Source organism: Burkholderia sp. Ac-20392 (assembly GCF_017104585.1).
Lineage (GTDB): Bacteria > Pseudomonadota > Gammaproteobacteria > Burkholderiales > Burkholderiaceae > Burkholderia > Burkholderia lata.
Genome location: NZ_JAAGPB010000002.1, coordinates 1 through 96,052, shown reverse-complemented (window position 1 = coordinate 96,052; position 96,052 = coordinate 1). Strand labels below are relative to the sequence as shown.

Here is a 96,052-nt window from a genome sequence, read left to right as displayed (position 1 = left end):
CGCCTCCCGGCAGGCCTGCTCGAGCACGAAGCGGCCGAGCCGGTCGATCAGGCCGCCGCGCTCGGCCACCGGAATGAAGCGGCCCGGCGAAATCCAGCCGGCGCGCGGGTGATGCCAGCGCAGCAGCGCCTCGCGCGTCGTGATCTGGCGGGTGCGGACATCGACGATCGGCTGGTAGAACACGTACAGCCCCTGGTTCTCGTCCAGCGCGACGCGCAGCTTCGATTCGAGCGCGACCCGCTCCTGCGCGCTCGTTTCCATGTCCGGCGAGAACATCCGGTAGGTGCCCTTCCCGGCTTTCTTGGCCGCATAGAGCGCCATGTCCGCGCGTGACAGCAGCACGCCGCCGTCGTTGCCGTGATGCGGCGCCAGTACGCAGCCGATCGACGCACCGATGCGGAACTGTCGGTCGGGCGACGGCGCATAGGGGGCAACCAGCGTGTCGACGAGCCGCGCGGCCGCGCCCATCGCGCCGTCCGCGTCGGTGTCGCGCAGCAGCACCGCGAATTCGTCGCCGCCGATGCGCCCGAGCATCATCGCCGGCTCGGGGCACTGCCCGCGCAGGCGTTCCCCGACCTGGCGCAGCACCTCGTCGCCCGCCGAATGCCCGCACGCGTCGTTGATCAGCTTGAAACCGTCGAGGTCGATGAAGAGCAGCGCGAGCACCTTGTCGGAGCGGCGCAGGCTCGCGTCGAATTCGGCCAGGAAGGTTGCGCGGTTCGGCAGGCCCGTGAGCGAATCGTGATGCGCGAGCTGGTGGATCCGCGCCTCCGCCTCGGCCTGCTGCGTGACGATCGACCACGACAGCATCGGGCCGATGTAGCGCCCCTCGGCATCGCGCACGGCCGAGACCTGGATGTCGAGCACTTCCGGCCCGAGCCCGATGCGCGCGCGATGCGGCAGGTTCGCCGGATCGGCGAGCAGGCGGCGCTGGTGCTGCGGGTGCGGGTGGAAGAAGTCGATCGACGCACCGAGCGCGTCGTCCGCGCGAATCGGCAGCAGGTGCTCGATCGTGCGCAGCAGGTTGCGCGACGTCGCGTTCAGGTAGTTGATGCGGAACGTCTCCGGATCGGCGGTCATCACGGCCACCGGCATGTCGTCGATCATCCGCATCAGCCGCGTCTGCGCCTGCTCGCGCATCCGCGACTCGGCCTGCGCGTCGACGGTGCGCAGGAAGCCGTGGTAGTTGACCGAGATGACGGCGATCAGCGCCGCCGACACGAAGGCCATGTTGACCGCGGTGGCGACGAGCGTCGGCTGGCCGGTCGAGATGAAGAACACGATGAACGCGACGTTGACGATCACGGCCACGCTCAGCGCAGCCGTGCGCAGGTACATCAGGCTGAAGATGCAGCCGATCACCGTGATCGCCAGGTAGAACGCGACCTGGGCCTTTTGCCACGCGTCGCCGTACGGGAACAGCAGCAGCGCCCAGGTGGTGAACGTCACGGCGACCGGGACCACCAGCCAGTTGGTGACCGTGAGCGCGCGCATCACGGTGTCCGGCGTCGGCTCGCGCAGCCGGGTGCGGTGCCAGTGCAGCAGCCGCGCCAGCGCCGCGAGCGTCATCGCGGCCGGCATCGCGACCGACAGCCACCACGGTGTGCTGCGCAGGTGCGTGATGGCGAGGCTCCAGGTGCTCGAGATCAGGATCAGGTACGACACCGGGATCTGGCCGGCGAATACCCGGTATTGCGCTGCGAGCAGGTCCGGGTTCCGGGCCGGCGCCGCGTTGCTTGCCAGTCTTGTCATCCGTGCGTAGTGGGTTTTCATGTGAGCCTGCATGCTGCAACCCGGGTTCAGGTTGCCGTGTCGGGCGGACGTCGGTACCCGCGCGGGTCCGGGCCGAGGTCGGCCTCGACGGCCGATTCGGACGCGGGAACCGGCGTGCGGACGCGGTTGCCGCCGGTCAGCGCAATCTGCCCGCTGCCGACGATCTCGTTGAGGGGCGCAGGCCTGCCGAGCAGGAAGCCCTGCGCTTCGTCGCAGCCTTCGTCGGCCAGCAGCGCAAGCTGGTCGCGCGTCTCGATGCCCTCGGCCAGGATCGGAATCCCCAGGCTCTTGCCGAGCGCGAGCACGGCGCGGATGATCGCGCGATCCTGCGGTTTCGCTTCCGCGTCCGCGACGAACGACTGGTCGAGCTTGATGCGGTCGAACGGGAACGAACGCAGCGTGTCCAGCGACGAATAGCCGGTACCGAAATCGTCGAGCGCGATGCTCACGCCCAGCGCCTTGATCTGCCGCAGCGTGTCCAGCGCGCGCTCGCGGCCGGCGAAGATCGTCGATTCGGTCAGCTCCAGCTGCAGGCGCGACGCCGGCAGGCGGGTTTCTTCGAGCACGTCGGCCACGAGCGCCGTCAGGTCCGCATGCATGAACTGCACGGCCGATACGTTCACCGCGACCGCATAGGGCGGCTCCCACGTGGCCGCCCGCGCGCATGCCTCGCGCAGCACCCACGCGCCGATATCCAGGATCACGCCGTTTTCCTCGGCGAGCGGAATGAACTCGGCGGGCGGAATTGTGCCAAGCGTCGCATGCTGCCAGCGCAGCAGCGCCTCGTAGCCGCGGATCTCGCCGGTCGCGAGCGAAGTCTGCACCTGGTAGTGGACGCTCAGCTGGTTGTCGGCCACCGCGCGGCGCAGGTCGGCCGCGAGGCTGCGGCGCGCGCGGACGATCAGGTCCATCGCCGGCTCGTAGAAGCAGATCGATTGCGCGATGCTGCCCTTGGCGCGGTACATCGCGAGGTCCGCGTTGTTGATGAGGATGGCCTTGGTGGTGGCGTCGTCCGGGAAGATGGCGACGCCGAAGCTCGCGCCCGGCACGACCTCGTAGTCGTCCAGCCTGACCGGCTTGTAGAGCGCCGGCTCGAGTCGCTCGAGCAGGTTCATCAGGCGCGTGTCGTCGTCCATCCGGCAGAGCGCCGCGAATTCGTCGCCGCCGATGCGGGCGACGAATTCGCCTTCGCGCAGCAGGTTCGCCATGCGGCGCGCAAGGATGCGCAGCACCTCGTCGCCGGCGTGGTGGCCGCGCAGGTCGTTGATTTCCTTGAAGCGGTTCAGGTCGATGCCGATCAGCGCGAGCTTCCTGCCGTGCGCTTGCGCAAGCGCGATTTCGAGGTCCAGCCGCTCGTTGAAGCTGGCCCGGTTGGGCAGGCCGGTCAGCATGTCGCTCAGCGCCAGCCGGCGCAGGTGTTCGAGCGATTCGGCCCGCACGTTGCTGTCGATCACATAGCTCACGAGCCCGGTGCAGACGATCACGAGCGACGTGCCCGCGACCGCCAGCGCCAGCGGACGCAGCTCGTTCACATCGGTCCATGTACCGTCGAGCATCAGCGGCGTGATGCGCAGCGCGCACATCCCGGTGAAATGCAACGCGAGGATCGCGAGCGACAGCACGCCGGCCATCTGGTTGACGGCGTGCGGCGACGGCCGCATCGCGAGGTGCAGCGCGAGCGCGGCGAGGGTCATCGCGAGGAGCACCGACGCGATCAGGTAGCTCAGATCCCACGACACGATCCCTTCGACCCGCCACGCGAGCATGCCGGTGTAGTGCATCAGCACGATCGCCACGCCGACGATCGCGCCGCCGAGCGCGGGCGCGACCTTGACGACGCGACAGGTCGTCAGCGCGAAGCCGATCGTGCTGCCGCCGACCGCGATGAGCAGCGACACGAGCGTGAGCGGCAGGTTGAAGTGCACGGGCGCGCCGGCGTCGAAGCCGAGCATCGCGATGAAGTGCGTGCACCAGATCGCCACGCCGGCCGAAATGGCCGTCAGCACCTGCCAGCCGAGCCGCTGCGTGCCGGAGGTGTTCACCGTGCGCTGGAACAGGCGCGCGGTGACCCACGAGCCTCCTCCGCACAACAATGCGGCAAGCAACACCAGCCAGTGGTTGTGCCGATGAACGATGCACCCGAAAACTGTCACCAAAACCTTTCTTCCCCTATCCGTCGCATGGGCTGATGCCATTCCTGATCGACGCGGCGGGGGCGATGCCGCTTCGATCAGGCGCGCCTTCAAGATATCGGCATGTGATGAATAAACTGAACGCCGCGCGGCTGTGCGCAAACGATTGCCCGGCAGATATTTTTTCTGAAAAAAGTGCCGGAACGAGGCGGGATGAGGTCGCGGAGGTTCGGCCGGTGGTTTGCCGGTCTGACGCGGGGTGGAGGCAAAGCGTAATGCGGCGGGAATCCGCCGAGGTTCACCTTCAGGTTTGTTGAGGGGGGATCGTCGATTGCCGGGGAGCGCGACGCGGAGCGCGGCCGGGGCAGCCGTCTGCCGGAACGCGCGCACGTCCGCAGGCTGCGAGCCCACCGCCACGATGACCGTGTCGGGCTGCTCGGGCGGCGTGCCGCCCGCGTCGACGCATGCCCTCGTCCGTCGGGTATTCCGGATCGACGCTGCTGCGCCAGCCCGATGCGCGTTGCGTCACTCCACCAGTTTGTGGGCCTTTTTGATACCGGCTCCGGCTGCAAGGAATCCCCCGTCGACGGCCAGGCATTGGCCGGTGATATATCGGGACTTTTTCGAAGCAAGATACGCAACCGCGTCTCCGACTTCTTCCGGCTCGGCCATGCGATTGAAGGGGATGTCGTCGAGGTATTCGTCGAAATCCGCCTTCGAAAGCTGCTCGCGCAACATGTTGCTGTTGACCGGTCCGGGCGCGACGGCATTGCAGCGCACGCCCAGTGCGGCGTATTCCAGTGCCGTTTGTCGCGTCAGCTGAATGATGCCGGCCTTCGACGCGCCATAGGCAACCCGGCCGAATCCGGCTCGAATCCCGGCAATCGATGCGATGTTGACGATCGCGCCATGACCGCTGCGCACCAGGAGATCGGTTGCCAATTGCGTCAAAACCAGCGGCGCAGTCAGGTTGAGATCCAGAACCTGGTTCCAGTTCTCCAGGGAAATATCGCGGACCAGGGAAAGCCTGGCCATTCCGGCGTTGTTGACCAGCACCGACAGTTCAGTCAGCTTTGCGAAGTAGCGGCGGCAAGCATCGAAATCGGTGACGTCCAGTGCGTCCGCACGCATGCCGTCGGGCGGTGAAAAATTCGCCAGCGCCTCCTGCCGGTCGAGAATGATGACGCTCCAGCCGTCGTCGCGGAGGCTCCGGGAGATTGCGAGGCCAAGCGTGCCGGCTCCGCCGGTCACGATTGCGGTTCCATTCGTCATGGTTGTTCCTTTGATGGATGAAGCGGCCGGGTTGCGTTCGATCATCGGTTTCGAACCGAACCGTTACGCGATGGGACGCCGCCCGCTTCCGATATGGCATGGTCGGGACATCCCTCCCGGACGGGCATCGACTGAACGTTCATCGGGATGCCGCCACGTGCCCCGCCCGCATCGAAGAAGATCGGCCACTCGCGTGCCGGGCGTGACGAAAGGCGTCTCCTGCATTCTTGTCGTCGTTCGATGGATGGTCGGATGGAGGCGATGAAGGCGTCAATCCGACCCGATGCCGGTTACCGTACTTTGGAATCGGCCGGTCGACGCATGCGCCCGGAACGAGTCGCCAGGCGGGCTCGATGGAGAGTGGGAGCGACACACATGCCCGACCGCGTGCCGACTGTCGGAGAACGGCCCGGCGGCATGCTCCGGGTGCTTCCGCACGCACGGTGGGGTCGTACAATTGACAGCCAATCAGTATCCAAGATATTCTCGCCGGTATATTTTCTTGTCTCGCGCCGACTTCCTGGTTCGCCTCGAGAATGAATTTTCTGAATTTCCGGGAAACACGATGCTTCAGAAAGAAAACAAGCGGGGAGGCAGCTCCGCCAAGCCGGATGCACCCGAAATCAATGCAAAGGCGCAGATCAAGGAGTACAAGGAGACCCTGATCGTCGATGCCGCCGCCAAGCTGTTCTACGAGAAAGGGTTCCAGCGCACGACGATTGACGATATCGCGGCCTCCCTGGGCTTCACCAAACCCTTCGTCTACACGTACTTCACTTCCAAGCACAGCATCCTGGAGCGGTTGTTCGATCGCATCTACGATCAGGTCCTCCAGTCGGCGACCAGCTTCGACGAGTCGTCGCACGCCCACCCGGAGCAACGGCTGAGGCACTTCGTCCACGGATATATCCGCAAGAACCTCGAGCAACCGCAGTTCGCCGCGGTCTTGCTGGAAGAAGAAAAGAACCTCAGCGCCGAAAAGCTCGAATACATGCGCGTCAAGCAGCATGGGTTCGACGATCAGCTGGCTCAGTTGATCGCGGCATGCGCGGAGGCGGCGGGCAGCTACATCGCAGAGCCCAAGCTCGCCGCACTGTCCATCAGCGGGATGGTTCGCTGCCTGCATCGCTGGTATTCGCCGCAAGGGCGCATGACCATCGAGCAAGTGTGCGAGGAGTTGACGAATATCTCGATGCGCATCGCCGGCGTGCCTCCGGAACCGCTATCGAAGCGCAGTGCCAGAACCTCGGGTGCGAGCGTGCCGCGCAAACGCGCCAAGCCAGCCTGAGCGAAACCAGGAGCGAGCCCGTTCGATCGCGCAAGCGTTCCTGCGAAGACAACGCCGCTGCCGTCGGCCTCGTCGGGCTCCGCACGGCACCTCGTGAATGCAAGTGCGGATCTTGCGACGAAATGCGGTAAGGGGGCGCACGGTGTGTGTCGCCACCCTCACTCGGCACACACATATCAGGTGGCGTGCCCTTCGCCGGACAGGCTGAAAAGCCGCGGTTCATCCAGCGGCGACAGCTCCTCGATCGCACGTTTCCGAATGAGTCCGCGCTGGATTTTTCCCGACGCAGTCTGGGGCAATGCGTCCACGATGACCACGCGCCTTGGAATCTTGAAGCTGGCAATCTTCCCCTTGCACGCGGACAGGATGGCTTCCTCGGTAATCGCGGCGCCGTCACGAAGGACGACGTACGCGACCGGTACCTCCACAAGCCGTTCGTGGGGCACCCCGACAACGGCAACCTGAAGAATCTCGCCAACCAGCTCGCTCAGCGCCTGCTCCACGCCTTGCGGAGAGACATTCTCGCCGCCCACTTTCAGCATTTCCTTGTATCGCCCGGTGAAGCGAAGAAATCCGTCCGCTCGCATCACGCCCTGATCCCCGCTATGCAGCCAGCCGTCAGCGTCGATGGTATCGGCGGTGGCCCGAGGATCGCCCAGGTAGCCCTTCATGATCGAATAGCCGCGAAACCACATCTCCCCCGGCGTCCCGATCGGCACATCCTTGTCGGTCGCCGGATCGACCAAACGCACTTCGAGACCTGGCAACGGCCGTCCGGACGAATAGCAACGCACTTCCTCCGGCTCGTCGGGGGCACAGGTACACATCCAGCTCCAGGACTCCGACAGGCTGGTGCCTGTAACCGTCGGGCAAAACATGCGCTGAACCTGCACGGCCACCGCCGCCGAAGTGTCCATGCCGGACGGCAACGTTCCAAAGCGCAGGCTGCGGACGTTTCTCGGGCGTTCCGCCTGACGGCTCAGCAGGTCGGCGTAGTGCGTCTCGAAACCATGGATGATATTCACCGACTCGCGCTCGATCACATCCAATGCTGCATCCGCGTCGAACCGCTCCATGATGACCTGGCGACATCCGCCGAACACGCACTGGAGAATCACTTCGCTCAGCGAATAGAGATGGAACATCGGCAGGTAGTTGATCGCGGTCTCGCCGGGCATCACGCCCCACAGCCGGGCCCGATCGCGCACCCCTCGCACGCAGCTGTGATCGTGCATCACGCCCTTGGGGCGCCCGGTGGTACCCGACGTGAATACGATCAACGCCAGATCGCTCGCCGTGCATGCTGCCCTGCGATCCGCTAGCGCCTGCCGCTCAGCGGATGAATAGTCGCCCCCCTCGAGGGAGGGCCACGCCACCGATCCGGGCAGGCACCCGTCCCCGATCACCACGGTCCGCAAGTTGCCCTGCTCGAGATCCACCGCCAGGCTGCGGCGAACCAGGTCGGCAAAGTCGATTGGCCCCGCCCGCCCCGTCATGATCAGCAATTTGCACTCGCCCCGACGCACCACATCGACCAGATCGGCTTCGCGGTAGCGCAAATTCAAAGGCACTGCGACGGCGCGAATGCGCCACAGCGCAAAGATGGCGACGACGTATTCGGGACCGTTGCCAGCCAGCAGCCCCACCTTGTCGCCTGCCGTCACCCCCAGCCGCATCAACCCGCAAGCGACCTTGTCGATCCGACCGTCGAGCTCGACATAGTCCATGGAGCCGGTCGCCCAGACCATGGCCTCCTGATGCGGCCATCGTTCGGCAGCCCGTGCAGGCAACTCGCCGAGGAGCGGAAAATTTTCGTTCGTCATCGCCTTTTCGTGCCTTCCACAAATTGAATATCCGTCACTGGGCCCCGGGCTCAGTCAACCATGGTCAACCCGCCGTCGACACTCAGGATCTGGCCGGTAAGGTAGGCGGACTGGTCGGCGGCGAAGAGCATGACGCCATTTGCAATGTCCTGAGGTTGGCCGAGGCGCCGCAACGGGATCGCGCGATTGAAATGCTGGAGCATCCTTTCCGATTGCAACCGCAGCAACGGGGTATCGATGGCGCCAGGCGCAATGCAATTGACGGTAATGGCATGTTTCGCCATCTCCCTGGCAAGCGACTTGGTAAATGCGTTAACACCGCCCTTCGCTCCTGCATAGACGGTTTCTCCCGCATTGCCGATGCGCCCCGCACCGCTGGAGATATTGACCACCCGGCCATCTCGACCGGCTGCAACCAGGGGGCGCAAAAACTGCTGGCACACCAGTACGGCGCTGGTGTAATTGACTGAAATGATTTTCTCGATGAATGCCAGGGAGTTCTCGAGAAAAGGCTCCGTCGGCGTCCACCCGGCGTTGTTCACGATCAGATCGGCGAGCCCGAATCTGTCCTGCGTGAATGCCTGCAATCGCGCGACGTCGTCGGCCTTGCTGACGTCGGCGACAATGCATTCCGCCTGCCCCCCTTGCTCGCGAATGCGTTTCACCGTTTCTTCGGCGCCCAATTCATTCAGATCGGTCACCACCACCTTCGCACCGGCTGCCGCAAGCGTGGCGGCAATGGCCCGCCCGCAGCCGGAACCCGCACCGGTGACAACCGCGACGCGGTCCCGAATGGTCAACGAATAGTTCATCTCTTGTTTCCGATTTCAGCTCGAATACCGCTCTATTGATGATCCGGGACGCGCGCGATAGCTCGATCGCACCGGCGGAAGTCGTGCACTGTCCTCATCCCGGGCGAACGTGGGTTTCGAAGAGCCACGCCGTCGAGCAGTTTGTCCTGATCGACACGCTTGGCGCATGCGGATCCGGCTATCGCCCCTCCCATTGCGGCACCCGCTTTTCAGCAAATGCGGCCGCGCCTTCACGGGCGTCACGCGACGCGAACACGGGATCGGTGATCTCGCGCTGGCGCACGAACATTTCCGCCGTCGACCAGTCTCGCGACGCACGCATCACGCGTTTGCTTGCGGCAACCGCGAGGGGCCCGTTCGCGGCGATCTTGCCCGCAAGCTCGATCGCGACGGCCAACGCGTCGCCGGGCGGTGTCAACCGGTTAACGAGCCCATATTCGAACGCACGCTTCGCGTCGAGCATGTCGCCGGTCAATACGAGTTCGAGCGCGATGCGTTCCGGCAACTGATGCTGGATGCGCAGCAATCCGCCGGCCGCCGCCACGAGGCCACGCTTCGTCTCGGGCAACCCGAACCGGGCGGTTTCCGATGCGACCACCAGGTCGGACGCGAGCACGACCTCGAAGCCGCCCGCGAGCGCATAACCCTCGACGGCCGCGATCAACGGCTTGCCTGGCGGCGCCTCGGTGATACCCGCGAAACCGCGCCCGGGAATGCTCGGCCGCTCGCCTTTCAGGAACCCCTTGAGATCCATGCCGGAACAGAATGCCCCTCCGGCGCCCGTGATGATCGCGGCTCGCAGATCGTCGCGGCGCTCGAGCTCGTCGAGTTCGGCCGCAATGGCTTCCGCTATCGCCTTCGTGCACGCATTGCGTGCTTCCGGACGATTGATCGTGAGAATCTGAATACCGTCCCGATATTCAACGAGCAGTTCATCGCTCATCGTCATGTCCCTCCTGTCAAGGCATGGGTGGATGGCAGCCGGCTCAACGCGGCTGCATCCGGATCGCGCCGTCGAGGCGAATGGTTTCGCCGTTCAGCATCGTGTTTTCCAGCACGTGCACCGCAAGCGCCGCAAATTCGTCCGCCTCGCCGAGCCGCGGCGGAAACGGGACCATGCGGCCCAGCGACGTGCGCACCTCTTCCGGAAGGCGCGCGAGCAGCGGCGTATCGAACAGCCCCGGCGCGATCGTGCATACGCGAATCCCCTTGCTGGCGAGATCCCGTGCGGCGACGAGCGTCATGCCGACGATGCCGGCCTTCGACGATGCATACGGCACCTGCCCGATCTGCCCTTCGAACGCCGCGACCGACGCAGTCAGCACGCACGCGCCGCGCTGCCCTCCCGCGTCCGGCTCGTTGCGGGCCATTTCCGCCGCCGCGAGTCGCAGCACGTTGAAGGTGCCTATCAGGTTGATGCGAACGACCGCCTCGAAAGCCTCCAGCGAGCCCGGCGTGCCGTCCTTCTCGACGAGTCGCACCGCACCGCCGCGGCCGGCGCAATGCACGAGCGAGCGCAGTGTGCCGCGGCGGCGTGCCGCCTCGAACACGCCGGTCATGTCGTCCGCGCTCGTCACGTCGGCCGAGACGAATGACACGCCGGCGCCGAGCGAATCGGCCACCGTCGCGCCGTTCGACGTCGAAAGATCGGCGATGACGACGTGTGCGCCCTTCCCGGCCAGCCGCTTCGTGCTCGCCAGGCCCAGCCCCGACGCGCCGCCCGTGACGACTGCCACTGTTCCTGCAAAATCCATGATGGTGTTCTCCTGAATGTCCTGCCGGTTCACAAGCGTTCGATCAATGTCGCGTTCGCCATCCCGCCGGCCTCGCACATCGTCTGCAATCCGTATCGACCACCCGATGCTTCCAGCGAGTTGAGCATCGTGGTCATCAGTCTCGCGCCGGACGCGCCCAGCGGATGCCCGAGCGCAATGGCGCCGCCGGCCGCATTCAACCGCGCCCCATCGGCACCCAGCGCCTTTTGCCAGGCCAGCGGCACCGCCGCAAAGGCCTCGTTCACCTCGAAACGGTCAATGTCGTTCACCGACAGTCCCTGCCGTTTCAGCAGCCGTTCGGTCGCGGGAATCGGCGCGGTCAGCATCATGAGCGGATCGTCTCCGCACACGTCGAACGCGACGATCCGCGCACGCGGCGTGAGCCCGAGCTGCGCCGCCTTCTGCTCGCTCATCACGAGCAGCGCGGCAGCGCCGTCGGAAATCTGCGACGCGTTGCCGGCCGTCACGTTCCAGCGAATGCCCGGGAACCGTTTCGCCAGTTCGGCGTTCTCGAACGAAGGTGCGAGGCTCGCGAGACGCTCGACGCTCGCGCCCACACGGATCGTCTCGTCCGTATCCACGCGCCGGACGCCACCGTCGCCGGGTACGTCGATCGGCACGATCTCGCGGGCGAACTGGCCGGCCGTGCGCGCGGCCTCGGCACGACGGTGCGACTCGGCCGAATAGGCGTCGAGTGCTTCGCGTGACAGATCCCACTTCTGTGCGACGAGATCGGCGCTGACACCCTGACCGACCAGCCCCTGCGGAAACCGTGCATGAAAGCGGGCGCCGTACGGATCGCGGTCGATGCGCGCGGAACCCATCGGCACGCGGCTCATCGATTCGACGCCGCCTGCGATCACGATGTCGTTCACGCCGGCCATGATCGCCTGCGCCGCGAAGTGAATCGCCTGCTGGCTCGATCCGCACTTCCGCTCGATCGTCGTGGCCGGAACGTGGGCCGGAAACCCCGCCGCCAGCCACGCGACGCGACCGGGCGTCGTCGATTGCTCGCCGACCTGGCTGACGCAGCCGATCATCACGTCGTCGACGGTCCCGGGATCGAGATCGTTGCGCACGACCAGGGCCTGGATCACCTGCGAAAGCAGGTCGGCCGGATGCAGTTGGACGAAGGCGCCGCCGGCCTTGGTGCGACCCATCGGACTGCGAACTGCGTCTACGATTACCGCGCTTCTGATCATGGTTTTCTCGATACGATAGTTAAACGAAGAATGATTGACGGGCACGACATACCGACACGTCGGTGCGGTATCGCGAATCCGCTTGCACGTGCAGGCCGGTCATCCGGTAAAAGTCATCAGCGTCTGCTGCGACGCGGAGGCGACCAGGTCGCCGGCCGCATCGTGAATCTTCGCGATCGACAGGCCGCAACCGGCATTCGCCGCCGGGCTGATCGTCTCGACGTGCAGCCACGCGTCCGCCCGCACCGGCCGGTGCAGCCACAGCCCGTGATTGAGGCTGCAGATATAGAGCCGACGCGTGCCAATCGCGCGCTGGTGCAACGCCAGCGCGCTGAAGTTGAGCCACCAGTCGGACAGGTATGCAAACGCGGCGGCATGAATGCGTGCGTCGCAAGGCAACGGCCGGGCCGCCCGCATCCAGTACCGGAACCGTGGGCCGCTCGTGTGCGCGGACAACTGCCGCGCCGGATCGGGAATGCGAAACTCGATGGATGGCTTGCAATCCCTGTCGTAACCGCCCAGGCGCCGGACCGTATCGAACATCGCATCGGGCAGATCGCACAGGGACGGCAGCGACTCGGGACGCTCGCCGGCGGGCGCCGGGGTCGGCTCGCCGTGCCGGGGCGCATCGAGCGGGATCGCGCACGTCACCTGTGCATCCAGCACGGCACGGCCGCCGGGCTGCCACGCGCTCACGCGCCGGGACGAAAATCGCTTCCCTTCCTGCAGCACGGTGGTCTCGAAATCGAGGGGCTCACCCGGTAACGCGCCGTGCAGAAACAGCGCCTGCATCATCGTCGGCGTTCTGTTCTCGGGCACGCCATCGAGCGCGGCCGCCATCGCTTGCCCCAGCAGCTGGCCGCCGAAGATGCGGTCGTTGGCGTTGGTGTCCGCGCGCCGGCTGCGCCAGCGCCGGGGTGCGACGGGATCGAGTGTCAGCAATTGCGCGAGCGTGGCGTCGCCCACCGGCATCCCACGTTCCGTCCGCCCGTCCTCGTCGACCATTGCTTCGCTGCCATGCGCGCTCATGAGTCAGGCCACTCCCCAGTCGGAAAAGACCGTATCGGTATCGCCGCCGATCACCGGCGGGCCGGCCGGCGTCTGCGCCGGCGTCCGGGAAAAACGCGGCGCGGGTGCCGGCTGTCGCACGCCCGCGACCGTGACATGCGACGTCCGGGCGAGGTTGTGCGGATGTGCCGCGGCCTCGTCGAAATCGAGCACCGGTGCGAAGCACACGTCCGTTCCTTCGAGCAGCGACGTCCATTCGTCGCGGGTCTTCGTCAGGAAGATGGCTTCCATACGCTCGCTCAGGGCAGGCCAGTCCGCGGCATTCATCTGGGCATCGAACGCCGGATCGTCTGAAATGCCGAGCTTCTCGCGCAGCAGCGCGTAAAACGCCGGCTCGATGCTGCCGATCGAGATGTACGCGCCGTCCGCGCACCGGTACGTGCCATAGAAGTGCGCGCCGCCGTCCAGCAGGTTCGCGCCCCGCCCGTCGCGCCAGAGGCCCTGTGCCCGCAATTCCAGGATCGGGCCGAGCAGCGCGAACGCGCCGTCGATCATCGCCGCGTCGACGACCTGGCCGCGCCCGGAAGCTTGCCGTTCGACCAGCGCGGCGAGCAGCCCGAACAGCAGAAACATCGTGCCCCCGCCGAAGTCGCCGACCAGGTTGAGCGGCGGCACCGGCTTACCGGCGCGCGGCCCGATTGCCGCGAGCGCGCCGGTGAGCGCGATGTAGTTCAGATCGTGTCCGGCGGCCTGTGCCAGTGGCCCCGTCTGCCCCCAGCCCGTGATCCGGCCATAGATCAGCCGCGGGTTGAGTGCCAGCAGCGCTTCAGGGCCAAGACCCAGGCGCTCCATCACGCCTGGCCGATATCCCTCGATCAGCATGTCGGCACGCGCGGCGAGCGCACGCGCAGCCGCTCGCCCGTCTTCCCGTTTCAGGTCGAGCACGACCGAGCGCTTGCCGCGCGACGACACGCCCGCGAAACGTCCGGCGGCCTCGGCCGGGCGATCGATGCAGACGACGTCCGCACCCAGGTCGGCCAGCAGCATGCCGGCCAGCGGTCCCGGCCCGAGTCCGGCGAACTCGATGACCTTGAGGCCGGCAAGCGGCCCGTTGCGATGATGGTTCGTATTCACGAGACACGGATCCTGTCACGGCGGACCCGAACGTCGTGACGCTCGCGATCCCAGGTTTCGACGGTTACGCCTTCCTGGCGCAGACGGTATTTCTCGATCTTCTGCGTCGGCGTGTGCGGCAGCGCGTCCATGATCCGGATGTAGCGAGGCAGCATGAAATGCGCGAGCCTCGGCACCAGGAACGCCAGCAGCTCGCCGGGATCGATCCGCCCGCCCGGTACCGGGCACACCACGGCCAGCACGTCGTCCTCCGACAGCGCGGGCACGGCCACGACCGCGCATTCGCGCACGTCGGGATGCGCGAGGATTTCCTTCTCGACCTCGAACGACGAGATGTTCTCGCCCCGGCGACGAATCGCATCCTTCATCCGGTCGGCAAAGAAATAGTTGCCCGCCGCATCGCGCCACATCGCGTCGCCGGTGTGGAACCAGCCATTGCGCCAGGCTTGCACGGTGGCTTCCGGGTGACGGAAATAGCCGGCGTTGAGCCGCCACGGCGAATCGCAGCGCACGATCAGTTCGCCGACGGCGCCGTCCGGCAGTTCGCGATCGAACGCGTCGACGATGCGCAGCTCGGTGCCTTGCCTGGCCCGGCCGCAGGTGCCCGCGATGGCCGGATTGCGCTCGGACATCAGCGGCACGTTCAGCTCGGTCATGTTGTACATGGTCCAGAAGTCGACGCCGAAGCGGCTCGCGAAGGCTGCAGCGTTGTCGGGACGCGGAATCATCATGACCTTGCGCAGCGGATGGTCGCGATCGGCGGCCGAGGGCGGAATCTTCGCGATGAATTCGCACATCACGCCGAGCAGGATCGCGAAAGTCGCACCGAGCGCGCGCACGTCGGCCCAGAACCGTTCGGTCGAAAATTCAGCGAACGCGATCGTCCCGCCCCGATTGAGCATCGCGACGACCGGAATCGTGCCGGCGATATGAAACAGCGGACCGAACACGATTGCGCAGTCGTGCTCGTCCAGCATCGAGAAGCTGCGCTCGCCGCTGGTTTCCCAAAGCTGCGCATACGGACTCAGCACGCCCTTGGAAGGCCCCGTCGTGCCGGACGTGAAGATGATCGACTGCGTATCCCACGGCTCGATCGGACGCTCGAGGGGCGGCACTTCGCCACCCTGCTCCAGCACGGCCGCATCGATGCGCTCGATCCCCGGCAGTTCGACATCGCTCGCGCCGAATTCCACCACCGTGCGCAGCGTGGCGAGTGGCAGGCCGGCCAGGCGCGGCGCGAGATCCCGGCACGTGACCAGCAGCCGGGCCGCCGAACTGTCGAGCACGTGCCGCAGCAGCTCGCCCTTGTACGCCGTGTTGACGGGCACATAGACGGCCCCCAGCCAGTTGATCGCGAACCAGACGCGCAGCATGTCGATGCCGTTCGGCAACCAGACGCCCACCGTCTCGTCCTGCCGAACGCCGAGTGCGGCGAGCCCCGCGGCCGTCCGTTCGACGTCGGCTGCAAATGCCGCGTAGGTGATGCCGCTGCCGTCGCGCTCGCGGATGAAGACCTTGTCGGGCCGGCTCACGGCCTGGCGCTGCAGCACGTAGCGCAGCACGCATGCGTCCCGCGGGCCGACGCTTCCCTTGTACGCGTCGCTCTGATGATGGTCGATGGTCATCGCTTCAACCCTCCAGGAAAAGGAACGGGCGCGACATCACGCATCCACCGGACTGTGCAGGTCGTAATGGTCGAGATCCGGCTCGCTCATCACCTCGCGGAAATGCTCGTACGTCCACGGCCACGACGCGATATTGCCGTTGCGGTCCATGTACCAGCTCCGGCAACCGCTCGACCAGACCGTTTCGGCCATCTGCAGCTTGACCGCGTCGTTGAACGCGCGCATGGCCTGCCGCTTCGGCGAGACGGCCGTGACGTCGCTCTCGGCCAGGAAGCGGATCATCGACACCGCATAGCCGCACTGGTTCTCCGCCGTCATCAGGAACGAGAAATTCCCGATCGGGCTGTTCGGCCCGCCGATCATGAAGAAATTGGGGAAATCCGGAATCGTGACGCCGAGATACGCCTCGTTGCCATTGCGCCATGCCTGCTCGATCGCCAGGCCGTCGCGTCCCGTCACGCGCATCGGGAACAGCGTCGAATGCGCGTCATAGCCCGTCGCCAGGACGAGCACGTCGAATTCATGCAGGCGGCCATCACCGGTCCGGACGCCCGCCGCCTCGATCCGCTCGATCCGCTCGGTCACGAGCGCCGCGTTCGACCGCTGGATCGCCGGATAGAAGCGGTCGGACATGACCAGGCGCTTGCAGCCCACCTTGTAGTCGGGCCGCAGCTTCTCGCGCAGCACCGGATCCGTCACGCTCGTCTCGAGATAGTCGCGGCACAGCCGCTCCATGTGCGCATACACGCGCGGGTTCTGCCCCACCACGGCGGCCGCGAACTTGCTGTTGAACTCGTGGCCGAGTGTTTCGTAGCGTGCTTTCAGCAGACCGGGGTCGCGCCGGAACGCATCGCGCTCCTCCGGCGGAATTTCCGTATTGGGCAACTGCATGATCCATTGCGGGGTACGCTGGAACAGCGACAGGCTCGCGACCCGGTCGACGATGGCCGGCACGATCTGCGTGGCCGTCGACCCGGTGCCGATGATGCCGACGCGCTTTCCGTCGAGATCGACGTCCTCCGGCCAGCGCCCCGTATGAAACATCCGTCCGGCGAAGCTGTCGAGCCCTGCGATGTCCGGGTATGAAGGATGCCTAAGAATTCCCATCGCGGTAATCACGACGTCGAACGGCCCGTACCGACCCGCCTGGGTCGTCAGCGTCCAGGCGCCGTTCTCGTACGTTGCCTCCTTCACCTCCGCGTCGAACGTCACGTGCCGGCCCACCTCGAATTCGTCGTAGACACGGCGCAGGTATTGCAGGATCTCTTCGCCCGACGCGCACACGCGCGTCCAGTCCGGGTTCGGCGCGAACGAATAGCGGTAGAGATGCGAAGGCACGTCGCATGCGACGCCGGGGTATCGGTTGTCGCGCCAGGTGCCGCCGATATCCGCCGCGCGCTCGAATACCTGCACGTCGGTCTGGCCGATCTCGCGCAGTTTCACGACGGCCATGATGCCGGACGCCCCTGCGCCGATCACCGCAATTTTCAGTCTCTTTCCGTTGGACATAGTGTTCTCGCTACTCGATAGGTACTCGTTGATTCGGTCGGAGGCGGGCCATGCCCCGCCTCGCCGGCCGTCGTCAGCCTGCGCTCGGATCGGGGAGGAACTTCGCGATCGACCAGCCGCCGTCCACCGGCAGCACGACGCCCGTGATGAAGCTGGCCTGCGGCGAAGACAGGAAACGGCACGCATGCCCGATCTCTTCGGGCTCGCCGACACGGCCAAGCGGTGCGCCTTCGATCATCATCTTGTGCCACCACGGATTGCTGGCGATGCGCTGTTCGGTACCGGGCGAGCGGACCAGCCCCGGCGCCACCGCATTGACCCGAATCCCGTGACAGCCGAATTCCGTCGCGAGCATCCGCGTCATGCCCACGACCGCATACTTGGTCGGCACGTAGGCGGCCGCCTGCGCGACGCCGACGAGGCCAAACGCCGACGCGATATTGACGATCGACCCGCGCGACGCCTTGAGGTGCGGCAGCGCGCTGCCGCACAGCGCCAGCAGCGAACCGACGTTGATGTCGTAGTAGCGCTGGTAGTCCTCCGGCGAGGTCTGTTCGAACGGCTTCGCGTTGCCGAGCCCGGCATTGTTCACGAGGCTGTCGAGCCGGCCGTGGCGCTCGATGCAGGCCGCGATCACGTGCGCGGCCGCATCGTCCTGCGTCAGGTCGACGTCGACATGGCTGAAGTTTTGGTGGCCCGCAAGACTCTCGTGCGGCGGGCGGCGATCGCATCCGACCACGATCGCGCCTTCCCGGAGATACACCGACGCGATGCCCTTTCCCACACCCTGCGACGAACCCGTCACGACGACCACTTCTTTCATGGCTGTTTCCCTTATCGATGTTTGACTGACATGCCGTTTTTCGCCGACCGACACCGGGCCGCAACGCGGCGCGGCCGGCAGCGCCCCTCAGCGGGCCGCAATGACTTGCAGTGCGAGCGCCTTGAGCGCCGTGCGCTGCACCTTTCCGGATGCCGTCATCGGCAACGACTCCATCTCGATGACGTGACGCGGAATCTTGAAGCTGGCGATTTTTCCGTTGCAGCGCACCTGGACGTCGTGGAGCGTGCACGTCATGCCCGGCTTCGGCACCACGAAGGCCACGGGCACCTCGGCGAGCCGTTCATCCGGAAATCCGACGACGGCGACCTGATCGATGGACGGCACGAGGCGCAGCAGTTCCAGCTCGACCGCGGCCGGCGACACGTTCTCGCCGCCCACCTTCAGCATTTCCTTGTAGCGCCCGAGGAACTGGAGATAGCCGTCTGCCCGGAACATGCCGCGATCGCCGCTATGAAACCAGCCATCGCGGTCGATCGACGCGCGGGTGGATTCGCTATCCTTGAAATAGCCCCGCATGACGTTGTAGCCGCGGCACACGATCTCGCCCACCGATCCGTTCGGTAGCGCCTCGCCGGACGACGGGTCGACGATCCTGACTTCGATGCCGGGCATCGGGCGCCCCGACGTCGCGCAACGCTGCTCGACCGGATCGTCCAGCGTCGTGATGCACACCCAGGCCCACGTTTCCGAAATGCCGAAGCCCGTCACCGTCGGGCACATGCGCTCCTGCACGACACGGGCGACGGCAGTCGAGTTCTCCATGCCCGCCGGCAGCGTGCCGAATTTCAGCGAGCGCAGATCGGTGCCCAGCGCTTCCTGGTGCTTGAGCAGATCCGCGTAGTGCGTCTCGAAGCCGTGCAGGCCGGTCACCCGCTCCTGCTCGATGAGGCGCAACGCGCGCTGCGCATCGAACACGCTCATCAAGACTTGATGGATGCCTTGCGTCATGGTGGCCATGACGATTTCGCTCAGGCCGTAGAGATGGAACATCGGCAGGAAATTCAGTACGGTGTCGCCATGCCGCAGCGGCCAGCTCGCGGCGCGTTCGCAGACGGCGCGCAGGTTCCGATGGTCGTGCAGCACGCCCTTCGGGTTGCCGGTCGTGCCGGAGGTGAACACCATCAGCGCGAGATCCGACACCTGAACGGCCGATGCGACGGCATCGAGTTCAACGCGCGTGGTCCTGTTCGCGCCGGCCAGGAAGCGCTCCCATGAAAGCGGCGACGCCGCGTTCGACGGCTCGACGATCACGACCTTCCGCAGCGCCGGGTAAGCGTCCGATCCGTCGAAGCGATCGCCCGACAAGCCGGGAATCGCAGCGGTCAGCAGCGCCATGTAATCGACCGGCCCGGAGCGCTCGCACACGAACAGCAGCTTGATTTCCGCATGCCGGACGACGTAGCGGATGTCGTCGCTCCGATAGCGCGTGTTCAGCGGAACCGCGATCGCCCCGATCTTCACGATCGCGTAGAACGCGATGATGAATTCCGGCCGGTTGGTCAGCCAGATGCCGACCGAGTCGCCCTTGCCTACCCCGTGCGACATCAGCGCCCGCGCAGCCATATCGACGGACGCGTTCAATTGCGCGAACGTGAACACCTGGCCTTCACAGGTCACGGCCCTCGAATCCGGCCACCTGGTTGCGGCGTAGGCGGGAAGCTCCCCGAACAGAACGGGAGAAGTCAGCATCTTTCGTCGTCTCCATATCACGAACCGAAGCCGCCTGCCCGTATCCGGCATCCAGTGGGGATGCCGGCCCCGGGAAGCCCCGGCAACGGACAGCAGCGGAACATTCACTTCCGAAGGTGTGACACTTTTTTAATTACCTTCTTAATACGACCACAACGAACCGAAATATACTGATGAGTATATTTTCGATGTATAGGGGAATTCCATTATCTCGTGAGGTATGCGCCGGTTCAGGCAAGTCCGGCATCCCGGGGCCTCGCTGGGCCGCCGGCATTGCGACTTGCGCGAGCCCCTTGCTGACGAGGGGATGCGCGAGACGCAAGGCGTCGCAGCGCGCAGGGCGTCATCGATACGTTGATCGAAGCGGCGATCGATGGCGTGCTCGAATGGCGGCATTGGCCAAGCAGGCGGAGATCGTGGTGGCGGGTCATGCGACGGACTGCGTGGAAAGTCCGCGACGAATGCGCGGTGCGCGATCTTGCGATCCGTCAGGCGCTCGGTGTGTGTCGCGATGGCTCGCGCGACGGATGTGGCCGCTCGATCGAGCAGGCTGAAGGGGGGAAGTTTCGGTTACGGGACGTCAATCATCCCGCGCCGGACGATAACCAGGATTCCTGAGTAGATGGATAAAAAGCAGGCTTTCCCGGTGACAGCAATGCCCGGGAAAGCCTGTTAGACAAGGCGGATCGACTGCGGCCGCCGTGATATTACGCAGGTGTGGCCCTCACGCGACGGGCGAGCCTCGCTCAGGCCGACTCCAGCACGAAGTCGCCCACCGGCAGGCCGCTCGCAAGCAATGCATCGCCGACGATCGCGTTCCAGTAGTGCTCCGATCCATGCGCCGTCCGCCACTCGTGCATCCGGCGCGTCAGCAATTGCAGATCGTATTCCTCGGTCACGCCGATTGCGCCGTGCAATGCATGCGCGGTCGCGGCAACCGGCACCACCGCCTCGCTCGTGCGCGCTTTCGCGATCGCCGCGCGAAGCGCGTCGGGCAGGACGCCCTCGCCGCCGAATCCGAGCTCCGCGGCGATCGTCGCTGCCGCGACCTGTTCGGCCATCACCGACAATTGCTGCTGGATCGCCTGGAACTTGCCGATCGGCTTGCCGAACTGGGCACGGTCGTTCGCATACTGGAGCGTCAGCGCAAACGCGCGACTCATTGCGCCGGACAGCAGTGCCGCAGACACGATCGCCCCGCACGCGTGCAACGCGCGCGCCGCACCGGGCACGCGCGCCACCGGTTCCAGCGGCTCCGCCCAGCGCACGGTCGCGCATTGACTGCCATGCACACCGGTCGGTATGCGCGCTGCCCGCTCGCATTGCAGCACGACCAGGTCGCCGTCATGATCGGCCAGCACGACGTCGGCGATCGTCCCGTACGGCACGATCGGACAGTACGTCGCGCCGTCACGGTCCGCCTTGCGTGCGGATGAAAACGTGATCATGCCGTCCGGCACCGGTACATCGTATTCGGCCAGCAGCGCGCGGGCGAGGATGCTCTGCGCAACGGGAACGGGCACCGCGTAGCGGCCCAGGCATTCGATCACAGGAAACACCGCGGCCAGCGGCAGCCCTGCGCCGCCGGCGGCTTCCGGGGTCAGCATTTCCAGGAAACCCGATTCGGCGATCGCGCGCCACAACGCCGCCGGCGACGCGCCGGCCTCGATGTTGCGGACGATCGACGGCGTGCAGCAGTCGGCCAGAATGGCCTCGATAGCTTCGACAAACATAGGCTCTCTACTCTCTCTGTGCGTGGTGGGCGCGTTCAACGCAGACCGAGCCCGCGGGCGATCATGCCGCGCAGGATTTCACGGGTGCCGCCGCGCAACGAAAAGGTCGGCGAAATCTGGCTGAGATACGCGACGGTCCGATACAGCTCGGCATCGACGTCCGCGCCCGGCTGCGCCGCGAGCGCGGCCTCGATCGCCGCGGGAATGCCTTGCTCGAACTCGGTCCCGATATCCTTGACCAGCGCCGCCTCGACGACGGGGCTTTCACCACGCGCGAGTTTCGTGGTTACCGCGATCGACATGTTGCGCAACGTCGCGAGATGCGTGGCAAAGCGTCCCGCAACGGCCTTGTCGGATGCGCTTGCGCCGTGACGCCGCAGGAAGGCAAGCCAGCAGTCCAGCAGCACGACGCTCGAATAGATCCGCTCCGGGCCGCTGCGCTCGAACGCAAGCTCGGCATTGACCTGCGCCCAGCCGCTGCCTTCCTCGCCGATCAGTGCGTCTTCAGGCAGCAGCACATCGTCGAACGTGACTTCGGAGAAGTGCGCATCGCCGGTCAGATCACGGATCGGGCGGACCTCGACGCCCGGCTGCTTCAGGTCGATGATGAATTGCGACAGCCCCTTCTGGCGATCCTCCGGCGCGCCGGATGTGCGAACCAGCGCGATCATGTAGTGGCAGTGATCCGCATTCGTCGTCCAGATCTTGCGGCCGTTCAGACGCCAGCCGCCGTCCGCCCGCAGTGCGCGGCTGCGCACGCTCGCGAGGTCGGAACCCGCATTCGGTTCGCTCATGCCGATGCAGAAGAATGCTTCGGCCGCGCAGATACGCGGCAGGTAGAAGCGCTTCTGCGCATCGCTGCCGAACTTGAGAATCAGCGGGCCGCTCTGCCGATCGGCAATCCAGTGCGCGGAGACCGGCGCCCCCGCCGCGAGCAATTCCTCGACCAGCACGAAGCGCCGAAACGCATCCATGCCCGCGCCGCCATATTCGGCCGGCAGCGTCAGGCCGACCCAGCCCCGCTGCGCGAGACGGCGGCTGAATGCCGCATCGAATCCCATCCAGGTCCGGGCGCGCACGTCGGCGGGTGTTGCCGGCATGTGCTCGCGCAGGAACGCTTTGACATCGCCGCGAAAAGCTTCGGCATCGGGCGGCAGCGCCGCCAGACGAAATACATCCAGTACGTTATTCAAAACCGCTACTCCTGAGTCGGAAGGTCACGGGCATGCCACCCGTGTGGTCATGACTAGTTGCCGGAAAACACCGGCGGGCGCTTCTCGAGAAACGCGGCGACCGACTCGCGATGGTCTGCTGTCTGATGCGACAGCGCCTGGTACGTCGACGACAGTTCGAGCAGCGCGTCCAGCCGCGAATGCAGCGCCTCGCGCAGCAGACGCTTGGCGAGCCGCACCGCATGCGGCGGATTCGCGGCGATGCGTGCCGCGATCTCGTTCGCGGCCGGCAGCAATTGCTCGTGCGGTACGACGCGCGACACGAGATTCCATTCGAGTGCGGTGGCCGCATCGATGGGATCGCCGGTAAACGTGAGTTCCGCGGCGCGTGCGAGTCCGATCACGCGCGGCAGCAGCCACGCGCCGCCGTCACCCGGAATGATGCCGAGCTTGACGAAACTCTCGGCGAACCGCGCCTGCTCCGACGCGATACGCAGGTCGCACATGCACGTCAGGTCGAGACCTGCGCCCATCGCCGGGCCGTTCACCGCGGCAATCACCGGCACCTCCAGATTGAACAGCGCCAGCGGCAACCGCTGAATGCCCTGGCGATACTCTTCGCGAATCTGCAATCCCGGCACCGCGCCGCTCGCCTGCCGCTCCATGTCGCGGATATTGCCGCCGGTCGAGAACGCCTTGCCCGCGCCCGTGATGATCACCGCGCGGACGCTCCGGTCTCCCTGGATGCGCTCGATCGCCGCCAGAAACTCGGCCACTGCCGTATTGCCGGTCAACGGATTGCGCCGCTCCGGGTCGTTCATCGTGAGGGTCACGACGTGACCTTCTTGTTCGTAAAGCAGGAACGGGTTCATGGATGCCTCTTCATCGGATTGATTGACGATTCTTATGGACGCCGCACGCAGTGAGGCACGCTTTCCACGCCCTGCCACGCATGCATCGACGCTCGACAACATCTGCATCGCTACCGGATGTCTGTTCTTATTTTAGAACCACATTCTCATATCGGCAAAGCGGATTGCACTCGCATTGACCGCTGAAAATCTCGAAATATCGCCTTATATCGTTGATAAATATAGATAAAATCCAAGATATCGCACTCGGGTAAGGGTAAACGTCACCCATCATATCGTTCGTATTTTCGAATACCATTCCGATGTCGGAACATAAGGCGACTGATGGCAAGCTGTCTCGATCGACGAGCAGCGTCGTCGCATACAACAACCCATATACCGGAGACGAACCTGGATGAGTGCAACTCCCGAGATCACGCAGGCACTCGCGGGCACGCGAGGCGCCCCGCGACAAACCGCGAAAATCATCTTCGCGGGCAGCGTAGGCAACGTGGTGGAATGGTTCGACTGGTCCGTGTACACGGCCTTTGCGATCTATTTCAGCAAGCAGTTCTTTCCGGCGGATAACGAAACGGCGGCCCTGCTCGCCACCTTCGCCGTGTTTGCCGTCGGCTTCGGCATGCGCCCGCTCGGCGGCTGGGTCATCGGCGCGTTTTCCGACCGCTTCGGGCGACGCAACGCGCTGACGTTGACCGTCATGATGATGGCGGGCTCATCGCTGCTGATCTCGATCCTGCCGACCTACGCATCGATTGGCTGGCTGGCGCCGGCATTGATGACGGTGCTGCGGATGATCCAGGGGCTGTCGGTCGGCGGCGAATACGGTGCGGCGACAACCTTTCTCACGGAATCGGCGCCGCCGCACCGGCGCGGGTTCTACGGCAGTTTCCTGTTCTTCAGCATCGCCGCCGGGTTGCTGATCGCGGCCGCCGTCGCGAGCGCCATGACGCACTGGATGCCGAAGGCCGAACTCGAGGCATGGGGATGGCGCGTGCCGTTCTTCATCGGCGGCTGCGGGTCGCTGATCGGTTTCTGGATGCGCCGCAACGTCGGAGAAACCGAAGCATTCGAGAACCTGCGCCGCAAAGGCGAGATCGAAGCTCGCTCGCTGCGCTGGACCTGGACCCACCACCGCGACGCGCTGCTGAGGCTCGTCGGCATCAGCGTGCTCGGTGCGTTCAGCTTCTATCTGTTCATCAGCTTCATGCCGGTCTACGCCATCCGGCACGCCGGTGCGCACCCGGAAGACGCGTTCGCGGCCAGCACTGCCAGCATTGCGATCTTCATGCTCGCCCAGCCGTTGTTCGGCGCCTTGTCCGATCGCCTGGGCCGGCGTCCTCAATTGATCGTATTCGCGGCGGCCTACCTGCTGTTCCTTTATCCGGTCGTCACGTCGATCGGCCCCGGCTTCCGATCGATGCTGCTCGTCGAGTGCTTCGGATTACTGACCTATGGCCTGTATTCGTCGATTGCGCCCGCCGTGATGGCCGAACTGTTCAGCACCGAAGTGCGCGGCATCGGTATCGGCACCGCGTACAACCTCGTCGTCGCCCTGTTGGGCGGAACGACCCCGTACCTGATGACTTGGCTGCAATCACAGCATCGCGAAGGCTGGTTTCTCGGCTATGTCTGCGTCGGCGCTGCGATCAGCCTGATCACGTTCCTGCGCATGCCGGAAACGCGCGGCGCCGGGATCGGCTGAACGCCACGGGCATCAAGCAACACTGCACAACAGGAATCCACATGCAAGACACCGCCATTCGCAATCCGTCCACCGGCGACACGCCGGCCGGCCATCGTCCGAAGCCGCTCGCCGGCATCAACGTGCTCGACCTGTCGCGCATCCTCGCCGGCCCGTGGTGCACGCAGAACCTTGCGGACCTCGGCGCCGACGTGACCAAGATCGAACGCCCGGGCACCGGCGACGACACGCGCACGTGGGGGCCGCCCTTCCTGCACGATGGCGAAGGCCGCGCGACGAGCGAAAGCGCCTACTACCTCTGTACGAACCGCGGGAAGCGATCGGTCGCGATCGACATCGCGTCGCCCGAGGGCGCGGCGTTGATCCGCTCGCTCGCCGAGCAGGCGGACGTCCTCGTCGAGAACTTCAAGGTTGGCGGGCTCGCCAAGTACGGCCTCGACTATCCGAGCCTCGCCGCCGTGAACCCGCGCCTCGTCTACTGTTCGATCACGGGCTTCGGCCAGACCGGCCCGCTCGCGCATCGCGCGGGTTACGACTTCCTGATTCAGGGGATGGGCGGCCTGATGAGCTTCACCGGCGAGCCGGATGAAGCGCCGGGCGGCGGCCCGGAGAAGGTCGGCGTCGCCGTCACCGACCTGATGTCGGGCATGTATGCGACCACGGCGATCCTCGCGGCGCTGATGGAACGCGAACGCAGCGGCCTCGGCCAGCACATCGATATCTCGCTGCTCGACAGCCAGTTCGCGATGCTCGCCAACCAGGCGTCGAACTACCTGACCACCGGCGTCGCGCCACGCCGGCTCGGCAACGCACATCCCAACGTCGTCCCGTATCAGACGTTCGCTGCGCGCGACGGCCACCTGATCATCGCGTGCGGCAACGACGGCCAGTTCAAGGCATTGTGCGGCGCCATCGGGCTTCCGGGGCTCGCCGAGGACAGCCGGTTCGCGACCAATTCGGCCCGCAGCGTCAATCGCGCGCTGTTGCTGCCGACCCTCGTCGATGCGTTCCTCGCCCGCCCGCGCGACGAGTGGATCGCGATCTTCGAATCGTGCGGCGTACCGTGCGGGCCGATCAATGACGTCGCGCAGGCGCTGGCGTCGGAGCAGGCGCGCGCGCGCGAGGCGGTCCGCCATATCGCTCACCCGCTGGCCGGCAGTGCGCCGGTGGTCGCGAGCCCGCTGCGCCTGTCCGCCACGCCGGTCGAGTATGATCGCGCGCCGCCGCTGCTCGGCGAGCATTCGGCCGAGGTGCTGCGGGAACGACTCGAGTTGAGCGACGCACGCATCACCGCGCTGGCCGAGGCCGGCGTGATCGCGCTGCATTCGGCGCCGCAATCCGCCTGACGCCGCCGAGCGGGCGTTTGCGGCACCCGCCGGGCCGGTGACGGTGGTGCATCTGGCTATAATCGTTGCCTTCTTTCACCTGCGATGACAGACATGCATTCCGCCACCGACCCTCAGGACGCGACCCCGGCCACCGAATTGCCCGGGCCGCGCGCGACCACGCGCATCGTGCATATCCTGCGGCTGCTGGCCGAACTGCCGGACGGCGCGACGCTGACCCATCTGTCGGAACTGACCGCCACGCCGAAGACCAGCCTGCTGGCGCTGCTTCGGGCGCTCACGTTCGCCGAGTATCTCGTGCACGCCGACGGCAAGTATTCGCTCGGGGTCGAGGCGTTCAAGCTCGGCGCGGCGATCGTCGCGCAGCGGCGCTTTCCGGAAATCGCGCGGCCCGTGATGGAGCGCATCGCGCTGGAAGCCGGCGAGACCGTGCTGATCGGGCAACTGGCCAGCGACCGTCCGTCGCTCGTGTACATCATGTCGGCGGAAAGCCGTCATGCCATCCGCTTCATCGCCGGCATCGGCGAGCGCCGCGAGCTGTACTCGTCGTCGGGCGGACGAATCCTGCTGGCGTTCATGCCGGCGGAAAAGCGCGAGCAGTACCTGAAGTCCGTCACGCCCGCGCTGCTGACACCCTATACGACGACCAACAAGCGCGACCTGCGCCGCCTCGTCAGCGAAGCAGCCAGTTCCGGCATTGCGATTACCGTCGACCAGAACGATCTCGACGTGGTGGGATTCGGCGCGCCGATCTTCAACGAGGCTGGCGAAGCAATCGCCACACTCGTGATGGGCACCCCCAAAAGCCGGGGCATTCCCCAAATGGATCGATTCAAGGGGTTGATTCTGGACGGCGCGCGCGAAATCTCGCAGATGCTCGGCTTCGACCCGTCGCCGGCCGCCAGGGGCAAGCGCCAGACGTCTTGAGCGGCTTCGCGTGCGGTGAGCACGCCCCGGCAATTCGCGGGGCGCGTACCAGCGACTCCCGGTAGCGATCGCGCAATGGCCGAGCAAGTCACGCACGCCCTGCCGCTCGCGAGCTGCGTCGGCAGGCCAGGCGCTTTGCAGGACGCTCACGGGCGATACATGCCGATTCGGTGAACCTGCGTCCTGCTCATGCCGATTCCCTTGCAATCCTGCATGGTGCGGCCCGACGGCCGCCGTGATGCCGGATCAAATGATCGTCAACCCGCCATCGACCACCAGTTCGGCACCGATCACGTACGACGCATCGTCGCTGGCCAGGAACAACGCGGCCTTGGCAATTTCCTCGGACGTCCCGACCCGGCCGATCGGGATACCCTTGAGCAGACCCGCCAGCATCTCCGCATTCTCGGTGAAATGCGCGGCCATCGGCGTTTCGATCAGCCCGGGATAGATTCCGTTGACGCGAATGCCCCGGCGAGCGAAATCCACGGCGGCTGCCTTGGTCAGATGACGGCTGGCGCCCTTGGAGGCACTGTAACCGGGGGGCACGTCGGGGAACACGATGATGCCCGCCGCCGACGAAATGTTGACGATCGCGCCGCTGCCCTGGCGCTCCATATGCGGCGTGACGGCCTTGATCCCGTAGAACTGGCTGTTCAGGTTCACGTCGATCACATGATGGAAGTCTTCGGCCGTCGCCTTGTCCCAGCTGCCGTCGCGCGGGCCCGGCGTGCCTGCGTTGTTGATCAGGATGTCGATGCGGCCATGGCGCTGCATCGTATCCGCCACGACCGACGCCCACTGGTCCTGACGGGTCACGTCGAGCACCGCCGACGACGCGTTCTGGCCGAGGTCGGTGATCTCCCGAACCAGCGTGTCCATGTTGTCCTGGCGATTGGCATTGGCCGTCACGACCACGGTGGCGCCTTCCGCGGCGAACACGCGCGCGATGACGGCGCCCATGCCGGTACCGCTGCCGGCGCCGGTAACGATGGCAACTTTGCCTGCGAGACGATTCATGATGAGTATCCTGTTGGGTGAAGTGAATGTGCGAAGGCGTGACGGACGCCTTCACGCGATCAGCGAGCGGCTGAACGCTTGCCCGTCTTCGACGCGCTGTCGCATCGCGTCCAGACGCAGCGATTCGTAACGCTGCAACCCCTGCAACACATCGGGTTGCGCTTTCAGAACTTCGGCCAGCGCGGCGGCATCCAGTACGGCCTCTTCGAAGCCTGCACCCGTCATCGGTGTTTGTGCGTGGGCGGCATCGCCGACCAGCACGACCCGGCCGCGCGTCACGCGTGACGGGACGTATTCGGAGATGGGCGTTGCGATCACTTCACGCCGGCGGATGGCGTTCACGATGCCCGAGCGCCAGGGCTCCTTCCAGCGTCGCCCGGCCCGCTCGATCAGCGAGTCGTAGATCGCATCGGGGATGACGTCGGCACGCGGCGTATACATCACGTGGCCGCCTTCGACCGCCCCCGTCTCGCGCATCAGCGCGTTGTGCCCGGCGTCGAACCAGGCCCAGCCGACGCGCGTGAGCGTCATGCTGCGGTCGATCAGCGGATAGACCGCCAGCAGTTCGTTGTCCTGCGGGAAAAAATCGACGCCACGAACGTGCCGTCGATCGGCTTCGGGAATCTCGGACTGACCCAGCCAGGCGACGTAGCCCGCGTAACGCGCATGGCATTGGTCGGCGGCCACATGACGGCGCACCACGCTGCGGTATCCATCCGCGCCGATCAGCAGGTCGCCGTGCCAGATCTCCCCGCGTTCGCTTCGCGCCGACACCGTATCGCCGTCCTGCCCGATCTCGACCACCTTGACGCCTTCGACGATGCGGATCGCCGGTTCTGCATCGGCGGCGGATCGAAGCGCGGTGTACACGTCCCACCATGCGTGCGGCAAGGCGCCCTGACGGATCGCGACATCGCCCAGCACGTCGGCCACGCGGCGATAGGCAACGCGACCGATGGTGCGTTCCAGCGGCGCGCCGGCAGCACGGATGGCCACGCCGCGCTGCGTGCGGCCGGCGGTGCGTTCCAGTACGGTGGACGAGATTCCGACGCGCGCCAGCGCTAGCGCGGTGGACAAGCCGCCAAGCGACCCGCCGACGATCAATGCTTCACGACGACTCATGTTGCGGTGTTGCCTGTCGTCATGCGCGCTGCCGGCGCGGGTTTTGTCACGGTATGTCGAGTCATCGGGGTCTTCCAGGGAATGTCGAAACGGAACCGGAACACATCGGGATCAAATGGCCGTGTACCCGCCATCCTCTTCGCGAGCGCTCCAGACACAACGAATGAACGGAGATCCGTGCGGCACCTGCCGCTTTCGTTGATGTCACCCAGATTAGCGGTTGAACCCTGGACAATCCATGCGATAACGTCTGTCATTCTTTGCAGATCGTCCAGGAGGGCCGGCCGGCAGATCGATGCGACCATTCGCGCGGTCCGTGCCGATCCGTCCCATCCGTGGACGCTCGCGGAACGGGAAACGATCGCCGGGAAGTCACGCGCGACGAACCGACCTGCGGCCGGCTGGCGTTATTCCCGCCGCTGCTGGCACCGCCGCAGCAACACTCACCCTGCCCGGCCATGGTTCAGGGATTTCATCGCGGAACAAGCCGCATCGCTATAGATGTCTTCGATCAGACGGACGCAGTACAGCGAAGCGACCGCGTTACATTGCTTGTTCCCACCAGCCGCGCGTGTTCACGTCAGCGGCGTCGGCGAGCGCTTCCAGTTCGGCGATTTCGTCTGTCGTGAGCGTGATCCTGCCGGCCCGCACCAGTCCGTCGACATGACGGGGCTTCGTCACGCCGATGATCGGCGTCGCCCCCTTGGCGATGGCCCATGCCGTCGCGACTTCGGGCGCTGCAGCACCCCGCTTGCGACCGATCGATGCGAGCGTGTCCGTCAGCACCTTCAAGCGAGGCAGCATGCCGTTGTAAGTTTCCGCCCGGTTGCTGCCTTCCGGCAGCGGGTGCTCCGGATCGTACTTGCCGCTCAGGGCACCCTGTTCAAGCACCATATATGCGAAGAACGGGATGCCCTGGTTGCGGCAGTAGTCCAGGATGCCGGCATGTTCGGCGCCGCGGTAGAGGAGGCTATAGTGGTTCTGGATGGCCTCGACCCGAAACCCGGCTTCCCCGAGAATGCGGTTGGCGCGTTCGATCTCGCTCAGGTTGTGATTCGAGACGCCGACGTGTTTGACCTTCCCGCTCTCCAGCAACGGGATGAGGTGCGGCGTCCACCGCGCCACATCCGCTGGATTGTGAATCCAGTACAGGTCGATGTAGTCGGTGCCGAGGCGGGCCAGGCTCTGCTCCAGCATGTCCGCCACCGGATCGGCGCCGGCTCCCGCGGCCTGCGGGGTAAACTTCGTCGAGAGCTGATAGTCGCTGCGCGCGAAGCGCTTCAGCACCTCGCCGAGTACGGTCTCCGAACGGCCCATGCCGTACACGATGGCGGTGTCCCAGAGGCTGAACCCGGCCGCGTGCGCGTTGTCGGCAACCTCCTCCAGGCCAGCCCGCGTGTGGCTGCTGCCGAAGTAGCCATTGCCGGTCTCGCCGCTGTCGCCCCAGGCCCACGTGCCCATTGCAATGATGGGCGGCGTCAGATTGTCAGGTGTCATGTCTGCTCCATATCGGTTACGCGGCCGGGGTTGGCGTAACCCCGGCGCGGCTGACACTGTGATGTGCCGCACCGCCGTCCCGTTAGCCTGATGCCCCAGGATTGCTGCTCGATCGTCCAGAAGCCGCGGTGCGCATTGCGTGCGCTTCGACGCTCGTGCGATAGTCCGTCTCATGGAAACACTGGCGGAAATTGCAGCGATCATTGGCCGAAACGTCTCGAAGGATGGTTTCCACGCGACGCCCATCGAACGCATGACGCTGGTTCGGTCGTCCACGGTGACGATGCCCATGCCGAGTGTTTGCCGGCCGCAACTGTGCCTCGTCGCGCAAGGGCACAAAGAGGTCACGCTGGACGACCGCGTCTTCAGATACGCGCCGGGTCGCTACGGGGTCGTCACGTACGACCTGCCGGTGACAGGCAAGGTGGTCGAGGCAACGCCTGACAAGCCCTACCTCTGCCTGTACCTCGATTTCGATCCGGTCATGCTGGGACACATGGCGTTGCGCGTGCCGCCGCCGGAAGCGCCATCCCCGCCCATCGGCAAGACCGTGTCCGACGCCAGCACCGGACTACTCGACGCCGCGCTACGCCTGCTTCGCCTGCTCGACGATCCGGCGGCGCTGCCCGTGCTCGGGCCGCTTGCGGAGCAGGAAGTTCTGTACCGCCTGCTCGCCGGCCCCGATGGCGCCAGAATGCGCCACATCACCTCCAGCCAAGGGCCGGTCGCCCAGGTCGGCCGTGCCATCGCCTGGATCACGCAAAACTTCCGGGAGCGCGTCAGCATCGAGCAACTCGCTGCTGAAGCGGGAATGAGTCCTTCGAGCCTGCACGACCATTTTCGCCGCGTCACGGCAATGACACCGCTGCAATTCCAGAAGCAACTCAGGCTCCAGGACGCCCGCAGCCTGATGCTGGTGCAAGGCATCGACGCTACGACTGCCGCTTTCTGCGTGGGTTACGAAAGCGCGTCGCAATTCACGCGCGAATATCGACGTCACTTTGGAGAACCGCCGGCGCGTGACATCGCCCGTCTGCGCGCTTCGCCGGGTTGGGTCGGGGTCGCTTGAGTCGTGATCGCCAGGACTCGATCTGGCGGGTCGTCGGGCCTGCAAGGAATCAGCTATCGATGGGGAATGCGTTTCTCCCTGGCGAGTTCGAGCGAATAGAGGAAAGTGCGTATCGGCGTCTTGCGATGACACCAACGCGCCTGATGCGCTCGTTCATCGTTGTACTGGTCGAGCCACGGATCAGGATCCATCCGCAATGTTCAGGCTGACGACGCACGTCGCCAAGCATGTTCCCGGCAATCGGAAAACCGGCCGACCGCCACCCTCTACGCAAGTCATGTGGCGAGACGTGCCTGCCGCTTTCGCCGGCACGCCAAATAAAACGGGCGAGAGGATGGCCCGTCGGTCCCTCCTCTCGCCCGACCCCGTGCAGTACGACCGGCCTTGCAACGATCGATATTTCCCGCTCCTACTTTATCGATCGTCCGGCAATGTGACCTTCACGAATCGACGGCTGGATATCGCGAGCCGATCGCGCATCGCCCACCAGATGCAGTTGATCCACACGCCCCCGCAACGCCGCCCAGATTTCGTTCTGCGACTCCCGGTAGCCCACCAGCACCACCGTGTCGGCCGGGATGCGCTCCGCCTGGGTTCCGAAAAGCGGCCTGATCTCGGCACTGCCGTGGTCGACCGACACCAGCGCCGACTGCGTGACGATGCGCAGCCGGCCCGCATTGTGCAGCCGGCGCAACGCAGCCTGCGTGCGCCCGGTGGTCTCGACGGCCGGGGCGAACATCAGGTGGCGCGTCACATAGGTCACCTCGACCCCGCGATTGATCAGCGCTTCGCAGCAGCCGATGGCTTCGTAGTGCCCGACATCGTCGAAAACCAGCGCCGTGCGCCCCAGGTCCTGCGGCGGCGCGATCGCCAGGTCCAGCGACGTCAGCACCGTCGCTTCGCGCGCAATCGGCACCTGCGCGGCCGGGTCGGCCGTCTGCCGGAACTCATGCACGTCCGCAGGCTGCGAGCCCGTGGCCACAATGACCGCGTCCGGCGCCTCGGCGAGCACGTCGTCCGCGTCCACGTAGGTCGACAGCCGCACGTCCGCACCCAGGCGATAGATCTCGTTCTCCAGCCAGATCGCAATGTCCCCGATCGGATGGAGTTTCGGCAGGTGTTTCGCGCAGTTCAGCAGGCCGCCCAGGTCGGACATCGCCTCGACCAGCGTCACGCGGTGCCCGGCGAGCAGCGCCGTGCGGGCCGCTTCCATGCCCGCCACGCCGCCACCCACCACCAGCACTTTGCGCGGCGTCTCGGCTTTGACGATCGTCTCGTCCGACAGCGTTTGCTCGTAGCCCACCGCCGGATTCACCGCGCAGCCCATCCGGCCGGCGAACGCGCCGCCCAGGCACCCCTGGTTGCAGCCGATGCACGGCCGCACCTCGGTGCCGCGCCCTTCCCGGCTCTTCACGACCAGCAACGGATCGGCGATCATCCCGCGCACGATGTTGATCATGTCGGCCTGCCCGGTCTTCAACGCCTGCTCGGCATCGTCCAGCGTCGCGTAGCGGCCCACGATGATGCGCGGCACCGTCACGCCTTCCGAAATGCGCTCGACGTGCGGCAACTGGTAGCCGACCGGCGCGTCCATGCCCGCATAGCGGTCGACGTGAAAGTAGTAGTCGCCGTGCGTGATGTTGACGAAATCGATCAGCCCCTCGGCCTGCGCCCGCAACGCGATCGCGTTGACGTCCTCGTCGGTGAGAATGCGCGGATCCGAGCTGCCGCCGATGCGCACGCCGAGCGCGAATTCCGGCGACGTCGCCGCGCGAATCGCGCGCAGCGTCTCCATGAACGCCCGGATGCGGTTGTCGAAGCTGCCGCCGTACGCATCGGTACGCTGGTTCAGCACCGGCGAGAAGAATTGCGAGAACAGGTAGCCGGCGCCGGCCAGCACCTCTACGCCGTCGAGCCCCGCGGCCTGCATGCGGACGGCCGCCTTCGCGTACGCGTCGATCACCTCTTCGATCTGGTCGGTGGTCATCGGAATCGGCGGCGCGACCGAGTAGCGCCCCGCCAGTGCCGATACGGCCCACGGCAGGCCGCCGTCCGCCGCCGGATCGGTGTAGCCGCCGTGCCAGAGCTGCGTGAACAACTTCATGCCGGTTGGTGCAATCGTATCGACCAGCTTGCGCATCGGCGCGATCGATCCGTCGTCGCTCGCCGTGAGCGAAAAGGTCGATGACGGGTGAACCGACGTGCTTTCGATGATCGACAACCCCGCGCCGCCTTTTGCGCGCGCCAGGTGATAGGCGATCAGGTCGTCGTTGACGTATCGGTTGGCCAGGCGCGTCGCATGCGCGGTGCGCACGATCCGGTTCGGAATCTCGACGGCGCCGATCCGGAGCGGTGAGAAAACATGCTTGTACATGGTCAGGCCACCGAACGCTTGGACGTGATGCCACCGTCGACCGTGACGATGGTGCCGCTGGTGTAACCCGAACGGGGCGACGCCAGATAGACGAACAGATCGGCGACTTCCTCGACCGTCGCCGCACGCCCCAGCGGATAGCCCGCCATCAGCTCGTCGGAACGCGCTTCGTCACCGAGCAGGCGGGCCGCGTGGTTTCGCAGCACCTTGGCGATGCGCTCGGTGCCGACCGGCCCCGGGTTGACGCCCACCACCCGAATGCCATCCTCGAGGCTGCGGCCGCCCAGCGCACACGTGAACGCCATCAACGCGGCATTGCCGGTCGAGCCCGCGATGTAGTTAAAGTCGAAGTTCTGGCCGCCATTGCCGATGTTGTTGAGAATCACGCCGCCGCCGCGCGCCTTCATCCCGGTGTAGATCGCGCGCGTCAGGTTGATGTAGCCGAACACCTTCAGCTCCCAGCCCTTGCGCCATGCTGCTTCATCGACGTCCCACAGCGTGCCGCCCGGAATCGCACCGGCGTTGTTGACCAGGACGTCGACGTCGCCGGCGAACGCGACGACCTCGTCGATCGCGCCGGGCGCCGTCATGTCCAGCGCCAGCACGTCCACGCGCACGTCATGCGCGGCGCGCAGCTCGGCTGCCAGCTGTTCCAGCTTGTCTGCAGAGCGTGCGGTCAAGACGAGGTGGCATCCCTCTGCGGCAAACGCCTTCGCGAGACCCTCGCCGATGCCCTGTGATGCGCCGGTGATCAGGACTCGCCGGCGTGCAAGTTTCATGTCCATTTTTGGGTTTCCGTACTTTCACTACACGACATGCGTCATTCCAGTTTCGACCCGGGGCGTGCGAGCGATGCAGCGACGTCCCTGCAGCCTTCTTCGAATATTGAACGCGGAACCGGGGTCTGGATCACCAGGCCGGTGCAACTATTCCGTACTTTGATAAACCGGCAGGAACCGTTCCGTACGCGTCGGGCGATGCACCGCCAGGCTTTCCCGAACGAGGTTTCACCGGCACCATCCGGATACGCTCACGACGACGACTTGCCGCTCCGCTCCGCCGAATGAACGACACGCGCTTGCGCGGACATCGCCGCGAAAAGCGGCTTCGATCGAGAAACGGACGTGCCAGGAATCGATTGATTCGAATGCCGTTGGCCCCGCGTGCACGCACGCGGCGGCACGATGTAGCCGATCGACAGAACGACCGTGATTACCTGGTGGGAATTCGTGAAATGCGTCTCCGTCATTCTTTTGCTCGTTCATTGATGGTCGAGCGTCGGGATAGCGTCGTCAATTGAGCGATGCGCTCCGTCCCGTGCTTTGGAAGCCCCCGCTCTGCAGAGGCGTACGCGGTCTTGCCGCGTTGCGGATGCTTTCAAAGTACGGAAACTTGCGCGCGTTTCAATTGCGGCTCCCTCCTCTCGTACTTTTCAATCAGGACTGACGTGATGCAAAACAGGCGCGGCAACGGCAGCATCCCGGCCGCCGCCGGAAACGCTTCGATATCCCGGGCACACGTCGATACGCGCTACCTGACACGCTTCCAGAGGAGACACTCATGACAGACAAATCAGCGCTCAAGGCCGAGTTCGAACGACTACACGGCTACTGGAGCGACGTGCACGACCAGGCGCTCGCGGAGGATCCTGTCTTCTTCAACGATTACCTGGTGATGGCCCGCGCCGCACTGGATGCCGGCCATCTCGAGCCCAAGCTCTGCGATCTCGTCATGATCGCGGCAAGCGCGAGCGTCACGCACCTTAACGGCGACGCGGTTGCGCTGCACATCCAGGGCGCGCTGCGTCACGGCGCCACGCGCCAGGAAATCGCGGAGGCCTTGCAGATCTCGTCGGTGCTCGGCATTCACTCGTACATGGTCGGCGTACCCGTACTGTTCGAGGAAATCGAGGCAAACGGCCAGTCGGTCGATGCGGCATTTCCGCTCGACGAGAAATTCGAGCAGGTCAAATCGGCGTTCACTGCCAGCCGCGGCTACTGGAGCGATCAACTGACGGCGATGGTCCGCAGTTCGCCGGCGTTTTTCGACGGCTATACCGCGTTCTCGTCGACGCCCTGGCGCGAGGGCACCCTGGCGCCCGTCGTCAAGGAACTGCTGTATGTGGCGATCGACGTATCGACCACCCACATGTTCGAGCCGGGCGTGCGCATTCATACGCGCAATGCGCTGCGCTACGGCGCGACACCGGCGCAAGTGCTCCAGGTCATGCAGATCGTCAGTTGCCTCGGCATGCAGAGTTTCCTGCTCGGCGTTCCGCCGCTGCGGCGGGCTGCGGCGTAGCCCGCGAGCATCACGCCTGAACGGCACGCCCCCGAACGCGCGTGCCGTTCCGCTCCTCGACGTACCGGAGGATCGACGTAAAGTCCTCGCCGCCCCGGCCGGCTTCATACGCCGCGTGCCAGACGTCCCGCGCACGTTCGATGGCCGGCATCGCCACGTCCATCAGGCGTGCCTCGGCAAGGCCGAGCGCCATGTCTTTCTCGATCACGGCGAGCGCGGCACCGAAGTCGAATGCCCCCGACACGGCCCGGCTCATGATCTTCGAGCACGCGAAACTCTGGCCGGAACCGGAGTCGATCAACCGCATCATCCTGTCCGCGTCGAGGCCGGCTTTCGCGCCCATCGCGAGCCCCTCGGCACAGACCACCAGGTTGGCCGCCATCACGACGTTGTTCACGATCTTCATGATCTGCGCCATGCCGGGGCGGTCCCCCATCGGAAACACTTCCTTGCCGATACGCTCAAGCAGCGGCGACACCTGCTCGACCGCGGACGGCATGCCCGATACCAGCATCGCGAGCGTGCCGGCTCGCGCCGCGGACGGGCCGCCGGAAACCGGCGCGTCGACGATATCGATCCCGCGTTGCGCGAGACCCTCGCCGATTCGCTCGATCATGTCCTGGCCGATCGTCGACATCTCCACGTAAAGACGAACCGCCGAACCGTGCACGACGCCGTCCGGCCCGAGGCCGACCGCCAGCGACACGTCCCGGTTCGGCAAGCACGCGAAGACGATGCTCGCCGCATCGGCGACCGCACGCGGCGACGCGTGCGCGACGGCGCCGCCATCGACGAACGGCGCCAGCGCCTGCGCAGACGGATCGTACACATGCAGCCGGCAGGCCTGCCCCAGCAGGCGTTCAGCCATCGGCGCCCCCATCTTCCCCAGCCCCAGAAAGCCGATGTCCATTACTGATGTCATGACACCCTCGAACAAGCTTGTGAATGGTCGATGCAACCGCACGCGCTGCCGCGGCGGTTCATCTCGTCGTCGTGGTCGCTTCAGCGCGGCGGCGGCTGCAGATTCAAAGCCCTGCAGGCTCGCAGCGACTTCACGCGCGATGGATACCGCGCGTCACGCCTCGATTGCCTGAACATCGGCGATCACGAAGCCGCGATAGTCATCGCGGACGACGTCGTCGCAAATCGCGCGATACCGGTGAAACCCGCCCACATACGGCATGAATACGCGTGGCTTGCCCGGCACGTTCGCGCCCGTGTACCACGACTCCGCCAGCGGATACAGCGTCGCGTCGGCCACCTCGTTGACATGCTCGACCCAGCGCGTTTCCGCGTCCGGATCCGGCTCGATGGTCGCGGTGCCGTGCGCGGCGAGCTTGCCGATGCAATCGGTGATCCAGTTCATGTGCTGTTCGATCGCGCACACCATGTTCGACTTCACCGACGGGCTGCCCGGACCGGTCACGATGAACAGGTTGGGGAACCCTGCCGTCATCAGCCCGAGATAGGTGCGCGGCCCGTGCACCCATTTCTGCTTCAGCGGCAGGCCGTCGCGTCCGCGGATATCGATGTCGGCCAGTGCGCCGGTGATCGCATCGAAGCCGGTCGCGAACACGATCGTGTCGAGCGCATAGTCGCCCGTAGCGGTCTTCACGCCCGTTTCCGTGATTTCGACGATCGGCGCCGACTTCGTGTCGACCAGCGTCACGTTCGGCAGGTTGAAGGTCTCGTAATAGCCGGTGTCGAGACACAGGCGCCGCGCGCCGATCGGGTAGTCCTTCGGCACGAGCAACTCGGCGGTCGCCTGATTCTTCACCGTACTGCGGATCTTGTTGCGGACGAACTCCGCGGCCGTGTCGTTCGCAGCCTTGTTGGTCAGCAGGTCCTTGTACGCATACAGGAAGCTGATACTGCCGCCGGCCTTCCATTTTTCCTCGAACGTGGCGAGACGATCCTCGGGCGTGTCGTCCAGGGCGTTCTTCGTCGGCGCCGCGTGCCCGGCGATACCAAAGGGCGTGTTCTGCGCTTCGGCCCGCCAGAATTCGTAACGCGCCTTGTGCCGGCCAAGTTCGTCGCCGGACAGCGCGCGGTTACGAGCCGGCAGCGTGAAGTTTGCCGTGCGCTGAAACACGAACAGCTCGCTCGCCTGCTTCGCGACGATGGGAATGACCTGGATGCCGGACGAACCCGTACCGATCACGCCCACCCGTCGCCCGGTGAAGTCGACCGGCTCGTCGGGCCAGAGACCGGTGTGATACCAGTCGCCCTTGAAGGTATCGAGCCCCTTGAATTCCGGCACGCGCGGCAACGACAGATTGCCGGTCGCCATCACGCAGAAACGTGCGGTGACCACCTGCCCGTCGACGGTTTCGACACGCCAGACGCCGTTCGACTCGTCGAAGTTTGCCGACTGCACGCGGGTGTTCAGCCGGATGTCGCGGCGAAGATCGAAGCGATCGGCGACGTGATTGATGTATCGGAGAATATCGCCCTGTGCGGAGAATCGTTCCGGCCAGTTCCATTCCTGCTGGAGGTCGTCGGAAAACGAATACGAGTACTCGACGCTGTCCACATCGCATCGCGCGCCGGGATATCGGTTCCAGAACCACGTGCCACCGATGCCGCTGCCCGCTTCGAGCGCTTGCGCACGCAGGCCCAGCTTGCGGAACTTGTACAGCGCGTAAAGGCCGGCGAATCCGGCGCCGACGACGATCACGTCGAGATCCGGTGCGGCAGGTGCGCCGTCACGACGCGTCGATACGGTTTCGTCAGGGTATTGCATGGCGTGTCTCCAGTGTTGTCATCCCGTGCGGACTCCATTGGAGACCTGCCTACCCTGCCCGACAATCGAGAGCACCATGCCTTCCCGTGCTTTGAAAGTTCACGCGGCAGACAGCACAAATCCGGTGCAGTAGAATTTCAAAGCACGGGAGCCCCCATTCTTGTCGACCGGACCTGCATGACCGATGCGCGAGGTTTGCCTCGGCAATCTCGCGCCTGCGACGCACGATCCGACGCGCCACCCAACCATCGACTCGACACCACGATGCAACCCGAAAGATCGCTGCCCCGGCACGCGGGCAAGAAGTCCCTCAGCGGACCCTATGGAATTGATCTGGCGTGGCCCCGTACATCGCGCAGCAATCAGGCCGATGGCACCGTCGTCGTGGCGCCGGTCGCGCGCGGCTTGTCGATTCTCTCCGCGTTTACGCCGGACAAGCCGTCGCTCGGCAACCAGGAAATCGCGGACGCGACCGGCATTCCCGCACCGACCGTACTGCGTCTGCTGCGCTCGCTGGTCGCGCTCGGCTACCTGCATCGGGACGACAAGAGCAAACGGTATTCGCTGGCATCGGCTTCGCTGGCCTTGGGCTATGCCGCGATCGCCGACCCCGAGATGCTGCGGCTCGCCAGTATCGAAATGCGGGCATTCGCGGAAGCGACGGATACGTACGTCCTGCTCGGCACACGTGATCGACTCGATGTGATCCTGCTGGAAACGCACGTCAACCGCCGCTCGCTGCTGGAATTGCAGCTGTCGCCCGGCATGCACGTGCCGATCGCGTATTCGATGATGGGCTGGGCGTTGCTGGCGGCGCTCCCGGAAGACGAACGGCAGTATCTGCGGACCCAGGTGGAGCGCCATGCCGGCGACGCGTGGCCGCCAGCCATTCGCCACCGGATGAACGACAAGATCGCGCAGGTGCATGAACTCGGCTTCTGCATGCTGCATGGCGAATGGGAGCCCGAGCTGACCTGCGTGGCCGCGCCGCTGACGCTGCCCGGTCGCCCGCCCCTCGTGCTGTGCTGCGTCGGCCGCACCGCGCGGGTTGCGCAGGCGGCCGTCGAGCGGGAACTCGGCTCGCGGCTCGTCGCGTGTGCCCGCGTACTGCAGGAACGCTTGCCCGCGCGCCGCTGACCCTTCTCGCCGCCCCACACGACCGCAGGTGCCGCCATGCCTCACGAAGCCGAAAAAACGACGATGACGCTCGAACGCGGGATGCAGGTGCTCAATGCATTTCATGCGGAGCGCATCGCGCTGACGAACGGTGACCTCGTCCAGCGAACCGGCCTGTCGCGCTCGGTCGTGTCCCGCCTGACCTCCACGCTGATTCAACTGGGATTCATCCGCCGCGTGGCGGGCGGCCCCCGCTTCGAACTGGCGGCCGGCATCTTCGGCATCGGCCACACCTACCTGGAAACCAATCCCGTCACGCGGCTGGCGCAGCCGCTCATGCAACGGCTGGCCGACACGCTCGGCGCGGCGGTTGCGCTCGCCGTACCGCACCGGCTCGAGATGCTGTACGTCGCCCATTGCTACAGCGTGCGGAATTCGACACTGCAGCTCGGCGTCGGGTCGCTGCTGCCGATGAGCACGACGTCGATCGGCAAGGCCTGGCTGTGGGGGCTGCCGGAAGACGCGCGTAACGACTACATCGCGCGTTTGCTGAAAGCGGCGGATGCGCGCGCGCCTGCGTTGAAGGCGAGCTTCGACGTCGCGTTCGACGAACTCGATTCGACCGGCGTCTGTACGTCGATCGGCGAGTTTCAACATGACGTGTACGGCATCGCGTTGCCGATCAGCATCGGACGCTTCGCGACGCCGATGGCACTGAGCTGCGGCGCGGTGGACCTGCATCCCGACATCGACGCGATCAGGAACCGGATCGCACCGCCACTCAAGCTGGCGGCGGCCGAGCTCGCCGCCGCGCTTCGCGACGTCCCGTTCATGCCTTGAGACCGGGCCCGGGCGAGCCAGGCCGCGCCTCGCACGCGAGCCGGCGCAGGCCTCGCTAGGCCATCGCCGCCGTATATCGGGCCATCTGGTAGTCGCTGTCGCCGAACAGCGGATCGAACATCGTCAGTCGCTTGAAATAGTCGCCGACCTCGAGCTCATCGGTCATCCCCATCCCGCCGTGAAGCTGCACGGCCTGCTGGCCGACGTAACGTCCGGCTTTCGCCACCATCACCTTCGCGGCCGCAATCTTGCGCGTGCGTTCGTCCGCCCCGGTTTCGTCGAGCGCCTGGGCCGCGACGTAGGCCATCGACAGCGCAATCTCCTTCTGGATCAGCATGTCGGCCATCCGGTGCTGCAACGCCTGGAACGCGCCGAGCGGCTTGCCGAACTGCTGGCGCGTGCGCAGATACTCGGCGGTGATCTCGATCAGCCGCTCCATCGCGCCCGATGCCTCCGCGCATAGCGCCGCGATGCCGTGGTCGATGCCATGCTGAAGCGCATCGACGCCGCCTTCGATCATCGCGTCCGCCGCCACGGTCACGCCGTCGAGCGTGATATCCGCGGCACGCAACCCGTCCATCGTCGGATAGCCCGCCACCGTCACGCCATCGGCATCGCGCGGCACCACGAACAAGCCGATGTCGCCCGAGCCCGCGAGGCGCGCGGTCACGAGCAGCGCGTCGGCCACCTCGCCATGCCACGCGAGCGCTTTCCGGCCGGTGATCACGTAGCCGTCGCCGCTGCGTTCGGCGGCCGTACGCACGGCGTCCGCGCAATAGCGCGACTGGGGTTCGAGATACGCCACCGACACGATCTTCTCGCCGCTCGCGATGGCCGGCAGCCAGGCCTGCTTCTGCGCATCGTTGCCGTACCGGCCGAACACCGCGCCCGCCACCACCGCCGACGGCACCACGGGCTCGAGCGCGAGCCCGCGGCCGAGTTCGCGCTGCACGACGAGACGGCTCGCCGGCCCTTCGCCGAAGCCGCCGTGGTCGGCGTCGATCGTGAGCCCCAGCACGCCCAGCTCGCCGAGCGACGACCACACCGCGCGATCGAACGCGCCGGCTTCGCGCGAACGCTTGCGACGCCGCTCGAACGCATATTCGGTCTCCACGAACCGGCGCAGGCTGTCGGCCATCATCTGCTGCTCTTCGCTGTAGGTAAAGTCCATGCCTGCTCCTTAGAAACCGAGAATCATCTTCGAGATGATGTTCTTCTGAACCTCCGTCGCGCCGCCGAAGATCGAGATCTTGCGCATGTCGAAGTACGTCGATGCCGCGGGCGATGCCCAGTCCGGCCCGCTCACCGGCTGAATGACGCCGTCGAGCAACCAGTCCGGCGAGTACGGCCAGCCGTGCGGCCCGGCCACCTCCTGCTGCAGCATCGCGATGTCCTGCTGGATTTCGGAACCGCGAATCTTCAGGATCGACGCTTCCGGCCCCGGCGCCTTGCCGGCGCCCTGCGTGGCGACGCGCAGCAGCAGCATCTCGAGCGCCATCACGTCCATCTCGATCCGCGCGATCTTGTCGCGCATCCGGGCGTCGTCGATCATCACGCCGCCGGCGCCGTCCGGCGTGATCTGCGCGTAGTGCCTGAGCTGGCGCAGCTCGCGGTAGCAGTGGCCGATGCCCGCAATGCCGGTGCGCTCGTGCCCGAGCAGATACTTCGCGTAAGTCCAGCCCTTGTTCTCCTCGCCGACCAGGTTCTCGACCGGTACCTCGACCTCCTCGAGCCACGTTTCATTGACGTCGTGGCCGCCGTCGAGCGTCACGATCGGGCGGACGGTCACGCCGGGCGTCTTCATGTCGATCAGCAGCAGCGAGATGCCTTCCTGCGGCTTCGCGTCCGGGTCGGTGCGAACCAGGCAGAAGATCCAGTCGGCGAAATGCGCCATCGTCGTCCAGGTCTTCTGTCCGGTGACGACATACTTGTCGCCCTTGCGCACCGCGCGCGTCTTCAGCGAGGCGAGATCGCTGCCCGCGCCCGGCTCGGAATAACCCTGGCACCAGAAGTCGTCCATGTCCGGAATGCGCGGCAGAAACCGCGCCTGCATCTGCGGCGACGCATACTTCATCAGCACCGGCCCGATCATCAGCAGACCGAACGGCAGCAGGCGCGGCGCGCCGAGCTTGAACGACTCGATCTCGAAGATGAGGCGCTGCAGCGGGCTCCAGCCGGTGCCGCCGTGCTCCTTCGGCCAGGCCGGCGCCCCCCAGCCGTGGGCGTTCAGGATCCGGTGCCATCGCACATAGTCGTCCTTCTCGACGCGGCGGTGCCCCAGAACCTTGTCCCGGATATCGTTCGGCAAGTTCGCGTCGACGAACGCGCGCACTTCTTCGCGGAATGCGTGTTCCGCCGCGGTGTAACGCAGGTCCATCCTGATGTCCTCCTCGATGCTCGACGTGCGCGCGACGACAGCACGCGCAATCGGTTTGTTTCTGTCGCTATCGAGTGTGTTGGACCGTGATACGCGGTGCAACTGGTATTCGGCGAACGCGGCATTCGGCATCCGCGAACCGGCCGGCTGAGTTCGTTGGTCCTGCGAATACACCGTGACCGAACCCGGCCGAAGCGTTCGGAAAGCGCGAACCCCGCCGTCGCGACTTGCGATTTGAACCTGCCGGGACGCCTTGTTACATTGAATTCACCGAAACCCGCACGCATGCATCGCGCAACCGGGTTTCCCCGCGACGACGCGCCACCCGTCACACGGGCGGCAAGCGTCGCGCTGCGCGATCGAACGGTCGTCGAACATCCATCAAAACAGGAGGCAGACTTGTCCAGGTTGAAAACCCCGTTGTGCGAACTGCTCAACATCGAATACCCGATTCTCCAGGCCGGCATGGGCGGCGTGGCGTTCGGCCCGCTGGCCGCCGCCGTGTCGAAGGCCGGCGGCCTCGGCACGATCGCCGCGATTTCGCCGACGCCCGAGCGCGTCGAACAGGAAATCAAGCTCGTGCGCAGCCTGACCGACAAGCCGCTGTGCGTCGATATCGGCTTCCCGCTGCGCGCGCCCAAGAACCTCGCGTCGATCAAGATCGAGAATCTGCCGTCGCCGATCGTTCAACTGCAAAAGGAAATCGAGGCGCTCGGCATCGAGGTCAAGCCCGTCGACGATCAGGCGATGGGCATCGAGGACGCGAAAACCAAGCTGGAGATCTGCTTCGCGCACAAGGTCGAAGTCATCGCCTGCGCGCTGGGCACGCCGGCGTGGGTCGTCGACGAATGCCACGCGCGCGGCGTCAAGGTCATCAGCATGGTCGGCTCGGCCCGCCATGCGAAGGCCGCGATCAAGGCCGGCACCGACGTCGTCGTGGTGCAAGGCACCGAAGGGGGCGGCCATACCGGCGACGTCGGCCTGATCACCCTGCTCGCGGAAGTGCTCGAGTTCTCGCCGGTGCCGGTGGTCGCGGCCGGCGGCATCGTGACGGGCGCGCAAATCGCCGCCGTGCTGACCCAGGGCGCGCAGGGCGTGTGGGTCGGGACGCGCTTCATCGGCAGCCAGGAAGCAACGGTCGGCCCGAACTACAAGCAGTCGATCGTCGAGGCCGGCTACGACCAGACCATTCGCTCGCTGCTGTTCGACGGCCTGTACGTGCGCCAGCTCAAGAACCGCTACACCGAGGTGTGGGAAGGCCACGAGGACGAAATGCTGCCGTATCCCGAGCAGCGCGTCGCGATCGGGCCGGTCCGCTTCGCGTCGGTTGAAGCGGATCTGAAGGATCATCAGCCGCTGCCGGCGGGCCAGGGCTCCAGCCTGATCCGCGACGTGCCGCCGGCCGGCGACGTGCTGCGCCGCCTGGTCGATGAAACGGTGGCGACGCTCAAGGACTCACGCGGCCGCGTCGAATTCGCCTGATCGGCAGCACTGAAAATGCCGGACCGGCGGCAACACGGTCCGGCACTTCACTATCGGCCGCGCGCCGAAATACCTCGTGCGGGCCCGGTCTGGACTGGCCCGACACGAAAAGACTCAAGCGGCACATTCAGACTGGCGACTACCTGGATCGAGCAACGTCAATGTTGTGCCGGGCAATCAATCGCGCCCTCACGCTCGTCGATATTTCACAAGCCGTCACTCAGACAGACTCGCTGACCATGCGAACTCCGGATCGACGACCATCCGGACGAAAAATGAAAACGACAGACGTCCACCTCGAAGGAGAGAGCCCGCCTCCTCCGGCTTGATCACGAAAATCAAACACCCATATCCGTGATCAAAATATCCAAAGAATCAAAACAATCCGGAGGCCAACGCAATAAATAGATAATCACCAATCCGCACTTCACCGCCGAAAGCATATCAAACCGACCCAAACAAGAAGTCGAGAAGAATCAAACGGAGACAAGTGATGTGGAAGCTATTTTCAGCCAGCCTGCTGGCGTGCCTGATTTCGTCCGAAGCTTTTTCAGCGCAAGGTGTTGCGTACGGAGGGCCGGTCGGAGGAACCGACATACAGAATGCAGTCTTGCCGGACAAAGCCGGATTTTACGGGGGGCTGGTTGTCGGTTACGTGAAATCCTATTCGCTCATAGGGAATGGCGGCCAGAATTCCATTGCCGATTTCTCAACGTCGAGCGGCCTGAGCGAATTCGCGCTTCTTTACATCTATCCGTTCAAGTTGTTTGGAGGAACGCTGGGCACGATGGTCGCGGACGGCGGCGGCATCGGGCGGGTCAAGCTCAACGACAGACACGAGTCATGGCGGGGATTCAATGACGTCTACTCTGACATCCTGATGTGGAGCACCCATGTCGGAGACAATCCGGTGAGAGGGCTGACGGTCAAACTGGCGTACTCGATGATGCTCGCGGCAGGTACCTACGATTCCAAGCGGATTGTCTCGACGGGTCAGAACACGTTCTACTACATCCCGAATTTCGCGCTCACCTACCTGACCGGCCCCAACCGCCTGGGTGATGGCCTGGAACTCGACGGGCATGTCTTCTTTGATATTGCGGGCAGAAACCCGACGACGAATTACAACAATGGGCTGGTCATCGATATCGACGCCGCGATCAGTGAAATAATCGGGCGCTGGCAGATTGGCGTCGCCGGTTATTATGCTCGCCAGGTCACCGAGGATCGACAAAACGGCCAGCTCGTACCCGGAGACCGCTTTGGCATTGCGGTGGCCGGCCCGGTAATCGCGTACAGCATCCCGGAATGGGGCGCGAGCGTCAAACTCAAGGCTCAATTTGGAATTTGGGCGAGAAACACGGCCAAGGCAAATGGCTTGCTGCTGTTTTTCAGCAAAGCGTTCTGATCGAATCGATTGTTCCTGGCTGGAACGATCACCGGGCGCGGACAAACCACTGGCCGCGCCCGATTTTGCGTATGACTCGATCGAAATCGCAGGACTGGTAACGTCAGCCGGCGTCCCGGTCTCTACGGGGCGCCGGCGCGGGAACGATAACGACCATGCGCCGAGGTCCATCTTGTAGAACGGCTCGACGTGACGTTCGACGCGGGTGACGGGTCTCGCAACCTCCACCGGGCACCCGGAAGCGTTGAATCTGGTCTACCGCAACTTGCCCTTCTGCCGCGACGACCCGTGCACGGACACTCGCCAACATACGCTCCGAGTCGGGATTCGCGGTGAACGACCTTCGACCGGTCACATGTGTACCTGAATTCGAGCCGAGAGGCTCGAGATCAACCACTTGCCGTCGACGCGAACATAGTCGCATTCCATCGTTTCAAAACCCAGGCCGATCTTCAGGCCGCGCGCTTTGGGATCCGTGCCTACGCCCTGAATCCACCAGATGCCATTCGCCTTGTCGGCACTGTCGAACTCGATCTGCGGCATGAGTCCGAGGTGAACCGAGCGCTCTGCGCCGACGAACTGCTTGAGGAATGACACGAACGTATCCGGCCCGTTCAGTACCACAGGTTGCGTCAGTTTCACGGCTTCCGCCGGTGTCTCGTCCGAGAACGAAATCGTGACATCGTGAGTGAGCAGCCCCGCGATCTTGTCTTTTTCGTAATCGACCGCCCTGAAAAATTTGTACTGAAGCGTCTTGATATCTTCAATGGCAACCAGTCGATCAATATCTGAAATCACTTTACGTCTCCTTTTGATTATTCAATTTTTAATAAAGGCGATGTTGCGCAAGCGTTTCTGCATTTTATTCAACCAACAAACTGCTTTCGGATCGTATAAGCCGCATGTCAAACATTCAAATCGTCATCCGCGAAGCGCGTGTTCTCCTTTCGCGAACCGGGTGATTGCCGTTACGCGGCGACGCGCTCGAATACCGCCGCGAGCCCCTGGCCGCCGCCGATGCACATCGTCTCGAGCCCGTAGCGCCCCGCGCGGCGTTCGAGTTCGCGCAGCATCGTCGCGAGAATCCGCACGCCGGTCGCGCCGACCGGATGGCCGAGCGAAATGCCGGAACCGTTGACGTTCAGCCGCTCGTAATCGCCGGCGTCGAATCCCAAGCCCGCCGTGCAGGCGAGCACCTGCGCCGCGAAGGCCTCGTTCAGCTCGATCAGGTCGAGATCCTTCAACGCGAGGCCCGCGCGCCGCAATGCGAGCTCGGTCGCGGGCACGGGGCCGATCCCCATCCGCTCCGGCTCGACGCCGGCGACCGCCCACGTGACGAGGCGCGCAAGCGGGCGCAGGCCGAGTTCGGCCGCCTGCTCCGGCGTCGTCACGATGCAAACGGCCGCACCGTCGTTCTGCCCGCTCGCGTTGCCGGCCGTCACCGTCGATTCCGCATCGACCTTCTGGCGGACCGGGCGCAGCGCGGCCAGGCTTTCCATCGTCACGTCCGCGCGCGGATGCTCGTCGCGATCGACGAGCGTAGCGCCGCCTTTCGTCTTCACCTGCACCGGTACGATCTCGTCGCCAAAGCGACCAGATTCGTGCGCGGCGATCGCGCGGCTGTGCGACCGGTACGCGAGCGTGTCCTGCGCGTCGCGCGTGATCCCGTATTCGCGTCGCAGGTTCTCGGCGGTCTCGAGCATCCCGCCTTCGACCGGATGATGGCGGCCGCCGGACGTGATGCGCCCGCGCGCGATCCGGTCCCACAGCGGCGACGAATCGCCGCGCAGGCCGCCCCAGCGTGCGCCGAGCATGTAGTGCTCCGCCTGGCTCATGCTCTCGGCGCCGCCGGCAAGCACCAGGTCGGCCGCGCCGGTCTGCACGCGCATCGCCGCATCGATCACCGCCTGCAGGCCCGATCCGCACCGACGGTCGAGCTGCAGCCCGGGCACGCGAATGCCGAGGCCCGCGTCGAGGCTCGCGACGCGACCGATCGCCGGCGCCTCACCGTTCGGGTAGCACTGGCCGAAGATCACGTCGTCGATCCGCGCGGGGTCGAGCGCCGTGCGCCGCACCAGCTCGCGGATCACCGTCTCGGCCAGCGTCGCGGCCGGAATGTCCTTGAACACGCCGCCGTAGCGCCCCACCGGCGTGCGCACCGGTTCGCAGATCACTGCCTGTCTCATGAGAACCTCGTTTCGATTGAATGAAGCGGGATGAACCGGCGGCGATCGTCGCGCATCGCCAAGCGGTCGCCCTAGATTACGCGCCAATCCCGCCATCTGCGATCTCGCACGCATCGAGCGCGAACCGGCGGCCGTCGATCTCGCCGTTCTCGATCACCACGTCGGCGCGGCCGTCGCCGGCCGCCTTCGCTTCATTGTTCAGGGGCGCGCGCGGCAAACCACCTTGCACGCGCGCCGTGCGCTTACTTCGGGCGCAGCATCATCAGGCCGGTACGCACTGCCGTGCAGACTTCCTCGTCGCGCTGGTTGAGCGCAACGTGGCGGAACACGACGATGCCCGAGTCGCTGCGGCTTTTCGACAGCCGCGCGTTGACGATCTCGGTACGTACGCGAATCGTGTCGCCGTGGAAGGTGGGCTTCGGAAACTTGATCTCCTGGAAGCCGAGGTTGCCGAGCGTCGTGCCGAGCGTCGTTTCATACACGGTGATGCCCGCGACGAGCGCCAGCAGGAACATGCTGTTGACGAGCCGCTGCCCGTAGATCGAGCCCTTGCTGTACTCGGCATCGATGTGCAGCGGCGCGCAGTTGTACGTCATCGCGGAAAACAGCACGTTGTCGGTTTCCGTCACGGTGCGGCGGATCGCGTGTTCGACCACGAGGCCTTCACGGCAATCTTCGAAATAGAGTCCGGGCATTTGTCTGGTTCCTTGTTCAGTCAGTGATTGAGGGATTTCGCCCGCGCAACGATCTCGTGCGCGGTCTTGACGTGGGCGATGTCGATGTGTTCGCCGTCATAGATGCACGATGCGCGGCCGCCGGCCTGCGCCTCGTCGAGCGCGGCGATCATGCCTTCGTAGTACGCGACTTCGTCGGGCGACGGGCTGTACACGTCGTTGATCGTCGCGACGTTAGACGGATGCAGCGCGAGTTCGCCGGACATGCCGAGATTGCGGTCGAGCAGCGACGACTTGCGCAACCCGTCGAGATCCTTGACCTGCTGCCACACGCCGCCGATCGCATGCTTGCCGGCCGCACGCGCGGCCATCACGGCGCGCGACTTGAAGTACAGGCTTTCGCGGCCGTCGGGCGTCCACACATAGCCGAGTGCACGCGCGACGTCCGCGTTCTTCGCCGTTGCGCCGACGATCGCGCCGACGCGCTCGCGCGACGCGATTTCATACGCGAACTGCAGCGAACGCGCGGTCTCGAGCAGCGGTATCACGCGCGTCGAGCCGAGCGCCGCGCCGTTGCGGAATTCCGCCTCGGTGAGCATCATCGATACGCAGTCGATGTCCTCGGGCCCGACGGGCTTCGAGATCACGATCCCCTCCACGTGCGGCCCGACCACTGCGAGGATGTCGTCGAAGTCGTACAGGTACGGGCTGCGGTTGATCCGGACGTACACGCGCTGCCGCTGCTCGGCCAGCCATGCCAGCTTCGAGCGGACGACCGCGCGGGCCTCGACCTTCAGCGGCACGGGTACGCTGTCTTCGAGATCGAGAATCAGCGCGTCCGCTTTCGCGGTAACCGATTTCTCGATCCAGTCCGGCTTGTTGCCCGGCACGAACAGCAGCGATCGGGCCGGCCTCATGACATTCGTAGTCACATTTGTCTCCTGGTTGCCTGGTTGATGCGGAAAAATGATGGGGCGTCGCGCTGGCGTCACTTCATGCGGTGACGGAAATCCAGTGGACGCTCCTGGGTATGCGCGCACGCCTTTGTGCGATTCATCGGGCGCGTACATGCAGTCGGACGTGCCGGCGTTCGCGTGTATGTCGCCGCCGTTTCCGAACGCGTTGCGTATGTCCCGTTCTGCCGATTGATCGTGGTCGTTGCCACGCGATGGAGTATCGACACGACGAGATCCTCGAAGCGCTCGCTCATCTTCCATCCACCGCACTTGAAATGCCGTGCCGGCTTGCCGCCGCCGCGATCGCATCCAGCGTCTCGGGGTTGGCCAGCGAAGACAGGTCGCCGGGCGGAAGACCAAGGCATGCGGCACGCACCGCGCGGCGCATGATCTTCATGTTGCGTGTCTTGGGCAGATCGTCGACGAACAGCACGAGCGCCGGCCGAAACGCGGTGCCGAGCCCCGAGACGACGGCCGCGCTCAACGCGTTCTCGACGTCCGCGCCGGCGGCCACACCCGGCATCAACGTGACCACGAGACCGACGGTCTCGCCCTTGACGCGGTCGGGCACGCCGATCGCCGCCGCTTCGGCGACTTGCCCCGTCGCCAGCACGAGCGTCTCGATCTCGGACGGCCCGGTGCGTTTGCCGGCGACTTTCAGCGTATCGTCGGCGCGGCCGAGCACGTACCAGAACCCGTCCTCGTCGATCGCCGCGCGATCGCCGTGCCGCCACATTCCGGGCGTCGTGCCCCAGTAGCTGGCCAGGTAGCGTTCGTTGTCGTGCCACAGCCCGCGCGTGAGGCCGATCGACGGCCCGCGCAACGCGAGCTCGCCGGTGCCGCCCGGCCCGACCGACCGGCCCGCGTCGTCGACGACATCCGCCCCCATGCCTGGAATCGGGCCCGCGAACGCACACGGCTTCAGCGGATGAATCACGGTGCCGGTCACGATGCCGCCGCCCACTTCGGTGCCGCCCGAATAATTGATGATCGGCCGGCTGCCGCCGCACACCTTGTCGAACATCCAGCGCCACGCGTCGACCGTCCACGCCTCGCCGGTCGACAGCGCGATCCGCAACGCGGAAAGATCGCGGTTTTCGATGCCCGCGCCGCCCGCCTGCATGAAGCTGCGCACGATCGTCGGCGCGATGCCGAGCACGCTCACGCGATGCTGTTCCATCAGCCGCCAGAACCGCCCCCCGTCGGGGAAATCGTGCGCGCCTTCGGCCATCACGATGGTGCCGCCGAGCAGCGTGGTGCCGTAGATCAGCATCGGCCCGACCAGCCAGCCCATGTCGCTCAACCACATCAGCCGGTCGCCGGCGCGCATGTCCGCGCACAGCCCCATGTCGAGCGCGAGCTTCGTGATCAATCCGCAGTGCGAATGAACGGTGCCTTTCGGCTTGCCGGTCGTGCCCGACGTGTACATCAGCATCATCGGTGCGTCCGCCGGCATTTCGGTGGTCGGCGCATCGATCGGCTGGCCGTCGATCAGGTCATGCCACCAATGATCGACCCGCGCATCCCATGCCGTCTCGGCGCCGCGGTTGCGCAGCACGACGACGTGTTTCAGCGTCGGCACATCCGCGCGCGCCGTGTCGATCGTCTGCTTCATCGGCGTCACCTTGCCGCGACGCGTGCTCGCATCCGCCGTCAGCACCGCCACCGCGCCCGCATCCTGCAGGCGACTCGCGACGGCCTGTGCGCCGAATCCGGAAAACAGCGGCAACACGATCGCGCCGATCTTCGCGATCGCGAGCATGCCTGCCACGGCCTCGGGCACCATCGGCAGGTAGAGCGCGACGACGTCGCCCGGCTGGCAGCCGATCTCGCGCAACCCGGCCGCGAGGCGGCTCGTCTGCGCGTCGAGCTCGGCATACGTCCAGCGGCGCACGGCGCCGTCCTCGCTTTCCCAGACCACGGCCTCCTGCCGGTCACGTTCGGTGCCGCGATAGCGGTCCAGGCAATTCAGCACCGCATTGGTCGTGCCGCCGACGCACCACTTCGCCCACTCGATGCCGTCGCGCGTATCGACCACCGCGTCGTACGGTTGATAGAAACGCAGGTCCATATGCCGGATGAGCGCGTTCCAATAAGCGTCGGGACGTGTCGCAGCGAATTCCAGCAGTTGCCGGTACCCGGCCGGATCGGCCTGCTCGATGCCGACATATCGCATGAACGCAGCCAGTGCACTGGCGCGTGCCGCCTCGGGTTCAGGGCGCCACGCCACGTCGGCCACCTGCCATGCAGTTTCCATTCACGTCTCCGGTTTGACCTGGCATTGCTTTGATTCAATGCTAGTCGTGCGCACCGGCCGCACTCAAGTTTTCACTTGCGAACCCGCGATTCGCATTGCACGAATCGTTGCGTCCGGCATGCGCACTTACATGCCGGAGGTGCCGCGTTTCGCGCGGAACCTGATCGCAAATGCAGCGCATGCGCCTCCGGAAGAAGGCCTTCTTTTCGACGTGCGTGCACGTTCTTGATGCGGGGCTTTCGCGCAAGTTCGAGCACGTGAAAAAGAGCGGGCCGCTGCCGATATCGCTCAGGATTCCGACCGGCCCGCCCCCGATCAATAGCGGAGCATCACCGACTTCGCTTCCGTGTAGGTCTGAATCGACTCGGCGCCGAACTCGCGGCCCAGCCCCGACTGCTTGTAGCCGCCGAACGGCATCACCGGATCGGTTTCGCCGAACGTGTTGATCCAGATCCGGCCCCCCTTCAACGCGCCCGCGATCCGGTGCGCCCGGCCGATGTCGCGCGTCCAGATGCCGCCGGCAAGCCCGTAGGTCGAATCGTTGCCCTGTGCGATCACGTCTTCCTCGGTATCGAACGGAATCACGCAAACGACCGGGCCGAAGATCTCCTCCTGAGCGATCTTCATCGTGTTGCTCACACCGGAGAACACCGTCGGCTCGACGTAGTAACCGGCATCGCCCGCTTGCCGGCCGCCGGTCATCAGCGTCGCGCCTTCGTCGTTGCCCGCGTCCACGTACGACATCACGCGTTCGCGCTGCTTCGACGAAATCAGCGGGCCGAGTTTCGTGTCGGCATCGAACGGGTTGCCGACCTTCAGGCTCGCGACGAGCTTCGCCACTTCATTCGCGAATTCATCGTGAATGCTGCGATGAACGAACAGGCGCGTGCCGGACGAGCAGATCTGCCCGGAATTGCGCGTGAAGCCGTTGACCGCGGCGGCCAGCGCCTTGTCGAGATCGGCATCCGGGAACACGATATGCGGGCTTTTCCCGCCGAGTTCGAGCGTCACGCGCTTCAGGTTGCCGGCCGACGCGAGCAGGATCTGCTTGCCGATTGCGGTCGAGCCGGTAAACGCGACCTTGTCGATACCCGGATGCTCGGAGATCGCCGCGCCGACCGTCTGCCCGTAGCCGGTCACCACGTTCATCACGCCCGGCGGCAGCCCGGCTTCGTGAAAAATCTCGACGAGCCGCAGGCAGGTCAGCGACGCGAGTTCCGAAGGCTTCGCGACGATCGTGTTGCCGCACGCGAGCGCCGGCCCGAACTTGACGCCGGCCAGCAGCAGCGGCACGTTCCACGGATTGATCTGGCCGCAGACCCCGATCGGCTCGCGCAGCGTGTAGATGAAGGCCGACGGGTCGGTCGGCACGGTCGTACCGAGAATCTTCGTCGGCCAGCCCGCGTAGTAACGGAACGTGTCGACGGTCATCTTCACCACCGCCGCGCTGAACCAGGCCGGCATCCCGTTGTCGAGCGTCTCGAGTGCGGCCAGTTCGTCCGCGTGTTGCTCGATCGCGTCCGCAAGGCGCAGCAGCACGGCGGTGCGCGCATGCGGAGCCATGCCGCGCCAGCCCGACGATTCGAACGCGCGCCGCGCGGCGGCCACCGCAAGGTCGACGTCCGTCTTGTCGCCTTCGGCGATGCGAGCGAGGACGTCCGCCGTCGCCGGGTTCAACGTCTCCATCGTCCTGCCTGACGCGGCCGGCACCCACTTGCCGTCGATGAAGTGCTGCTTGGCGCCGGAGCGGCACCATGCAAGCGCCGCGGCCAGGCCGGGATGTTCGGATTCTGACTTCATGGAATGAGCGGTCACTGCCTGTCTCCGTTAATGATGGTTCTTGATGTTTCGCTGCGCGTCATCGACGGGGCGATCCTCGTCCCTGTCGCGTGCAGCGTCGGTTGCGCCGGCCGCTCGATGCGGCGTTGCGCTGGAACTTGCGAGCGATCCTGCTGTTGAAGCACGATCGTCGTGCCTGTCGCGCGCTTGTAACGCGCCGCCGATGGTCAGGCCGGTCGCCGACCGGCCCTGGGTGTTCGTCACGCCGGCGTTCGTGGACAGCGCCCCGCTCGCGTGCAGCCGGCAGCGCCAATCATCCGAAGCAATGCGTTTCACCCTCCGTGCTTCTTCAATCATTTGTATTTCTAATTGTTCGCGCAACGCAGTGAAGAAACCTGCGAGCGCCTGTTCCTGGTTCGTTCGACTCGTGGCCCGACGCATGCGGCGTAGTAACGATGATGGTAGTCATCGCGCCCGGCATCGCTCAAGTCGTGACTCGCGAATCCGCGATTCACGATGCACGAATCGTCGCGATGCGGTGCCGTCGCGACGCGTTCGTATTCCGGAACTCGTGCGCTCACGAATCGTCACTTGAGGCGCTCATCGCGCGCTTCTAGTATATCCGCATGGCCCGCATCCGGGCCGGACGGCTGCGCGACAGAATGACACCGGGAGACAATCTTGAAAGACAACGCAGGAGCCGGACCGCTTGCCGGTCTGAAAATCATCGAACTCGGCGGAATCGGGCCGGGCCCGTTCTGCGCGATGCTGCTGGCGGACATGGGCGCCGACGTGCTGCGCCTCGACCGCATCGTGCCGTCGGACAGCGGCGTGCACATGGATCACCGCTTCAATCTGCTCAACCGCGGCCGCCGCTCGGTGGCCATCGACCTGAAGCGGCCGCAGGCCGTCGCGCTGGTCAAGCGGCTCACCGCATCCGCCGACGCGGCGCTCGAAGGCTTTCGCCCCGGCGTGGCCGAGCGGCTCGGCCTGGGCCCCGACGACCTGCTGGCGCACAATCCGCGCCTGGTCTACGGGCGCATGACCGGCTGGGGCCAGGACGGCCCGCTTGCGCAGGCGCCCGGACACGACATGAACTACATCTCGCTGAGCGGTGCGTTGCACACGATCGGCGAACGCGACGGGCCACCCGTGCCGCCGCTCAACCTGGTCGGCGATTTCGGCGGCGGCGCGATGTATCTCGCGTTCGGCATGGTCTGCGCGATGCTGGAAGCCGCGCGCTCCGGCGCCGGACAGGTGGTCGATGCGTCGATGGTCGACGGCTCCGCGCACCTGATGACGCTGATCTACGGCATGTACGCGGCGGGCGCATGGAGCGACCGGCGCGGCGACAACCGGCTCGATTCGGGCACACCGTGGTACAGCGTCTACCGCACGCGTGACGATCGCTACGTATCGCTCGCGTCCAACGAGCCGCGCTTCTATCGCGAAACGCTCGTGCTGCTGGGGCTCTCCGACACGCCGCTCCCCGATCAGCACGACCGCCACGGCTGGCCCGTGCTGCGCGAGCATTTCACTCGGGTGTTCGCCACGAAGACGCGCGACGAATGGTGCGCGCTCGCGGCCGGCACCGACGTCTGCCTCGCCCCCGTGCTGTCGCTCGCCGAAGCGCCGCATCACCCGCACAACGTCGCCCGCGGCACGTTCGTCGAAATCGACGGCATCGTGCAGCCGGGGCCGGCGCCCCGTTTCAGCCGGACGAAGCCGACGCTGCGCGGCGGTGCGCCCGCGCCCGGCGCCCATACGGCGGATGCGCTGTGCGACTGGGGCATCGACGCTCGCGAAGTCGATGCGCTGCGCGCCGAGGGGGTCCTGCAATGAATGCAACCGACAACATGACGGCGAACACCGTCGACCGGCCGCTGGACGGCGTGCGGGTACTCGCGGTCGAGAATTTCATCGCGGGCCCTTACGCGTCGATGTGGCTCGCCGATGCCGGTGCGGAAGTGGTCAAGGTCGAATCGCGCGAAGGCGGAGATTTTTCCCGCAGCACGAGCCCCGTCAAGACCGACGCGAACGGGGTCGCGCACGGCCTGTCGTTTCTGCGCTCGAACCGCAACAAGAAGAGCGTCACGCTCGACCTGAAGCATCCCGAAGGCAAGCGGATCTTCATCGAGCTGGCGCGCGAAGCCGATATCGTCGTGGAAAACCTGCGCCCCGGCGTCATGGATCGGCTCGGCATCGGCTACGACGTCTTGCGCGAACACAATCCGCGCCTGATCTACGTCGCGATCTCCGGGTTCGGCCACACGGACGTGAAGCCCAGTCCGTATACGGATTACCCGGCGTTCGACATCGTCGGGCAGGCGATGAGCGGGCTGATGTACCGGCCCGATCGCACCGGCGATCGTCCGACCTATCTCGGCTTTTCGCTGGCCGACCTGCAAGGCGGCATCCTGGCGATGCAGGGCGCGCTGCTTGCACTCTATCAGCGCCAGCGCACCGGCCGCGGCAAGAAGGTCGACATCTCGCTCTACGACGCGTCGCTGATCCAGAACGAGATCTCGGTCGCGATGTATTCCGCGCTGCGCCAGCCGACGCCGCCGGGCGTGCATGCGGTCACCGCGCCGTTCGGCACGTACCGCGCAAACGACGGTTATATCGTCATTGCCGTGCTCGGCGAGCATATCTGGCGACGGTTCTGCGACGTGATCGGCCGACCGGAATTGCCCGACGATCCGCGCTTTGTCGACGGCATCTCCCGCCGTGCCAATGGCGACGCGCTCAACCGCCACATCGATGCATGGCTGGCCGAACGGACCCGCACGGACGCCGTCCGGATGTTGCGTGACGGCGGCGTGCCGGCGTCGGTGGTGAACGATGTCGCCGACCTGTTCGACTGCCCGCACGTGGCTGCCCGCGAGATGCTGATGACGCTCGACGACCCGGTCTGGGGGCCGATCCAGGTCGCCGGCAACCCGATCAAGATGTCGGACGTGCCGGAGCCCGAAGCCGGCCTGCCGCCGCAGCTGGGCCAGCACACGCAGGCCGTGCTCGAGGCGTGGCTGCAGATGGACGGCGACGAAGTCGCAGCGCTGCGCTCGCGGCAAGTCATCTGAAACCCGGAAGCATCAAGGGCATCGCGCATGGGTTGGCGCGATGCCCTTCGTGGAACGTGCGTTCGATGGTTTGCGTCAGAGGGCGGTAAAGCCGCCGTCGACCACGAGTTCGGCGCCGGTCACGTAGGACGATTCATCACTGGCCAGGAACAGCACCACGTTCGCGACTTCCTCGGGCCGCCCCGCGCGCGCCAGCGGAATCTTCGAGTGGATGACCTGGATGACCTCCGGATCGTCGAACAAATATTCGCTCTGCGGCGTGCGGATCACGCCCGGATGAACCGAGTTCACGCGAATCCCGCGGCCGGCCAAGTCGATCGCTGCACACCTGGAAAGCAGCCGGTTCGCGCCCTTCGATGCGCCATAGCCTGGGTGGAGCCCCGGAAAGGCGACCATGCCGGCGATCGACGACATGTTGACGATCGATCCGCCGCCGGTGCGCTCCATCACCGGAATGACCGTCTTGATCCCCAGGAACTGGCCGTTGAGATTCAGCTCGATCAGCTTGTTCAGGCTTTCGAGCGTCGCCTGCTCCCATGTAACCGGCGTGCCGGGCAGCCCGGCGTTGTTGACGAGCACGTCGACTCGCCCCCACGCCGCGAGCGCCTTGTCGACGGCGGCCTGCCATTGCGCCGCGTCGGTGACGTCGAGGCCGCAGTGTTCGGCGCTCAGCCCCTGTTCGCGAATCCCGGCGGCCACCTGCGCCGCGCCGTCGGCGCGGATGTCCGTGACCAGCACGTTGGCGCCCTCGCGCGCGAGCAATCCGGCCCCGGCCGCGCCCATGCCGCTCGCGGCCCCCGTGATGATGATCGTCTTGCCTTTCATGCGATTCATGTGACACTCCTGTTCGATGGGTTCGATTGTCGACTTCAGTTTATTTTCGGAGTACTGACGCTATTCAACTTCACTGCGCCCCGGCATACGCACCGCGCTAGGCGCTGCCTTCGCCAACGGCGCCCAGCTCGCCGGCGCGATCCGGCGCCGCGCGGCCCCTGACGCGGTCGGACAACCGGTCGTTGACCAGCGCGACGGCGAGCGCGCCGATCACCGCGGGAATCGCCATCGCATAGAAGTTGAAACGCAGCGGAAGCGCGAGCCCCACGATCACCCCGATGAGGATCGGGCCGAACATTGCGCCGAGGCGCCCGATACCCGCGGCCCAGCCTACCCCCGTCGAGCGCACGTTGGTCGGGTAGAACTGGCCCGCGTAGGCGTAGACCACGATCTGCGTGCCGATCGTGCAGGCGCCGGCGACGGTCACGACCGCATAGAGCAACGCGGTGGGCGCGTTGTAGCCGAGCAGCGCGATCGAGACGGCCGCGACCAGGTACATGCCGATCAGCACGCGCTGGATATTGAAGCGATCGGCCAGCCAGCCGCCGCCGATCGCGCCGACCACTGCACCGAGATTCATCGCCATCACGAACGTCAGCGCCGAGCCGAGGCTGTAGCCGGCGGACGCCATCAGCTTGGTCAGCCACGAACTCAGCCCGTAGACCATGAACAGATTGGTGATGCAGGTCACCCAGAACATCAGCGTGCTGAACACGCGCCCTTCGCTGAAGAGCGCGCCAAGCAGCCTCGTCGGGCCGGCCGCCGCCTTCGGCATCGCGAAGCGGTCGCCCGGCTGCAGAGCCTGGCCGGGCATCAGCCGTTGCGCGATCCTGCGCACGTCCGCGTCACGGCCCTTGAGCACCAGGAACGACAGCGATTCCGGCAGCGTGCGCCAGATCACCGGAACCAGCACGATCGGCACGGCCGCCGCGTAATAGATCGACCGCCACCCGTAGTTTTCCATCAGGGTCTTGCCAAGCAACGCCGCCAGCACGCCGCCGCCCGAGTAGCCCGCGAACATCAGCGAAACGAGCATGCTGCGCATGCGCCGCGGCGAATACTCCGTCATCTGCGCGGCGCACGTGGGTGCGATGCCGCCGAGGCCGAGTCCCGCCAGGAACCGCAGCGCACAAAACGCGACGGCGCTCGAGACCGCGCCGGCCGCGGCGCTGAACACGCTGAAAAGCAGTACGCACAGCACGATCGCCGGGCGTCGCCCGATACGGTCGGCGACGCTGCCCAGCAGGATGCTGCCGACCATCATGCCGAACAGGCTCGAACTGGCGATCACGCCGGCCGTGACGGGCGAAATGTGCATCGCCTTCATGATCAGCGGCAGCGAAATGCCGACGATCGCGAGGTCGTACCCGTCGAGAATCATGATCAGGATGCACCAGCAAAGAACGACGGCATGGAATCGACCGAATCGGGCTTCGTCGATCACCGCCTGCAAATCGAATTGACGCATGGTTCCTATGTCTCCGTGTCTGGAAGGTCGCAGTGCCTGTCCTTTTTTCATTCAGCATGGCTCGTGTACCGGGCCGCCGGCGGCCGCCGCGCATTCGCACGGCGTGCGTTGCATCGGTGGCGCCATCAATGCTATGAGGCACGCGCTGCATCTTCAAATCACGAATTGCGAGACGGCCGTTCGCCGTTCACGAACGTCGGGCGCGGCGGACGATGCGGTGTCTGGAACCGGTCAGGATGACGGAGGACGCGGTGCCGCCCGCGATGTAGCGCCAGAGGTTGGCGGCCACGCGGTCGAGCACCGGGAACGTGGAGCGGGAGTCGGGGAAACGGGGCGCGGCGCGCTGCGGCCGCGCCCGGCCCGTCGATCAATCGGCCAGCGTGCCGGACGACGGCGCGGCCTTCGGCTGCCCGGTAAGCTGGTCGATCAGCGCGCGCGTGGCCGAAGTCGTGGCCTTGCCTTTTCGGGTGCCGACCCGCAGCACCCGCACGGCCCACGGCTCCTGGATGTGCAGGACCGCACACCGTTCGTGGCTGTCCATCGGGACCATGCATTCCGGGAGCACCGTCACGCCGAGGCCCGCCTGTACGAGACTCAGTGCGACGTCGGCGCCCGACACGGTGAACCTGGCGCGAATCGTCTCCCCGAGCGCATGCGCGGCTTCGTTGACCTTGAACATCAGCGTCGTATTGACCGGTTGCGCGATGAAGGGCTCGCGAACGAGATCGAGGGTTTTCACCGTGCGTTGTTCCGCGAGCGGATGATTGCGCGGCACGACGGCGACGAAGCTGTCGGTACGATAAGGCAGCGTTTCCAGCGGCGAGTCGTCCACGTCGGCGCTCACCACGTACACGCACAGATCGACGTCGCCCGTCATCACGGCTCGCACGAGGTTCGTGTTCGGTTCCTGCTTCAGCTCGAGTTCGACCTGCGGAAAATTGCGTGCGAACTCGCCGAATTCGCGCCCCAGATACTGGACGACGCTGGCGCCCGTCGACGCAACGCTGACGTGTCCGCGCACGCCTGCCGAAAATTCGCCGAGCTCGCGCCGCATGTCCTCGAAGTTTTCGAACATCTGCCGCAGGTAGCGTGCGAGCACTTCACCTGCCGCATTCGGAACGACCCCGTTCGGGATGCGTTCGAGCAATTGCACGCCGGCAATGTCCTCCAGGTCCTGGACGCGCTTGGTCGCGGCGGAAGGCGCGATGTTCTCCCGCGTCGCGGCACGCCGGATCTGGCGTTCCTCCACGACCGTAAGAAACAGGCGCAACGTAAAGAGGTCGACCCGGCGGGTCAAACCGTGCACGCTCAACGCACTCATGATGTCTCCTTCCGTCCGGTCGCCCGATCGTACGCTCGCGGCAGCGATCGACTGGCGGCGACACGGCACTGTGCTCGCCCCACGATGGCGCGGGTTGACCCGCTGCTCATCGGGGAGGCACGTTTTTATGGGAATCCTGTCCGGGAAACGAACAGTTGAAGCCGTCTTTCCTGTTCACCGGTTGCATGGCCGATGCATCGGATCGGCAACGTGGCTAGCGGCGCCTTTCCTCTGATGTCAGATGCACACGGTAGCATCAACGCACACGGCCTGCTCGCGAATCGCGCGTGCGCCGTCGGTCGGGCGAGATCGCGCGCATCGCGCCGGCGTTCGTCACTGGAGCGGCAATGCGGGCGTGGACATCGACCATTGGCTCCGAAACTTGATGACCAGCTCGTTGCGCTGATTGTAGACACGACATTCGAACTCGATCACGGCGCCTTCGTGACCCGCATCGCACCGGTCCACGGTCTCGCTTTCTGCCCAGATCGTATCGCCGACGAAAACGGGCCGGACGAATCGGACGTCCGTGCAGCCCAGTCCGATGGAACGAATCGTCTGATTCAGTTCGTACGCGTGCGCACCGCTGGCCACGCACAATACGAACGTGCTGTTTGCCACCCGTGCGTGGTACGGGGACGATCCGCCATGCTCGACGTCCAGATACAACGGCTCCGCGTTATGCGTCAGCGTGCTGAATAGCAGGTTGCAGGCCTCGGTGAGCGTATGCTGAATCGGGTGCCGGTAAGTCGCACCGATCACGAATCGGTCAAGGTAGCCGCCGGACATGGCTTCCGTCATGATGCCCTCCTCCTCTCCCTCTCTCTTTCGTCCCGAACTCGACGTCCTCGCAATACACCGGATGCGTCACCAAGGGTAAATGCCCGGCACACGTGCGCCAAGTCGCGTTCGGCGCACGGGCGATTCGCGAACGGCGATTGCGTGCGGGCGACGGCATGTCGTTGTGGAGGTTTACCCGACAACCGGGGATGACACTGGATGGCGGCGGACGGACCGGAAGGTGATCGATCGGACGGACACGTGCATCCCGGCGAACGGCTTGACACGTGGCAAGGCGAAGCGCTGCGCGATCATCGGGACAGACGGCGGGTGTGATGAAATCCGGATACCAAAAAATCGGCCGCCTGCAACCGCAGGCGGCCGATCAACTTCTGCCCGTCGTTCGCCCGGGCGTCGCGTGGCTTCGATCGGCTCGCACTGCTCCGAAGCGAAGGGTCCGCCACGCGATCTCCGGGCGTTCAACGCACTCACACGGGCGCCATCAGTTCACCCCGACCGCACTCCACGCGCGAGCGACCGCCGTGCTTTCGGCCGAATTCGCGCCGTACAGGTCGTTCGCCGCCTGGATCGATGCACGACGTGCGTTCGGGTAGCTGGAGTTGGCGTTCAGATACACGGTCAGCGTCCGGTACCAGATCTTGCCGGCCTTCTCGCGGCCCACGCCGCTGAAGGTCGTGTCGCCGTTGCAGACCAGCTGCGCCTTCGTCAGGCCGGTATCGGTCGACGGCACCGTCGGGCCTTCCGCGAGCAGGTAGAACAGGCGGTTGCCGACGCCCGACGTGAAATGCGGGTCGTGGCGCGGATTCGACCACGAGAATCCGCCGGACGGGTAACAGCTGAACGACCGGCCGTCGAGATCCTGCTTGTACATCTTGCGCAGGCCGCCGCTCACCACACGCGCACCGATCACGTAGTTGCCGGGATCGTTCGGGTTGTTGGCGTAGTACTTCACGAGCGTGCCGAAAATATCGGACGTCGACTCGTTCAGGCCACCCGCGTCGCCCGAATAGTTCAGGTTGGCCGTGGCCTCGGTCACGCCGTGACTCATCTCGTGTCCGGCGACGTCGACCGAAACGACCGGTTTCGGCAGGCTGGTGCCGGGCTGGCCGTCACCGTACACCATCACGTGCGAATTCAGCCATGCCGCATTCGCGCCGGTCGTGCCGCTGCCGGTGTTGAACACGACGTGTGCATAGCTCTTCACGCCGCGGCCGTCGTTGAAGATGCCGTTGCGGTTGTGCGCGGTCTTGTAGTAGTCCCAAGTGAGCGCGAGACCATAGTCGATGTCGGCGGCGACAGTCTGCCGGTCGGTGGTCGTATTGTTGCCCCACACGTTCGTGCTGCTCGTGAAGATCGGCAGGTCGGTCGCCTGTTCGACGTCGTCCGAGGTCAGGCCGCGGCCGTCGTACACCGAGCCGGAGCCGCGGCTCGGATCGAGCATCCGGTACGCGTTCGTGCCCGTCTGGTCCGTGGTGAGCGTCAGGTTGCCGTAGTACAGCGAGCGGCCGGTGCCGGTCGCGGCGGCGGTCTTGATCAGGTCCTGCGCGTCGAGCACGGCGCCGTTACGCGCATCGACGTAGTACAGCACGGCATCGCCATGCGCATCGGTCGCCTTGCCGTAGACGCGCACCGCGTAGGCCAGCGTCGGTGCGACATCGCGTGCGAACACGACGAGTTCCGCGTCATCGACGCGGCGCACGTCCGAGTTGAAACGCGCGGCTGCAATGCGCTTGACCCGGGCAGCACCGACGTCGGGTGCATTGCGTACCACCGAGCGGTCGCCGACCTTGCCGATGTTACCGGCGAGATTGATCGGTGCGAGCTGGGTCACGCTCGCCTGCTTCAACTGCCCCTTGCTCGAATGGACGACAACGTCGCCACCGATCACGGGCAGGCCTGCGTAGAAGCGGTCGAAGCGCACGTGCTCCGTGCCGTCGGGGTCGACGATCACGTCGCGTACCTGGAACTGATCGCCGTCCGCCGGCGCACTCGCCTGCGGCCCTGCGAACTTCAACGTGCGTGCCGCGCCGCCAGTTGCAAGGCTGAAGGCAGACGGGTTCTGCTGGATCAGTTGCAGTGCCTTGTCGACCGTAGCCGACTGGTCGCCGGCCTGGGCAAAAGCACTGAGACTCGCGACGGTAATCGCGGAGATGGACAGCAGACGAGACAGTTTCTTCATGTAATCCCCCGGCTTATAAGTGGGTGATGTTCGAGGAATGCATCAAGTACAGACTTTGATGTAAGACATGTCACGAACCGCAGAGGGATGCTAGAAGGTCATTTTTATAATTACAAGATATTTTCTGACAGTTTAATTTTTGCTGTCATCGACGTTAATCGAGTCATGGTTTGGTGATAAATATGAAATGATCTCGTCGGCCGCGATGACGGGATCGGCAACGTTGCATCGGCGGAATGGGCCGGCGAGCCCGGTGCTGCCTGGGCGAGGCAGCGCGTGGCGTGGGTTGCGCAGGACGGGTGACGTGACGCCGGGGTAAATCGGCAGATACTACTTGCCTTATTAAATATTTATTTTGATTGTTGCCATTCCCGGTGCGCCAATGCATCTTTAATGCCTCGTCGGCTCTCGCTTTTGATGGCGATACCTCTGAATTCGTAGTGAAAGCCTGTCACGCGACACGCGAGATAATGCTTTCTACGAATCGTTCGCTCGAGCGGAGCGGCGCAGCGCGGCGCGACCGGTCGCATGTCGCGCCACGTTTCTTCTGGTACTGGAATGCCCGCGCTCAGTCATTGGTTGCGCACGCTGCTGCTTCCTGGCGAGACGCATGCGGCCGACGAACCATCCGGTGACGTCCGCTGCCTAGCCGGCCCTCACCTTGAACCGCACCACCAGCCACGTGAGCGCCCCCAGCACGAATACGGCGAGCGTCCACGTGCCGCCATGGTGCTGCAGCACCGCCGCCGTCGCCGCGATGCCCGCCAGTCCTTGCTGTAGAAAGCCGCACAAGGCCATCGCATGCGCGCCATGCTCGTGCGCATCGCTGACGGCAGTCGCCATGCTGTTCGGAAACAGCACCGCCTGGCCGAAAATCGCGAGGCAATACAGCACGATGAAGATCCACAGGCCAGTGAAATCGGTCAGCAGGCCGCCCAGCCACGACGCCAGCATCAACGTGGTTGCGAGCGCAACCAGCGCGGCGCCGGCATGCATCAACCGCACGCCGCCGAGCCGCTTCACGAGGCGATTGACCAGCATCGCGCCGCTGAAATAGGCGACGCCGAGCAACAGGCCGATACTGCCGAAGCTCGTCACGGCCAGCTTGAAATGCGCCTGGAACACGAACGGACTCACTTCCTGCAAGGTCACGGTCGTCGCGAACCCCAACCCGCCCGCGCAAGCCGGCCAAAGGAAACCCGGGCGCCGCAGCAGGGCCCGGTATGTGCCGGCCGTGCCTGACGTGACCGCGGTGCGGCTTCCCGCCTTCAACGGCAACGCATACGACAGACCGATCGCCAGCGCGGCGATGACGGCCATCAGCACGAAACCCGCTTGCCAATGACTGTATCGGCCGATCAGCCCGCCGACGAACTGGCCGCCGCCCAGCGCCGTGATGAAGGCGATCGACAACACGGAGAGCCGTCGCGCCAGCTCGTCGCCGCGCCAGTTGTCGCGGACGATGATTCTGGCAATGATCGCCGCGCCGCCACCTCCGACGCCCTGGAGGGCGCGCAACACGAGCAGCGCCGGTGCGACCGTGCAGATGGCGAGCAGCAGGCTGCTGGCGACGAACAGCAGCAGCGAAATCAGCAACGGGCCACGCCTGCCCCAGCGTTCCGCGGCAGCGCCCCAGAACGGTACCGGCAGCGCCGCGCCGATCACGTACGCGGAGATGGAGAACTCGGCGCCGCCTTGCGTCATCGTCAATTCGCGCATGACGACAGGCAGTGACGGCAGGTACACCGTCGTCGCCATTTGCGCCATGAAGACGAGCAGGCACGCGAGCGTCATCAGCGGCGTAGTCGACGCGGCAGGTTCGCACGGCGCGCCGGCGGCAAGAACGGGTTTGTCGCTCATGCGCTGGCTCGATCCGATTGAGACGCGTGCCCGGCCTTTGTCCAGCCGTACCTCCATCGCGGGATTCCGTCGCAAGCGCCGCCCGCGTACATGCTCCCTCGCACCCCGAGTTCGGTCGCCATCGTTTCTCTCTTTCGATCTTGTTGACGTACGTGATGGCCGTGCGCTGCGCGACCCTCGCGCGAGATTGTACAAAACGCGCGACATGCCTGCACGACGCGCCACGCCTGTCGTTACCATCGTATCGGGTACCACCGGACGTGCATGACGACCGGTGCGCCGGCGGCCTCGAACCGATCGAAGATGCCGCATCGTTTCGGGGCATGAGGCACAATACGCGGCTTCAAAATTCAACCGCGGTCAAACACATGCGCGTCGTCGTCGTTGGAACCAGCGGAGCGGGGAAATCCACTTTTTCCAGCGCACTGGCGGCTGCAGCCGGCTGCCCATATATCGAGCTGGATCGACTCTACTGGGGCCCCGACTGGACAGCCGTGCCGCCGGAACAATTCGAGAACGCCGTGCTGGCCGCGACCGCCGGCGACCGATGGGTCGCCGACGGCAACTACAGCGCCGTACGCGACGTGCTCTGGTCGAGAGCCACGCACGTGATCTGGCTCAACTTCGGGCGACGGACGGTATTCTCCCGGGTGCTCTGGCGCACGTTGAGCCGCGGGCTCCTGCGCACCGAGCTGTCGCACGGCAACCGGGAGTCGCTGCGGATGGCATTCTCCCGGGAGTCGGTGCTGCTGTGGTCATACACCACGTTCGCCAGGAATCGCATCAAGTTCGCCGCGCTGCGCGACGACCCGAAATTCGCGCATCTGCACTGGACGGAAATCACCCGGCCGTCGCATACCCGCGCGGTCATCGACCGACTGACCCGCGCCGGCGGTTGAGCCCGGGCCAACAGGACCTCACTTCACGGCCGCATTGCCGCCGTCGGCGAACAGGGCCGAGCCGGTAACGAAACTCGCCATCGGGCTCGCCAGGAACAGCGCCGCGGAGGCGATCTCGTCGGGGCGCGCGATACGCTTCATCGCGTGGAGCCCGGCCGCCCATTCCTTCTGGTCACGGTCTCCGCCCATCGCGGTATCCACGCCGCCCGGCAACAGTGCGTTTGCCCGAATCCCGCGTGCCGCATAGTCCGCGGTGATGCCTTTCACCAATCCCGTCAAGCCGGCCTTGGACGCGCCATATGCGGCCATGCCGGGAAGCCCGACACTGGTTCCGACGAAGCTGGACGTGAAGACGATCGAACCGCCTCCGCGTTCGAGCATCACGGGAATCTGGTTGCTGGCGCCCAGGAAGGCCGCCGTCAGGTTGGTCGACAGCGTCTGCTGCCACTCGTCGAGCGAGATGTCGGCAAGCGGTTTGAGCGGCCCGACCGTCCCCGCGTTGTTGATCGCGATGTCGAGACCGCCGAACTCGCGCAGGGCCGTCCCGACGAGCCGTCGATGCGTATCGACGTGACCGACGTCGCCGGCGCATGCGCGCGCCTGCCCGCCCTGACGACGGATCTCGCCGGCAACCTGATTCAGCGCGGCTTCGCTTCGCGCGCCCAATACGACGGACGCGCCGTGCGCCGCGAACATCAACGCGATCGCACGGCCGATGCCGGTCGAGGCGCCGGTGACGATGGCGACTTTTCCTTCGAGCAAGGTCATTGTTTTTACATCCCGTGAGTGACGTTCATCACGGCAATGTAGGGGGTCGTACGCAGGCAGACACTCCGTTTCTTGCTTTTGAAGTCCTGCGCAACGGCAAGCCGCGCGTCGGGTTGCGGGTGGTGCGGATCAGTCATGTCGCGCTCTGCAACGATCTACGCACGACGGAAATCACCCAACCTTCGCGTATCCGCGCGGTCATCGCCAGGCTGACCCGCTCCGGCGGTTGAGCGCGGCCCGACGCGTACCTGCGTCAGTCCTCGAAGGTGCCTTGATATTCCGGCGCGGCATCCGCGCGCGTGTTCAGTTCGAACATCACGCCGCCCGGTGCGCGGCAGAAGAAACGCGAACCGCGCCCGTTGTTGAAGACGTCCGTCACCATCTCGACGCCCTCTTCCCTGAAGCGCTCGAACAACGTGCGAACGTCGTCGAAGCTCGGCAGTTCGAACCCGACGTGGAAATTCGTCGGCCATGCCGGCGTGTCATCGCCGACGTGATCGATCACCACGTCGAAGCCCGGACGCTTGAGGATCCAGGATTGGTCCCAGCTTCCCGCGATCGTGAAGCCCAGGTGCCGCTCGAAGAATCGGGCCGTCGCCAGCGTGTCGGCCGAGGGGAAGCTCAGGTGGTTGAGCTTCATGGTTTGCGTAATGGCAGTCATTGCGAGTCTCTGTCATGCGTTGATCGGCGGCGGCCCCATGCCGTTCCGCCCGACGCATTCAGAATACGAGCCGACGCTCACGTTCGACTACTCGCATTGGACGCACGTCCGGACCGCGCGCGAACCCGCATGAAACCGGGGGCCGCGGCACAGTTGGGATCGCCGCGGATCGCGCTACTCGCATTCGGCCCGGATCGGCCGGAACACCGTCATTTCCGGCACCCGCCCACATCCACCTTCGTGATGATGTCGGCATGATTCGTCTTGATGGTGATCATGCACACGTAGTCGAGCACGGTTTCGTGGTCGTAATAGCCGGTGGCCCGATAGTCGTCCTGATACACGGGAATGTCCGCGTGGCCGTCTCCCGCTCGAGTCACGCCGACCATATGATTGCCGACGTACTGGCTGCCGGTCTGGACGAACGACAGGTTCGGGCTCACGTGGACCCGCGAGTTGTCCCAGAAGTAGTTCCCGGTATAACTTGCCGACTCCGGCGACTGCGATAGCGGCGGATGATTGATGAACGGAGGGCCGAACGCCTTGAACGCCACCGAGATCGGCTGCCCCACCATGGCCTTGGCCGCCTTCTGAACCGGGCCGGGATACATCGTCGCGCACACCGGGCTGGAATCCAGGGCGGAACAGACATGCGCGCAACCCGCAATGAACGGAATCGCCGCACACGCCCACACCATCGACATGCGGTTTCTCGAGACGGGCTTCGTCATTCGATCCTCTTCGTGGACAAGTGAAACCATCGTTGAATGCGGCATGCTGCATGCCGTCTTACGTCTTTGCCGCTTCGTAGACCTTCGTCTTCGGATTGAACCGGTATTCGACGACATCCGCCGCGCCGTAGGTTTTCTTCTGACCGGCGTGGTCGATGCCCGTCCCCTTCATTGCCACACGAACGCGCGGCCAATCGCGACGATCGGTCGACACGAAGGTCAGGGTCGACGAGCCGGTCACGCACGGGACGTGATTGCCGGTGCCGTCGGCATCGCACGCCGCGCCGTTGTCATTGCCGCGAGACACATTGCCGGCATAGGTCCAGTCGGTATCGTCAGGATTGCTTGACGCATTGGTGCGCTGATAGACGAACAGGCTGAACGACTTGATCCGGGTGCCGGAGGCCAGATACCAGGTCGGGACCGCCAGCACGATCTGCCCGTCCGGCGTTGTCGTGCTCACGGCCGGCTCCTTGTCGTCGATCGTGTCGGCCTTCTCATAGCCGCCGAACTCGCCGATCGAGCGTTCCGACTCGACCATGTTCCAGCCGGCCACGCCGCCATCCGTGGTCCATTCGAAGGTGGCTTCGGTGAGGGTCACCCTCGCGTCGGGCGCCGGGGCGGCCGTTTTCTCCTGCTCGGCGTACTTGTTCGGCGTGTCGTACGCAAAGCCGGTGAAGTAGTGGTTGCCGTTCAGGTCGAACGCGTGGCCGTACCAGTAAGAGGCCTGGCTTCCATTGGCGATCTCCATCGTGTCCTCGCCATGCGCGTCCCGCTGGTAAATGCCCTCGAGCACCCGGCCGGGCCTCGGCGGCACGGGTGCCGGGATCTTCTCGCTCCCCGCGCTCTGCGCGGCGACGGCGGGTGTCGCCGAAGCCGCCGCCGGCTGCGCATTCGATGCGGTATCGGCGAGCCCCGATCGATCGCCGCATGCCGCGACCAGAAGTGAAGCGACGGACAGCCACGCAAACTTCCCGATCATGTGTTGTGACTCCTGTGTGCGGTTCCGTGACGCGTCGTCATGTGACCCGATGCGACTTCACGGGATGCACCGACGGGTATCGCCGTGCGATACCGATTGCCCGGGCGATCGATTCAGGCGCCGGGGCTGGTTGAACGAATGGAGCGGCGTGACCGGGCGCTCAGCGGCACCGGGCGTCGTAAACAGCCGGAAAAGCGGACGGCGTGACGGCATGCGCCGCGTAGGCAGGCAGCCGAATTTGACGCGGCAACGCAAAGCGCTGCGCGGGAAGCATCTTGTTGACGGGTTTCATCGTTTTCGTTTGTCGTTGTCGGCGCCAATACGGGCTTGGAAGACGTGCTCGGACACGCTCAACGCGGGTTGCGTTGCGCCAGTCGACGATTATCACCACTATCGGCGAATAAATCATCCATCGACGGCGTTGACGAGCGTCGCTTCCCGCCTTGGCGGTAACGCTTGAAATGCGCGGGCACCTGGCACCGGCCACACACTTGCTTTCATATAAATTACACAATCCACCGGGTCGCGAGCCACACTGACCGATTTGCCGTGGCCGGAGGCCAGAATCGGTGGCGGCGTCCGGCCGGCTCTGTTGTTCCCGTGTTTGCCGCGTGAGACTCGGGCGCAGGGCAAGCGGCATGTACTGCCGGACAGGCTCGGCGCAGCGACGTCGAACTTCGTGGCGAATCAAACATCGATGGCCCGGGGTAGACAAAGCCACCCCGGGCCACGGATTTCCCGCCGGTGCCGGACATCACAACCCCTGCCCGGCCCTCACGATCAATCGATGCTGCGCGGACGACGTCAGAACTGGTAACCCGCGCCCACCACCGCGCCGAAGTCCGAACGCGTGTTGCCCGTCACCGACGCCTTGACGACCCAGCGGTTGCTTTCCGTCACGTACGAGTACCCGGCGGCGAAACCCTGCTGGCCGTGATAGTTCGACGTCGCCGCCGAGACCATCGAGCGGCCCGCGCCCGTCGGTTGCGGCAGGCCGGCCACGGCCATTGCCGATGCCACGCCGCCGTACATGTCCTTCTTCAGGTCGTTGAACGAGTTGTACACCTGGCCGATGCGCTGGTCGGTGTAGCCCTTCGCCTGATTCGACGCGGCCGACAGGTTGTCGTTCAGCTGCTGCACGTTCACCGCATCGGTCGGCGCCGTGCCGGCCGCGACGTTCGTGACCTGGCGTTCGCTGCCCTTCGCGCCCACCGAGAACGAATTGTCGCGATCGGCGACCGAGCCCTGGCCGACCGCCACCGCGTTCTTGCCGGTTGCGGTTGCCGTCGAGCCGATCGAACCTGCATCGGCACGCGTGATCCACGTGGTGTTCGCATCGGTCGCCGCCGCGCGGATCTGGTCGTTGGCCGCCGCGTTCTTCAGCGCATTGTTGAACTGGCCCATGTTGACCGCGTCGTTGTTGTTCACCCCCGCCGCCACACCGGTCAGCACGCGGTCGCCCGCCGTGCCGGAGAAGTTCACGCTGGTGCCGCCGGTGTCCTTCCCGACCGTGACCGCGCCGTTCGGATCCTGCTGCTGCACGAGGCCGGCCTTGCCGTTCGCGATGTTGGTCACGTTCCCCTGCAGGTTCGTGATGTCGGTCGTGTTCTTCGCGACCTGCTGGTTCGTCGCGTAGAGCTGCGAGCCGTTCACCGCGTCCGTGCTGGTCGCGCTGAGCGTGCCTGCCTGCACGTTGGTGATGCGCGTGCCGCCGGCGCCGCCGAGCGTGATGGAACTCTTCGAGCTGTCGTCGTACTGCACCGCGAGCGCGCCGAGCTGGTTGAGGCTCGACTGGACGCCCTTCAGCTGCTTCACGTTCACCGCGTCCGTATCGTCGGTGCCCGCGGCGACGTTCTTCAGCACGACCGCCGCATTCGTGTCGCCGCCGATCAGCGATACCGAATTCAGCCGGTTGCCGTTCGTGTCGACGTCGTACTTGACGACGTTCTTCACGGCCTCGCCCGCCTGGTTGGACACCTGCGTGATCTGCTGTTCGAGCGACGACTTCACGCCCGACAACTGGCCGCCGTTCACCGCGTCCGTGCTGCCCGCCGCGATGTTGCCGTCGGCCACGTTCGTCAGCTTCGTCGGTGCACCGCCGCGCGCCGCGTTGTAGGCGCCGGCCTTCGGGTCGAACTGCAGCGCGTCCTGCTGCAACCCGGCGATCGCGGCCGTGTTGCCGGCAATGTTCGTTTCGGCATTGCCGATGCGCGTTTCGTGATTCTCGAGCGTCGTCGTGTTGCTGCCGACGCGACCGTCGAGGTTCGTGAGCGCATCGCCGACGTTGTTGAACGAACCGCCGCCGACTTTATAGGCCGGCGCCGTGATCGAGCCGTCCGGATTCGCCGTTGCACCGCCACCCAGCGCGGCTGCCGTGCCATCGGTCGCGCGGCGCAGTTGCGCGCCGTTCACCGCGTCCGTGCTGCCGGCCGCAACGTTGCCTTCCGCGACGTTGGTCAGGCGCACCGGGCTCCCGCCGTTGCCCGCGCCGAGCGAAACCTGCTTCTTGCTCGCATCGTCGTACTTCACCGCGAGCGCATCGAGCTGGCTCGTGCCGTCCTGAATCGCCGCGTTCAACTGGTCGACGTTGACCGCGTCCGTGCCGTTCTTGCCGGTCGCGACATTGCCGATGCGTTGCGGACCGTTGCCGCCGTGGCTCGCGTCGTAGGTGCCGAGGGTCGCGTTCCACTGGAGCGCGTCCTGCTTGAGCGCGGCGATGTTGCCCGTATTCGTCGTGACCTGGTTGCCGAGCGTCGTCACGCTGTTGCCGACATTCGTAATCGACTGGTTCAGCGTGTCGGTGGCCTTGCCGAGCTGGCCGACGTTCACGGCGTCGCCCGTGGCGACACCGTCCGCGACGTTGTGCAGCGCGACCGGCGACTGCGCACCCTTGCCGCCGAGCGTCACGCCGCTGTGCGCGTCATCGTCGTACTGCACGGCGTTCTTCGTCGCATTGCCGATCTGGTTGTTGATCGACGTGCTCAGGCTGCCGAGCGTCGTGTTGATGTTGTTCGTCACGCTGGTGCTGAGCGACGACAGGCCGCCGTTCAGTTGCCCGACGTTCACGGCATCCGTGTTTGCGACACCGGCGGCAACGTTGTGCAGCGTCGTGCCGTTCGTGCCGGCAAACGTCACCGAGTCGAACCCGCTCTGGCCGTCGTACTTCACGTTGCGTGCGTCGGCCGCCTGCAGGTTGCTGATGTTCGTGGTTGCCGTGCTCAGCGACGTATTGATGCCGGTGACGTTGCCCTGCAGGTTCGTGATGTTCGATGCTGCCGTCGAGATGGACGATTGCAGCGGTGCGACAGTGTTCGTCAACTGACCGACGTTGACCGCGTCGGTGTTGGCGACGCCGGCCGCGACGTTGCCGATGCGTTGCGGGCCGTTGCCGCCGTGGCTCGCGTCGTACGCACCGAGGTTCGTGTTCCACAGGAGCGCATCCTGCTGAAGCGCGGCGATGTTGCCCGTATTCGTCGTGACCTGGTTGCCGAGCGTCGTCACGCTGTTGCCGACATTCGTAATCGACTGGTTCAGCGTGTCGGTAGCCTTGCCGAGCTGGCCGACGTTCACGGCGTCGCCCGTGGCAACACCGTCCGCGACGTTGTGCAGCGCGACCGGCGACTGCGAACCCTTGCCGCCGAGCGTGACGCCGCTGTGGGCGTCATCGTCGTACTGCACGGCGTTCTTCGTCGCGTCGCCGATCTGGTTGGTGATCGACGTGCTCAGGCTGCCGAGCGTCGTGCTGATGTTGTTCGTCACGCTCGTGCTGAGCGACGACAGGCCGCCATTCAGTTGCCCGACGTTCACCGCGTCGGTATTCGCGACCCCGGCTGCGACGTTGTGCAGCGTCGTGCCGTTCGTGCCGGCGAACGTCACCGAGTCGAATCCGCTCTGGCCGTCGTACTTCACGTTGCGTGCGTCGGCCGCCTGCAGGTTGCTGATGTTCGTGGTTGCGGTGCTGAGCGACGTGTTGATGCCGGTGACGCTGGTCTGCAGGTTCGTGATGTTCGACGCCGCCGTCGAAATGGACGTCTGCAGCGGTGCGACGGTGCCCTTCAACTGACCGACGTTGACCGCATCGGTGTCGGCGACACCGGCCGCGACGCCGTTGATCGTCGTGCCGTTGCTGCCGTCGAGTGCGATCGCCGCGTGCGAATCGTCGGTGTATTTCACGACGTTCTTCGTTGCGGTCACGATGCTGGTGCTGAGGCTGTTGCCCACGTTGGTCACGCGCTGGTCGACGTTCGAGATCGTGGTCGACAGCGAATTGCCGACGGACGTCACACGCGCGTCGACCGTGGCGATGCTGGTGCTGAGCGTGCCGTTCACGTTCTTCAACTGCTGGACGTTGACGGCATCCGTATCGGCCGCGCCTGCCGCGACGTTCTTGAGCTGGCGCTCCTTGCCGATTGCACCGAACGACACCGCACCGCCAACCGGCGCGGCCGTGCCGCCGAACACCGGCGTGCCGCCATTGTTCGCACCGACGCTGCCCGAACCGATCGCCACCTGGTTGTTGTCGTTCGTCTGCGCGCCCGCGCCGATCGCCACGGATTGCGTGCCGCCGGCGCGCGTCTGGGTGGCCGCGTCATACGACGCGCCGGCCGACACGCCGTCGCTGGTCGTCGGGTTGGCGCCGCCGATCGCAACCGAGCGATCGCCGCTTGCCAGCGCCGAGTGGCCGAGTGCGATCGAGCTCGTGCCGCGTGCGTCCGCGACGTTGCCGACTGCCATCGAGAAGTCGCCGACCGCGGCCGACTGGCGGCCGATGGCGAGCGCCGTATTGCCTTGCGCGACGGCCACCGTGCCGATCGCCGTCGCCGAGTTCGCCAGCGCCTGCGCGCCGACGCCGACAGCAATCGAACCGCCGCTGCTGGTGCCGCCCTTGCTGGCCGCATTCGACTGGTCGCCGATCGCGATGCCGCTGGTACCGGCCCGGGCATTCGTTCCCATCGTGACGTTGGTCGTGCTCACCGCGGCGTAGCCCCCGCTCTTGGTCGACACGCACAGCGGGTTCGTGCCGTCGATGCACTGACCGCTCAGCGCGTTGTCCGGGTTGCCGCGGTCGACGAAATTGTCCGCGTGCGCGGCGCCCGAGATCAGGACACCTGCACCCGTGAACATGGCGGCGGCAAGCGCCGAAATCTGCTTCCTCTTCATGGCCTTCTGCTCCGTTTTTTTGCGTTTGGTTTGAATACGGACTACTTAATTTTGTTGAAGACTTCAGCTGCGGTTACGATTGCGACTTCAGTGCGGAACCCGATTCCCATGCGCGGCCCGGGCGTGTCGAAGGCGACACGCGTCGTCCGCCCGTAGCGATGGGACGTTCGAAAGCCCGGGCACGCCGCTCGTGTGACGGCCCGTTCCGTTAATTCAGGCAATGCGTTAGGAATGCATATCGTTTTATATGGGCGAATTCGCCCAACGACTGAATCCGGAGATTCAACCCGCCGTTATGGACACCCCTGATTTGATGTCGCGCCGACCGCGACCAACCCCGCTTCTTTTATTTCATCCACGGCAACCGGATTTTCGCTTGCGCGTGACGGACATGCGTTCGGAGTCACATCAATTGATGCCCTCGGACCCGAATCGCACAACGTCCGTCCCAACCCGCCGTGCCTTGTGTTGCTCGGTGCAACCCTGCGCTCAAAGTTCGGACGAATTATGGGACACGACCGAAAATTATTGAAGGTGACATTCTTTATAGATTGTAAAATTCAATATATTCAATGTGTTACGTTAAAAATACGCATCTCGCAAACGATTTCGCGCCATTGAAATTAATAGAAGTGTTTCGCCGGGCGGATAAAATCTTTGCTGAGGCGGATTAAAAGTAAATGCCAGCAAAAAGTTTTTTCAAAAAAATGCGGCGCTGCGCGACCGTACGCGGCGGAGCAAATGAAAATGGCGGAATTGGACAGGCAGCGGCGTTCCGTACTGCAAACACAAATCACAATACACGATGAAGAATCCGAAAAACGGAATGAAGCAGATAGAGTCAATGCGTCTGGCAAGAATTGAAATATGCCCCTACAATTCGGCTCGCATCGGTACCGACGGTTGCGCACTTTTCGACGCGCGACGACGGCAACGCTCCGCGCCATTACCGGATCAGTGATCAAAACAAGCAATGCCGGGTATTACGCCGACCGGTTGTCTGTCGCGTAGCGGGGCGAAATCCGAATATCGATGCGTTTGTGCGTCGCCATAGAGCGGCTTCCGACGATTACTCCGAACCGGGCCGGCCACCCGCAGGAACGCAGCCAGCAGCCATTCCAGAACAGGTGCACGATGCATCCATCGATCTCCGCATTGGGCGACGCCCATATCCTGATCGTCGACGATCAGCCCGACCAGCTTCGCTTGCTGATCGACATCCTGCGCGGCACCGGGTGCCGGATCAGCATCGCATCCGACGGGCTGCAGGCGTGCCAGCGCGCGCAGGCGCTCATGCCCGACCTGATCCTGATGGATGTCCGCATGCCGCGGATGGACGGTTTCACCGCGTGCCGGCTGCTTGTCGCCGATCCGCTGACGTGTGCGATTCCGGTGATCTTCCTGACCGTGGCCGGCGCCCTGCACGAACGCCTCGAGGGATTCGAAATCGGCTGCGTCGACTATGTGGTGAAGCCGTTCGAGCCCGCCGAAGTGCTCGCGCGGATTCGCGTGCAGCTCGCGCGGGAGAAGCGGGAGCGGCCCGTCGACCTGGACAGCCCGTTCGTGGCCGGCAAGGACGACGACATCATCGTGCGCGCGGCCATCCGCCACCTGGCACGGACGCTGAACGATCCGCCAACGGTGGAGCAGCTGGCCCGCGCGGTCGGCACCCATGAAAAGCGGCTGTCACGCGCGTTTCGCGACAATCTCGGCCAGACGGTGTTCGAGTACCTGCGGCACGAGCGGCTGCGGATCGCGCAGGATCTGCTGGATTCGACGTCGCTCAGCATTGCGAGCATCGCGAAGGAAATCGGTTTTTCCACGCCGGCGAATTTCGCGACCGCATTCCGCGAACGTTTCGGCCTCACGCCGACCGAGTGGCGACGCCAGCGCCAAGCCGGCGAACGCGCCGCGCGTCGGGAGCCGCAACGCGGCGCGTAGGACCATGCCGCACGTTTGCGATTACCAGTTGTATTTCGCGGTGGCCAGCACGGTCCGCTCGTTGCCGAACACGCAGACGGCGTACGACTGACAGCCACTGACATAGCTCCGGTCGAACAGGTTCGCGACGTTCAGCGCGAATCGCCAGTGCGGCATCTCGTAGTGCAGCGCCAGGTCGACCAGCGTCACGCTCGGCACGGTCAGCGAGTTGTCGGGCGCGCCGGCCGACGCGCTCTGGTAGCGCACGCCGCCGCCGATCCCGAGGCCCGACAGCGCTCCCGTGCGCCAGGTCCAGTCGGCCCACATCGACGCCATCTGCCGCGGCAGCGGCACCGACACCGGCCAGTTGTTCAGCGACGCGTCGTTCGCCTGCACGCTCTTGACGTCCTGATACACATACGACGCGACGACCGACAGCTCGCGGCTGACCTTGCCGACCGCGCTCAGTTCGATTCCGCGCGAGCGCACCTTGCCGGTCTGCACCGACGTCGTGCCGGTCGGGTCGAGACTCACCGGTGTCGGCGTCACGACGTTGGTCTGGTCGATCTGGTAGACGGCCGCACTCAGCATCAGGTTCTTGCCGGGCGGCTGCCAGCGCAGCCCGGCTTCCGTCTGCTTGCCGCGCGTCGGTTTAGGCAAGCCGCCGCCGAACATCCTGACGCCGATGACGGGATCGAACGACGTCGAATAGCTCACGTACGGCGACAGCCCGGCGTCGCCCTGATAGGTGAGCCCGACACGCCCGGAGAATGCACTGACGTCCTGCTGCGCCTGCGTGCCGGCCGTCCGGTCGTCGAACCGCGCATTGACGAAATCCTCGCGACCGCCGAGCGTCAGCGTCCAGCGCTTCCAGCGGATCTGGTCCTGCGCGTACACGCCGAACGCGTTCATCGCCGTGTACTGGTCGACGTGGCCGAGCGACGTCGGGCCGGAGAAAATCGCATCCGTGACGGGCCGATAGACGGGGTGGTACAAGTTGAGCGACGGCGCCAGCGCGAGCCACACGCTGTTGGTCGTCGTCTGCCGGTCATATTGCACACCGAGCAGCAGCGTATGTTCGACCGGCCCCGTGCCGAAGCGCGCCTGCGCATGGTTGTCGATATCGAGCCGGCTGTAGTTGAGCTGGAACAGCCCCGCGAACCGCATCATGTTGGTGGTGCTGCGGGGCATGTAGCCGTTACCGAACACGGTGGCGTCGTCGAGCGACAGGTGCGACCAGCGCACGTCCTGGTGCAGCGACCAGATCGCATTCACGCGATGCTCCAGCGCGTAGCCGAGCGACCACTGCTTCTTCCGGTAGTCGTTGAAACCTGGGTCGCCCATGTAGATGTCCTGCGACAGCCGGCCGTTCGGGTTCGGCAACACCGTGCCCGACGCGGGCAGGAAGTTCGACGAAATATCGCCGCTGTCCTGCAGGAACGTCGCCGAGAGCGTCAGTGACGTGTCGGCGTTCGGCCGCCAGCGGAACGACGGCGCCAGCGCGACGCGCCGGTCGCCGTTCGGGCCGGTGACCGCGTTGCCGTCGCGCGCCACGCCGACGAAGCGGTACGCATAGCGGCCGTCCGGATCGAGCGTATCGCCGACGTCGACCATGAATTGCTTGCGTGCGTCATTGCCGATCTGCACGCCGGCTTCGCGGACGCGCTCGCCGTCGGCAAGTTTCGTGTGTGCGTCGACGATCGCGCCGGGCTCGCCCGCGCCGTACAGCACCGACGTCGGCCCGCGCAGCACGGCGATCGAGTCGATCGTGTACGGGTCGACACGCCAGTTCGCGATGACGGCCGTATTCGGCGCGGCCACGCCGTCGACGTACAGCGTCGGCGTGAAGCCGCGCAGCGCCGCATACCAGTCGGTGCGGCTGTCGGCGCCGAACGTCGCGAATCCCGGCACGTAGCGCAGCGCCTGGTTCAGGTCGGTCGCGCCGGTCATCTCGATCTGCTGTGCGGTCACGAGATTGATCGTTTGCGGGATCTCGGCCACCGGCGTATCGGTCTTCGTGCCGGCCGTGGTGCGCAGCCCGACGAGCCCGCTCGACGTGCGGTCGGCCTTCCCTGTCACGTCGATCGTCGGCAGTACGGCCGCCGCCGCGCCGGACGGCGGCGTGGCGCCCGCGCCCGATGCCTGCGCGTGTGCGCCGCCCGTTGCCGCCACGACCAACGCGCTCCCGGCAGCGATCGCCCTCGCGCGTCGCGCCGTACCCGTCCCCGTTACCATCGTTCCTTGCTCCGTCGTGCTGGTGGCCGATTCGGCCTGATCGCGGCGCGACGCACCGTCGGCGTCGGCCCTGTGTTGTCTTCTTTGCGATGCGGGTTGCGCGCGAGTCGGCATGCACTGGCCCATGGCGTCGGTCGCGAGCGCAGCGATGATACCGGGCGAACGTGGCGAGGTCTTGAAAAAAGTGCGTCGACGTTCGGCGCGTGGAAGGTGGGCCGGCTCGGCATCGAGCCAGACGGTTGCCGCCGGGCAAGGCGGATGAAAGACCGGAGCGCTAGACTGCGTGCGCCACGGAAAGCGGTCGCGGGCTGCACGGCCCCGCGTGTCACCGGGATTCGTCGTGCTGCGCCGGCCATGCGGGTCCGGCGCCGCGATGTTGTCCTCCCCCAAGGTTCGGCTTCCGTGTTTGTCACGCCACCGCCACCACCGAGGACCGTATGCCCCGCCTGTCGACTCGACCGCTGTTCGCCGCGTTGCTCGCCGTGAGCGCACTCTTCTGCGCCGTGCCGCCGGCCCGCGCCTGCGACATCCCGGCGGCCGTCGCGACGATCGATCCGCCCGGCTACTACGACGACGCCGCCGGCTATGCGCGCGCGGTCAAGCCAATGCGCGATTTCATTTCGCGGCTCAATGCGTCGGCGGACCAGGGTGACTGGTCGTGCGCGGTGAGCCTGCTGGAAAGCTGGGCGCGGGCCAATGCGCTGATGGGCCCGATCTCCGGTTATCAGGGCGACTACGAGCGTTCATGGGCCGGCACCGACTTCGCGATGGTGATCCTGCGCATACCGCGCGACGTGCGCGAAGCAAACCGCGCACGGTTCGACGCGATCGACCCGTGGCTCGAACGCATCGCGATCGCCACCCGCGATGCGGAAGCGATCAACCATCTACACAACAACCTCGTGTACTGGGCCGGACTCGACCTGATCGCCATTGGTACCGTGACCGGCAACACGAGCCTCGTCGACTCGGGGCTGCTGCGGGTTCGCGAAGGCATCCGCGACATCGGCCCCGACGGTTCGCTTGCACGTGAAGTCAAACGCGGCAACCGCGCGCTGCACTATCACACGTTCGCGCTACTCCCGCTCGTGTTCGCGGCGGAACTCGTGCAGCGACGCCATATCGATCTCTATCGGGAAAGCGACGGCGCGATCGGCCGCCTGGCGAACCTCGTCATCAATGCGGTCGTCACTCCCGCCAGCTTCACGGCCATCACGCCGATCAAGCAGGACCTGTTTCCGTGGACGTTCCGCGATGAACTGAGCTGGGTCGAACCGTACTACGCGCGCTTTCATGACGCTCGCCTGCCGGCGATCATCGCATCGCGCCGCCCGTTCACCGAATGGCGGCTCGGCGGGGATGTGACGGCAGTCTGGGGCGCGCCGCTGCCGTAGAGAGTCGGTGAGTGAGCTGCCGCGCGAGCCGCTAGGCGCGCACGCGCCGCATCCTGAGCGTCGCCGACGGCGACTCGCCGAACGCCCGCTTGTACTCGATCGCGAACCGCCCGAGGTGCGCGAAGCCCCATTTCAGCGCGATATCCGTCACCGACGCGAGCCCCGGCGACGCGTCGGCCAGCAGCTCCTCGCGCACATGTTGCAGCCGCAACTGTCGCACGAAGCCCATCGGCGTGATGCCGTGACGATGACGAAAGCCGGCGAACAGCGTGCTCGGGCTGACGCCGGCGAGTTCGGCGAGCCGTTCGATCGTCAGCGGCTCGTCGAGATGCGCGCGGATGTACTCCTCGACGCGCCGCACGTAGAACGGCGCGAGCGCCACCGGCCGATGCCCCGTGCCGTTGCGCGCGCTGTTCGGGTGGCCATGCAGCAGCAGGTTGAGCAGCGTCGATTCGAGCTGCTCGAAGGCGAGCGGATGACGCAGCGGATGCGCATCCGTCACGATCGCGCCGGCGAGGATCGGCAGCATCTGCGCCAGACACGTCCCTTGCGACGACGACAGGCTGAATTCCGGCTCGAATTCCACCGGCGCGCGCCGGTCGTCGCCGAAATGCCGCTGCGCGTGGCGCTCCATCACTTCGCGCTCGATGCGCAGGATGACTTGCGGACACGCGTCGCCCCAGCGCATCTTCAGCGACAGCGTCGGCGAGATCAGCGACGCGGTGCCCGGCGACGACACGAAACGCGCCGAGCCGCACTCGATCTCCGCGTCGCCGCGCAACGGGATCTGCAACAGGAAGAAGTGCTCGAGCGGCCCGGGCTCGATGCTGACGCCACCGCCATAATCGAGCAGGTTCAACGACAGGTTGCCCCAGCGCGCATGATGCATGCAGCTGCGCAACGCGCGCGATTCGCCGGTCGGCGTGAGCCGGTGCGGCTTGAAGACGTCGGCGACGCGTGCGCGAACCTCGTCGACATCGTTCGACTGCAACAGCAGGTTGTCGTGATTGAAACAGGCCGTATCCGGCAGCCAGCCTGTTCCGGAAAATTGCGCCATCGATGTTCTCCCGTCATGCTCGATTGCACTCGCGCCGTGCATGCGTTCCCGGTAGGGGGCATCCGCCGCACGATCCGGATAGCGCCCGGAGTATCCGGACAGTCCGGCCGCCAAAGCACGCAAGTCCCGCGCAAACGACGCAAGAAGCGGACCGTTCGCGCATCGTAGAAACTGTGCGGGGCTTCCGCATCCGCACATACCCGCAGTCAGCCGCGCGCCTGCCCACGCGCGGCGGCCGGTGCAACAGGTTTCCGGAATTCGTGGATACCGGCCGAAGAAAGCGGATAGAAACGCCCATTTCGTCCGCCAATACTGGGCTTGTCGCAGCAATGAACTGAATGGAGGGACACATGCAAGGACGTCACATCGAGATCCCGTCGCCGGACGGCGGCACGTTTCGCGCATACCTGAGCACGCCGGCCGCCGGCAAGGGGCCCGGCATCGTGCTGTGCCACGAGATCTTCGGCGCGAATGCGACGATGCGGGAAGCGGCCGACTATTACGCGGAGGAAGGCTATACGGTGCTCGTGCCCGACCTGTTCTGGCGCCAGGCGCCGGGGATCGAACTCGGTTACACAGCCACCGATATGGAACGCGCGATGGCCCTTTACCGCGAATACGACGAGAACCAGGGCGTCGAGGATGTCGGCGCCGCGCTGAGCACACTCAAGACGCTGCCGGAATGCACGGGCGAAGCCGGCGTGCTCGGCTACTGCCTCGGCGGCAAGCTCGCGTATCTCGCCGCGTGCCGGCTGCCGGGCGTGGCCGCGGCGGTCAGCTACTACGGCGTGGGCATCGAGCAGGCGCTCGACGAGGCGTCGCACCTGCACGGCCGGCTCGTGCTGCAGATCGCCGGGCAGGACCGCTTCTGCCCGCCTGACGCACAGCAGCGCATTGCCGACACCCTCGCGGGGCGCGACGACGTCGAAGTGTATGTGTATCCGGGCGTCGATCACGCATTCGCGCGCGTCGGCGGCGAGCATTTCGACAAGGCCGCCGCAATCATGGCGCACCAGCGCGCGATCGCCGCTTTCCGTGCCGCGCTCGGCCCGCGCTACGACCTGTCCACACTGTGGGAAGCGCATCTCAAGCACGAATTCGACACACGCAACGTCGATGCAACGATGGCGACGATGGTTGCGCAACCGTACGTCAATCACATTCCGACGCTGACGGGCGGCGTCGGCTACGACGAGCTCAAGCGCTTCTACACGCATCATTTCGTGCATGCGAATCCGCCCGACACGACGATCACGCCGATCTCGCGCACGATCGGTGCGAGCCAGATCGTCGACGAGCTGCTGTTCTGCTTCACGCACACCACCGAGATCGACTGGATGCTGCCGGGCGTCGCACCGACCGGCAAGCGTGTGGAGATTCCGCTCATCGCGATCGTCAAGTTTCGCGGCGACAAGCTCTATCACGAACACATCTACTGGGATCAGGCGAGCGTGCTCGTGCAGATCGGCCTGCTCGATCCGGCCGGCCTGCCGGTCGCGGGCGTCGAAACGGCCCGCAAGCTGCTCGACGAAACCGTGCCGTCGAACGGCCTGATGCGCCGCTGGCAGGACAGCGAGCCGTCGTCGGGTGCGCATTGACGCGGACCTTCCCCCACACAACGATTCCCGGAGACACCCCATGACTGTTCTTGCTGGCAAAGTCGCGATCGTCACCGGCGGCGCCACGCTGATCGGCGCCGCGGTCGTGCAGGACCTGAACCGCGCCGGTGCGTGCGTCGCGATCCTCGATCTCGATGCCGAGAACGGCGCGCGCGTGGCCGATTCGCTCGGCGAACGAGCGATGTTCGTCGCGCTCGACATCACCGACGATCGCGCGATCGAGCGTACGGTAGCGGCCATCGTCGAGCGGTTCGGCGCGATCGACGTGCTCGTCAATCTCGCGTGCAGCTATGTCGACAACGGCATCCAGGCGACCCGCAACGACTGGCTCGCCGCGATGGACGTCAACGTCGTGTCGGCGGCGATGCTCGCGAAGGCCGTGCACCCGCACATGGTCCGGCGCGGCGGCGGCGCGATCGTGAACTTCAGCTCGATCTCGGCCCAGTGCGCGCAAACCGGCCGCTGGCTGTACCCGACGTCCAAGGCGGCGATCCGCCAGCTCACGCGCAGCATGGCGATGGATCTCGCGCCCGACCGCATTCGCGTCAACTCGGTGTCGCCGGGATGGACGTGGTCGCGCGTGATGGACGAGATGACGCATGGCGACCGTGCCAAGACCGATCGCGTCGCCGCGCCGTTCCACCTGCTCGGCCGGGTCGGCGATCCATCGGAAGTCGCACAGGTCGTGACGTTCCTGTGCAGCGACGCGGCGAGCTTCGTGACGGGCGCCGACTACGCGGTGGATGGCGGCTATGCCGCGATGGGCCCCGAACAGGCGGTGCCGGCCATTCCGCGTCTCGCGGAATGACCGCTGCCCGCCGCCGCTTTCCCCACCTCTTCGTACGGCCGGCATCCGGCCAACCCAGGACACACTCATGAGACGCATCGCCATCGTCGGCGCGGGCCAGTCCGGCCTGCAACTCGCCTTCGCCCTGCTCGACCAGGGCTACCACGTCACGCTCGCGACCAACCGCGACGCCGAACAGATCCGCACAGGCAAGGTCATGTCAAGCCAGTGCATGTTCCACACGTCATTGCAGATCGAGCGCGACCTCGGCCTGAACACCTGGGAGGAAGCGTGCCCGTCCGTCGAAGGAATCGGGATCGCGGTGCCGCATCCGGACGGCAACGGTCGCAAGGTGATCGACTGGTCGTCGCGGCTCACCCGCTATGCGCAGTCGGTCGACCAGCGCGTCAAAATGGCCGACTGGCTCGACGGCGTGCGGCGCCGGGGCGCGGACGTGCGCATTGCCGACATCGGCGTGCCCGAACTCGAGGAACTGGCGCGCAGCCACGACCTCGTGCTGCTCGCGGCCGGCAAGGGCGAGATCGTCAACCTGCTCGGCCGCGACGACGCGCGCAGCGCGTTCGACCGCCCGCAACGCGCGCTGGCCCTCACCTACGTGAAAGGGATGACGCCGAGCCAGCCGTATTCGCGGGTGCGCTTCAACCTGCTGCCCGGCATCGGCGAGTATTTCGTGTTCCCCGCGCTGACCACGACGGGCCCGTGCGAAATCATGGTGTTCGAAGGCATTCCCGGCGGCCCGCTCGACTGCTGGGCCGACGTGAAGACGCCCGAGCAACACCTGGACCGGAGCCTGTCGTTCCTGCAGCAATACGTGCCGTGGGAATTCGAACGCTGCCGCGACGTCGAGCTCACCGATCCGAACGGCACGCTGGCCGGGCGCTTCGCGCCGACGGTGCGCAAGCCGTTCTTTCGGTTGCCGTCGGGCCGCACGGTGTTCGGGATGGCCGATGCGGTGGTCGTCAACGATCCGATCACCGGCCAGGGATCGAACAACGCCGCAAAATGCGCGAAGGCGTATTTCGACGCGATCGTCGCACGCGATGCCGCACCGTTCGGCGAAGACTGGATGCAGCAGACGTTCGAAGGCTACTGGGCGTATGCGCAGCATGTCGTGCGCTGGACCAATTCGCTGCTCACACCACCGCCGCCGCACATCCTCGAACTGCTCGGCGCGGCCGGCCAGTTGCCGTCGCTCGCCGCGGCGATCGTCGATGGCTTCGACGATCCGCGCCGGTTCGCGCCGTGGTGGTTCGAGCCGTCGGCCTGCGCGGCAACGATCCGCGAACACGGCGCACGCGCGGAGTAACCGGCATGGAAACGACCGCTACCGATCGCCCGGCCCTCGACCCGATGCAGTTGCGCGCCGCGTTCGGGCAATTCCCGACCGGAGTGACCGTGATCACCACGTGCACGGCCGACGGACGCAAGGTGGGCCTCACCGCCAATTCGTTCTCGTCGCTGTCGCTCGATCCGCCGCTCGTGCTGTGGAGCCTGCGCAAGGTCGCGCCGAGCCGCCCGGATTTCGTCGCGGCCACCCATTTCGCGATCAACATCCTCGCGCACGACCAGATCGACCTGTCGCGCCGCTTCGCGACGCCCAGCGCCGACAAGTTCGACGGCGTGCTTCACGTCGACGCTGAGACTGGCGGCGTGCCCTGCCTCGACGGCGCAAGCGCGCGCTTCGTGTGTCGCAACGTCGGCCATTACGAAGGCGGCGATCACCTGCTGTTCATCGGCCAGATCGAACAGTTCGACGCGTTCGGCCATGCGCCGCTGGTGTTCCATGCCGGCCAGTATCGCGCGATCGCCGATCACCCCGATCTTTTTCGTGCCATTTGATTAGTTATACCAATAAATATCCAGAAGGTGGTGAATATGAAACTCGGCTCTCGCGTGCTCGTCGTCGCAGGCCTCACGATCGCCGGCATGGCGGCCAGCGCGCCGGCCGGCGCGACCGACCTGCCGGCGGTCAACCTCGGCATGACCAGCTTCCTCGACGGGATGCCGCCGGCCGGCTCCGGCTGGTACGGCACGCAGTACCTGCAGTACTACACGGCGGGCCGCGTCAACGACAATGCGGGCAACAAGGTCGGACTGCCGAAGCAGGACATCGACCTGTTCGCGGGGCTGAGCCAGCTCGTCTACCAGTCGCCGCTGACGTTCGCGGGCATGCATCCCGGACTCGACGTGATCCTGCCGTGGATCGCGTCCGCGCGAACCGACGACGGCATCGGCAACGTCGCGCTGAATGCGCGCGCCGGCTTCGGCGATCTGCTGATCGGCCCGTTCATCCAGTTCGATCCGGTGATGGGCGCGCAAGGCCCGCGCTTCGCGCAGCGTGTGGAGTTCCAGTTCATCGCGCCGACCGGCGCATACGACCCGTCGCGCGCGATCAATCCCGGCAGCCATTTCTGGTCGTTCGATCCGTACTGGGCGGCGACGCTCTGGCTCACCCCCAAGTGGACCGTGTCGTGGCGGCTGCATTATCTGTGGAACGCGACCAACCACCAGCCGGCCACGTCGCTTGGCCCGGACGTGACGTCGACGCAGGCCGGTCAGGCGGTTCACGCGAACTTCGCGACCGAGTATGAAGTGCGACCCGGCCTGCGGCTGGGGCTCAACGGCTACTGGCTGCGCCAGACCACCGACATGAAGGAAAACGGGCAGGACGTGCCGGGCACGCGGGAGGCCGTGTTTGCGATCGGCCCGGGGGCCATGTATAGCTTCTCGCCGCAGGATCACCTGATGTTCAACGCGTACTTCGAGACCTATGCGCGCAACCGGCCGCAGGGTACGCGGATGGTGCTGCGCTACGTGCATCACTTTCAGTGACGGCCTCGGCCGGGTGAACGGGCCCGATCGCAATCGTCGGATGTAATCGGGCTGCCGGCACCCACGCGCCTGTCCTATAGTTTTGGAGAAGACCACGCAGCCAATACGTCACGACCACGGAGGGTCCGCACCATGGCGACTTCAGCAACCGTCCGGTTCTGGTCGAACGTATCGCGGCGGCTGGCGCGCGGCATGGTTGCCGTCGCACCGGCTTTGGTGATCAGTCTCGCCGTTTCCGCGTGCGGCGGCGACAGCTCGCCGACCTCGAACACGCCCGCGTTCGCGAACGCGGCGCGCCCGCAGATCAACGCGCTGCTCGCGGACACGCTCACCCCCGGCGCGGTCGTCTATGTGCAGTCGCCGCAGGGCAACTGGCTCGAATCGTTCGGCACGGCGGTGCGCGGCACGAACACGCCGATCCCGACGAATGCGCACTTTCGCGTCGGCAGCGTGACGAAGACCTGGACTGGCACGGTGATTCTGCAACTGGTACAGGAAGGCCGGTTGAGCCTCGGCGACACCGTCAGCAAGTTCGTCCCGAACGTGCCCAACGGCAACACGATCACGATCGAACAGTTGCTGACCATGCGTAGCGGCCTCTACAACTATTCGACGAATCTCGCGTTCAACCAGACGCTCGATGCGCAGCCCGACAAGGTCTGGACCACGTCCGAGTTGCTGGGCATCGCCGAAGGCCAGCCCGTCTATTTCCCGCCCGGCACGGATTTTCGCTACTCGAATACGAACACGATACTGCTGGGGCTCATCATCGAGCAGCTGACCGGCATGAGCGCGGCCGATGCGATGAACGCGCGCCTGTTTGCGCCGCTCGGCCTGGCCAATACCCTGCTCCCGCCGCAGCAGGACACGTCGCTGCCGGCGCCGGCGCCGCAGGGCTATCAATGGGGCACCAATGCCGAGACGACCGACAGCGATGCGCTGTCGCCCCAGCGCCAGGCTGACGCGAAAAGCGGCGCGCTGCAGCCGACGAACGTGACCGGCGTCAATACGTCGTGGGCGTGGACGGCCGGCTCCGGCATTTCAACCGTGACGGAACTGGCCGCCTACGTGCAGCGGATGGTCGGCGGCGGCTACCTGAACGCCGACCTGCAGGCGCAACGGCTCGCCAGTTGCACGCCGGTCGATCCGACCGACCCGATGTCGGCGAGCTACTGCCTGGGCCTGGCCAAGTTCGGCACGTTCTACGGACATACCGGCGAAATACCGGGCTTCAACACCTTCATGGGCTACGACCCGGTCACGAAAACGACGATCGTCACGTGGTCGAACACGGCTGCCGCGCCCGACGGACGCGCACCTGCCAACGAAATCGCGCGGATCATCATGGGCGAACTCAGCAACGCGGCCGAAATACCGGACGAAGGCCGGCCGTGATGCGGTGAAGGGGAACGTCGCGACCGGGGATGAAGTGCGTTGTGGTCTGCAGCGGCGACCGCGGCTCAGCGGCGACTGCCGGCGGCAGGCCATCGACATGAAGGACGACGCTCAGGCCCCGCCCCTCGGCGCACGGCATCGCACGCGACCGCCAGGAAGCCAGGCATCCTGACAGCGCCGCGTCATTCACCGGCCGACATCGCCCGCCACAAGATGGCGAACAGTTCGTCGAACTGCGCGGTCAGCGGCCGCGTCTCGCCCCGCATCAGGTGCATCACCATCACGCGCCCCAGCACGCCCATGAACACGTCCAGCAGCACCTTGCTGGATACCTTGTCGTTCAACGTGCCGCGTGCCTGGCCGTCCTTGAAAACGCCGAGGAAGGCTTCCATCAGCTCCCGGCTCTCATAGATGCCGATGTTCTTGTACCGCGACATGGGCATGGTCGTGAACATCATCAGCATCACCGAAGGATGCTTGTCCATGTAGTCCAGCGTGACCCAGCAGGTCTTGCGCAGGCGCTCGCGCACGTCGTCGATGCCCTGCAGGTGATCGATCATGCGCTCGGCCAGCCGGCCCAGCATCACGTCGAGCATCGCGCAAACCAGCACCTCCTTGCTGCCGAAGTACTTGTAGATGGTTTGCAGCGACACGTTGGCCGCGCGGGCCACGTCGGCCAGGCCCACCTCATGGAAATCGCGCCCGGAAAACAGCTCCAGCACGGCCTTCTCGATCCGGGCCAGCGTGTGACCGCGCATCCGCATCAGCAGCGCGCGACGCTCCTCGGGCTTGAGTGCATCGGGCGCCGCTTGCGCGTCAATGGATGGGTGTCTTTCCTTCATGGAAAGGCATGTTACCAAATTATCTCAAAATGGAAATAAGCCCTCCCGTTGCCTTGCCTTTCAACGCTCGCGTTACCAGAATGGCTCGCGCTGGATGCAGGTTTTTCATCGATTCCGCGTCGCATCAGGCATACGGAAACGGTAATCAGGATTACCGACAAGAGCGACCCGCCCGGGAAAACCCGGATCGCAATCACCCGACGAGCACACACCATGGCTATTCAAAATTTCGCCCCGAGCTGGATGACCCATGAGCACCAGATGCTGTTCGATACGGCCAACCGTTTCTTCAAGGAGCAGTGGGTTCCGAGGGACGAAGCCTGGCGCCAGGCCGGCATGATGGACCGGCACGCGTGGGAAGAAGCCGGGGCCAACGGCTTCCTGTGTGCGTCCATGCCCGAGGCGTACGGCGGCGCGGGCGGCGACTTCGGGCACGAGGCCGCGCTGATCCTTGCCCAGGGCGCGGCGGGAATCGGCGGCTTCGGCGGCTCGCTGCACTCGGGCATCGTCGCCCCCTACATCCTGCGCCACGGCACCGAAGCGCAAAAGCAACGCTGGTTGTCGCGCCTCGCCACGGGCGAGCTGATCGGCGCGATCGCGATGACCGAACCCGGCACGGGGTCGGACCTGCAGGCGGTGCGCACCACCGCCGCCCGGGAGGGCGACCACTACCGCATCAACGGCAGCAAGACCTTCATCACCAATGGCCAGCTTGCCAATCTGGTCATCGTGGTCTGCAAGACCAGCAAGGACGAAGGCGCGCAAGGCATGTCGCTGCTCGTGATCGAGACGGACCACGCGCCGGGCTTCAGGCGCGGGCGCAACCTCGACAAGCTCGGGATGGATGCGCAGGACACCTCGGAACTGTTCTTCGACGATGTGCGGGTGCCCGTCGACCACCTGCTGGGCGGGAACGAAGGCATGGGCTTCATCCAGCTCATGCAGGAGCTGCCGCAGGAGCGGCTGATCGTCGCCGTGGCAGGCATTGCGGCGATGGAGCTGGCCATGCAGGAAACGCTGGCCTATACCAAGGAACGGCAGGCGTTCGGCAAGCCGATCTTCTCGTTTCAGAACACACGTTTCAAACTGGCCGAATGCCAGGCGCTGCTGATGGCGTCGCGTGCGCTCGTGGATGCGGCCATCGTCGCGCATCTCAACGGCGAGCTGGGCGTGGACCGCGCGGCGCTCATCAAGTACTGGGTCACCGACAACCAGTGCAAGCTGATCGACGAATGCCTGCAGTTCTTCGGCGGCTACGGCTACATGAAGGAATACCCGATCGCCCGCCTGTACGCCGACGCGCGCGTGCAGCGCATCTACGGCGGGACCAACGAAATCATGAAGGAACTGGCTTCGCGCTACCTGTAAGCGCCGGCGCGCCTTCACCCCACCCATCCATCAGGGAATGTTCCTCATGAGCGAAGCCTATATTTTCGATGCCGTGCGCACGCCGCGCGGCAAGGGCAAGAAAGACGGCAGCCTGCACCAGGCCACCCCCGTATGGCTGCTGCGCACGCTGCTGCAGGCGCTGCAAGCGCGCAGCCGGCTCGACACCGCAAGGGTGGACGACGTCGTGCTCGGCTGCGTGACGCCGGTGGGCGAGCAAGGCGCGGACATCGCCCGCACCGCCGTGCTCGACGCGGGCTGGGCGCAAAGCGTGGCGGGCGTGACGCTGTCGCGCTTCTGCGCGTCGGGGCTGGAAGCCGCCAACCTCGCCGCGGCCAAGATCATGTCGGGAATGGAGGACATGGTGGTGGCCGGCGGCGTCGAATCCATGAGCCGCTGGGCGATGGGCAGCGACGGCGGCGCGTGGGTGATGGATCCGCGCGTCAACAGCGTCACGGGCTTCATTCCGCAGGGCATCAGCGCCGACCTCGTCGCCACGCTCGAAGGCTTCGACCGCAGCGATCTCGATGCGTATGCCGCCGAGTCGCATCGCCGTGCGGCGCACGCGCAGGCGCAAGGTTACTTCGCCCGCTCGATCGTCCCGGTGACGGATCTCAATGGCCGGCTCCTGCTGGATCGGGACGAGACGATTCGCCCGGGCTCCTCCGTCGAATCGCTCGCGCAGATCGGCGCCGCGTTTGAAACGATGGGCGCGATGGGCTTCGACGCCACCGCGCTGGACAAATACACCACCATCGAAAAAATCCATCACCACCACCATGCCGGCAATTCGTCCGGGATCGTCGACGGCGCGGCACTGCTGCTGATGGGCAGCCGGGCCGCAGGCGAGCAGGCGGGGCTCAAGCCGCGCGCCCGGGTGCGCGCGTTCGCGGTCACGGGCAGCGAGCCCACGATCATGCTCACCGGCCCCACGCCCGCCGTGTGCAAGGCGCTGGCCAAGGCGGGCATGGCGGCCTCGGACATCGACCTGTGGGAGATCAACGAAGCGTTCGCCACCGTGCCGATGAAGACGGCGCGCGATCTCGGCGTGCCGCTCGAGCGCGTGAACGTCAACGGCGGTTCGATCGCGATGGGCCACCCGCTGGGCGCGACGGGCGCCATCCTTCTCGGCACCGCGCTGGACGAACTGGAGCGCACCGGCCAATCCACCGCGCTGGCCACCCTGTGCGTCGGCGCCGGCATGGGTATCGCCGCCATCATCGAACGCGTTTGAAGAGGGCTCGACACATGACCACCTACACCACCCTCTCGTTCGATGTGGACGCCAACGGTATCGGCCTGGCCACCCTCGACCAGCCCGGCCGCGCGATGAACGTGCTCGCCCCGGCGCTGATGGAAGAATTCACGCGCGTCATTGGGCACGTGACACAGGACGCCGGAATCAAGGGCCTCGTGATCACGTCCGGCAAGCCGAGCTTCATCGCCGGGGCCGACATCGACCAGCTCAGCCGGATCACGTCCGCCGAGCAGGCCTTCCAGTTGAGCGAACAGCTCAAGGCGCTGCTGCGCCGCATGGAGACATGCGGCAAGCCCGTGGTGGCCGCGCTCAACGGCACCGCGCTCGGCGGCGGACTGGAACTGGCGCTGGCCTGCCATGCGCGCTTTGCGATCGACGATCCCAAGGCAAAGATCGGCCTGCCTGAAGTCAAGCTGGGCCTGTTGCCCGGCGGCGGCGGGACGCAACGCCTGCCGCGCATGATCGGCATCCAGAAAAGCTTCGAGCTGATCACCCAGGGCACCGAGTTGAGTCCGGCCAAGGCGCTGGGTCTCGGCCTGCTGAACGAGCTGGCCGTCACGCGCGAGGAACTGCTGCACAAGGCCCATGCGTGGTGCCTGGCCCACCCCGCGCCCGTGCAGCCGTGGGACACCAAGGGTTTTCGCATGCCCGGCGGCGACAGCAAGAGTCCCGCCGTCGTGCAAATGCTGGCCATCGCGCCTTCCATCGCCAATGCGAAGGCGCATGGCAACTACCCGGCCCTGACTCACATCATGAGCTGCCTGTTCGAGGGCGGCCTGCTCGACTTCGACGCCGGCTCGCAGGTGGAGTCGCGCTACTTCGCCGCCTGCGTGATGTCGCAGGTCAGCCGGAACCTGATCGGCACGCTGTGGTACCAGCTCAATGCGATCAAGAAGGGGCAGTCGCGCCCCGCCGGCGTGCCGTCGGGCAAGGTGAGGAAGGTGGGCATCCTCGGCGCGGGGATGATGGGGGCCGGCATTGCGTACGTGTCGGCCAAGGCGGGCATCGACGTGGTGCTGCTCGACACCACGCAGGAGAACGCCGAGAAGGGCAAAGCGTATTCGGCAGGATTACTTGACAACGCGCTGGCGCGCGGCAAGACCACGCAGGACAAGCGCGACGCCCTGCTCGCGCGCATCCTGCCCACCACGCGCTACGACGACCTGCAGGGCTGCGACCTGGTGGTCGAGGCCGTGTTCGAGGACCGCGCGATCAAGGCCGACTGCACGACGCTGGCCGAGGCCGTCATCGGCGAGGACGCGGTGTTCGCGTCCAATACGTCCACGCTGCCGATCACGGGGCTGGCACGCGTGAGCCGCCGTCCGGCCCACTTCATCGGCCTGCACTTCTTCTCGCCCGTGGACAAGATGCCGCTGGTCGAGATCATCGTGGGCGAGAAAACCTCGGACGAGACACTCGCGCGCGGCTTCGATTACGTGCTGCAGATCGGCAAGACGCCCATCGTCGTGAACGACAGCCGGGGCTTCTACACGTCGCGCGTGTTCGCCACCTATGTGATGGAGGGCATGGCGATGCTGGCCGAAGGCGTGCATCCGCGTTCCATCGAAGTGGCCGGCCTCAAGGCAGGCATGCCCATGCCGCCGCTGGCGCTGCAGGACGAAGTCTCGCTCGGCCTGTCGTTGCACGTGACGGACCAGACCCGCCGCGACCTGGAGGCCGAAGGCAAGGCGTACCCGCCGCATCCCGCCGAGGCCGTGCTGCGCAAGGTGGGCCGCGACCTGGGCCGCGTCGGCAAGAAAGCGGGCAAAGGCTTCTACGATTACCAGGGCAAGGAAAAGTCGTTGTGGCCCGAGCTCACCGCGCTCTACCCGCCGCGCGCCGACCAGCCCGCGCAGCAGGAGCTGGTGGATCGCCTGATGTTCATCCAGGCGAACGAGGCCGCGCGCTGCTTCGAGGAAAACGTGGTGCGCTCGGTGGCCGATACCAACGTCGGCTCGATCTTCGGCTGGGGCTTTGCGCCACACCACGGCGGGGCCTTGCAGTTCATCAATGCGATGGGCGCGCAGCGCTTCGTGCAGCGTGCGCGCGAACTGGCGGCGCAGTATGGCGCGCGTTTCGAGCCCGCCGCGATCGTGGTCGAGCTGGCCCGTGCCGGCGGGAGGTTCGAGGATGCATGACGCAGCGCGCGCCGGCGGCGCATTGCCTCCGTTGCTGTCCGGCCTGCGGGTGCTCGATCTCTCGCGCAACCTGCCCGGCCCGTTTGCGACCCGCATGCTGGCCGATCTGGGCGCGAGCGTCATCAAGGTGGAGCCGCCCGAGGGCGACCCGACGCGCCCGCTGGCGGGGCTGTTCGACGCCCTCAACCACGGCAAGGAATGCCGCACCGTCGACTTTCGGCGTGACGCGGACCTGGATCGACTGCGCACGTGGACGAAGGAGGCCGACGTGCTGCTCGACAGCTTCCGCCCCGGCGTATTGCAAAGCCTGGGGTTGGACCGTGCCGCCCTGCATGCGATCAATCCTCGCCTGACCATGGCGTCCATCACCGGCTACGGGCAAAGCGGCCGCTGGGCGTGCAAGGCCGGGCATGACATCAACTTCATGGCGATGTCGGGCGTGCTCGACCAGATGCGCGCTCCCACGGGCGAACTGGCTCAACCCAACGTGCAATGGGGCGACCTCGCAGGCGGGAGCGCGATGGCCTGCATCGCCGTGCTGTCGGGCGTGTTCGACGCGCAGAGAACGGGACGGGGCAGGCACCTGGACGTGAGCATGACCCACGGACTGCACGCGCAGCTCGTGATGCCGCGCGCCACCGGCGCCATGCTGGCGGCGGCGCTGGGCCGCCGCCCCGGTGCGGGCGAGGATCTGCTCAATGGCGCATTGCCTTGCTACGGCCTGTACGCGACGCGGGACGGTCGCCACCTCGCGGTCGGCGCGCTCGAACACAAGTTCTGGAAGGCGGCATGTGACGTGTTCGACCGTCCCGACTGGGCGGCACGCCACTGGCAGCGCGGGCAACTGCCCGGCTCTAGCGACTGCGCAGCCCTGCGCGCCGAAGTCGAACGCCTGATCGCGTCGCAGCCGCTGGCGGTCTGGAGCGAACGGTTTGCGTCGGCGGATGCCTGCGTGACGCCCGTTCTCACGCTGGAGGAGGCTCACGCACATCCTCTTTTCGCGGATCACGCACGGCTGCAGCCGTGGGCCGAGATCGGGGCTTGAGGGGCCGGCGAAGGAACCACGAGACACGCACGACCGCGCGCCCCTCCTCCGCTCACGCGTCGCGAACCTCTTCGTCGATCCGCAGCAGCCGGCCGGCGTTCGCAATCACGACGAACGTGCCGACGTTGTGCAGGATCGCCGCCCACACCGCGCCGAGCATCCCGGTCGCGGCGAGCGCGATCACCGCGAGCGTCCACGCGAGGCCGATCGCCGCATTGGTCGTCGCCGTGTGCCGGCATTGGCGGCCGAGGCGGATGCAGGTCGGTATCCGCTTCAGGTCGTCGCCCAGCAGCACGACATCCGCCGATGCAATCGCGATGTCGACGCCGCGCTCGCCCATCGCGATGCTCGTCGAGCCGGCCTTGATCGCCAGCACGTCGTTCAGCCCGTCGCCGACGACGAGCGGATGCAGGCCCGCGCCGATCTCGCGCATCACGTAATCGAGCTTGTCGTGCGGCAGCGCCTGTGCGACCACCGTCTCGATGCCGGTCTCGGCCGCGACCTTGCCGGCGACGCGCTCGAGGTCGCCCGTCAGCAGCA

At 65.6% G+C, this 96,052-nt stretch carries 75 protein-coding genes and 1 pseudogene; 26 read left to right on the top strand and 50 right to left on the bottom strand.

What is annotated here, in order from left to right; all coding sequences use genetic code 11:
• From G3N99_RS00755 to G3N99_RS00745, 3 genes are all read right to left on the bottom strand, one after another.
• On the bottom strand, nucleotides 1-1,773 hold a 1,773-nt coding region (locus G3N99_RS00755), incomplete at its 3' end, for a diguanylate cyclase (RefSeq protein WP_241011384.1).
• A 26-nt stretch (nucleotides 1,774-1,799) separates the two neighbouring features.
• Nucleotides 1,800-3,926, bottom strand: a complete 2,127-nt coding sequence (locus tag G3N99_RS00750) for an EAL domain-containing protein (protein WP_346778450.1) — start codon at nucleotides 3,924-3,926, stop codon at nucleotides 1,800-1,802.
• A gap of 504 nt (nucleotides 3,927-4,430) precedes the next feature.
• Nucleotides 4,431-5,222 carry an SDR family oxidoreductase gene (locus G3N99_RS00745; RefSeq protein WP_241011382.1) on the bottom strand — a complete coding sequence of 264 codons (792 nt, stop codon included), beginning with the start codon at nucleotides 5,220-5,222 and terminating at the stop codon, nucleotides 4,431-4,433.
• Between the two features lie 520 nt (nucleotides 5,223-5,742).
• On the opposite strand from G3N99_RS00745, the gene G3N99_RS00740 reads away from it, so the two are divergent.
• Nucleotides 5,743-6,465: a TetR/AcrR family transcriptional regulator gene (locus G3N99_RS00740; RefSeq protein ID WP_174986465.1), complete on the top strand. Its 723-nt coding sequence runs from the start codon at nucleotides 5,743-5,745 to the stop codon at nucleotides 6,463-6,465.
• Between the two features lie 176 nt (nucleotides 6,466-6,641).
• Here the strand turns inward: G3N99_RS00740 and G3N99_RS00735 are convergent, their stop codons facing one another.
• The 14 genes from G3N99_RS00735 to G3N99_RS00670 all read right to left on the bottom strand — a co-directional run bounded on the left by G3N99_RS00735 (nucleotide 6,642) and on the right by G3N99_RS00670 (nucleotide 23,663).
• Nucleotides 6,642-8,288: an AMP-binding protein gene (locus tag G3N99_RS00735; RefSeq protein WP_206121351.1), complete on the bottom strand. Its 1,647-nt coding sequence runs from the start codon at nucleotides 8,286-8,288 to the stop codon at nucleotides 6,642-6,644.
• Between the two features lie 50 nt (nucleotides 8,289-8,338).
• The gene (locus tag G3N99_RS00730; RefSeq protein WP_206121350.1) at nucleotides 8,339-9,100 is read right to left on the bottom strand and encodes an SDR family NAD(P)-dependent oxidoreductase; all 762 of its coding nucleotides are present in this window, start codon (nucleotides 9,098-9,100) and stop codon (nucleotides 8,339-8,341) included.
• Nucleotides 9,101-9,278: 178 nt separating this feature from the next.
• Nucleotides 9,279-10,043, bottom strand: coding sequence for a crotonase/enoyl-CoA hydratase family protein (locus tag G3N99_RS00725; protein WP_206121358.1), 765 nt, complete (start codon nucleotides 10,041-10,043; stop codon nucleotides 9,279-9,281).
• A gap of 43 nt (nucleotides 10,044-10,086) precedes the next feature.
• Nucleotides 10,087-10,854 (bottom strand): SDR family NAD(P)-dependent oxidoreductase, encoded by a 768-nt coding sequence (locus tag G3N99_RS00720; RefSeq protein WP_206121349.1) that lies wholly within the window; start codon nucleotides 10,852-10,854, stop codon nucleotides 10,087-10,089.
• Between the two features lie 29 nt (nucleotides 10,855-10,883).
• The gene (locus G3N99_RS00715) at nucleotides 10,884-12,074 is read right to left on the bottom strand and encodes a thiolase family protein (RefSeq protein ID WP_206121357.1); all 1,191 of its coding nucleotides are present in this window, start codon (nucleotides 12,072-12,074) and stop codon (nucleotides 10,884-10,886) included.
• 102 nt (nucleotides 12,075-12,176) lie between these two features.
• Nucleotides 12,177-13,082 carry an acyl-CoA thioesterase domain-containing protein gene (locus tag G3N99_RS00710; RefSeq protein WP_241011380.1) on the bottom strand — a complete coding sequence of 302 codons (906 nt, stop codon included), beginning with the start codon at nucleotides 13,080-13,082 and terminating at the stop codon, nucleotides 12,177-12,179.
• A 27-nt stretch (nucleotides 13,083-13,109) separates the two neighbouring features.
• A complete protein-coding gene (locus tag G3N99_RS00705; protein ID WP_174986456.1) occupies nucleotides 13,110-14,219 on the bottom strand; it encodes a CaiB/BaiF CoA-transferase family protein in 1,110 nt (369 codons plus the stop codon).
• Nucleotides 14,216-15,844 carry an AMP-binding protein gene (locus G3N99_RS00700; RefSeq protein ID WP_174986454.1) on the bottom strand — a complete coding sequence of 543 codons (1,629 nt, stop codon included), beginning with the start codon at nucleotides 15,842-15,844 and terminating at the stop codon, nucleotides 14,216-14,218. The genes G3N99_RS00705 and G3N99_RS00700 overlap by 4 nt, the downstream gene beginning before the upstream one ends.
• Before the next feature lie 36 nt (nucleotides 15,845-15,880).
• Complete coding sequence (locus G3N99_RS00695) at nucleotides 15,881-17,353, bottom strand: NAD(P)/FAD-dependent oxidoreductase (RefSeq protein WP_206121347.1); 1,473 nt, start codon at nucleotides 17,351-17,353, stop codon at nucleotides 15,881-15,883.
• A gap of 73 nt (nucleotides 17,354-17,426) precedes the next feature.
• Entirely contained in the window at nucleotides 17,427-18,176 is a 750-nt protein-coding gene (locus G3N99_RS00690; RefSeq protein WP_174986450.1) for an SDR family NAD(P)-dependent oxidoreductase, read from the bottom strand.
• 87 nt (nucleotides 18,177-18,263) lie between these two features.
• On the bottom strand, nucleotides 18,264-19,886 hold the full coding sequence (locus tag G3N99_RS00685) for an AMP-binding protein (protein WP_241011378.1): 1,623 nt from the start codon (nucleotides 19,884-19,886) through the stop codon (nucleotides 18,264-18,266).
• A 746-nt stretch (nucleotides 19,887-20,632) separates the two neighbouring features.
• Nucleotides 20,633-21,619 carry an acyl-CoA dehydrogenase gene (locus G3N99_RS00680; RefSeq protein ID WP_206121345.1) on the bottom strand — a complete coding sequence of 329 codons (987 nt, stop codon included), beginning with the start codon at nucleotides 21,617-21,619 and terminating at the stop codon, nucleotides 20,633-20,635.
• Nucleotides 21,620-21,654: 35 nt separating this feature from the next.
• Entirely contained in the window at nucleotides 21,655-22,812 is a 1,158-nt protein-coding gene (locus G3N99_RS00675; RefSeq protein WP_206121344.1) for an acyl-CoA dehydrogenase family protein, read from the bottom strand.
• Nucleotides 22,813-22,865: 53 nt separating this feature from the next.
• Nucleotides 22,866-23,663 carry a crotonase/enoyl-CoA hydratase family protein gene (locus G3N99_RS00670; protein ID WP_206121343.1) on the bottom strand — a complete coding sequence of 266 codons (798 nt, stop codon included), beginning with the start codon at nucleotides 23,661-23,663 and terminating at the stop codon, nucleotides 22,866-22,868.
• Between the two features lie 394 nt (nucleotides 23,664-24,057).
• On the opposite strand from G3N99_RS00670, the gene G3N99_RS00665 reads away from it, so the two are divergent.
• The 3 genes from G3N99_RS00665 to G3N99_RS00655 all read left to right on the top strand — a co-directional run bounded on the left by G3N99_RS00665 (nucleotide 24,058) and on the right by G3N99_RS00655 (nucleotide 27,638).
• Complete coding sequence (locus G3N99_RS00665; RefSeq protein ID WP_174986442.1) at nucleotides 24,058-25,365, top strand: MFS transporter; 1,308 nt, start codon at nucleotides 24,058-24,060, stop codon at nucleotides 25,363-25,365.
• A 41-nt stretch (nucleotides 25,366-25,406) separates the two neighbouring features.
• Nucleotides 25,407-26,711, top strand: coding sequence for a CaiB/BaiF CoA-transferase family protein (locus G3N99_RS00660; RefSeq protein ID WP_206121342.1), 1,305 nt, complete (start codon nucleotides 25,407-25,409; stop codon nucleotides 26,709-26,711).
• 93 nt (nucleotides 26,712-26,804) lie between these two features.
• Nucleotides 26,805-27,638: an IclR family transcriptional regulator gene (locus G3N99_RS00655; protein WP_241011377.1), complete on the top strand. Its 834-nt coding sequence runs from the start codon at nucleotides 26,805-26,807 to the stop codon at nucleotides 27,636-27,638.
• Between the two features lie 246 nt (nucleotides 27,639-27,884).
• On the opposite strand, the gene G3N99_RS00650 is transcribed toward G3N99_RS00655, so the two are convergent.
• The 3 genes from G3N99_RS00650 to G3N99_RS00640 form a co-directional block, all read right to left on the bottom strand.
• On the bottom strand, nucleotides 27,885-28,658 hold the full coding sequence (locus G3N99_RS00650) for an SDR family oxidoreductase (RefSeq protein WP_206121340.1): 774 nt from the start codon (nucleotides 28,656-28,658) through the stop codon (nucleotides 27,885-27,887).
• Nucleotides 28,659-28,709: 51 nt separating this feature from the next.
• Nucleotides 28,710-29,780 carry an FAD-dependent monooxygenase gene (locus G3N99_RS00645; RefSeq protein WP_206121339.1) on the bottom strand — a complete coding sequence of 357 codons (1,071 nt, stop codon included), beginning with the start codon at nucleotides 29,778-29,780 and terminating at the stop codon, nucleotides 28,710-28,712.
• Nucleotides 29,781-30,323: 543 nt separating this feature from the next.
• Entirely contained in the window at nucleotides 30,324-31,277 is a 954-nt protein-coding gene (locus G3N99_RS00640) for an aldo/keto reductase (protein WP_206121338.1), read from the bottom strand.
• Nucleotides 31,278-31,449: 172 nt separating this feature from the next.
• Here G3N99_RS00640 and G3N99_RS00635 point away from each other — a divergent pair, with 172 nt between their 5' ends.
• Nucleotides 31,450-32,346, top strand: coding sequence for an AraC family transcriptional regulator (locus tag G3N99_RS00635; protein WP_206121337.1), 897 nt, complete (start codon nucleotides 31,450-31,452; stop codon nucleotides 32,344-32,346).
• Nucleotides 32,347-32,755: 409 nt separating this feature from the next.
• On the opposite strand, the gene G3N99_RS00630 is transcribed toward G3N99_RS00635, so the two are convergent.
• Both G3N99_RS00630 and G3N99_RS00625 read right to left on the bottom strand, forming a co-directional pair.
• Nucleotides 32,756-34,726, bottom strand: coding sequence for an FAD-dependent oxidoreductase (locus G3N99_RS00630; protein WP_206121356.1), 1,971 nt, complete (start codon nucleotides 34,724-34,726; stop codon nucleotides 32,756-32,758).
• A complete protein-coding gene (locus G3N99_RS00625; RefSeq protein WP_174932980.1) occupies nucleotides 34,723-35,505 on the bottom strand; it encodes an SDR family oxidoreductase in 783 nt (260 codons plus the stop codon). Before G3N99_RS00625 ends, G3N99_RS00630 begins: the two co-directional genes overlap by 4 nt.
• Nucleotides 35,506-36,280: 775 nt before the next feature.
• Here G3N99_RS00625 and G3N99_RS00620 point away from each other — a divergent pair.
• Nucleotides 36,281-37,021 (top strand): carboxymuconolactone decarboxylase family protein, encoded by a 741-nt coding sequence (locus G3N99_RS00620; protein WP_174940487.1) that lies wholly within the window; start codon nucleotides 36,281-36,283, stop codon nucleotides 37,019-37,021.
• 10 nt (nucleotides 37,022-37,031) lie between these two features.
• Here the strand turns inward: G3N99_RS00620 and G3N99_RS00615 are convergent, their stop codons facing one another.
• Entirely contained in the window at nucleotides 37,032-37,943 is a 912-nt protein-coding gene (locus G3N99_RS00615; protein ID WP_174986421.1) for an NAD(P)-dependent oxidoreductase, read from the bottom strand.
• Between the two features lie 153 nt (nucleotides 37,944-38,096).
• Complete coding sequence (locus G3N99_RS00610) at nucleotides 38,097-39,764, bottom strand: NAD(P)/FAD-dependent oxidoreductase (protein ID WP_206121336.1); 1,668 nt, start codon at nucleotides 39,762-39,764, stop codon at nucleotides 38,097-38,099.
• Between the two features lie 405 nt (nucleotides 39,765-40,169).
• On the opposite strand from G3N99_RS00610, the gene G3N99_RS00605 reads away from it, so the two are divergent.
• Nucleotides 40,170-40,901 carry an IclR family transcriptional regulator gene (locus tag G3N99_RS00605; protein WP_241011355.1) on the top strand — a complete coding sequence of 244 codons (732 nt, stop codon included), beginning with the start codon at nucleotides 40,170-40,172 and terminating at the stop codon, nucleotides 40,899-40,901.
• A 36-nt stretch (nucleotides 40,902-40,937) separates the two neighbouring features.
• Nucleotides 40,938-41,720, top strand: a complete 783-nt coding sequence (locus G3N99_RS00600; protein ID WP_206121335.1) for an IclR family transcriptional regulator — start codon at nucleotides 40,938-40,940, stop codon at nucleotides 41,718-41,720.
• A 55-nt stretch (nucleotides 41,721-41,775) separates the two neighbouring features.
• Here the strand turns inward: G3N99_RS00600 and G3N99_RS00595 are convergent, their stop codons facing one another.
• Both G3N99_RS00595 and G3N99_RS00590 read right to left on the bottom strand, forming a co-directional pair.
• The gene (locus tag G3N99_RS00595) at nucleotides 41,776-42,891 is read right to left on the bottom strand and encodes an acyl-CoA dehydrogenase (protein WP_206121334.1); all 1,116 of its coding nucleotides are present in this window, start codon (nucleotides 42,889-42,891) and stop codon (nucleotides 41,776-41,778) included.
• Between the two features lie 9 nt (nucleotides 42,892-42,900).
• A complete protein-coding gene (locus tag G3N99_RS00590; RefSeq protein ID WP_206121333.1) occupies nucleotides 42,901-44,097 on the bottom strand; it encodes an acyl-CoA dehydrogenase family protein in 1,197 nt (398 codons plus the stop codon).
• Nucleotides 44,098-44,382: 285 nt separating this feature from the next.
• Here G3N99_RS00590 and G3N99_RS00585 point away from each other — a divergent pair, with 285 nt between their 5' ends.
• Entirely contained in the window at nucleotides 44,383-45,579 is a 1,197-nt protein-coding gene (locus tag G3N99_RS00585) for a nitronate monooxygenase (protein WP_277396305.1), read from the top strand.
• Between the two features lie 493 nt (nucleotides 45,580-46,072).
• On the top strand, nucleotides 46,073-46,987 hold the full coding sequence (locus G3N99_RS00580) for a transporter (protein ID WP_206121332.1): 915 nt from the start codon (nucleotides 46,073-46,075) through the stop codon (nucleotides 46,985-46,987).
• 351 nt (nucleotides 46,988-47,338) lie between these two features.
• On the opposite strand, the gene G3N99_RS00575 is transcribed toward G3N99_RS00580, so the two are convergent.
• From G3N99_RS00575 to G3N99_RS00540, 8 genes are all read right to left on the bottom strand, one after another.
• The gene (locus G3N99_RS00575; protein WP_174932995.1) at nucleotides 47,339-47,785 is read right to left on the bottom strand and encodes a nuclear transport factor 2 family protein; all 447 of its coding nucleotides are present in this window, start codon (nucleotides 47,783-47,785) and stop codon (nucleotides 47,339-47,341) included.
• A 170-nt stretch (nucleotides 47,786-47,955) separates the two neighbouring features.
• Complete coding sequence (locus G3N99_RS00570) at nucleotides 47,956-49,173, bottom strand: acetyl-CoA C-acetyltransferase (RefSeq protein ID WP_206121331.1); 1,218 nt, start codon at nucleotides 49,171-49,173, stop codon at nucleotides 47,956-47,958.
• 76 nt (nucleotides 49,174-49,249) lie between these two features.
• Nucleotides 49,250-49,390, bottom strand: a complete 141-nt coding sequence (locus G3N99_RS00565) for a hypothetical protein (protein WP_206121330.1) — start codon at nucleotides 49,388-49,390, stop codon at nucleotides 49,250-49,252.
• 25 nt (nucleotides 49,391-49,415) lie between these two features.
• Nucleotides 49,416-49,868, bottom strand: coding sequence for a MaoC family dehydratase (locus G3N99_RS00560; RefSeq protein ID WP_174933000.1), 453 nt, complete (start codon nucleotides 49,866-49,868; stop codon nucleotides 49,416-49,418).
• Between the two features lie 20 nt (nucleotides 49,869-49,888).
• The gene (locus tag G3N99_RS00555) at nucleotides 49,889-50,779 is read right to left on the bottom strand and encodes a CoA ester lyase (RefSeq protein ID WP_346778449.1); all 891 of its coding nucleotides are present in this window, start codon (nucleotides 50,777-50,779) and stop codon (nucleotides 49,889-49,891) included.
• A gap of 274 nt (nucleotides 50,780-51,053) precedes the next feature.
• On the bottom strand, nucleotides 51,054-53,060 hold the full coding sequence (locus G3N99_RS00550) for an AMP-binding protein (RefSeq protein ID WP_206121329.1): 2,007 nt from the start codon (nucleotides 53,058-53,060) through the stop codon (nucleotides 51,054-51,056).
• A gap of 315 nt (nucleotides 53,061-53,375) precedes the next feature.
• On the bottom strand, nucleotides 53,376-54,860 hold the full coding sequence (locus G3N99_RS00545; protein ID WP_174986407.1) for an aldehyde dehydrogenase family protein: 1,485 nt from the start codon (nucleotides 54,858-54,860) through the stop codon (nucleotides 53,376-53,378).
• A gap of 27 nt (nucleotides 54,861-54,887) precedes the next feature.
• Nucleotides 54,888-55,196: a hypothetical protein gene (locus tag G3N99_RS00540; RefSeq protein WP_206121328.1), complete on the bottom strand. Its 309-nt coding sequence runs from the start codon at nucleotides 55,194-55,196 to the stop codon at nucleotides 54,888-54,890.
• A gap of 324 nt (nucleotides 55,197-55,520) precedes the next feature.
• On the opposite strand from G3N99_RS00540, the gene G3N99_RS00535 reads away from it, so the two are divergent.
• Nucleotides 55,521-56,681, top strand: a complete 1,161-nt coding sequence (locus G3N99_RS00535; protein WP_206121327.1) for a CaiB/BaiF CoA-transferase family protein — start codon at nucleotides 55,521-55,523, stop codon at nucleotides 56,679-56,681.
• The gene (locus tag G3N99_RS00530) at nucleotides 56,678-57,919 is read left to right on the top strand and encodes a CoA transferase (protein WP_206121326.1); all 1,242 of its coding nucleotides are present in this window, start codon (nucleotides 56,678-56,680) and stop codon (nucleotides 57,917-57,919) included. The genes G3N99_RS00535 and G3N99_RS00530 overlap by 4 nt, the downstream gene beginning before the upstream one ends.
• A gap of 75 nt (nucleotides 57,920-57,994) precedes the next feature.
• Here the strand turns inward: G3N99_RS00530 and G3N99_RS00525 are convergent, their stop codons facing one another.
• The 6 genes from G3N99_RS00525 to G3N99_RS00500 form a co-directional block, all read right to left on the bottom strand.
• A complete protein-coding gene (locus tag G3N99_RS00525) occupies nucleotides 57,995-58,753 on the bottom strand; it encodes a glucose 1-dehydrogenase (protein ID WP_206121325.1) in 759 nt (252 codons plus the stop codon).
• Nucleotides 58,754-58,850: 97 nt separating this feature from the next.
• Complete coding sequence (locus G3N99_RS00520) at nucleotides 58,851-60,221, bottom strand: MFS transporter (protein ID WP_206121324.1); 1,371 nt, start codon at nucleotides 60,219-60,221, stop codon at nucleotides 58,851-58,853.
• Between the two features lie 367 nt (nucleotides 60,222-60,588).
• Entirely contained in the window at nucleotides 60,589-61,542 is a 954-nt protein-coding gene (locus G3N99_RS00515) for a LysR family transcriptional regulator (RefSeq protein WP_174940455.1), read from the bottom strand.
• 333 nt (nucleotides 61,543-61,875) lie between these two features.
• Entirely contained in the window at nucleotides 61,876-62,343 is a 468-nt protein-coding gene (locus G3N99_RS00510; protein ID WP_050781542.1) for a MaoC family dehydratase, read from the bottom strand.
• Nucleotides 62,344-62,824: 481 nt separating this feature from the next.
• Nucleotides 62,825-64,522 (bottom strand): M4 family metallopeptidase, encoded by a 1,698-nt coding sequence (locus tag G3N99_RS00505; RefSeq protein WP_174933019.1) that lies wholly within the window; start codon nucleotides 64,520-64,522, stop codon nucleotides 62,825-62,827.
• 645 nt (nucleotides 64,523-65,167) lie between these two features.
• Complete coding sequence (locus G3N99_RS00500) at nucleotides 65,168-66,622, bottom strand: MFS transporter (RefSeq protein ID WP_241011352.1); 1,455 nt, start codon at nucleotides 66,620-66,622, stop codon at nucleotides 65,168-65,170.
• 128 nt (nucleotides 66,623-66,750) lie between these two features.
• On the opposite strand from G3N99_RS00500, the gene G3N99_RS00495 reads away from it, so the two are divergent.
• Nucleotides 66,751-67,281 carry a toxin gene (locus G3N99_RS00495; protein WP_206121323.1) on the top strand — a complete coding sequence of 177 codons (531 nt, stop codon included), beginning with the start codon at nucleotides 66,751-66,753 and terminating at the stop codon, nucleotides 67,279-67,281.
• 18 nt (nucleotides 67,282-67,299) lie between these two features.
• On the opposite strand, the gene G3N99_RS00490 is transcribed toward G3N99_RS00495, so the two are convergent.
• Nucleotides 67,300-68,049 (bottom strand): SDR family oxidoreductase, encoded by a 750-nt coding sequence (locus tag G3N99_RS00490; RefSeq protein WP_206121322.1) that lies wholly within the window; start codon nucleotides 68,047-68,049, stop codon nucleotides 67,300-67,302.
• Between G3N99_RS00490 and G3N99_RS00485 the strand changes: the two genes are divergently transcribed.
• Complete coding sequence (locus G3N99_RS00485) at nucleotides 68,049-68,279, top strand: hypothetical protein (RefSeq protein WP_206121321.1); 231 nt, start codon at nucleotides 68,049-68,051, stop codon at nucleotides 68,277-68,279. The genes G3N99_RS00490 and G3N99_RS00485 overlap by 1 nt on opposite strands.
• Nucleotides 68,280-68,302: 23 nt before the next feature.
• Here the strand turns inward: G3N99_RS00485 and G3N99_RS00480 are convergent, their stop codons facing one another.
• The 5 genes from G3N99_RS00480 to G3N99_RS00465 form a co-directional block, all read right to left on the bottom strand.
• Nucleotides 68,303-68,710: a VOC family protein gene (locus G3N99_RS00480; RefSeq protein WP_206121320.1), complete on the bottom strand. Its 408-nt coding sequence runs from the start codon at nucleotides 68,708-68,710 to the stop codon at nucleotides 68,303-68,305.
• A 209-nt stretch (nucleotides 68,711-68,919) separates the two neighbouring features.
• Entirely contained in the window at nucleotides 68,920-69,414 is a 495-nt protein-coding gene (locus G3N99_RS00475; RefSeq protein ID WP_206121319.1) for a hypothetical protein, read from the bottom strand.
• Between the two features lie 85 nt (nucleotides 69,415-69,499).
• The gene (locus G3N99_RS00470) at nucleotides 69,500-70,423 is read right to left on the bottom strand and encodes a hypothetical protein (protein WP_206121318.1); all 924 of its coding nucleotides are present in this window, start codon (nucleotides 70,421-70,423) and stop codon (nucleotides 69,500-69,502) included.
• Nucleotides 70,424-70,583: 160 nt separating this feature from the next.
• Nucleotides 70,584-70,715, bottom strand: coding sequence for a hypothetical protein (locus G3N99_RS42330; RefSeq protein WP_277396304.1), 132 nt, complete (start codon nucleotides 70,713-70,715; stop codon nucleotides 70,584-70,586).
• 512 nt (nucleotides 70,716-71,227) lie between these two features.
• Nucleotides 71,228-75,547, bottom strand: a complete 4,320-nt coding sequence (locus G3N99_RS00465; RefSeq protein ID WP_241011385.1) for a YadA-like family protein — start codon at nucleotides 75,545-75,547, stop codon at nucleotides 71,228-71,230.
• 1,170 nt (nucleotides 75,548-76,717) lie between these two features.
• Between G3N99_RS00465 and G3N99_RS00460 the strand changes: the two genes are divergently transcribed.
• Entirely contained in the window at nucleotides 76,718-77,524 is an 807-nt protein-coding gene (locus tag G3N99_RS00460; protein ID WP_206121316.1) for a response regulator, read from the top strand.
• 21 nt (nucleotides 77,525-77,545) lie between these two features.
• Here G3N99_RS00460 and G3N99_RS00455 read toward each other — a convergent pair whose 3' ends face one another.
• Nucleotides 77,546-79,738 carry a TonB-dependent siderophore receptor gene (locus tag G3N99_RS00455; protein WP_206121315.1) on the bottom strand — a complete coding sequence of 731 codons (2,193 nt, stop codon included), beginning with the start codon at nucleotides 79,736-79,738 and terminating at the stop codon, nucleotides 77,546-77,548.
• Nucleotides 79,739-80,175: 437 nt separating this feature from the next.
• Here G3N99_RS00455 and G3N99_RS00450 point away from each other — a divergent pair, with 437 nt between their 5' ends.
• Nucleotides 80,176-81,132: a mannuronate-specific alginate lyase gene (locus tag G3N99_RS00450; RefSeq protein ID WP_174933047.1), complete on the top strand. Its 957-nt coding sequence runs from the start codon at nucleotides 80,176-80,178 to the stop codon at nucleotides 81,130-81,132.
• Between the two features lie 31 nt (nucleotides 81,133-81,163).
• Here G3N99_RS00450 and G3N99_RS00445 read toward each other — a convergent pair whose 3' ends face one another.
• Entirely contained in the window at nucleotides 81,164-82,189 is a 1,026-nt protein-coding gene (locus G3N99_RS00445) for an AraC family transcriptional regulator (RefSeq protein WP_206121314.1), read from the bottom strand.
• A 350-nt stretch (nucleotides 82,190-82,539) separates the two neighbouring features.
• Here G3N99_RS00445 and G3N99_RS00440 point away from each other — a divergent pair, with 350 nt between their 5' ends.
• The 6 genes from G3N99_RS00440 (at nucleotide 82,540) to G3N99_RS00415 (ending at nucleotide 88,843) form a co-directional block, all read left to right on the top strand.
• Nucleotides 82,540-83,787 carry a dienelactone hydrolase family protein gene (locus tag G3N99_RS00440; protein ID WP_206121313.1) on the top strand — a complete coding sequence of 416 codons (1,248 nt, stop codon included), beginning with the start codon at nucleotides 82,540-82,542 and terminating at the stop codon, nucleotides 83,785-83,787.
• A 40-nt stretch (nucleotides 83,788-83,827) separates the two neighbouring features.
• Nucleotides 83,828-84,616, top strand: coding sequence for an SDR family oxidoreductase (locus tag G3N99_RS00435; protein WP_206121312.1), 789 nt, complete (start codon nucleotides 83,828-83,830; stop codon nucleotides 84,614-84,616).
• A gap of 67 nt (nucleotides 84,617-84,683) precedes the next feature.
• Complete coding sequence (locus G3N99_RS00430) at nucleotides 84,684-85,922, top strand: styrene monooxygenase/indole monooxygenase family protein (RefSeq protein ID WP_174933054.1); 1,239 nt, start codon at nucleotides 84,684-84,686, stop codon at nucleotides 85,920-85,922.
• 5 nt (nucleotides 85,923-85,927) lie between these two features.
• The gene (locus tag G3N99_RS00425) at nucleotides 85,928-86,455 is read left to right on the top strand and encodes a flavin reductase family protein (RefSeq protein ID WP_206121311.1); all 528 of its coding nucleotides are present in this window, start codon (nucleotides 85,928-85,930) and stop codon (nucleotides 86,453-86,455) included.
• 36 nt (nucleotides 86,456-86,491) lie between these two features.
• Nucleotides 86,492-87,448, top strand: a complete 957-nt coding sequence (locus G3N99_RS00420; RefSeq protein WP_174986372.1) for a transporter — start codon at nucleotides 86,492-86,494, stop codon at nucleotides 87,446-87,448.
• A 132-nt stretch (nucleotides 87,449-87,580) separates the two neighbouring features.
• Entirely contained in the window at nucleotides 87,581-88,843 is a 1,263-nt protein-coding gene (locus G3N99_RS00415) for a serine hydrolase domain-containing protein (RefSeq protein WP_206121310.1), read from the top strand.
• A 182-nt stretch (nucleotides 88,844-89,025) separates the two neighbouring features.
• On the opposite strand, the gene G3N99_RS00410 is transcribed toward G3N99_RS00415, so the two are convergent.
• Nucleotides 89,026-89,685, bottom strand: a complete 660-nt coding sequence (locus G3N99_RS00410; RefSeq protein ID WP_174940579.1) for a TetR/AcrR family transcriptional regulator — start codon at nucleotides 89,683-89,685, stop codon at nucleotides 89,026-89,028.
• A 213-nt stretch (nucleotides 89,686-89,898) separates the two neighbouring features.
• Here G3N99_RS00410 and G3N99_RS00405 point away from each other — a divergent pair, with 213 nt between their 5' ends.
• The 4 genes from G3N99_RS00405 to G3N99_RS00390 are packed head-to-tail and all read left to right on the top strand — an operon-like array spanning nucleotide 89,899 to nucleotide 95,512.
• On the top strand, nucleotides 89,899-91,053 hold the full coding sequence (locus G3N99_RS00405) for an acyl-CoA dehydrogenase family protein (protein ID WP_206121354.1): 1,155 nt from the start codon (nucleotides 89,899-89,901) through the stop codon (nucleotides 91,051-91,053).
• A gap of 46 nt (nucleotides 91,054-91,099) precedes the next feature.
• The gene (locus G3N99_RS00400) at nucleotides 91,100-92,305 is read left to right on the top strand and encodes an acetyl-CoA C-acetyltransferase (protein WP_206121309.1); all 1,206 of its coding nucleotides are present in this window, start codon (nucleotides 91,100-91,102) and stop codon (nucleotides 92,303-92,305) included.
• Nucleotides 92,306-92,319: 14 nt separating this feature from the next.
• Nucleotides 92,320-94,467, top strand: a complete 2,148-nt coding sequence (locus G3N99_RS00395) for a 3-hydroxyacyl-CoA dehydrogenase NAD-binding domain-containing protein (RefSeq protein WP_206121308.1) — start codon at nucleotides 92,320-92,322, stop codon at nucleotides 94,465-94,467.
• Nucleotides 94,460-95,512 carry a CaiB/BaiF CoA-transferase family protein gene (locus G3N99_RS00390; protein ID WP_206121307.1) on the top strand — a complete coding sequence of 351 codons (1,053 nt, stop codon included), beginning with the start codon at nucleotides 94,460-94,462 and terminating at the stop codon, nucleotides 95,510-95,512. Before G3N99_RS00395 ends, G3N99_RS00390 begins: the two co-directional genes overlap by 8 nt.
• Nucleotides 95,513-95,564: 52 nt before the next feature.
• Here G3N99_RS00390 and G3N99_RS00385 read toward each other — a convergent pair.
• Nucleotides 95,565-96,052: pseudogene (locus G3N99_RS00385) on the bottom strand (cation-transporting P-type ATPase); the annotation flags it as partial.

Excerpts from the sequence above, each read along its gene's own strand:
- G3N99_RS00745 (WP_241011382.1), bottom strand. The coding sequence starts at position 5,222 with ATGATCGAACGCAACCCGGCCGCTTCATCCATCAAAGGAACAACCATG.
- G3N99_RS00740 (WP_174986465.1), top strand. The coding sequence starts at position 5,743 with ATGCTTCAGAAAGAAAACAAGCGGGGAGGCAGCTCCGCCAAGCCGGAT.
- G3N99_RS00735 (WP_206121351.1), bottom strand. The coding sequence starts at position 8,288 with ATGACGAACGAAAATTTTCCGCTCCTCGGCGAGTTGCCTGCACGGGCT.
- G3N99_RS00730 (WP_206121350.1), bottom strand. The coding sequence starts at position 9,100 with ATGAACTATTCGTTGACCATTCGGGACCGCGTCGCGGTTGTCACCGGT.
- G3N99_RS00725 (WP_206121358.1), bottom strand. The coding sequence starts at position 10,043 with ATGAGCGATGAACTGCTCGTTGAATATCGGGACGGTATTCAGATTCTC.
- G3N99_RS00720 (WP_206121349.1), bottom strand. The coding sequence starts at position 10,854 with ATGGATTTTGCAGGAACAGTGGCAGTCGTCACGGGCGGCGCGTCGGGG.
- G3N99_RS00710 (WP_241011380.1), bottom strand. The coding sequence starts at position 13,082 with ATGGTCGACGAGGACGGGCGGACGGAACGTGGGATGCCGGTGGGCGAC.
- G3N99_RS00700 (WP_174986454.1), bottom strand. The coding sequence starts at position 15,844 with ATGACCATCGACCATCATCAGAGCGACGCGTACAAGGGAAGCGTCGGC.
- G3N99_RS00695 (WP_206121347.1), bottom strand. The coding sequence starts at position 17,353 with ATGTCCAACGGAAAGAGACTGAAAATTGCGGTGATCGGCGCAGGGGCG.
- G3N99_RS00690 (WP_174986450.1), bottom strand. The coding sequence starts at position 18,176 with ATGAAAGAAGTGGTCGTCGTGACGGGTTCGTCGCAGGGTGTGGGAAAG.
- G3N99_RS00685 (WP_241011378.1), bottom strand. The coding sequence starts at position 19,886 with ATGCTGACTTCTCCCGTTCTGTTCGGGGAGCTTCCCGCCTACGCCGCA.
- G3N99_RS00680 (WP_206121345.1), bottom strand. The coding sequence starts at position 21,619 with ATGTTTGTCGAAGCTATCGAGGCCATTCTGGCCGACTGCTGCACGCCG.
- G3N99_RS00670 (WP_206121343.1), bottom strand. The coding sequence starts at position 23,663 with ATGAACCCGTTCCTGCTTTACGAACAAGAAGGTCACGTCGTGACCCTC.
- G3N99_RS00665 (WP_174986442.1), top strand. The coding sequence starts at position 24,058 with ATGAGTGCAACTCCCGAGATCACGCAGGCACTCGCGGGCACGCGAGGC.
- G3N99_RS00660 (WP_206121342.1), top strand. The coding sequence starts at position 25,407 with ATGCAAGACACCGCCATTCGCAATCCGTCCACCGGCGACACGCCGGCC.
- G3N99_RS00655 (WP_241011377.1), top strand. The coding sequence starts at position 26,805 with ATGCATTCCGCCACCGACCCTCAGGACGCGACCCCGGCCACCGAATTG.
- G3N99_RS00650 (WP_206121340.1), bottom strand. The coding sequence starts at position 28,658 with ATGAATCGTCTCGCAGGCAAAGTTGCCATCGTTACCGGCGCCGGCAGC.
- G3N99_RS00645 (WP_206121339.1), bottom strand. The coding sequence starts at position 29,780 with ATGAGTCGTCGTGAAGCATTGATCGTCGGCGGGTCGCTTGGCGGCTTG.
- G3N99_RS00640 (WP_206121338.1), bottom strand. The coding sequence starts at position 31,277 with ATGACACCTGACAATCTGACGCCGCCCATCATTGCAATGGGCACGTGG.
- G3N99_RS00635 (WP_206121337.1), top strand. The coding sequence starts at position 31,450 with ATGGAAACACTGGCGGAAATTGCAGCGATCATTGGCCGAAACGTCTCG.
- G3N99_RS00625 (WP_174932980.1), bottom strand. The coding sequence starts at position 35,505 with ATGGACATGAAACTTGCACGCCGGCGAGTCCTGATCACCGGCGCATCA.
- G3N99_RS00620 (WP_174940487.1), top strand. The coding sequence starts at position 36,281 with ATGACAGACAAATCAGCGCTCAAGGCCGAGTTCGAACGACTACACGGC.
- G3N99_RS00615 (WP_174986421.1), bottom strand. The coding sequence starts at position 37,943 with ATGACATCAGTAATGGACATCGGCTTTCTGGGGCTGGGGAAGATGGGG.
- G3N99_RS00610 (WP_206121336.1), bottom strand. The coding sequence starts at position 39,764 with ATGCAATACCCTGACGAAACCGTATCGACGCGTCGTGACGGCGCACCT.
- G3N99_RS00600 (WP_206121335.1), top strand. The coding sequence starts at position 40,938 with ATGCCTCACGAAGCCGAAAAAACGACGATGACGCTCGAACGCGGGATG.
- G3N99_RS00595 (WP_206121334.1), bottom strand. The coding sequence starts at position 42,891 with ATGGACTTTACCTACAGCGAAGAGCAGCAGATGATGGCCGACAGCCTG.
- G3N99_RS00590 (WP_206121333.1), bottom strand. The coding sequence starts at position 44,097 with ATGGACCTGCGTTACACCGCGGCGGAACACGCATTCCGCGAAGAAGTG.
- G3N99_RS00585 (WP_277396305.1), top strand. The coding sequence starts at position 44,383 with ATGCATCGCGCAACCGGGTTTCCCCGCGACGACGCGCCACCCGTCACA.
- G3N99_RS00580 (WP_206121332.1), top strand. The coding sequence starts at position 46,073 with ATGTGGAAGCTATTTTCAGCCAGCCTGCTGGCGTGCCTGATTTCGTCC.
- G3N99_RS00570 (WP_206121331.1), bottom strand. The coding sequence starts at position 49,173 with ATGAGACAGGCAGTGATCTGCGAACCGGTGCGCACGCCGGTGGGGCGC.
- G3N99_RS00560 (WP_174933000.1), bottom strand. The coding sequence starts at position 49,868 with ATGCCCGGACTCTATTTCGAAGATTGCCGTGAAGGCCTCGTGGTCGAA.
- G3N99_RS00550 (WP_206121329.1), bottom strand. The coding sequence starts at position 53,060 with ATGGAAACTGCATGGCAGGTGGCCGACGTGGCGTGGCGCCCTGAACCC.
- G3N99_RS00545 (WP_174986407.1), bottom strand. The coding sequence starts at position 54,860 with ATGAAGTCAGAATCCGAACATCCCGGCCTGGCCGCGGCGCTTGCATGG.
- G3N99_RS00540 (WP_206121328.1), bottom strand. The coding sequence starts at position 55,196 with ATGATTGAAGAAGCACGGAGGGTGAAACGCATTGCTTCGGATGATTGG.
- G3N99_RS00530 (WP_206121326.1), top strand. The coding sequence starts at position 56,678 with ATGAATGCAACCGACAACATGACGGCGAACACCGTCGACCGGCCGCTG.
- G3N99_RS00525 (WP_206121325.1), bottom strand. The coding sequence starts at position 58,753 with ATGAATCGCATGAAAGGCAAGACGATCATCATCACGGGGGCCGCGAGC.
- G3N99_RS00520 (WP_206121324.1), bottom strand. The coding sequence starts at position 60,221 with ATGCGTCAATTCGATTTGCAGGCGGTGATCGACGAAGCCCGATTCGGT.
- G3N99_RS00515 (WP_174940455.1), bottom strand. The coding sequence starts at position 61,542 with ATGAGTGCGTTGAGCGTGCACGGTTTGACCCGCCGGGTCGACCTCTTT.
- G3N99_RS00510 (WP_050781542.1), bottom strand. The coding sequence starts at position 62,343 with ATGACGGAAGCCATGTCCGGCGGCTACCTTGACCGATTCGTGATCGGT.
- G3N99_RS00505 (WP_174933019.1), bottom strand. The coding sequence starts at position 64,522 with ATGAAGAAACTGTCTCGTCTGCTGTCCATCTCCGCGATTACCGTCGCG.
- G3N99_RS00500 (WP_241011352.1), bottom strand. The coding sequence starts at position 66,622 with ATGGTAACGACAGGCGTGGCGCGTCGTGCAGGCATGTCGCGCGTTTTG.
- G3N99_RS00495 (WP_206121323.1), top strand. The coding sequence starts at position 66,751 with ATGCGCGTCGTCGTCGTTGGAACCAGCGGAGCGGGGAAATCCACTTTT.
- G3N99_RS00490 (WP_206121322.1), bottom strand. The coding sequence starts at position 68,049 with ATGACCTTGCTCGAAGGAAAAGTCGCCATCGTCACCGGCGCCTCGACC.
- G3N99_RS00480 (WP_206121320.1), bottom strand. The coding sequence starts at position 68,710 with ATGACTGCCATTACGCAAACCATGAAGCTCAACCACCTGAGCTTCCCC.
- G3N99_RS00475 (WP_206121319.1), bottom strand. The coding sequence starts at position 69,414 with ATGTCGATGGTGTGGGCGTGTGCGGCGATTCCGTTCATTGCGGGTTGC.
- G3N99_RS00470 (WP_206121318.1), bottom strand. The coding sequence starts at position 70,423 with ATGATCGGGAAGTTTGCGTGGCTGTCCGTCGCTTCACTTCTGGTCGCG.
- G3N99_RS42330 (WP_277396304.1), bottom strand. The coding sequence starts at position 70,715 with ATGAAACCCGTCAACAAGATGCTTCCCGCGCAGCGCTTTGCGTTGCCG.
- G3N99_RS00465 (WP_241011385.1), bottom strand. The coding sequence starts at position 75,547 with ATGTTCACGGGTGCAGGTGTCCTGATCTCGGGCGCCGCGCACGCGGAC.
- G3N99_RS00460 (WP_206121316.1), top strand. The coding sequence starts at position 76,718 with ATGCATCCATCGATCTCCGCATTGGGCGACGCCCATATCCTGATCGTC.
- G3N99_RS00455 (WP_206121315.1), bottom strand. The coding sequence starts at position 79,738 with ATGGTAACGGGGACGGGTACGGCGCGACGCGCGAGGGCGATCGCTGCC.
- G3N99_RS00450 (WP_174933047.1), top strand. The coding sequence starts at position 80,176 with ATGCCCCGCCTGTCGACTCGACCGCTGTTCGCCGCGTTGCTCGCCGTG.
- G3N99_RS00445 (WP_206121314.1), bottom strand. The coding sequence starts at position 82,189 with ATGGCGCAATTTTCCGGAACAGGCTGGCTGCCGGATACGGCCTGTTTC.
- G3N99_RS00440 (WP_206121313.1), top strand. The coding sequence starts at position 82,540 with ATGCAAGGACGTCACATCGAGATCCCGTCGCCGGACGGCGGCACGTTT.
- G3N99_RS00435 (WP_206121312.1), top strand. The coding sequence starts at position 83,828 with ATGACTGTTCTTGCTGGCAAAGTCGCGATCGTCACCGGCGGCGCCACG.
- G3N99_RS00430 (WP_174933054.1), top strand. The coding sequence starts at position 84,684 with ATGAGACGCATCGCCATCGTCGGCGCGGGCCAGTCCGGCCTGCAACTC.
- G3N99_RS00425 (WP_206121311.1), top strand. The coding sequence starts at position 85,928 with ATGGAAACGACCGCTACCGATCGCCCGGCCCTCGACCCGATGCAGTTG.
- G3N99_RS00420 (WP_174986372.1), top strand. The coding sequence starts at position 86,492 with ATGAAACTCGGCTCTCGCGTGCTCGTCGTCGCAGGCCTCACGATCGCC.
- G3N99_RS00415 (WP_206121310.1), top strand. The coding sequence starts at position 87,581 with ATGGCGACTTCAGCAACCGTCCGGTTCTGGTCGAACGTATCGCGGCGG.
- G3N99_RS00410 (WP_174940579.1), bottom strand. The coding sequence starts at position 89,685 with ATGAAGGAAAGACACCCATCCATTGACGCGCAAGCGGCGCCCGATGCA.
- G3N99_RS00405 (WP_206121354.1), top strand. The coding sequence starts at position 89,899 with ATGGCTATTCAAAATTTCGCCCCGAGCTGGATGACCCATGAGCACCAG.
- G3N99_RS00400 (WP_206121309.1), top strand. The coding sequence starts at position 91,100 with ATGAGCGAAGCCTATATTTTCGATGCCGTGCGCACGCCGCGCGGCAAG.
- G3N99_RS00395 (WP_206121308.1), top strand. The coding sequence starts at position 92,320 with ATGACCACCTACACCACCCTCTCGTTCGATGTGGACGCCAACGGTATC.
- G3N99_RS00390 (WP_206121307.1), top strand. The coding sequence starts at position 94,460 with ATGCATGACGCAGCGCGCGCCGGCGGCGCATTGCCTCCGTTGCTGTCC.